Here is a 90880-nt window from a genome sequence, read left to right as displayed (position 1 = left end):
CCCCGCCCGCCTCGGGCCGGGTGGCGGGCGGGTCGTCGGCACGGCCCGGCGCCGGGCCGTTCGGCGCGGGCGGCGGCGCGGGGGCGCGGCGCGAGGAGGACCAGGAGCACCAGACGAAGTTCGTCCAGAAGCAGGACAGCGGGCTGTTCTCCCCGGGGGAGCCGTATGCGCGGCCTGTCATCGGTGGCTGAGTGGTCGTTCGAGGCAGGCCGGTTCCGCCTCGTGTGGGACTGGCTCAACCTCGGCGACCTGCCGTTCCCGGTGCAGGCCGGGCGCGTCGGGCGGACCGCGTCCGAGCGGGCGGCCCTGGTCGACCGCGCCAAGGCCGAGCTGCGGGCGGCCGGGCTGTTCCACACCGGCCCGGACCCCCGCCTGGCCGCCGCCCTGACCACCCTGGCCCGCGCCGACACCTGGTTCGACTCGACCTGGCTGGCCGGTGGCGACTCCCCCGTCCGCGTCATCACCGCCCGCCGCGACGGCCACGTCGTCCACCTGCGCCAGGAGCCCGGCCCCACCCCCCACCGCGGCGGTGACGTCCGGATCACCGAACTCGACGACCCGGACCTCACCCACCCCGTCGCCACCGAACTCCCCTACACCCCACCGGGTGCCTGGCGCCCCGACCCGGTGCCCCTGGACGCCCTCACGGCCCCCACCACCGCCGCCGACTCGCCCTGGGAGCGCGGGACCGCCGTGTCGGGGGAGCTGCGCGAACTCCTCCGCACCCCCCACCCCGCAGGCGGCCAGATCGCCGCCTGCGCCCGGGACGCCGCGGGCCACCGCGCCCGCCTCTTGGCCACCCGCTGGTTCGACCGCGCCGACGACGGCCGCTACCAGGCCGTGACCACCACAGCCGCCGACGGCCGCCAGTGGGTCACCGTCAGCCCCCTCGACGACCGGACGCTGCGCGCGGTCATGGTCAGCACCTTGGGCGACCTGGTCGCGGGCGGCCGCTGAACCCGGGTGCGCCGCCGCGGGCGGCGTGCTTGCATCTCGGGCATGGCGCGAGAACTCGTCCACCCACCGAAGGCCCGGGAGGGCGACCGCGTCGCCGTGCTCTCGCCGTCGTTCGCGGCGGCGGGGGCGTTCCCCGAGGTGCACGAGCAGGCGATGCGCAGGCTCGTCGAGGTGACCGGGCTGGTCCCCGTCGAGTACCCGACGACCCGCCGGACCGGGGCGGACCCGCGGGACCGGGCGGCGGACGTCAACGCGGCGTTCGCCGATCCGGGCATCCGGGCGATCCTGGCCGTCGTCGGGGGCGAGGACCAGATCACCGTGGTCCCGCACCTGGACGCGGAGAAGGCCAGGGCCGACCCGAAGCCGTTCCTGGGGACCAGTGACAACACCAACCTGCACCAGTGGCTGTGGGGCAACGGCATCGCGAGCTTCTACGGCGGGTCGTCCCAGGTCCACCTCGGCCCCGGGCCCGCGGTGGACGACGTCCACGCGCGGTCGCTGCGCGCGGCCCTGCTGACCGGGGAACGGCTCGAGGTCACCGATCCCGGCGAGTCCGAGGACGTCGGCGTCTCCTGGGACGACCCGCGGGCGCTGGTGTCCTTCGGCGAGCGCGAGGCCACCGAGCCGTGGAGCTGGCACGGGCCCGCGCGCTCGGTGACCGGGCGGAGCTGGGGCGGGTGCGTCGAGGTGTTGCAGTGGATTCTCACGGCGGGGCGGTTCGCCTTCCCGCCGCGGGCCCTCGACGGGGGCGTGCTGATCGTCGAGACGTCCGAGGAGTTGCTGCCCGCGCGCGAGGTCGCGTGGATCGTCCGGGCCCTGGGGGAACGCGGGTTCCTCGGCGCGGTCGACGCCGTCCTCCTCGCCAGGCCTCCGGTGTCCGACCTCACCCGCCGCCCCCCGGCGGCCGACCGCGTCGCGCTGCGCGCCGCCCAGCGCGACGCGGTCGTCGCCGTGATCTCCCGGTACAACCCCGAGGCGGTGGTCTGCGTGGGTGTCCCTTTCGGACACACCAGACCGCAGTGGGTCCTCCCGCACGGCGGCCCGATCACCGTTGACGGGACCGAGCGCCGGATCTTCGCCGACTACGCCTGACCGGCGCTTTCCAGCAGCCGGGAGGGCCGCGTGGTTGGCTGGTGGGGGAACAGGTAGATCTCCGGCAGGATCGAGGTGAGGAGCCACGTGGTCGACGCGGTGGTGATCGGGGCGGGGCCCAACGGGCTGGTGGCGGCGAACCTGCTGGCGGACGCGGGCTGGGACGTGCTGGTGCTGGAGGGGGCGGACGAGCCGGGCGGGGCGGTGAAGACCGCGGAGCTGACCGTTCCCGGGTTCCGGCACGACGTGTTCAGCGCCTTCTACCCGCTCGGCGCCGGGTCCCCCGTGGTCCAGGAGCTCGACCTGGGCAGCCACGGCCTGCGCTGGGAGCACGCGCCGGACGTGCTGGCGCACGTCTTCCCGGACGACCGGGTGGCGCTGCTGTCGCGCGACCTGGACCGCACCGCCGCGTCGGTGGACGCGTTCGGCGCCGGGGACGGCCGGGCGTGGTGTTCCCTGTACCGGCACTACCTCGACATCCGCGACGACCTGCTGGCGGTGCTGCTGCGCCCGTTCCCGCCGGTGCGCGCCGGGCTGGGCCTGCTGCGCACGCTGGGCCTCGGCGGCGCGCTGCGCGACGCCCGGGCGCTGACCCTGCCCGCGCGCCGGTTCGGCGAGGAGCTGTTCGACGGCGACGGCGCGCGCATCCTGCTGGCGGGCAACGCCCAGCACACCGACCTCGGACCCGACCAGGCAGGCAGCGCCGTGTTCGGCTGGCTGCTGTGCATGCTCGCCCAGGACGTCGGCTTCCCCGTGCCGCGGGGCGGCGCGGGCGGGCTGGTCGACGCGCTGGTGGCGCGGCTGCGGGCGGCGGGCGGCCGGGTCGAGTGCGGCAGGCCCGTCACCAAGGTCCACGTCGGCCACGGCCGGGCGCTGGGGGTGCGCACCGCCGACGGCGACGACATCCGGGCGACCCGCGCCGTGCTGGCCGACGTCCCCGCCCCGACCCTGCTGCTCGACCTGGTGGGCGCCGACCTGCTGCCCGGCAGTCTGCGCCGCGACCTGGACCGCTTCGACTGGGACGACGCCACGCTGAAGGTCGACTGGGCGCTGTCCGGCCCGATCCCCTGGCGGGCCCGCGACGCCGCCGGGGCGGGCACCGTCCACCTCGGCGTCGACCTCAACGGCCTGGCCACCGCCACCCACGACCTCGACAGCGGACGGGTCCCCGGGCACCCGTTCCTGCTCATGGGCCAGATGACCACCGCCGACCCCAGCCGCTCCCCCGCGGGCACGGAGACGGCCTGGGCCTACACCCACCTGCCCCGCGCCAAGAAGTGGTCGGCCGACGAGCTGGCCCGCGCGGCGGACCAGCTCGAGGGGATCGTCGAGCACCACGCCCCCGGCTTCCGCGACCTCGTCCTGGGCCGCTCGGTGGCGGGCCCCGGCGACCTGGAACGCGCCAACCCCAGCCTCAGCGGCGGCGCGATCAACCAGGGCACCGCAGGCATCCACCAGCAGCTCGTCTTCCGCCCCACCCCCGGACTGGCCCGGCCGGACACGGTGGTCGACGGCCTGTTCCTGGCCGGGGCGTCGGCGCACCCGGGCGGCGGCGTCCACGGGTCAGCGGGCGCGAACGCCGCCAAGGCCGCGCTGGCCGCCCAGTCCTGGTACGGCCCCGCCTACCGCGCGGGCATGCGCCGGGTCACCAGGGCGCTGCACGGCTAGGGCGTGTCCGCCGAACGTTGATCGAGGGCTTTGATCAGCTCGTCGTGTGGCGCATGGTGATCTGACGGATGCCGTTATCGCCGATACCAGGGCAGGGCCGTGGTGGCCGACGGGACGTGGGCGCGGCTCAAGCGACAGGTCCAAGGCCGCGCCGAGGCCGGGGTGACCTCGGCGCAATCACGGCACCGCCGCGACCCGCTACGACAAACTCGTCCTAGACCGCCATCCAGCGAACGTCCGGGTCACGCGGCGCGCGGCTTGGAGATCCACTTGTGCGCGACGGCCATCACCCGGTCGGGGACGAGCAGCGCCGCCAGGTAGCCGAGGTGGTTCAGCGGGGACCCGCTGATGACCGAGGCCTTGCCCGACATCATCGCGTCGAACGCCTGGCGCCCGACCACGGCCGGGTCGTCCTTGGGCACCGAGGTGGCCAGGCGGGTGGTCAGCATCCCGGCCCTGGCGAAGAAGTCGGTGCCCGTCGGGCCCGGCATCAGGGTGGTGATCGTGACCCCGGTGCCCTTGAGCTCTTCCCGGATGCCGCCCGCGAAGGTCTTCAGGAACGCCTTCGACGCGTTGTAGACCGACTGGTACGGGCCGGGTGTCACCGAGACGATCGACGAGGTGAACAGGACGCGGCCGTGTGCGCGGTCCACCATGCCGGGGATGAGCGCCTTGGCGAGCTGCACGGCCGACCGCACGTTCAGGTCCACCCCGGACAGTTGCTCGGCCATCGAGGTCTCGTGCACGAAGGCCCCGCCCGCGGCGACGCCCGCGTTGACCGCCAGCGCGGTCGGCGGGCCGATCTCGACGACGCGCTTGACCAGCTCGTCCACCGATTCCGGCAGCCGGAGGTCGAGCTGGACCGCGTGGGCTCCCGGCAGCTTCTCGGCCTCGGCGTGCACGCGGTCGTCGTCGGCGACCATCACCACGGGGATGCCCTGGTCGGCGAACTGCCTGGCCAGTTGCAGGCCGATGCCGCTGGAGGCGCCGGTGACGACGGCCAAGGGGTTTGGGATCGTGCGCACGGTCATCCTCCGCTGCGGCGCAGGGCCAGGTCGGTGAGCCTGCTCAGGGTCTCCCGGTTGCGCGGGACCAGCATCGCGTCCTGCAGCGGCTTGGGGAGCAGGGCGCCGGGGCCGCTGGAGGCCTGCTCCACGATCCGCACCCGGGTGCTGTCCGCGGTCACCGGGTCCAGCTCGATGCGCACCCGCGCCTCCCCCGTGGGCCAGGCGCGGGCGTTGAGCTCGATGAGGCGCTGGGGCTCCATCCGCAGCACCTCGGTGGTGTCGTCGATGGTCAGCGGCCACGAGCCCACGCTGTGGTGGATGTGCGAGCCGACCGTGGGCCAGGTCTGATCCACGCGGCGGATGTGGGAGGCGCCCACGACCCACCCAGCGTAGGTCCACCCGTCCGCGATCACGGCCCACAGGCTCTGGGCGGGGACATCGACGACTCTGGTCACTTCGGCCATGTCCCTGTGGTACCCGCACACCGCCGGGTCAACCCCACGCACCGGGCGTTTGTCGTCCCGACTGGCGGGTAGGCCTCGGGGAACCACGATCTCCCTTGGAGGAACGGTGAAGGCTGTCACCTGGCACGGCAAGCGCGACGTCCGCGTGGAGACCCACCCGGACCCGGTGATCCAGGACCCGACGGACACCATCATCCGGGTGACCTCGTCCGGGCTGTGCGGCTCGGACCTGCACCTGTACGAGGTGCTGGGCCCCTTCCTCACCGAGGGCGACATCCTGGGCCACGAGCCGATGGGCGTGGTCGAGGAGGTCGGGCCGGGGGTCAACTCGCTCAAGGTCGGCGACCGGGTGGTGGTCCCGTTCAACCTCTCCTGCGGCGACTGCTTCATGTGCGGCCAGGGCCTGCACTCCCAGTGCGAGACCACCCAGGTGCGCGAGCAGGGCATGGGCGCGTCGCTGTTCGGCTACACCAAGCTCTACGGCAGCGTCCCCGGCGGGCAGGCGGAGTACCTGCGGGTGCCCTTCGCCGACAAGCTGCCGATCAAGGTCCCGGACGGCCCGGCCGACGACCGGTTCGTGTACCTGTCCGACGTGCTGCCCACGGCCTGGCAGGCGGTGGCCTACGCCGACGTGCCCAAGGGCGGGTCGCTGGTGGTGCTGGGCCTGGGCCCGATCGGGGACATGGCGACCAGGATCGCCCGGCTGCGCGGGGTCGAGGACGTCATCGGCGTGGACCTGGTGCCCGAGCGGCTGGCCAGGGCCGCCGCCCACGGGGTGCGCACGGTGGACCTGCGCGAGCACGGGTCCAAGGTCGGCGAGGTCATCCGCGACCTGACCGGCGGGCGCGGCGCGGACTCGGTGATCGACGCGGTCGGCATGGAGGCGCACGGCGCCCCGGTCGCCGAACTCGCCCAGAAGGCCGTCGGCCTGCTGCCCGACGCCATCGCCGAGAAGCTCATGACCACCGTGGGCATCGACCGCTTGGAGGCCCTGCGGCTGGCCATCGACGTGGTCCGCCGCGGCGGCACCATCTCGCTGTCCGGCGTGTACGGCGGGATGGCCGACCCGCTGCCGATGATGACCATGTTCGACAAGCAGATCCAGTTGCGGATGGGCCAGGCCAACGTCCACCGCTGGGTCGACGACATCCTCCCGCACCTGACCGACGACGACCCGCTCGGCGTGGACTCCTTCGCCACCCACCACGTGCCGCTGGCCGACGCCGCGGACGCCTACAAGATGTTCCAGAAGAAGGAAGACGGCGCGGTGAAGATCCTCTTCAAGCCGTGACCTGGGCCGTGTTTCCGTCACCGGGCACCACAAAGCCGCCGGGGAAGTTGTCCGCGGCGGTACTAGGACCGCGGGCTGGGTGACTGCCAGCATGGGGCCTCCGGCGAGAGCAGGAGGCCCCTTTGCGCGTTCGGACGGTGCTACGGCCGATCGGTGTGCTGGCGGTGGCCGTCGCCGTGGTCGGCTCGCTGACCGGGTCCGGCGGTGGCGCCGCCGTCGCCGCGCAGGCTGGGCCCGCGGATCTGGTCGAGGTGTCGACCCCCGACTACCGGTTGACCTCGTCGGTCGTCGACGGCGGGATCGCGGTGCTGGACGACATCGGCGACTACCGCGTCAAGGAGGTCAGTGGGCGGGCCGGGCTCGCGAACGGGGCGACGGCCGCGTTCGGGCTGCGGCGCGGGATCATCGGGCTGACGGGCGAGATCACCGTCGAGGACGCGGGCGTGCGGGTCAAGGCGTCGGTGTCCGGTGGCGTGGACCGGGTCGCCGCGGACACCGTGCGCTGGTCCGGGCTGGTGGAGGTGACCAAGGCGGGCAAGCGCGGCCTGGTGCCCGCCACCATCACCGTCGTCGACCGGGTGCTCGACCCCGGCGACCACGCGGTGCGGCTGCGCCACGCCGGGCAGGACCGCAACGCGGTCGTGCGGGTGCCCGCCGGGCTGGGCGGGGTGCGCGGGCTGCCGGTCCTGGTGCACTTCCCCGGGATGCTGGAGTCGCCCGCCATCTCCGACCAGTTCGACAAGCTGTCCCCGCACGCCGACCGGGAGGGCTACCTGCTGGTCATCCCCGAGCACTTCGGCATCGGCTGGCAGGGCGTCCTGGCGGGCACCCCCGCCCCCGACGTCGACGACCCGGGGTTCGTGCGCGCCCTGCTCGCCCAGGTGCACGACCGCTTCGGCGGCGACCAGCGGCGCACCTACGCCTCCGGCATGAGCAACGGCGGCTTCTTCACCAGCCTCACCGCCTGCCTGCTCTCCGACGTCTTCGCCGCCTACGCCCCCGTCGCGGGCCAGCTCAACGACCCGAGCACGTGCGCCCCCGCGCGCCCCATCCCCATCGCCATGGTCCACGGCGACGCGGACCCCCTGGTCCCCTACTCCACCACCGTCCCCGCCGCGCGGTTCTGGGCCCGCCACAACGGCTGCGCCCCCCAGCCCACCTCCACCCCCTTGCCCGACACCCACCCCGACGACGGCACCACGGCCGTCCGCCACGACTACACCGGCTGCGCCGCCCCCGTGGTGCTCTACCAGGTCGTCGGCGCGGGCCACGCCTGGCCGGGCGGTGACGCCTACCCCGTGCCGTGGCTCGGGGTCGCGGGCCGCGACCTCGACGCCAACACCGTCATCTGGGACTTCGTCTCCCACCACACGCTCTAGACCGCGGGCGGCGACCACCGGGCGCGGACCCAGGTCGCCCGCGCTGCCGTGGCCGGACCGGGCCGCAGGGGTTATTTTCGGCCCACCACGCCGCCACAGCGAGGAGCGCCCCGTGCCCATCTGCCCCGAACTCGCCGACAGCACCCCGGACCCGGTCCCCAGCACCCAGGACGGCTGCGCGGACTGCCTGGCCGACGGCACCCGCTGGGTCCACCTGCGCCTGTGCCTGACCTGCGGCAGGGTGGGCTGCTGCGACTCCTCGCCGCAACGGCACGCCAGCAGGCACGCCGCCGCGCTCAAGCACCCGGTGATCCGCTCACTGGAACCGGGCGAGACCTGGCGCTGGTGCTTCGTGCACCAGACCGGCGCCTGACCCACGCCCGGTCCCCGGCCGCGCAGGCGCAGGTCGAGCTTCAGGCGGCTGGGCAGGAGGGCGCGGAGGTGGCGGGGGCGTCCACGCGTTGACCGGCGACAGCGCGCCGCCGGTGTCCACCTGGGCGTCGCGCCGGATCGGCTCGACGACCGCGTCCGCACCGCCCGCAACCGAGGCGGGCTTGGCCTCCGGCGCGAGTTGACAGCACACCGGGCCCGGCCGTCTCACCCCGAACTCAACCCCGGGTGCGCAACCCCGCGAACGCCACGGCGACGACGGTGTCGGCGAGCGCGGCCGGATCGGCGCCGCGGCGGGGGCGGTACCACTCGGTGATGGAGTTGACCATGCCGAACAGCAGGCGGGTGGCGGTGGCCGGGTCGACGTCCGGGCGCAGGTCGCCCTCCTCGGCGGCGCGCGCCACCAGGGCGGCGACGATGTGGTCGAACTCGCGGCGGCGGGCCAGGGCCGCCCGCTCCGGCTCGGTGTTGCCCCGCACGCGCAGGAGCAGGGTCACGTAGGGCAGCCGCTCGACGAGGACCCGGACGCTGCCGCGCACGAGCTGCTCGAGCCGGTCGATGGCCGGGCCCTCGACCGCGGCCACCCGCTCGACCTCCTCGAACAGGCCGTCGAGCGCCCGGTCCACGGCCAGCCGCAGCAGCTCCTGCTTGCTGGGCACGTGGTGGTAGATGGCCGACTTGGTGATGCCCAGCCGCTGGGACAGGTGCTCCATGCTGGTGCCGTCGTAGCCGCGCTCGGTGAACAGCGTGGCCGCGGCGGTCAGCAGCGTCTCCAGGTCGTAGCCCGGCCTGCCGCGCCGCTTGGCCCCGGGGTCGGGGGGTGCTGGTCGGCCTGCGCGGGACATGCCCGGCAGTCTCGCACCCCGTGGCGAACGCGCGGTCGGCCGGTGCCGGGACGCCGCCACCGGGGCATCAGGCGTCGAAGTCGACGGTCACCGCGGCGGTGACGGGGAAGCTCTGGCAGGTCAGGACGAAGTTGCGGGCGACCTCGTCGGCATCGAGGGCGTAGTTGCGGACCATGTCCACCTCACCGCCGCGCACCAGCGCCCGGCAGGTGCCGCAGACCCCGCCCTTGCACGCGAACGGCACGTCCCCGCGCACCCTCTGGGCGCCGTCGAGGACGGTCGTGCCGCGCGGCAGCGACGTGGTGGTCCTCCGGCCGTCGAGGACGAGGGTCACCTCGCTGGTCGCGCCCTCGGCGACCTTGTCCGCGTGCCGCAACCGGGGCGGCGGCTCGTCGACGTAGAACAGTTCGAAGTGGACCTTGGCCGGGTCCACCCCCAGCTCGGCCAGGACGGCGCGGGCGTCGGCGAGCATGCCCACCGGCCCGCACAGCCACACGTGGTCGAGGGCGGCGACCGGCACCAGGCTCAGCAGCAGGCGGCGCAGGCGGTCGGCGTCGAGGCGGCCGGAGAACAGCTCGACCTCGCGCGGCTCCCGGGAGAGCACGTGCGCGAGGTCGAAGCGGTGGTGGTGGGCGTCCTTGAGGTCGGCCAGCTCCTCGGCGAACATCACCGAGCCGGTGTCGCGGTTGCCGTAGAGCAGGGTGACGTGGCTGTCCGGGTCGCGCAGCACCGACGAGGCGATGGACAGCACCGGCGTGATGCCCGAGCCCGCCGCGACGCACAGGTGCCGCCCGCCCGCGCCCGGGTCGGCGCGGAAGCCGCCGGTCGGTGCCCGCGCCTCGATCACGTCCCCCGGCCGGACCTCGCGGACCAGCCACGTGGAGAACACGCCGCCGGGGATCTCGCGGACGCCGATGCGCGGACGCTCCCCCACCGCCGCGCAGATCGAGTAGCCGCGCCGGTGCTCGACCCCGTCGACCACCCGGCGCAGCGTCAGCGACTGGCCCGCGGCGAAGTCGAACACCGCGCGCAGCTCGTCGGGGACCTCGAGGGTGATCGCGGCGGCGTCGTCGGTGACCTGGTCGACCCTGGCCACGGTGAGGGTGTGGAACCGGGTCGGGGGGCTTGCGACCGTGCTGGTCACCTCAGATCTCCTTCACGTGGTCGAACGGTTCCAGGCAGGCGCGGCAGCGGTAGAGCGCCTTGCACGCGGTGGAGCCGAACTCCGAGGTCAGCTCGACGTCGGCGGACTCGCAGCGCGGGCAGCGCACGTCGCGCCGGGGTGGCAGCAGGTCCAGCACGACCGGGCCGCCGCGCCGCGGTGCCGGGCCGGGCGGGGAGATGCCCGCGGCGGCCAGGGCGGCCCGGCCGCGCGGGGTGATCCAGTCGGTGGTCCAGGCGGGGTCGAGCGCGATCCGGACCCGCACCTCGGCGAACCCGGCGCCACGCAGCTCGCGGACCAGGTCGTCGCGCATGGCGGCCATGGCCGGGCAGCCGGAGTAGGTGGGGGTGATCGCCACCCGCACCGCCCCGTCGGCGGCCAGCTCGACCGCGCGCAGCACGCCGAGGTCGGCCAGGGTCAGCATCGGCAGCTCCGGGTCCACCACCGACTCGGCGGCGGCGCGGGCGCGGTCCAGGGTCGTCACCACCGGCCCCCGGGGTGGGCGCGGGCGACGACCTGCATCTCGGCCAGCATGCGGCCCAGCGCCTCGGTGTGCGCGCCGTCGCGGCCCGCTCCGCCCACCCGCGGCGCCGCTTCCGGGCGGGGCACGTCCGCCGCCGCGAACACCCGCGCCAGGACCGCGTCGACCTCGGCCGCCACCGAGGCGGGGTCGACGCCGACACCGGCCTGGGCGGCGGCGGTCTCGACCGGGTGCGACCGGAACAGCTCCGGCCACAGCGGCCACAGGCCCCCGAGCGCGTCGAGCACGCGACGGCGCGACTCCTCGGTGCCCTGGGCCAGGGTCAGGAACCAGCGGCCCGCGAAGTCGCGGTGGTAGGACAGCTCCTTGCGGCCCTTCGCGGCCACGGCGGACAGCACCGCGTCGCGGCTGCCTGCCAGGCGCTCGAACAGGGCCAGGCGCCAGGTGGCGAACAGCAGCAGCCGGGCGGTGGTCTCGGCGAAGTCGCCGTTGGGGACCTCGACCAGGCGCACGTTGCCGAAGTCGCGGTCCGCGCGGAAGTAGGCGAGCGCGTCCTCGGCGGGCACCGGCGAGCCCTCGGGCAGCGCGGGCACGCACGACGGGTCCGCGGCGGCGGCGCGGGCGAGCAGCAGCCGGGCCTGGCCGAGCAGGTCCAGCGCGATGTTGGCCAGCGCGATGTCCTCCTCCAGGTCCGGGGCGCGGCCGCACCACTCGGTCAGCCGGTGCGACAGGACCAGCGCGTCGTCGCCGAGCACCAGGCAGTAGCGGGCGAGCACGGCCGGGTCGACGCCGTCGGGGACGGTGGTGTCGACGCCCGCCAGCGGGTCCTCGAAGTCGGTGCCGAAGGCCCAGTGCGCGTCGTTGACCAGCAGTCCCGAGTAGACGGATTCGTGATCGTGGTGCGCAGGCACGGGAGAACCCCTCACATGTGCGGGACGGAGTCCGGGATCTCGTAGAACGTGGGGTGCCGGTAGACCTTGTCGCCGCTGGGGGCGAACATCGGGTCCTTCTCGTCCGGGCTGGACGCGGTGATGTGCGCGGAGCGCACCACCCACACGCTCACGCCCTCGTTGCGGCGGGTGTAGACGTCGCGGGCGTGCAGGACGGCCATCGTGTCGTCCGCGGCGTGCAGCGAGCCGACGTGGACGTGGTTGAGGCCGCGCTTGCCGCGCACGAACACCTCGTACAGCGGCCACTCGGGGCTGGTCTCGCGCCCGCTCACCGGCCCCGCCCTCCTTCTGCCTGCCGGGCGGCGAAGGCGGTCGCGGCCGCGCGCACCCAGGCGCCGTCGTCGTGGGCGCGGCGCCGGTGCTCGATCCGCTGGGCGTTGCACGGGCCGTCGCCGTTGACCACGGCCCAGAACTCGTCCCAGTCCGGCTCGCCGAAGTCGTGCGCCTGCCGCTGCTCGTTCCAGGCCAGCTCCGGATCGGGCAGCGTGACGCCCAGGACCTCGGCCTGCGGGACGGACATGTCCACGAACCTCTGGCGCAGCTCGTCGTTGGTGTCGCGCTTGATGCCCCAGGCCATCGACCGCGCGGTGTTGGGCGAGGCGTCGTCGGGCGGGCCGAACATCATCAGCGCGGGCCACCAGAACCGGTTCACCGACTCCTGGACCATCTCGCGCTGCTCGTCGGTGCCGCGCATCATCGTCATCAGCAGCTCGAAGCCCTGCCGCTGGTGGAAGGACTCCTCCTTGCAGACGCGGATCATCGCCCGGCCGTAGGGGCCGTACGAGGTGCGGCACAGCGGCACCTGGTTGCAGATGGCGGCGCCGTCGACCAGCCAGCCGATGGTGCCGACGTCGGCGTAGGACAGCGTGGGGTAGTTGAAGATCGAGGAGTACTTCTGCCTGCCGTCGAGCAGCTTCTCGGTCAGCTCGCGGCGGGTGACGCCGAGGGTCTCGCACGCGGAGTACAGGTAGAGCCCGTGCCCGGCCTCGTCCTGCACCTTGGCCAGCAGGACCGCCTTGCGCCGCAGCGACGGGGCCCGGGTCAGCCAGTCGCCCTCCGGCTGCATGCCGATGACCTCCGAGTGCGCGTGCTGCGCGATCTGGCGCACCAGCGTCGCGCGGTACGCCTCCGGCATCCAGTCCCGCGGCTCGATCCGGTCGTGGCGGGCGATGGTGGCCTCGAAGTGCTCGGCGAGTCGCGGCTCGGCGGCGGTGGTCATCAGACCTCCTACGGGCGATTTACTGACCGAACGTTCTGTATTACGGTGGCACAGAGGACGGGGTCCGCGCAACGTCTCGCGGTCCCCACGCCGCACGGGGAGAGGACGCCGACCGGTGAGCGCACTGCTGGAGAGCTACGCCGCGGGCCGCTGGTTCCGCGCGGACGACGACGGCGAGCCGCTGCCCGACGCGGTCACCGGGGCGGAGGTCGCCCGGCTGTCCAGCCGCGGCCTCGACCTGCGCGCGATGGTCGACCACGCCCGGACCGTCGGCGGCCCCGCGGTGCGCGATCTGACGTTCCACCAGCGCGCTGCCATGCTCAAGGAGCTGGCCAAGCTGCTGATGGCCGAGAAGGAGGGCTTCTACGCGCTGTCCGCCCGCACCGGCGCCACCCGCCGCGACTCGGGCGTGGACATCGACGGCGGTTTCGGCACCCTGTTCAGCTACGCGGGCAAGGGCGTCCGCGAGCTGCCCGACGACACGATCGTCCTCGACGGCGGCGTGGAGCGGCTCGGCCGGGGCGGCACCTTCCTCGGCCAGCACCTCCACACCTCGCGCCCCGGGGTGGCCGTGCAGATCAACGCGTTCAACTTCCCCGTGTGGGGGATGCTGGAGAAGCTGGCCCCGGCCTTCCTCGCGGGCCTGCCCAGCATCGTCAAGCCCGCGGCGCAGACGGCCTACCTGACCGAGGCCGTGGTCCGGCGGGTCATCGAGTCCGGCGTCCTGCCCGAGGGCGCCCTGCAACTGCTGTCCGGCAGCCCGCGCGGCCTGCTCGACGAGCTGGGCGAGCAGGACTTCGTCGGCTTCACCGGCTCCGCGCACACCGCGGGCGTCCTGCGCGCCCACCCGTCCGTGGTGCGCGGCGGCACCCGGCTCGGCGTCGAGGCGGACTCGCTGAACTGCTCCATCCTGGGTCCCGACGTCACCCCGGACGACCCGGAGTTCGACCTGTTCGTCACCGGCGTCGTCACCGAGATGACGGTCAAGGCGGGCCAGAAGTGCACCGCCATCCGCCGCGCCATCGTCCCCGAGGCCCTGTCCGGCGCCGTGGTCGACGCGCTGACCGCCCGCCTGGCGGAGGTCACCGTCGGCGACCCGGCCGTCGAGGACGTCGACATGGGCCCGCTGGCGAGCCTGGACCAGCGCCGGGAGGTCCGCGAGGCCGTCGCGGCGCTGCGCGGGTCCGCCGAGGTCGTCTTCGGCGACCCCGAGCGGGTCACCGTGCTCGACGCCGACGCCGAGCGGGGCGCGTTCCTGTCCCCGATCCTGCTCGAGGCCGCCGCGGGCGCCCCCGAGCCGCACGACGTGGAGCCGTTCGGCCCGGTCAGCACCGTGCTGACCTACTCGTCGCTGGACGACGCCATCGCCCTGGCCGCGCGCGGCAGGGGCAGCCTGGTCGGCTCCCTGGTCACCCACGACCCCCAGGTCGCCCGCGCGGTCACGATCGGACTCGCCCCCTGGCACGGCCGCGTCCTGGTCCTCGACCGCACCGCGGCGGCCGAGTCCACCGGCCACGGCAGCCCCCTGCCCGTCCTGGTGCACGGCGGCCCCGGCCGCGCGGGCGGCGGCGAGGAGCTCGGCGGCGTCCGCGGCGTGCTCCACCTGATGCAGCGCACCGCCGTCCAGGGCTCCCCGGACATGCTCACCGCCATCACCGGCCGCTGGACCCCCGGCTCCCACCGCCGCGTCGAAGACACCCACCCCTTCCGCAAGAGCCTGACCGACCTCCGCGTCGGCGACTCCACCACGTCCGCCCCGCGCCGGGTGACCCGCGCCGACATCGCCCACTTCGCGGACTTCACCGGCGACACCTTCTACGCCCACACAGACCCGCGGGCAGCCGCCGAGAACCCCCTCTTCGGCGGCATAGTCGCCCACGGCTACCTGGTCGTCTCCCTGGCCGCGGGGCTGTTCGTCGATCCAGCCCCCGGCCCGGTCCTGGCCAACTTCGGCGTGGACGACCTGCGCTTCCGCACCCCCGTCAAAGTGGACGACACCATCGCGGTGGCCCTGACCGTCAAGCAGATCACCCCCCGCGCCAACGCCGACCACGGCGAGGTCCGCTGGGACGCCGTGGTGACGAACCAGGCAGGCGAGCCGGTGGCCACGTACGACGTCCTGACGCTCGTGGCCAAGTCGTGGCCACGTGGTGCGGGGGTCTGAGCGCTGTTGTGGGGGGTGGGGGCGCGGTTGGGCGGTGGTCGGCGATCATGGAGGGGTGATCGGGGGCGCGGTCCCCGACCGGACCATGGGAGCAGGGATGTCAGACGCCGACCTGACGGTGTGTGTGAGCAACGACGGGCCGTGGGTCGCGGGCGGGACCGGCGCGTACACGGTGGTCGTCACCGTCGAGCCGGGTTTCGGGCCGTCGGAGAGGCTGGTCGCCGTCGAGCACTTCCTGCCCGCGGGCCTGACCGCCCGCTCGGCGGCGGGACAGGGGTGGAGCTGCTCGATCACCGGGCACGAGGTGTCGTGCATGTCCAAGCAACCCCTGTCCGCGGGCGAGTCCTACCCGCCGGTGCGGATCGAGGTCACCGTCGACCGGCGCCTCTCGGGCCCGATCTCGGCGCGCACGGCCATCTCGGTGGCAGGCGCCGAGGTCGACACCACGAACAACACGGCGACCTCGACGGCCGAGGTGGCGCCGGTCGCGGGGTGAGGTCCGCGCGGTGCCGAGCCATCGACACGGATGGCAGGATGGTCCAGGTGGACGTGCAGCGCAGGAACAACGTCGTGGTCACCGGACGTGCGGACGGGCCCACGCTGCTGCTCGCGCATGGTTTCGGGTGCGACCAGCACCTGTGGCGGCTCGTGGTCCCCAAGCTGGCTGAGCGGTTCCGGGTGGTGCTGTTCGACCACACCGGCGCGGGCAAGTCGGACCGGTCGGTCTGGTCGGCGCGGCGGTACGCGAGCCTGGACGCCTACGCCGAGGACGTCCTGCTGCTGTGCCGGGAGCTGGACCTGCGCGAGGTGGTCCTGGTGGGCCACTCGGTCAGCGCGATGATCGGCGTCCTCGCCGTCAACCGCGAACCCGACCGGTTCGCCGGGCTCGTCCTGCTGGCCCCCTCACCCCGCTACCTCGACGACGACGGCTACCGGGGTGGGTTCAGCCGCGACGACATCGACGAGCTGCTGGCCTCGCTGGAGTCGAACTACCTGGGCTGGGCGGCGACCATGGCCCCGGTGATCATGGGCAACCCGGACCGGCCGGAGCTGGGCGAGGAGCTGGCGAACAGCTTCTGCCGGACCGACCCGGAGATCGCCCGGGTGTTCGCGCGCGCCACCTTCCTGTCCGACAACCGGGCCGACCTGGCCGCGGTCACCGTGCCCGCCCTGGTCGTCGACAGCGCGCAGGACGCGATCGCCCCGCCCGAGGTCGGCCGGTACACCCACGAGCAGATCCCGGGCAGCACGCTGATCACGCTCGACACCACCGGCCACTGCCCGCAGCTGAGCGCGCCCGAGGCCGTCGCCGAGGCGATCTCGGCCTTCGCGGGCGCCCTGTGACGGGTGCGCGCAGCGCCCGCGACGATCCCGGTCAGGACTTCTCGGCGCTGCTGGAGGACAGCGCCGAGGACCTCTACGACAACGCGCCCTGCGGTTACCTGTCGACGCTGCTCGACGGCACGATCGCCAAGGTCAACGCCACCCTCCTCGACTGGCTCGGCTACCAGCGCGACGAGCTCGTCGGCAAGCGGCGGTTCACCGACCTGCTGACAGTGGGCGGGCGGATGTACCACGAGACCCACTTCGCCCCGCTGCTGCGCCTGCAGGGCGAGATCGGCGGCATCGCGCTGGAGCTGCGCGCGGCGGACGGGCGGCGGCTGCCCGTCCTGGTCACCTCCAAGGTCAAGACCGGTGGCGACGGGCAGGCCAAGCTGATCCGAACCACGATCTTCGACGCCAGCGACCGGCGCTCCTACGAGGAGGAGCTGCTGCGCGCCCGCCAGGCCGCCGAGCGCGACCGCGACCGCCTCCAACGGCTCGCCAGCACCCTGCAGCAGACCCTGCTGCCCCCGAAACTGCCCGACGTGCCGGGGATGCGGGTCGCGGGCTACTACCACCCGGCCTCGGCCGACCAGGTGGGCGGCGACTTCTACGACCTGTTCCCGCTGACCGGCGACACCTGGGCCTTCTTCCTCGGCGACGTCTCCGGCAAGGGAGCGGGCGCGGCGGTCGTGACCTCCCTGACCCGGTACACCCTGCGCGCCGCCGCCGTCTACGACCCGGCGCCCGCCGCGGTGCTCAACGCCCTCAACACCGTCCTCAACCACGAGCACCGGGGCGTGATCAAACACTTCTGCACCGTCATCCAGGGCCTGCTCACACCGGACGCCACCGGCTGCGAGGTCGTCCTGGCCAGCGGCGGCCACCCACCCGCCCTGGTCATCCGCGCGAACGGCGCCCTCGATGTCCTCGAGACCCCCGGCGGCATGCTCGTCGGCGCCCTCCCCGACGCCCGCTTCACCACCGTGCGCACGCGCCTGTCCCCCGGCGACACCCTCCTGCTCTACACCGACGGCCTCATCGAGGCCCGCTCGGAGCTGACCACCCGGTTCAGCGAGGAGCAGTTGCAGGCGCACCTCGAGGCCATGGCGCCGACCTCCGCCCAGGCGGTGACGGACGCGCTGGCCGAACTCCTCCGCGAGTTCGGCCAGGGGGTCGACGACGACACCGCGCTCCTGGCCTTCAGCATCCCTATGATCGCCGATCATGGTTGACCTCTACCCGCCGACGACCGCTTACGACCACGGCCACCTCGACACCGGTGACGGCAACCGCGTGTACTACGAGCAGCTCGGCAACCCCGACGGCAAGCCCGTCCTGTCCGTCCACGGCGGCCCGGGATCGGGTGCGCGACAGGGTCCCGCGCGCCTCTGGGACCCCGAGCACTACCGCGTCATCCTGTTCGACCAGCGCAACTGCGGCCGGAGCACCCCGCACGCCAGCGACCCGGCGGCGGACATGAGCCGCAACACCACCCAGCATCTGATCGACGACATGGAGCGGCTGCGCGCGCACCTGGGCATCGACAAGTGGCTGCTGACCGGCGGCTCGTGGGGGTCGACGCTGAGCCTGGCCTACGCCCAGCGACACCCCCACCGGGTCACCGAGATGATCATTCCAGCCGTCACCACGACCCGCCGGTCCGAGATCGACTGGCTCTGCGGGGGCGCGGGCCGGTTCTACCCCGAGGCCCTGGACCGCTTCCGCGAGGGCGTCCCCGAGGACGAGCGCGACGACCTGGTGGCGGCGTACTCGCGGCTGATGGAGAACCCGGACCGCGCCGTCCGCGAGCGGGCCGCCACCGCCTGGCTGACCTGGGAGGACGCGATCATCGCCGACGAGCCCAACGGCAAGCCGGGCATGTACAGCGCCCGCGAGGTGGACGCCCGGATCGCCTTCGTGCGGATCTGCTCCCACTACTTCAGCAACGGCGCCTGGCTGGAGGAGGACCAACTGCTGCGCGACGCCCACAAGCTCGCGGGCATCCCCGCCGTCCTCGTCCACGGCCGCCACGACATGGGCAGCCCCGTGCACACCGCGTGGGAGCTGGCGAAGGCGTGGCCAGGCGCACGGCTGCACATCGTCGAGGACTCCGGCCACGCCGCCAGCGACTCGATGCGGGCCGTTATCCGGGCTGCTTTCGCGGGGTTTGCGGTCAGGTAGTCCCCATTCAGCCCAACGTTGATATCTTGATAGTGGATAGTTGTTAGCCGTTCCAGAGACATGGCCCGGCCCGGTCGACCGGGCCGGGCCATGCGATCACACCAGGCGGGCCTCGATGGCGGCGATGACCCGCGGGCGCAGTTCGGCGGCGCTGATGACGGCGTCGACCGAGCCGACCTCGACCGCGCGGTGGATGCTGTGGACCCGGTCGAACTCGGCGGCCACCTCGCTGATCTTCTCGGCGCGGACCGAGGAGCGCAGTTCGGCCAGTTCCGCGACGAGCGCCTCGCGGGCCGGGCCGGTGGCCGCGGCGGAGCGGGTCTGCAGGTCCTGGACCCGGGGGTCGGCGGCCGTGCGGGCGTTGACGTCGCCGGAGAACACGACCGCCGCGGCCGGGGCCCCGCCCAGGACCGAGGCGAAGGAGCCCTCCAGGGCGAGGACGGTCATGGTGGGGTTGAGGGCCTTGGAGAAGACCACGAACGCGCCGCCGTGGTAGCGGGAGATGACGGTGAAGACGATGGGGCCCTTGAAGTTGACGATGGCGCGGCCGATCTCCGCGCCGTACTCCAGTTGCAGCTTGCGCATCGACTCCGGGGAGCCGTCGAAGCCAGACAGGTTGGCCAGCACGACCAGCGGCCGGTTGCCGGAGGCGGCGTTGATCGCCCGCGCGGCCTTCTTCGACGAGCGCGGGAACAGGGTGCCCGCGGTGTAGGTGTCGGGGCCGTCGGTGGGCGGGAAGCCGCGACGGGGCACCGAGCGGGACTCGATGCCGAGCAGGCACACCGGGATGCCGCCGAGGTGGGCGTCCTGCACCACCGCGGTCTCCGCGTCGGCCATGCCCGCCCAGCGCTCCAGCACGGGGTGGTCGATGTCGGCGATGGCGCGCATGACGGTGCGGATGTCGAAGGGCTTCTTGCGGTCCGGGTTGGCCTCGGCGGAGAAGATCTCGCCGACCGTGCGGAAGTCGCTGCCGACCACGGCGTGCGGGAAGTCGGACACGTCGCGGTCGACCGGGTCGGTGGTGGTGGTGCGGCGCGGGCCGGTCTCGCCGGGGGCGGTGTAGGTGTGCTCGTAGTGCGACATGAGCACGTCCCGCGCGGCGACGAGGTTCGGCGCCCAGTACTGGGCCTGGCCGTTGGGGCCCATCACCCGGTCGTAGCCGCCGATGCCGAAGTTGTCCTCGGCCGAGACCCCGCCGGAGAAGTCCAGCGACTGCTTGCCGGTCAGCACCATGGCCGAGTCCGGGGTCATCACCAGCACGCCCTTGGTGTGCATGAGCATCGTGGCCTCGGCGTTCCAGTACGGCTGCGCGCCGACGGTGATGCCCGCGACCACGATGTTGATCTCGCCGCCGTCCTGGGTGAACTCGACGATCCGCTTGAGGGCGGCGGCGACCCAGTCCATGTTCTCCGTGCCCGACTCCATGGAGATCCGGGCGCCCGCGGACAGCGCGTACCACTCCAGCGGCACGCCCATCCGCTCGGCGAGGTCGAGCGCGCCGATCACCCGGCGGCACTCGGGCTCCGACAGCGCGCCGAGCGCCTTGGTCGGGTCGCCGAGCAGCACGACCCTGGTCACGCCCTGCGGGTGGCGGGCGGTGGCGGTGGTGACCACGCCCGCCACGATCGCCGCGGTGTTGCGGCCCTTGGGCCGGTCGACCGGGACCAGGGCGTGGTCGGCGTCGAGGTCGTGCTCGGTGAACTCGCCGAGCAGGCCGGTCAGCTCGTAGGGGTAGACCGTGCCGCGGCTGCCCGCGCGCAGCACCTTCCGCCGGTACTCGTCGACCGGCTCGACCGGCTCGTCGACGGGCTCGTCGAAGGTGAGCTGCGCGCCGCCGGTGACGTCGAACGACACCCGGACGCTCGTCTTGACCAGCTCGCCGGTGGTCTCGTCGCGCTGGCGGGCGATGAACAGGATCTCCTCGAGCCCGGCGCCCGCGGTCGTGGGCAGCACGCGCCCGGCGATCATCCGCAGCTCGTCGCGGGTCAGCTCGCTGGGCGGCCAGACGTAGACGACGATCCGGTTGGTGCTGACCCGGTCGCGCCGCGGCAGCAGGGCCTGGGCGCGGCGGATCGAGTCCAGGCAGGCGGCGACGGTGTCCTCGGCGGTCGGCAGCGCGACCAACCTGCCGTCCCGCTCGCGCAGCGCGGTCAGGTCGCGCACCTGGGCGAAGGCCACGAGCCGGTCGTCGGCCGGGTTCTCCCGCGCCACGCAGCGGAACAGGTACACCTCCTCGTCCACCGACGGCAGGCGGGTCAGGTCGAACCGGTTGAGCCGCTCGAGCTGCATCCGCTGGGCGATGTGCGGGTGCAGGCCGCGGATCAGCCGCTCCTCGACCATCCCGGAGTCCGACTGCCGGAAGGTGAAGTGGTGGTGCATGACCGCGCCGCCGCGGCCCGCGACCGTGGTGGTGAGCCTGCGGACGCGGTCGGGCAGCGGGTGCGCGGCGACGACCTCGCGCAGCGCGGCGGCCGCGTCCTCGGAGCCCTCGGGCTGTCCCTCCCAGGCCAGGTAGATGTCGGCCTCGACGACCTCGACGGCCCCGGCGCCGGCAGCCAGCCGGGCGAGTCCGCGCAGCGTGTCGCCCAGCGCCTCGAACCGCACCGCGGCCGAGGCCAACCACGAGCCGCCGCGCTCGGCGACGACGAACGAGCCGCCGTCGACCTCGGCGGTGCGGACGCCGGTGAGGCCCTTGTTGCCGTAGTAGCGGCGGGTCAGGACCTCGAGCATGACCGTGTTGTCCAGGTCGGCGTGCACCAGCCGCTGGCCGAGCAGCCGGACCAGCGGCTCGGTGCTGCCGACCATGGCGGCGACCCGCTCGGCGCGGTCCGCGGCGTCCGGGTTCGCGTCGAGGTGGCGCAGGTGGGCGCGCACGTCGGCGTACACCCGGGCGCGGGCGCGGCGCAGCAGCGGCCGGGCGAACCAGGAGAAGACGACGGTGCGGGCCAGGTCGGCGATGGCCGGGAAGCGGACCTGGGTGGTGGAGATCAGCCGTTCGAGCACCCGGCCGACCAGCTCGCGCTGGGCCTGCTGCGGCGGCGGCTCGGCCAGCCAGGCGCGCAGCAGCGTGGTGACGATCGCGGCGTCGGCCGCGGCGCGCTGCTGGGCGAGGAAGACCCGGAACACCGCGGCCTCCAGCGGCGGGGTGCGCTCGAGGTCGTCCACGCCGTAGTGGCCCAGCGCGGTGCCGAGCTTGTCCAGGAACGACTCGGGCAGTCCGGCCCGCTCGACGTCGAGGCTCTGCAGGTAGGTGTGGAAGTACTCGCGGTCGCTGCCGGTGTCGGCGGGGTCGGTGCCCGCGGGCCGGTTGCGGCTGAGCGCGGCCAGGTCGGCGAACACGTCGAACAGGGCGGCCTCGGCGGCCAGCGGCCGGTCGCCGTCCTCGGTGGCGTCGCGGCGGGCCTCGAGGTAGTCGGCCAGCACCCGGCGCTCGTCGTGCGGGTCGACGTCGAAGCCCAGCAGCAGGCCGCGCAGGTCCTCCTGGCCGCGCGCGGCGCGCAACTGCGACGGGATGCCGCGCGGGGCGGCGGGCAGGTCCAGCTCGACCGCCCCGGGGTCGCCCGCGGTGTCGGCCTGCCCCTGGGCGTCGTCGACGATCAGCTCCAGGCGCAGCAGCGGCTGGCCCGTCTCGACCTGGCTGCCGACGGACACCGCGCGCTCCTTGAGCCGCGCGGCGAACGGCGCGCGCAGCACCGTCTCCATCTTCATGCTCTCCAGCACCAGGACCGGCGCCCCGGCCTCGACCTCGTCGCCGACCTCCAGCGGGGTGGCCACGACCAGCGCGGGCGCGGGCGAGCGGACGACGCCGCCCTCGTCGCGGCTGACCCGGTGCGCGACCCCGTCGACCTCGACCAGGTGGGTCGGGCCGTGCGTGCTGGTCAGCAGCCGGTGGCGCCTGCCGTTGACCACGATCTGGCCGGTGTGCGCGTCGAAGCGGTCCAGCTCGACGTCGGCGCTGAGCGCGTCGGCGTCGGACCCGAGGACGACCCGGAAGCGGTCCGGGCCGACGCGGGCGACCCGCACCCGGTGGGTGGCGCCGCGCAGCTTGAGGTCCAGCGGCCTGCCGCTGTCGTGCTGCACCTGCGGGCGCCCGCCGAAGGCGGTGGACAGCAGCCGCTGCCGCTCGACGCGCTCGCCCTCCTCGTAGCCCTCGATGGCGGCGGCGGCCAGGGCGACCGCGGAGTGCTGGTGCGAGACCAGGTCGCCCTCGCCGCGCACCCGGTCGATCCAGCCGGTGTCGGCGCTGCCGTCGACCACCTCGGGCCGGTCGAGCAGATCGAGCACGAAGCTCTTGTTGGTCGCCCCGCCCTCGATGATGACGGTGGTCTGGGCGACGGCGCGGCGCAGCCTGCCCAGCGCCTCGGCGCGGTCGCGGCCGTGCGCGATGACCTTGGCGATCATCGAGTCGAAGTCGGCCGGGATGGTGTCGCCCTCGCCGACGCCGGTGTCGACCCGGACACCGGGCCCGGCGGGCAGGTCGAGCCGGGCGATGCGGCCGGGGGCGGGGGCGAAGTCGCGGTCGGGGTCCTCGGCGTTGAGCCTGGCCTCGACGGCGTGGCCGCGCTCGACCGGCGGCCCGCCGGTGAGCTGGTGCCCGGCCGCCACCCGAAGCTGGGCCTTGACCAGGTCGAACCCGGTGGTGGCCTCGGTGATCGGGTGCTCGACCTGCAGCCGGGTGTTGACCTCGAGGAAGGCGAAGACCTGGTCGCCGGGGTGGTAGAGGAACTCGACGGTCGCCGCGCCGCGGTAGCCGACCGCGATGGCCAGCCGCTCGGCGGAGGCCTTGAGCTCGGCGGCCTGCTCGGCGCGCAGCACCGGCGAGGCCGACTCCTCGATGATCTTCTGGTTGCGCCGCTGCACGGAGCAGTCGCGCACGCCCAGCGCCCACGCGGCGCCCTGGCCGTCGGCGATGACCTGGACCTCGACGTGCCGGGCCCCGGTGATCAGGCGCTCCAGGAAGACCACGCCGCTGCCGAAGGCCCTGGCCGCCTCCTGGCTGGTGCGCTCGTAGGCCTCGACCAGCTCGGCGTCGGTGGTGACCACCCGGATGCCGCGCCCGCCGCCGCCCGCGGTGGCCTTGAGCATCAGCGGGTAGCCGATCTCGTTGGCCGCCGCGACCGCCGCGTCCAGGGTCTCGACCGCGCCCCGGCTCCACGGTGCGACCGGGACGCCGACCTCTTCGGCGATGAGCTTGGCGCCGATCTTGTCGCCGAGCCTGCGCATGGCGTCCGGGCTCGGTCCGACGAAGGTCACGCCGACCTTCTCGCACAGCTCGGCGAACGCCGGGTCCTCGGCGACGAAGCCCCATCCGACCCAGGCCGCGTCGGCCCCGGTCTCGACCAGCGCGCGCTCGAGCACCGCCAGGTCGAGGTAGGGGCGCGCGGCGGCCGGGCCCAGGTCGTAGGCGAAGTCGGCCTCGCGGACGAAGGTGGCCGTCCGGTCGACGTCGGTGTGCAACGCGACGGTCTCGATCCGCGTGCCGGTCTCCGCGGCGAGCTCCCGAGCGGCGTTGATCAGCCGCATCGCAGCCTCACCACGGTTGACGATGACGATGCGCCTGAACACTGACCAGGGCTCCCTTTCCAGGGCACAAGCCGGTCTCGATCGCCTGTCGGTCGGTTCCGCTGTGCGACGGGTGTTTGCCAGGACGGGAGTGTAGTGGTCCCGCGGCTTGCCGGAGGCCAGAACACGCGAAGATCGACAAACAGCCACCGGTCGGGAAAACCCCGTGTCACACGAAGGTGAACACCTGTCAGCATCAGGCCACTTGGGACGCCGCGCCCACCGGCGACCGTAACTGTGTTATCAGCGGCGGGAACCAGCGCGCCCGCCACGACAGGCTGATGATCTGACCACCCCGCTCCCACATCCCACGACGACGGGACGGCGCCCGCTATCCTGCGCGTCGAGGGGGTCTTATGCGACGTTACCTGGAGCCCCGGACCGACGTGCCCGCGGCCGAGGACTGGTCCACCGCGCTGATCCTCGCCGAGTCGCGCGCCGCGGGCCGGGTCGGCCGCGCCGCCCTTGCCGTGCTCGTCCCGGCGGGCCTCGGCACCGCCCTGTTCCTGCCCGGCGCGGCGGGCAACGTGGTGGCCGCGGCGCTCCTGGGACTGCTGGCCCTGATCTGCGCCGTCGCGTCCCTGGTCTCCCGCGCGGACCGGCGGATGACGCGCCGGGGGCTGCTGTGCGGCCCGTGGCGCCGCCGCCCGGCGACCGTCGCGGCCCCGCCGGAGCGGGCTTCGGCGTTCGAGCGGCTGATCGTCTTCGACGACTCGGGCACGCTGGTCGTGCGCGGCGTGCTGACCGACGCGCTGGGTCTCGTGCTCGACCGGCAAGAGGTGTTCCTGGTCGGACCGGACGAGGCGGGCCGGGTGGTGCTGCGGGCGCCGGGCCTGTGCCAGCTCTTCCGGGCCCGGGTCGACGACGCCGAGGCCCGCCCGCGCGAACGGGAGCCGCGTTCCTCCGAACGGCCGCTGGACGACACCGCCGTGGCGCAGGCGTTCGACGTGTTCCGGTGGGGCACGCGCGCGTGGCTGTGGCCCGCCGTCCCCACCGCCCTGGGCGCCGCGCTGGTCCTGCTGAGCATCGCGCCGCTCGCGATCGCGGGGCTGGTCGCGGGCGGGCTGCTGCTCGTCTGCGGGGCGCTGGCGGCGCCGATGCTGGTCCTGGGGCCGTGGTACCGCCAGGCCGTGGCTGGCCTGCGCTCGGCCTCGCGGTGGACCCAGGCGCCGTTCACCCTGTTCCCCTGGGAGCCCGGCCGCGCGGTGGCGGGCCTGGCCCAACTGCCCGGCGGCCTGGCGCTGGTCCAGTTCCCCCTGCCCAACCCGGACGTCATCGCCAACATCGCCGACACCGGCGTCCTGTGGACCGCCGGGACGCCCAGCGGCGGCGCCGTCGCGGCCGGGGTCCCGGGGGTGCCCGCGCTGACGCTCGGCGTGGTGCAACCCGATCGGGACACCCCGGAGGAGAGGACCCAGCCGTGGCTCATGCGGGCCAACGAGCCCTCGCTGCGCACGATCCCGGTGCTGAACCGGTAGGCGCGCACCGGCTTGACGTGAACCCCTGACGGAGCTGACGACGAGCACGGCGTCCACACCAGACTGGCACGCCAACCCGGCCCCCCGTCCGCGCCCGTACTCCTGACCGGGCCGCGATCGGGTTCCACAGTGGATCGCCGAGCACCCCGACACCCTGCCGCCGAGGCGGGCGCGCGGCTCGGCGCGGCCCCGGGCCCGGCCATCGTGCCGGCGGGCGTCGGGTCACCGGCGCGGGCAGGCCTCGACGGGGCGGTGCCTGCCGGGGCCCCGGCCGCCGTGGTCGGACCCGACCTGACCGCCGATCCGAACCCACCGTGTCGCCGATCCCCACATAGCCTGGCCGGGGGTCACCCGGCCGGAGCGCTGCGCTCACGCCGGTAAATCGGTAACGTGATCCCATCGCAGGCGGTGAACAGCAGCCGCCGGCTCCATCTCGCCCCCGCTGGAGGAACCGGTGACCGCAAACCTGGCCGACATCGCCGTCGTCGACGCGGCACCCGACATCCTGGTGCGCGTGCGCGGCGAGGTCGACATGTCCAACGCCCCCGCCCTGCGCGCCGCCATCGGCGACGCGCTGGCGGAGCACACCGCGCGCCTGGTGATCGACCTCGGCGAGTGCGCGTTCTTCGCCTCGGCGGGCTTGGCGGCGCTGACCGCGGCGGCGCAGCGCTGCGAGCAGACCGGCATCGAGTACGCCGTGGTGGCCCCCAGGGGCGGCGCGCCCCGCCGGGCGATCGAGCTGACCGCGCTCAACCAGGTCTTCGCGGTGCTGGACAGCTCCCCCGCCCGGGCCAACGCCTGACACCCCCTGGTCCATAGTGGACCGCCAGCGCCGACGGCGCGGCGATCGGCCTCACCCTGCCGATTCACCCTGACACCGCGGCACCCCCTGTGGTTCGCTTGACGGCACAACGTCGCGGACCCGGGAGGCGACCATGCGGGGCACCCTCGTTCACTCCTACCTCTTCCTGCGCCGGGCGATCGGCGTCATCGGGTTGCTGTTGCCGGTGGTGCTCATCGTCGGGGGCCTGCTCGCCGATGGCGGGTTGGCCGGCTCCATCAGCGGCTACTACCACGGTTCGCTGCGGGACGTCTTCGTCGGTGCCATGTGCGCGGTCGGGGTCTTCCTGATCTCCTACCGGGGCTACGACCGGGTGGACGAGGTCGTGGGCAACGTCGCGGCCGTGGCCGCCATCGGGGTGGCGCTGTTCCCCACCGCGCCCGCGGACGCGGACGGGACCGAACGGGTGTTCGGGGTGTTGCACCTGGTCTTCGCGGGCGTCTTCTTCCTGGCGCTGGCCTTCTTCTGCCTGGTGCTGTTCCGCCGGTCCGACGACACCGCCCCCACCCCGCGCAAGCGGGCCCGCAACGGCGTCTACCTGGCGTGCGGTCTGGTGATCGTCGCGAGCCTGGTGCTGATCGCGCTCTGCGCCCTGCTCGGCCTCGCCGAGGCGCTGCGGCCCGCGCTGTGGCTGGAGACCGCGGCGATCCTCGCGTTCGGCCTGGCCTGGCTGACCAAGGGCGAGGCGGTCCTGGCCGACCTGGAGGGCTGAGGCGGGATCGGGTGGCGCGGGACCCCCTGTCCGGTCGACTGTGCTCATGGGACGGATACTGCAGGGAACGCGAACGGTGTCCGTTTCGTCGGAGCGGAGACCGAAGACCAACGGGGAGCGCACATGACATACCCGCAGCAGCCGCACGACGGCGGACAGCAACCATACGGGGGTCAGCAGCCCTACGGGGGTCAACCGCCGTACGGCGGGCAACAGCCTCACCCGGGCCAGCCACCGTACGGCGGCCAGCCGCCCTACGGTGGTCAGCCTCCCTACGGCGGCCAGCCGCAGCCCGGGTACGGGGGCGGGTTCGGCGCGCCACCGCCCAAGAAGAGCAAGACCGGGCCTGTCATCGCGGTGGCGGGTGTGGTGCTGCTGCTGGGCGTGCTCGGGTTCACCGGGTTCGTCGCGCCCGGGTTCTTCCTCGGCGACGACAACGGCGGCGGCGCCCCGGCTCCCGCGCCCACCTCGTCGACCACCCCGGGCAACGGCTCGGAGAAGGCGGTGGAGGCGCTGGTCGCGGGGTTGGACGAGGCGGACGGCGACGCGCTCAAGGAACTGGAGTGCGCGGACGCCCACTCGCGGGTGGCCAGCGCGATCCGCAGCGTCTCGGCGGTCAAGGGCGCCAAGCTGCTCGACACCGAGGAGTCCGCCGACGAGGTCGTCGCGACCGTCGAGGTCACCACGAGCCGGGGCACCGAGGAGGACGAGCTCACCCTGGTCAAGGAGGGCGGCGAGTGGTGCTGGCAGAAGATCGAGCGGGTCCGCTCCCCGCAGTCGACCGCGGGCAGCCCGTCGACCAGGAGCACCCCCGCGAGCACCAACGGCACGCCCACCGCGGGTGGCCGCGCGGTCGCCCCGGAGGCGCTGGCGGAGATGAGCACGTTCCTCGACAGCCTCAACGCCGGTGACGGCGCCAAGGCCGCCACGCAGCTCTGCGACGAATCGATCCTCACCCGCGACAAGCTCGACGAGATCATCGGCTACCAGCCCAGCCTGTCGATCGACGCCGCGCAGGAGGGCGTCTCCTCCGGGGACAGCTCGTTCCAGCTCTACCTCAAGGGCACCGCGAAGGGCCAGCAGATCAACGGCCCGTCGGGCAACCTCTGGGTGACCAACTACGACGGTCCGTGGTGCGTGCACAACCTGCGCGTGGTCGTCATCTGAGCCGGACGCGCTGTCGAGCCCGGTCCCAGCTCGCCCCGCGGCGTTCCCGGGGCGAGCGAGACGCCCCGGGAACGCGACATCCTCTAGGCCACGCGCTCGAGCGCGGTGTAGTAGCCGCCGTTGTGGCCCGCGGCGTTGGGGTGGTAGGACTCGTCGATCGGGAAGGTGACGCTGTTGATCCAGCGGGCGCCGGAGGCGCAGATCTCGTGGCCGGAGAACGCCGCGCGGCCGTCGACGAAGGTGAACCCGTGGGCGGCGGCGCGGGCCGAGATCACCGAGGCGAGCACGTCGGCGGACTTGTTGATCGCCGCCCGCTTGGTCTCGCTGAGGCCGATGGAGCAGTTCCCGCCGATCTTGTAGATGTGCGGGTAGCCGAGCACGACGACCTTCGCCGAGGGCGCGCGGTCGCGGATGCCGCTGTACACCGCGTCCAACCGGCCCGGCAGGGTCGAGCGGGCGAAGGCCTGGGCCTGGTCGTTGCGGGCGACGCAGGTCGAGTTGGAGCTGGTGTTGCAGGTGATCATCACGTCGGCGAACCCGGCGTCGTTGCCGCCGACCGAGACGGTGACCAGCGCGGCGTCGGCGGTCACGGCCGAGACCTGCTTGTCGAGCACGTCGCCGGTGACCGCGCCCGAGCAGGCCACGAAGGAGAACGCCGAGGGGCTGTTGGCGTTGGCCCACAGTTGGGCGTACGACTTGGCGCTGCGCTTGCAGGCGCCGCTGCTGCCGTAGCTGCCCGCCCCGGTCCCGGAAGCGTAGGAATCGCCGAGCGCGACGTACTTGCCCGCGGCAGCGGACGCGGGCAGAGAGGTCAAACCGACCGCGCAGACGGCCGCCGCGGCCACGACCACGGCGCGCAGGGCAGGGCGGAACAAGCTCATGGGTGCCTCCGTGAGTTACATGGGCCCTCATCTTCCGATCGCTGATCGCCGTCAGGAAGCCCTGTAAGCCCCTGTCTCACGCCATTCAGCCCCTAGGGTGACCCGGAACGCCGCGGAGAACCACGAAAGGTCGGCACGGTGACCATCGAAACGCTCTTGCTCCTCGTCGCGGTCGGCTGCGGGATCTTCGGGTGGACCAAGCTGCGGGAGTCCCACGGGAGCGACCCGTCGGCCGAGCCCGTCGCGGGGACCGAGACATGGACCGTCGAGGAGGTCGAGGCGCTGCGCCAGGGCAGCGTCGAGGTCGCGGGCGAGGGCCGCTTCCGCCGCCGGGTCGGGGTGGCCGGGGCGGTCGAGGCAGGCGCGGATGGTCCGCTGACCACGTCGAGGGGCCGGGTCGAGTGCGTCTGGTGGCGCGTGGAGACCGTCGAGCGCTACTACACGGTGGTCAACGGCGAACGGGTCCCCGGCAGTCGCGTCGTCGGCCAGAACTGGAGCCGCGCCCCCTTCACCCTGGTCGACGGGACCGGCGTCCTGACGGTCCGGCCCGACGGGGCCGAGGTGAGCGGGGCCGAGGAGGTCTTCAGCGACACCGAGCGGGTCGACGACGAGCCCGAGTCGCTGCTGGACCGCCTCGTCGACCGCGAGGTCACCACCGCGCTGGTCACCACCGAGCACGCGCTGCGCGCGGGCGAGCGCGTCTTCGTCCACAGCGAGGCCCACGACCTGCGCGCGGGCACGGTCGAGATCGGCAGGCCCCTCGACGGCGGCCCGTTCCTCATCTCGACGAAACCGGAGTGGGCCGTCCGGGAGACCGCGCGGAGCCGCAACAAGGCGGTCCAGGCGCAGCAGTGGCAGGGGTACGCCCTGATGGGCGCGGGCGCCGCGCTGCTGTTGGCACTGCTGCTCCTCTGACGTCACCGGACGCCGATCGGGTGATGGCCTTATCCTCCGCTGCACGGTGGCGGGGCCCCGCCCGCGGGACGAGGTCGAGGGAGTGGTCGATGCGGCACGTGCTCAGGGGCGTGGTGTTGTTCTTGCTGCTCGCGCTGACCTTGCCCGCGACGGCGGGGCCCGCGTCCGGACAGGACAGTGGGCGGCCCGTGGTCCGGGTCGGCACGGAGGGCACCTATCCCCCGTTCTCGTTCCACGACCCGCGGACCCAGGAGCTCACCGGGTACGACATCGAGGTGGTCGAGGCGATCGCCGAGAAGGCCGGGTGGCGGCTGGAGTTCGTCGAGACGCAGTGGGACGCGGTCTTCCCCGCGCTGGACGCGGGCCGGGTCGACCTCATCGCCAACCAGGTCTCGGTCAACGACGAGCGCCAGGCCAGGTACGGGATGTCGGACACCTACACCTACTCGCGCGGTGTGGTGGTGCGCCGCACGGGTGATGAGAGCATCAAGTCCCTGGCCGACATCAGGGGCAGGACCACGGCGCAGTCGAGCACCAGCAACTGGGCGGGGGTGGCCCGCGACGCCGGGGCGCGGGTCGAGGCGGTCGAGGGGTTCGCGCAGGCGGCGGCGCTGCTGGCCCAGGGCCGGGTCGACGCGATCGTCAACGACAACATCGCCGTCCTGGACTACCTGGCCAGCACCGGGTCGACCGAGGTCGAGATCGCCGGGGACGCGGGCCAGGAGACCAGCGAGCAGGCGCTGGCGTTCCGCGAGGGCGACCAGGCGCTGCGCGAGCAGGCCAACCGGGCGATCAGCGCGCTCAAGGCCGACGGGACGCTGCGCGAGATCTCCCAGCGGTACTTCCAGGCCGACGTGTCGGTGCCCGGCGGCGGCGACGCGGACCTGTCCGGGGGGCGCGGCCAGCGCGGCACGTGGGAGGTCGTGGGCGCCACGGCGTGGCCGATGTTCGTCGGGCTGGTCAAGGTGACCATCCCGCTGACGGCGCTGAGTTTCGCCATCGGGCTCACGCTCGCGCTGTTCGTCGCGCTCGCCCGCATCTCCAACCACCGGGTCCTCTCCGGGCTGGCCAGGGCGTTCATCTCGCTCATCCGGGGCACACCGCTGCTGTTGCAGCTCTTCATCGTCTTCTACGGGCTGCCGCAGCTCGGGCTCAAGTTCTCGCCGTTCGCCGCGGCGCTGATCGCCTTCAGCCTCAACGTGGCGGGCTACGCCGCCGAGGTGGTCCGCTCGGCGATCCTGTCGGTGCCCAAGGGGCAGTTCGAGGCGGCGGCGGCGATCGGCCTCGACTACCCGCTGACGCTGCGCCGGATCGTGCTGCCCCAGGCGGCGCGCACGGCGGTGCCGCCGCTGTCCAACACGCTGATCTCCCTGCTCAAGGACACCTCCCTGGGCTCGGTGGTGCTGCTGACCGAGCTGTTCCGGGAGTCGCAGCTCGCCGCGGCCGAGAGCAACGAGTTCCTCGCCCTGTACGCCTTCGCCGGGCTGTACTACTGGATCATCTGCGTCGGCCTGTCCGCCGCGCAGAAACGACTGGAGACCAGACTGAGCAGGTACGTGACCTCATGACCGACACCACCGAGCACCCCGCCGCGCCCCGCATCGAGGTCCGGGGCCTGGAGAAGGCCTTCGGCGACACCCCGGTCCTGCGCGGCGTCGACTTCGAGACCCCGCGCGGCACCTCGACGGTCCTGCTGGGCCCCTCGGGATCGGGCAAGACCACCGTCCTGCGCTCGCTCAACGCCCTGGAGACCCCGGACAGCGGCATCATCCGCATCGACGACGTCGAGGTCGACTTCGCCCGCCTGCCCGCGGGCAGGGCGGGCCGCCGGGAGGGCGTCCGGCTGCGCGCGCAGAGCGGGATGGTCTTCCAGTCCCACAACCTGTTCCCGCACCGCACGGTGCTGGGGAACGTCATCGAGGGTCCCGTCATCGCCCAGGGCCGCCCCCGGGAGGAGGCCGTCGCCGACGCCAAGGCGCTGCTGGACCAGGTGGGCCTCGCCGACCGCGCAGACGCCTACCCCGCCCAGCTCTCCGGCGGCCAGCAGCAGCGCGTCGGCATCGCCAGGGCCCTGGCCCTCAAGCCCCGGGTCGTGCTGTTCGACGAGCCGACCTCGGCGCTGGACCCGGAGCTGGTCGGCGAGGTGCTGGCCGTCATCAAGGACCTGGCCGCGACCGGCTGGACCATGGTGGTCGTTACCCACGAGATCCGGTTCGCCGAGCAGGTGGCCGACCAGGTGCTCTTCCTCGACGGCGGGGTGATCGTCGAACGGGGGTCCAGCGCCCAGGTCATCGGCGACCCGCGGGAGGAGCGCACGCGCCGCTTCCTCACCCGGGTCCTGGGCCCCGGCTGAGGACCGGGGCGATCAGACGGGGGTCTCGATCGCTTCCGCGTCCACCAGCAGCTTGTGCGCCTCGTCGTAGCGGTCGGGGGCGACCAGGAGGCGTTGCTGGACCACGCCGATGGAGCCCTCGAGCATGGCGTCGTGGGAGTGGGCCAGGTGGTGGTCGATGCCCGCCTCGGCCAGGAGTGAGGCCGCGAAGGACAGGAGGACTGCGTTGTTGGACCTGATGAGCTCGCGCATGTGCACCTCGCCGGTTCGGTCGTGCCCGATGGGGCCAGGATAGCGAGATCCGGCGCGCGCCCGGAGGGGTGCCGCCGCCCGCCGCGGTCGCGGTCGGGCCCGTTCACGCCGCCGCCAGGGCGATCAGCGGCGAGGTCGTGGCGGCGCGGCGGGCGGGCAGGACCGAGGCGAGCTGGGCCAGGGCGAGGGCGCCGAGCGCGACCAGTGCGAGCTGACCGAGCGGGACGGCGACCTCGAACTGGGGGAAGGCCCGCGCGACGAGGGCGCCGTAGCCGATGCCCAGCAGCAGGCCGGGGACGATCGCGCACGTGGCGATCAGGGCCGCCTCCCAGGCCAGGAGGTGGCCAGGGACATGTTCCTGTCACTGGGCACCATCAAGACCCACCTCAGCCGCATCCAGGACAAGCTGTCGCTGCGCAACCGCGTCGAGATCGCCGCTTGGGCCTGGGAGCACGGCATCGTCCCGTAGCGGTGGAAGGCCGCCTAACGCTGTGCGGTCGGGCAGGAGGCGCGGGGCGATCGGCGGGCGGCCGCGTCGGCGGGCCGGACGGTCTGGGTGGCGTAGTCGCGGAGGGTGTGGAGGGTGGGCCGGGAGGGGATGGCGGTGCGGCGGACCCAGTGGCCGCCGTCGACGGTCCAGGCGACTCGGGCGTAGTCGCGGGTGATGCGGGGGTCGGTGTCGATGCCGGTCGTGGTCAGCCAGTGGGAGTGGGCCATGATCATGGTCGGTTGGACGGTGTCGAAGACGTGGTCGCGCAGGGCGGGCATGTCTTGTGCGGCCCAGTGCCGGGCGATCGGGGCGTCGGCCAGGCCGACGAGGTCCACGACGGTGAGGCGGGTGGTCAGGGCCAGGCCGCCGATGTCGGGGGCCAGGACGGTGCCGGAGGCGAGGCCGAGGCGGTCGGCGTAGCCGTCGGCGGCGTGGCCCACCTCGGCGACCAGGCACATCGGGACGGTCGGGCGGGCGCGGAAGTCGCGGACGTCGCCGACCAGCGCGGCGCCGGAGGCGACGGTCGCGACCACCAGGGCACCCACGGCGGGCGCGCGCCACCGCGGGGCGAGGACCCGCACGACACGCGCGGCGGCGGCGACCGTGACGATCACCCCGAGGGTCCAGACCGGGGTGGCGAACCGCTGCTGGCCCATCCAGTCCTGCTCCAGGATGGCGTGCGCGGCGACGGCCAGGCCGAAGGGCACGAGCAGCACGCCGAGCGCCGCCCGAGCGGGCCACGGACGCGCCAGCGCGACAACGACGAGCGCGGTGGCGACCACCACGGGCACCGGACCGAGGTAGCCTGCGAGCTCCACCGGGCGTTCGAACGCGTCCAGGCCAGGGGTCCCCTGCGCCTTGGCCAGCGCCGTGTTCGGCAGCGGCTCCCCGAACGCGGAGATCCGCCACGCCAGATAGGCGCCTGCGGGCAGGGCGAACGCCACGACGCCCACGACGGCGGCCGACAGAACGCGGCGCACCGGCTCGCCACCGCGCAGGAGAAGGACGGCGACCGGGTACGCGCCCGCGTAGATCAGCCCGTCCGGGCGGGTCAGCGCGGCGAGGGCGGCGAGCAGTCCACAAGCGACCGCGGGGCCGGCGCGGAGCAGCCCGCCCGCGGCCACCGCCCGCGCCAGCACCGTCGCGATCCCCGCCGTGGCCAGGGCGAGCAAGCCGTTCTCCAGACCGGACATGAGCCAGACCACCCACGACGGCACGCACGCCAGCACCACCCCCGCCACCGCGGCCACCAGCGCGGGCCGCCGCGTCAGCACCCGGGCGATCGCGTGGAAGCACGCGAACACCCCGAGCGCGCAGAGCAGCGCGAGCAGCTTGGGGAAGGCGACCAGATCCGGGACGCCCCACCAGGAGCCGTGGTCGAACAGCCCCAGCAGGCGGCCCACGACGAGCAGGGCCAGCCACGCCGGGTTCGAGTACCCCTCCACCGGGTCCGCGCCGGGTTGCAGCACCGGGCCGAGCCCCTCGGCGACCGAGCGGGCGTAGGCGAAGGTGATGGCCGCGTCGTCGACGATCCACCGCCCGTACGCCCAGGCGTGCGCCGCGAGCACCGAGCCGGGGACCGCCACCGCCGCGACGGCGCCGAGGCCGCCCGCGCGCCGGGACTCGACGGGCGGTGGCGGCGGTGCGACCGGGCTCCGGTCGAGGACGGGTGCGGGCAGCACGGGACTCATGCGCGCGATTGTGGCCGCGCCCTCGCCCGGGAGGGCGAGGACGCGGCCGCCACTATGGAGTGATCAGGTCGGTCAGCGGGGTGAAGCGGTTCTCACCGCGTGGATTCCCGGTTGAACAACCGCTTCGCCCACCCGTACCCGACGAGTGCGGTGAGGACGCACCAGCCGAGCGCGAGGGCGAGGTGGTCGCCGACCGGCGTGCCCATCAGCAGGCCGCGCAGCGTCTCGATGATCGGGGTGAACGGCTGGTACTCGGCGAACCAGCGCAGCGCCGCGGGCATCGAGTCGGTCGGGACGAACCCGCTGCCGAGGAAGGGCAGCAGCAGCAACGGCATCCCCACGTTGCTCGCCGACTCCACGCCCTTGCTGACCAGGCCGAGCGCGACCGACAGCCAGACGAGGGCGAACGCCACGAGCAGTGCGAGGCCGACCGCGGCGAACCAGCCGCCGGGGCCCGCCGACGGGCGGAAGCCGATGAGCAGCGCGACGCCCATGACGACCACGACGCTGAACATGGTCTGGATCAGGCTGCCCAGGACGTGTCCGGTGAGGACGGACACGCGGGCGATGGACATCGTGCGGAACCGGTCGATGATGCCCTCGGTCATGTCCATGGCCACCGAGATGGCCGTGCCCTGGACCGCCGCGGAGATCGTCATCAGCAGGATCGCGGGGGTGACGTAGGCGATGTACTGGTCGCGGCCGCCGCCGATGCCCGCGCCGAGCGTGCCGCCGAGGACGTAGGAGAACAGCAGGAGGAACACGACCGGCATCCCGATGAGCGTCACGGTCATGGAGGGGTAGCGCGCCATGCGCCGGAGGTTGCGGCGCAGCATCGTGGTGGAGTCGGTCATGGCCAGGGACAGGGTGGTCATCGGGTGGCCGCCTTCGCGGTGTCGGGGTCGCCGGTGAGGGCGAGGAAGACGTCGTCGAGGTCGGGGGTGCGCACGCTGAGCGAGTCGACCGGGACGCGGTCGCGGTCGAGCCGGTCGAGCAGCGCCCGCAGCGAGGCCAGGCTGCCGTCGTGGGGCACCCGCAGCGACAGCGCACCGCCATCACCAGCGCCACTGGACTGGCCCACGGCGCGCGCGGCGGCGGCGAGGTCGCGGGGGTCGGCGAAGCGCAGCAGGACGTGGCCGCCGGGGATGCGCCGCTTGAGCTCGTCGGCGGTGCCCTCGGCGACGATCCGGCCGTGGTCGAGCACGGCGATCCGGTGGGCGAGCTCGTCGGCCTCCTCCAGGTACTGGGTGGTGAGGAAGACGGTGGTGCCGCCCGCGACGAGGTCCCGCACGATCTGCCACATGCCCCGGCGGCTGCGCGGGTCGAGGCCGGTGGTCGGCTCGTCGAGGAAGATCACCTGTGGCGAGCCGACCAGGGTCATCGCCAGGTCGAGCCTGCGGCGCATGCCCCCGGAGTAGGTCGCCGCCGTCCGCCGCCCGGGCTCGACCAGGTCGAACCACTCCAGCAGCTCGGCCACCCTGGCCCGGCCCGCCGCCCGGCCCAGGTGGTTCAGGTCGGCCATCAGGGCCAGGTTCTCCCGGCCGGTGAGCAGGTTGTCGACCGCGGAGAACTGACCGGTGACGCCGATCGCGGCGCGCACCCGGTCCGGGTCGGCCGCCAGGTCGTGGCCCGCGACGCGCGCGCTGCCCCCGTCCGCGCCGATCAGGGTCGACAGGATCTTGACCATGGTCGTCTTGCCCGCGCCGTTCGCCCCGAGCAGCGAGAAGACGGTCCCGCGCGGGACGTGCAGGTCGATCCCGTCGAGCACCACCTGGTCGCCGTAGGACTTGCGCAGGCCGGTGGTGGATATCGCCGGTTGTGTGGTCATGGGTCGAACCCCCTGGTGGTGTGGTCAGGAACGGCGGACGGTGATGTCGCCGTACGAGGTGCTCGCGCGGACCTCGACGGTCTCCTCGGACCGCTCCGGCCCGCTCGCGGCGTCGGTCAGCTCGTTGCGCACCCGGCCGTGGCCGGTGTTGAGGTCGAGCCAGGCGGCGGTGCCCTCGACGACGCCGACCTCCAGGTCGCCCGCGGCGGAGCTCAGCGCGACCGAGCCGCGCACGACCCCGTCGACGCGGATGGCGCCGCACGCGGTCCTGGCGTCTACTGTGGACTCGGCCCGGTCGATGGAGATGTCGCCGTTGGCCGAGCGCACCCGCAGTTCCCCGGCCACCGGGCCCATCTCGGTGTGGCCGTTGGAGTTCTTGACCCGCGCGCAGCCGCCGACCGCGCCGAGGCGGACCCGGCCGGTGCCGGTGGACACCTCGGCGTCGCCCGCGACCGCGCCGACGGTGACGTGCCCCGCCGAGGTGGTCAACCGCAGCGAGTCGACCCGGTCGAGCTGGAAGTGGCCGAGGGACGCCGAGAACCGGCACACCCCCAGCGAGCCGGTGCCGCGGACGTCCCCGGCCGTCACGTCGCTGTGCACGGCTGAGCCCTCGGGCAATTCGATCAGCACGTCGACCGACCGGGTCTTCCTGGAGAAGTCGAGCGCCCGCGCCCTGGGCCCGCGGACGGTCAGCGCGCCGTCGGCGTGCTCGACCCGGGTCTTCTGCGCGGCCTTCACGTCCGAGTCGTCGGACTCGTCGCTCGGGCGCACCTCGACCACGGTGTCGGCCCGGTCGCTCGCGATGAGCCGGACCGTGCCCGCGTAGAGGTCGATGGTCACCGAGATCGGTCCCGGGGTGGCGAAAACAGGCATGGCTGTCCCCTAGTGGTGAGTCGGGAGTACATCCCCGCTGGTGGGAGCGGGTGAGAGTGTGGCGGCGACCCGGGCTAGCGCGCCCAGCCGGTGTGGCGTTGCGGACCGGGCTTGCCCGCGTTGCGCGTCTGGGCGCGCGCGGGCGGCTGGAGCGCGCCCACGGCGGCCCGGACCAGCCAGGCGTTGAGCGACCGCCCCTCCTTGGCCGCCGCCTCCTCGATCGCGGCCTTGAGCTGCTCGGGGAGCCGGACGTTGATCCGCGTCGCGGGACCGTCCTCGATGCCGGCCGGGGGCTCGTCCACCGGCGCGGGCTCGGCGGCGGACTGCTTGACCGGCTGGGTCGTCACGACGAAGTCCGGGTCGCGCCCGCGCAACCGCACCTGCACCGACCCCGGGGCCAGGTCGCGGGTGATCTCGTCGGCCGCGGCCGACAACGCCTCCAGCAACGCGAGCCGGATGGCCGACTCCATCGACACGGTCAGCCGCTCGACCAGCGCGCCTGCCTCGCCGTCCCCGGTCTCGACCGCTGTGAGCAGCTCGCGACCGAGGGAAGCCACATAGGGGGTCAGGTCCATGGCATCACTATGGCACACGCTTGGCACCGCATCAAGCCATCTTGAGCCAAGTTGATGCCATAACGGCTCAGATGACTGGCGCGGTCGTTCCACCGAACACCGCGAGGCCCGGGCCGAGGGCGAAGGGGACTGGGCTAGGTCGTGCCGCAGGGCAGGTCGAGCCACTGCCGCGGGTCGACGCCCGCGCGGACGCGGTCCAGTTCGGCGAGCAGGGTGTCGAGCCGGTCCGGGTGGGCCAGGTACTCCAGGACGGCCTGGTAGAACGCGCTGCTCATGGCCGAGGGCATCAGGTCCGAGGCGTCGAAGCAGAGTTCGGCGCCCCGGGCCAGGGTGCGCGCGATCCGCTTGCCGACGTCGGTCCGGTAGAGGTCCTGGTCGACCAGGCGCTGGTGGACGGAGAAGGTCGTGCCGTCCGAGGGCCACACGCGCTGGCCGCGTTCGCTGGCGAGGTGGGCCATGAGGGCGCGGGCGCCGGGGGTGTCGCGGAACATGCCCGCCAGGTCGGCGGCGACCTCCGACGGGCCGCCGTCGCCCGCGCCGGGGAACGGGAAGAAGCGGAAGTCCCGGTCCGGCCGGGGTGGCCCGCCGGGGCGCTGGGCGTCGGCGTAGCCGCCGATGGCGAACGAGCCCAGGTGGTCCATGGCGCAGCCGGGCGGGTCGGTGACCATGGCCTTGCCCGCGTCGCCGAACGTGGTGAGCAGCGCGGCCGTCGGCCCGCCGCGGACCGCGCCCGGCGGCAGCACGAGTTGGCCCCACCGCTGCCAGGCCGCGCGCACCGCCGGGTCGGTCCAGGCCAGCTCGCCCGCCGCCCAGTCCCGGTAGGCCCGCGGGCCCGCCGTGTGCAGCAGGATGTCCTCGATCCAGTCGGTGCCCGGGAAACCCGAGTTGGGCGGGGCGCCCATGCCCAGGCACCACGGCGTCCGGCCGGCCGAGGTCAGCGCGCGGCTGGTCGCCACCAGTTCGTCCCAGGTGGTCGGTTCGGGGCGGGTGAGGGCCTTCGGGTCGTACCAGATGATGCTCTTCAAGTCGGCCTTCACCGCGACCGCGTACACCGAGTCCGTGCCGAGCCGTTGCAGGCGGAGCCACTGCGGGCTGTAGGCGGCGGCCGCCTCCGCGCGGAGGACGGCGTCGAGCGGCTGGAGGTCGCCCGAGCGGGCGTAGCGCGCGAGTTCGGCCGGGTTGGACAGCACCGCTATGTCCGGCGGGACGCCCTGCTGCACGTCACTGCGCAGCACCTGGTTCTGCGCGCGGGTCCCCTCGTACCGCACCTGGTAGCCCGTCTTGGCCCGGAAGTCGTCGAGCACGCGCTCGAAGGCGACCTCCTCGCTGCCCGTCCACGGCCCGAGCACCGTCACCGTGTCCTGATCGGCGTCCCCGGCGCAGCCGGACAGGCCGACCTGGGCCACCAGCACGGCGGCCGCCGCCAGCGCGACGATCTTCTTGATCACCGGTCCGCCCGTCCCCTCGCCCTGCGGAACCAGTACTCGTCGATGCGCGGCTGCAAGCCGACCACGATCAGGACACCGGCGCCCAGGGCCGACACCAGCACCCCGGCGCCGAGCGCCCCGCTCCACGGCGGTTCCGCGAACCCGGCTCCCGCGGGCGCCGACCGGTCGACCTCCGGCGACGGCGCGACCGGCTCGGTGGACGGCGCGGCCGCGGCGAAGGCGGCCACCGTGTCACCGCAGGTGACCGCCCCCGGGCCACCGCACTGGGCCTGCACGACCTGGACGAGCGTCCGCTGGGCCTCGACGTCCTCGGCCGCCGTGGCGGCCGAACGGGCGTCGACGGCGCGCGCCAGTGCGGCCGCGCTGTCGCCTGCGCCGGACCGGGCCCCGGCCAGGAAGGACATCGCGACGCCCAGGAGCAGCAGCGTCGCGGTGGCGGCGAGCAGGGCGGGGTTCAGCGAGCGGCGGAAGCGGGCGGCGAGGAAGCGCTGCGCCCACCACAGGGCCACGAGCAGGACGAGCAGCGGCGCCGCCCACACCAGCATGACCGCCGGGTGCAGCCAGCCGTCGTCGAGCTGTTCGCGCAGCGCTTCCCGTTGCGCGGCCCCGAGCGCGTCGAGCTGGGCGAGGATGCCGTTCTGGTCGGCGGTGAGCAGGGCCGAGGCCGAGAGCAGGTTGTGCGCCGCGAGCGGGCCGCCCGCGTCCTGCCGGAAGTGTGCGTCGGCCTGCCCGATGAAGCCGTTGTAGGTGGGCAGCAGGCCCTCGACCAGCCGCAGCGTCCGGCTGCCCGGCGCGCCCGCGGCGTTGTGCTCGGCGACCTGGGCCAGTTGCTGGCTGGTCCGCGCGATCTCGTCCTCGTACCGCTCGCCGGGCCCGGTCAGCCGGGCGTGGCCGTCGTCGAACGCCGACACCGCCGCGCGGTGCGCGGACACCAGCGCCTCCTTGGCCAGCGACACCTCCAGCACCGCGGGCGCGGTCCGCTCGCGCACCTCGGCGAGGTCCGACCGGATGCCGAGCAGGGTCGCCAGGGCGGTGGCGAGCACCAGCCCGCTGCCCGCCACCAGCCCGAACCGCAGCCGCGACAGGGTCTTGCGGGTGGTGCTCCTCGGTCCGCCGGTCATGGCGTGTCCCCCGTGAACGCTGTGCCGCAGTGCCCGCAGCACTTCGCGGTGGGCCGCGCCGCTCGCCCGCAGCCGCCGCACGTGCGTGGCGCCCCCGCCTCCTGGACCAGCGGGGAGCGCGGGAGCGGGTTGACGTTGACGTGACTGGAGATCGTCGGCGGCAGGATGGCCGAGTGGCGGTAGCGCGGGTCCACCTCGTCCTTGATCACGACCTGGCCGCCCGGGCGCGCCTCGATCAGCTTCTCGAGCCGGTCGCGGAGTTCGGTGTGGCCCAGCGCGATCGCCAGCCGGTGCGCGGCCCCCCACTCGCGCGCCGCCTCGACCAGGTCGCCGCGGTTGACCGCCACCCAGCCGCCGTCCACCGCCCTGGCCAGCTCGGCCTGGTCGGTGACCTGGGCGACGTTGTTGTCCAGCACGCTGGACAGCTCCAGGTCGTCGGTCAGGTGGCCCACGACCGCGCGCTCGGCGCCCGTCCCGTGCTCGTCCGCGACCACCAGCGCCACCACGCCCAGCAGCCGATCGCGGCCCCGGGTCAGCGCGGCGGTGTCGACGTCCAGGCAGAGGTGGTACTCGCGCTGATCCTGGCCCCAGTCCCCGATGGGCACCTCGATCGCCTCGCCCGCGTCCCGGCACCGCCCGGTCAGGTCCACCAGCGCCGGGAAGACCTGCTTGACGAACCGCAACCCGGTGCGGGGCATGAGCCGCAGCCGCAGCCGGACCTCGGGCGCGGTCCGCCCCATCGCCTGCTCGACGAGCTGCCGGAAGTCGTCGGCGAGCAGGTCGTCGGCGACCACCGCGTCCGCCCGGCCGCCCAGCGCCGAGGCGATGCGCCGCAGCTGCATCGGCTCCCAGTCCGCGCCGATCCCCCTGGCGTCGCAGGCGAACCGGTCCCGGCACCGGTCGAGGGCGTCGTCGAGGGCGCCGGGGGCCTCGCTCTGGTTGTTGCCGTCGGTGAGCAGCACGGCGTGCCGGACCGGGGCCGGGGACCGCTCGAACAGCTCGCGCGCCAGGTCCAGCCAGGTGCTCATCGCGGTCCCGCCGCTGGCGATCATCCCGGAGACCGCCGCCTTGGCCTCGCGGCGGGTGCGCGCGTCGGCCACCGCCAGCCCCGGCCCGGCCGGGTAGACCAGCTTGGCCGCGCCGGTGCCCTCGACCACCCCGAACAGCGCGCCGTCGCGCAGGGTGTCGATGGCGACCCGGCAGGCGTGCCGGGCGGCGTCGATCTTCGTCGGCGGCCAGTCCATCGAGCTCGAGCAGTCCACCAGCAGCACCTCGGCGACCCGCGGCGGCGCGCAGGCGGCCGGGGCGCCTGCCCTGCTCGCCCGGACGGTGACGACGACGTGCATGCCCTGGTCGGTGGGGGCGAGGTACTTGTTCTGGTTGACCTGGACGGCGAACGACAGGCTCGGGTGGTCGCGCACCCGGTCACCTCCTGGTCTTGGGTCTGTGGGAATTCGCCCGGTCCACCAGCACGCCGTGCTCATCGCGGTCGCGGGCCCGTTCGGCGAGCCTGCGCGTGGACTTCTCCAGCAGCGTGCGCAAGCCGTGCTCGGTGACCGGCTCCCCCAGCAGGGCGCCACCACTCCACCCAGGTCCCCCACCGTCGGCGAGGTGGGCGTCCAACGCGGCCTCGCGGACCAGCGCCTCCATGCGGTCCTTGGCGTCGCCGTCGAGGTCGAGCGCCGCCAGCCGCCGCACGGCGTCGGCGAGGTCGGCTGGGCCGGGTGGGCCTGCGGCCAGGCGGCCCACCCTGATCCGCACGGCGGCGATCCGGGCGGCGTCGTGGTGCCGGGAGACGGGTCGCACGTCGTCCAGCACGGCGACGGCGGCGTCTCGGCCCCGGCTGCGCAGGTGGCACCGCGCCAGGCCGAACGCGGCGTTGACCTGGCCGTGGTCCCGGCTCCACACGGCCCGGTGGTGGCGCTCGGCCGTGCCCGTCTCGCCCCGCAGCTCAGCGCAGAAGCCGAGCGCCAGGTTGGGCGCGACCTCGCCGGGCCAGGCCCGGCGCACCTGCGCGAACCTCTCCGCCGCGTCGGCCGGGTGGCCTCGGAGCAGGTCCTTGAGCCCGTGGTGCCAGGCGAGCCGCCAGTCGCGGGCGGCCGCGGCGCCGAGCAGGTCCCTGGCCGCGTCGAGCGCGTGCAGCACGCCGTGGACGTCGCCGAGCGCCACCAGCGCGCGGGCGCGGGCCAGCTGGAGCTCGACCGACGGTTCGCCGAACAGCGACAGCGTCGTGAGCCAGCGCTGCGGGCCGGAGGCGGCCGCGGTGGCGATGAACTCCGCCGCCGGGTCCGCCGGGTCGAGCCGGGGGACGGGCAGCCGCGCGGCGCCGCCCCGGCTGTCGAGCACGAGGGTGTCCAGCGGCCCGCCGAGCGGGTCGCCCGCGACCCAGCGGCCCAGGTCGGGCACCGTGCCCAGTTCCGCGTCGAGCAGGTCGGCGGTGTCCTCGAACAGGGTCGACGGCGTGGGACGGGGGTGCCCGTCGCGCAGGGACAGGACTTCCCGGCGCGCGCCGTCGAGCTGCTCGAGCATGTCCGCCGCGCCTGCGAACCGCTGCTCGAACGGGGCCACCGCGCGGGCTATCACCCGCTCGAGGGCGTCGAGCTCGCCCACCGGCCGGTGCCTGCCGGGGTCGGCGACCGCGGCCAGCAGGTCCCGCAGCGTCCAGCCCACGGTGTGCAGGTCGGAGCGCACGGTCAGGCCGTGCTCGTCGATCTCGGCCTGGGACACCTGGTACGGGCGGGTGCCCACGTTGCGGCCGGACGGGTCGCCGATCGAGCGGGTCGCGCCGAGGTCGATGACCTTGACCCGCTTGTCGCCGTGGATCACGTTCTCCGGCTTCATGTCGCAGTAGAGCAGGCCCTCGCCGTGCATGTACGCCAGGGCCGAGAGAATGGCCCGCCCGTAGACGAACACGTGCTCGACGCGAAGCGGCGGCCCGTGCGACACCAGGTCGCGAAGCGAGCGCCCGCCGACGTACTCCATCACCAGGTAGGTGTCCTGCCCGCCACCGGGCGCCGGGTGCCGCACGGAGTCGGTGACCCGGACGATGTTGGGGTGGTCGAGCCGGACGAGCGCCTTGCTCTCCTGCGCGGCGAGCGCGCGCATCGCCGGGTCGTTGGTGTTGATCACGCCCTTGAGCGCGACGTGCTGGCCCTCGAGAGCGGTGTCGGTGGCCAGGTAGATCCAGCCCTGCCCGCCGCGGGCGAAGCAGCCCAGGATGTCGTAGCGGTCGCCGACCCGCTCCCCCGAGGAGAGCTTGGGCAGGAAGGAGAACGGCTCGCCGCAGTTCTCGCAGAAGCCCTCGGCGTAGGCGGGCTCGTTCGCCGCCGGGTACGCGCGGCCGACCGGCTCCCCGCAGAAGCCGCAGTGCCGGTGCCGCTCCGGGAACTCGGGGTCGGGGAGGATGAGCCGCGCCGGGTCCGGCACCTCGACCGGGGGCAGCGCCTGGAAGTCGTCGTCGCCCCGGTGCTCGGCGCTGCGCCGGGTGATCTCGGTCGTGGACGCCGACAGGTCCGGGCCGGTGCCCGTCGACGTGATCAGCCCGTCGTTCGTCGCCGTCACGTCGTGGGCTCCCGGGGCGTGCCCGCACACCTCGCAGAACCCGATGGCCTCGACCGGTCGACCGTGGCACCACAGCGCACCGCCCGTCACATCGCCCCCACCCTGCGCCGGACCGCATCGATGTAGCCCCGCACCAACTCGTCCGCGGCGGCGAGGTCGCCGCCGAGCCCGGCGGACAGCGCCGTCATCGCCGCGCGGTAGGGGACACCGAGCCCCTCGTCCTCCATCAGGCCCGAGTCGGCGACCCTGGCGTTGTAGGCGCGCAGCAGGCCGCGCAGCTCGTCGAGCCGCGCGGCGCGCGCGACCAGGTCGGCGTGCAGGCCGACGAGTTCGCGGTGGACCCGCTCGGCGTGGTGCTCGGTCGAGACCAGCGCGCGCCGCATCCGGCCCGTCCCCACCCCCCGCGCGGCCCGCAGCGCGCCCAGCCGCATCCGCAGCTCGGCGGCGTGCCCGGGGACGGCGGCCGGGGGGTGGCCGGGGGTGCGGAACCGCAGGGCCAGCGCGCGGGTCCGGTCCTCCTCGGCCTCGACGATCTCGGCCAGCATCGCCAGCCGCGCCAACCGGGCGGCGTTGCCCTCCTCCTGCCAGCGCCGGGCCAGGCGCGCGGCGGACGAGTCCAGCCCGCTGAACTGGACCACGACCGGGGTCCCGCCGCGCAACAGCGGCCACACCGTCTCGGTGAGGACCTTCTCCGGCGCGCGGGAGTCGTCGATCCTGGTCACCGCGAGCGGGGCGCCGCCGGTCGGCCCCGTGTCCGGCCTGCCGCCGCTCTCCCCGCTGATGCGCTCGGCCACCTGCGCCGGGGTCTTGCCCGCCGCGTCGACGAACACGCCCGCCCACCCGTCCCAGCCGGCCTCCTCGTCGTCGGCCACGTCCAGGTCGGGCCGCGCGCTGGGCGGCGCCCCCACCCACCCGGCGACCACGGGAACGTACTGGACGATCACCTCCACCGGGATCAGGTAGGCGAGCCCCACCCGGTCGTCGGTGTACTCGGTGACCACCATGCCCAGCACCGCGTTGGTCGCCTTGTCGATCACCCCGGCCCCGCTGAACCCCCCGCGCACCCGCTCCCCCGGCTGCTTGGAGTTGAGCTGGACCCACTCGCCGCCCGCGCCCGCGGGCCCCGCCAACTGGGCGTCGTTGACCCAGACGCCGTACTGGTGGGGGTGGGGGAACCCGTAGGTGCGCACCACCCGGTCGCGCACGAACCCCAGCCGCACCAACGGCGCCCCCGGGACCTCGGGGAAGGCCGTGTCCAGTTCCAGCAACGCGATGTCCCGCCGCCCGTCCTCCAGCGCGGGCGCCCACCCGTCACCCCGGACCCGCGCGCGGGACTCCGGCATCCCCGGGCACCCCACGAACCGCACCAGCACCTCGGGCGGCTGATCGGCGGGCCGCCCCCTCCGGGCATCCTCGACCACGTGCGCGCAGGTGAGCACGGTGGACCCGCCCAGCAGCATCCCGGCACCCACTGCCTCACCCGACAACCCCAGCACGCACACCCGCCAGGGTTCCGAATCCGCAGAGCGCCAGTCGGTCTCGCCTCTGTGCTCGCTCACTGAGGCCAGAGACTAGGGCGGCCGTCCGGCGACCGGGCCCGGCTCGGACGTTTCCGGCCACCGAATCACCCGATCGGCCGTAAACCGTACGTTGCCCTGGACAGCCGCCTACCCGATCGGGCGGGTGGCCCTGGCGAAGTGCGCGGTGGCGACACCGAGCAGGACGCCCCACAGCACGAAGTAGGGGTCCCACAGGAACAGGTGCCAGTAGAAGGCGTACCAGTCCGTGCCGGGCGGCGCGTCGATCACCCCCACGACGACCAGCGCCTCGGTGACCACGATCGTCCCCCCGTAGCCGATGAGCAGCACCGTGCCCGCCCACCCTCCCGCCAGGAGCAGCCACCGCGGGAACACGCGCCCCCACCGCTGGACGAGCGCGAGCGCGAGGGCCATCCCCGCGACCTTCACGACGACGGCCCCCCACGCGAGCAGCGACGCCGCGCTGTCCCCCCTGCGGACCAGGTCGGCGATGGTCCCGCCGACGGTGTCGATGCCGACCTCACCGCCGAGCGCCCAGTAGAGGCTGACGAGCGCGAACGCGCCCGCCCAGTAGAACGCCGCCCACCCCGCCCAGGTCTTCTCCCGCTGCTCTCGCGCGCTGTCCACCACGTCCCCTGACACTTTTGCGGCTTGCGGTTCGTTGCCCCCACGAGAGGCTACGACGGAGAGGAACGTACATGGGTGCCATCGGCACGCTACTGGGCTACCTGCTGAGCGCCTTCATCCTGGTGCTGGTGGTCAGGGTGGTCCTGGACTGGGTCGCCGTGGCCCGCCGCGGACCGCACTGGGTCGACCGGGCGCGCGGGGTCACGCACGCGGTGACCGAGCCGGTCATCGCCCCGGTCCGCCGCCTGATGCCGCCGCTGCGGGCGGGGGGCATCGGCATCGACCTGGCGTTCACAGTGGTCTTCGTGCTCGCGCTGATCCTGCGATCGGTGGCCTTCTCGCTCTGAGCGCCACCGGGTTTCCGCCGCGCACGCGCCGGGCGGGACCGCCGTCGCCATCATCGTCCACAGTGGACCAGAGCGCCGGGGGTCGCCGAGGCGTAGACTCGAGGAGTCTCCCGTCGGGCGCTTCGCGGCCCGGGGGTCGACCGCAGTGGTCGAGCGTTCTTCTCGATCGCCTCGAACCCGAGCGAAAGGCCCCCACCTTGTCTTACGAAGCCAACTCACCCCCCACGGGCGACACCCTCCAGGAAGAAGCGGGCTGCCAGGCCTGCGCGCACCCCCTCACCGCCCACGACGCCATCGCGCTGCGCTTCTGCGGGGCGACGACGGTCAGCGGGAACGCGCGGGGCTGCATGTGCTCCGGGCACTCCGCGGGCATGACGTACGCGAACTCCACCCGTGAGCCGATCAGCGGTGACCACGAGCCCTCTCGCGGGTGAGCACCCCGGCTCGGGCACGCTCCCAGCAGGCCCTCCGTGGGTGAGACGGGCGACGACGCGGTCCAGCACGTCCGGGACGCTGTCATCACCGGCCTGCGCGGCGGTGGCACCGGCCTCGCCGCGATCGAGTCGGTGTGCCGCGCGTGCGTGGACCTGTTGCCGGTGGACGGCGCGTCGGTCTCGGTGATGACCGGTGTGGCCAGCCGGGAGAGCCTCTACGCCAGCGACCTGACGGCGAGCCGCATCGAGGCGCTGCAGTTCAGCCTCGGCGAGGGGCCCTGCTTCCAGGCGTTCGACACCCAGCGCCCCGTGTTCACCCCGGACGTGCGGGCCACCGGCGCCGCGGCGTGGCCGGTGTTCGCGGCCGAGATCGTCACCGAACCGGTGGGGGCGGTCTTCGCCTTCCCGCTGGTCAGCGGCGCTATCAGCATCGGCGCGCTGGACATGTACCGGCGCGCGCCGGGCTGGCTGTCCCGCGACCAGGTCGCCGTCGCGCTGCGCGTGGTCGACATCGCGACCCTCGTGCTGCTCGGGCTGCGGCTCGGCGAGGTCCAGGGCGCGTGGACCGACCTGCCGCTGAGCCACGCCCAGGTGCACCAGGCGACCGGAATGCTCATCGCGGAGTTCGCCATCCCCGCCGAGCAGGCGCTGGCCCGGTTGCGCGGGTACGCCTTCGCCATCGGCCGCCTCGTCGACGACGTCGCCGACGACCTGGTGTCGCGCAGGCTGGCGCCCGTCGCCCTGGGTCCGCCGTGACCGCTCGCGCGGCAGCCCCGCCGCCCAGGCCCTTACGCTGACCCGAGGAGAGAGGAACGAGGTCCCTGTCGTGGAGACATCAGAATCAGCGCGCGAATCGCAGCTACTGACCGCGTTCGTCAGGATGGCCGACACCCTGGTCGACGATTACGACATCGTGGAGCTGGTGCACCAGCTCGTGGCCTACTGCGTCAGCCTGCTGAACGCGGACGCGGCCGGGCTGGTGCTCTCCGACCAGCGCGGCGGCCTGCAGGTGCTGGCGTCCTCGACCGAGGAGACGCGGCTGCTCGAGCTGTTCCAGGTCCAGACGAACCAGGGCCCCTGCCTGGACTGCGTCACCACCGGCGAGCCGGTCTTCGCGCCGGACCTGGCCGCCGAGACCGCCCGCTGGCCCCGGTTCGTGCCCAGAGCGCTGGACCAGGGCTTCGCCTCGGTGCACGCCATCCCGCTGCGGCTGCGCCGCGAGACCATCGGCGCCCTCAACCTGTTCGGCGCGCGCCCCGGCCGACTGCGCGCCCAGGACACCGACCTGGCCCGCGCGCTGGCGGACACCGCCACCATCGGCATCATGCAGGAGCGGGCCATCCACCGCGGCGAGGTGCTCACCGAGCAGTTGCAGAACGCCCTGAACAACCGGGTGACCATCGAGCAGGCCAAGGGCGTGCTGGCGCACGCGGGCCAGGTCGACATGGACGCGGCGTTCCAGGCGCTGCGGGTTTACGGGCGCGGGAACAACGCCCGGCTGTCCGATGTCGCCCGCCAGATCGTCACGCGGGCACTCGATCCGCGTGTGATCCTGGGTGCGGGCAAACAGCCCATGTCCTGATCCGCCCCACTCCGTCCGCTCCGGACGGACACCCCCGCAGACCGACACCGCCCATGACCCCGGCGGCTCGGCGACGCGCCGAACCCGACTGCCGGGAGGCCGAATGTCAACACTGTCCTCATCCTTCTCCCCCGACCGCACGGAGGACTTCACCGCGCTGATGCGGGAGGTCCGCGGCTCGGGGCTGCTGGAGCGCCGCCGCCGGTACTACGCCGTGCGGATCGGGCTCAACCTCGTGGCCTTCGCCGCGGGCTGGGTCGCCTTCTTCCTGCTGGGCGACTCCTGGTGGCAACTGCTCACCGCGGCCTTCCTCGCGGTGATGTGCGCCCAGCTCGCCTTCATCGGCCACGACGCCGGGCACAAGCAGATCTTCCGCACGCACCGGGCCAACGACCTGGTCGGCAACCTGCACGGCGGCCTCGTCGGCATCGGCTACCAGTGGTGGATCAGCAAGCACGTGCGCCACCACGCGAACCCGAACCACGAGGAGGACGACCCGGACCTGGACATCCCGCTGCTGGCGTTCTCCCGGTCGCAGGCGCACACCAAGAGCGGGTTCGTCCGGTGGACGACCAAGAACCAGGCGTTCCTGTTCTTCCCGCTGCTGCTGCTCGAGGGCCTCAACCTGCACCTGGCCGGGTTCCGCGCGGCCATGAGCGGCGAACTGCGCGCCCCCCGCCGGGAGCTGCTGCTGCTGGTCGCCCACGTCGCGCTGTACGTGACCGCCGTGGTGCTCGTGCTGTCCCCGCCGCTGGCGATCGCGTTCATCGCCGTCCACCAGGGCCTGTGGGGCGTGTACATGGGCTGCTCGTTCGCGCCCAACCACAAGGGCATGCCGACCGTCGCGCCGGGCACCAAGCTGGACTTCCTCACCAAGCAGGTCATGACCAGCCGCAACGTCAAGGGCGGCCGCGTCGTGGACTTCATGCTGGGCGGGCTGAACTACCAGATCGAGCACCACCTGTTCCCGAACATGCCCCGGCCGAACCTGCGCCACGCCCAGGTCATGGTCCGGGCCTTCTGCGCCCGCAACGGCATCGAGTACGCCCAGTGCGGCTTCATGACGTCCATGGGCCACGTCCTGCGCCACCTGCACGAGGTGGGCGCCCCGCTGCGCAAGGCGGCGTGACTCAGCCCTCGCCCCGCGCGGCGGCGCGGCCGGGTCCCACCAGCGTGGACCGGAGGTCGAGGAACCGGTCGAGGCCGGTCGGCTCCAGCGCCGGGTCGTCGCGTGCGGGCCTCGACCAGCACCCGCCGCCCAGGAACCGCAGGCCACGCGGGACCAGCACCACCCCGCGAACGTCCGCGTCCCCCTGACCGTCGAGCCGCAGCCGGTGCGGCGCCTCGGACAGGATCGGCGCCGCGCGGGCGTCCAGCGCGCCGGTCACCCTCAGCAGCACCTCCGCCTCCCTCGCCGGGACGGGAACACGACCGCAGGGGACCTCCTCGCGGGCGGTTTCGCTGGGTCTCAGCGCCGCACCAGCGAGGAGTGGGCGTCCCCGAACACCCACGGCGGCAAACCTTCGATGAAGTCCCGGGGGAAGCCCGGGGTGAACCGCCCAGCCGCGGTCAACCGGTCCGCGGCCTCGGCCGGGAGTTCGAGGCGGAGGGCGCCGAGGGTGTCCGCCAGGTGCTCGACGGTGCCCGCCCCGGTGATGGGGTGCACCGCCCCGGGGCGCGCCAGCAGCCAGGCGATGGCGACCTGGGCGGGGGTGGCGCCCAGGTCGGCCGCCACCGCCCGCAGCTCGGTGACCACCGCACGGGTCCGCTCGTCCGGGGCGGCGGCCAGCGCGCCGTGGGCCAGCGGCGACCACGCGGCGACGCTGAGGCCCAGCGCCTCCGCCATCGGGAGCAGGTCGCGCTCGACGTCGCGCTCCAGCAGGTTGTACGGGACCTGGATGCCCGCGAAAGACGTCCACCCCCGCAGCTCGGCGAGCGTGTTGGCCCGCGAGACCACCCACGCGGGGGTGTCGGAGATGCCGATGTAGAGCACCTTCCCGGCCCGGACGACGTCGTCGAGCGCGCGCATGGTCTCCTCGACCGGGGTGTCGCGGTCCCACACGTGGACCCAGTAGAGGTCGATGTGGTCGGTGCCCAACTGGCGCAGGCTCGCCTCCAACGAGCGGACCAGGTTCTTGCGGTGGTTGCCCGCGGCGTTGGCGTCGCCGGGGTCGCGCGAGAGCGTGTACTTGGTCGAGAGCACGAAGCGGTCCCGCCGGGCGCCGAGGACGGCGCCGATCGCGCGTTCGCTCTCCCCGTCGCCGTAGTTCACCGCGGTGTCGATGACGTTTCCGCCCGCCTCGGTGTAGTGGTCGATGATCCGGGCGCACTCCTCGCGCGAGGTGCCGCCGCCGCCGAAGCGCATGGCGCCGAGGAAGAGCTCCGACACCCGCAGACCCGTGTTGCCGAGCAGCCGGTAGCGCATCAGGATGGTCCTCCGGGGGGCTGGTCGGCCTTGTTCGCCATGGCGGCCAGGTATTCCCGCCACGGTTTGTCCGGGAACCGGTCCCGCACCAAGGCCCGGTTGACCCGCAGCAGTCCGGCGTCCGGCTCAGCCATCCACCGGGACAGCTCAGCCCCGGCCTCGGCGGGCGCGGCCGGGTCGACCGCCACGCGAGCGTACTCCGGCCCGAAGTGGTCGTCGAAGGCGTTGTACGGGGTGACCGCGCACGGGACGCCCGCCAGGGCGGCCAGGGCGGGGCCGAGGCCGACGGTCTCGACGTCGGGTTGGTTGGGGGTGAACAGGACCGCGCCGGAGGTGGCGCGGGCGAGGCGGAGCAGGTCGACCTCGTCGAGGCGCCAGGTGCCGGTGCGGTCGCGGTGGCTGGAGACGGGGACGCCGTCGAGGAAGTGGATGGCGGACCCGGCCCCGGTGCGGGCGACGGCGCGGCGGACGACGCCCGCGTAGGCGGGGTCCTCGTCCAGGCTGCCGAAGACCAGGAGGACTGGTTCGGGCAGGCCCGCGGCCGTGTGCGCCGCGCGCGCGGCGGCGAAGACCTCGACCGAGATCTCCACCCCCTTCACCGCGAACACCCGCACCGGGACCAGGACGACGGGCCGGTCGGGGTCGATGCCGCGTCCGCCGAGGAACTCGTGGTGGCGCTGCTCCAGGCCGCCGTCGGGGATGAGCGGCAGGACGTTCGTCAGCAGTTCGGGGACGAGGTCCGTGGGGTAGGCGGCGGTCTCGCGCAGCAGTGCCGGGGAGATGACCGCCCACCGGTCGGACGGGCTGCTGCCGGGCAGCGGGGTGAACTCGTTGGGGGCGGCGGGGTAGAAGCGCCTGCCGTCCTCGAAGATCGCGCAACTGCCGAACAGGTCGTGGTCCCAGTGCAGGACACCGCCGTCGCGCCCGTCGCCCCACCGGCGGTCGGCGGCGCGGTGCAGGGCGGCGGTGACGAACACGGCGTCGGGCAGCGTCAGGTTGATGGCGACGACCCAGTCGACGTCGTGATCGGTGAACCAGCGGTGGAAGTACTCGGCGTAGGCGTCGGTGTGGGCCTCGATCCGCTGCCGCAGCGCCGCCCGGCGCCCCTCGTCGAGTTCGTCGGCCGCGGCGACGTCGGCGCGGATCTCGTCGAGCGCGGCCCCCCACTCGTCGACGGGCAGGTCCACCGGGACGGCGTCGGACACGCGCAGCCAGTCGGGGTACTCGGCGCCGGGCAGGCCGCGGGGGAAGAAGCCCTTCTTGTCCGCCCGCCAGGAGTAGCCCAGGTCGGCGGTCACCGGGACGTCGAGCAGGCCGGCCGCCCGCGCCCGGTCGACCACGTTGCGGAAGATCGTCAGGAGCCCGCTGACCGGCAACCCGTCCCCGCTGACCAGTGCCCACCGCACCCGCGACCTCCCACCGTCGTGATCCAGCCCTGTCATGATCCAGTTCCACCGGGGAGGTACCCGCGAGCGGCGGTGTCGTCACACGGCCGTGTTCGCGGCCTCGTCCGCGTCGCCGTGCTCGACCTTGGCGGCTCGCCTGCGCCTGCGGTCGAGGAAGTACATGACGGGCGCGGCGGTGAGGCCGTGCAGCAGGATCGAGCCGACGACGACCAGGGCGACCACCCGCCACAGGGTCTGCGGGTCGGCGAACTCGCCGTGCCCGAGGGCGTAGGTGATGTAGAACAGCGAGCCGACGCCGCGGACGCCGAAGAACGAGATGACCACCCGTTCCCGGGGGCCGGTGCGACCGCCCGCCAGGCCCGCGACGCCCGCCAGCGGCCGGATGATCAACAGCACCGCGGCCGCGAAGCCGACCTCCACCCAGCGCAGGCCGTCGAACAGCCCGGTCACCACGGCGCCGCCCAGCAAGAACACCACCAGCACGGTCAGCATCCGCTCGGCCTGCTCGACGTAGCTGTGCAGGACCTGGTGGTAGCCATCGGACCGCTCGCCCGCGCGCAGGGTGCACGCGCACACGAACACCGCGATGAAGCCGTAGCCGTTGGCCAGTTCGGCGGCCCCGTAGGCCAGGAAGGTGGCGGCCAGCGCCACGAACCCCTCGGCGTGCTTGGCCAGCCGGAAGTCCTCGTCCGGGGCGGCGAAGACCAGCTTGCGCAGCAGCCAGCCGACCAGCGCCCCGAGCGCCATCCCGACGGCGAGCCGCCACAGCACGTCCACCCCGAGCCAGTGCGGCAGCCAGCCCGACGGCGCGACGCCGACCACGCTGACGGCGATGGCCGCGTAGGTGAACGGGAACGCCAGGCCGTCGTTGAGCCCGGCCTCCGAGGTGAGCGCGAACCGCGCCTCGTCCTCGTCGTCCTCCTCGTCGTCCGCGGGCTCGCCCACCTGGACCTCGGTGGCCAGCACCGGGTCGGTCGGCGCGAGGACGGCGGCCAGCAGCAGCGCCGCCGCCGCGCCCAGCCCGAGCGCGGCCCACCCGAGCACCCCCACCGCCAGCATCGACAGCGGCATGGTGATCCCCAGCAGCCGCCAGGTCGTCGACCAGCGCCGCCACCCGACCGGCCGGTCCAGCGCGAGACCCGCGCCCATGAGCGACACGATCACGCACAGTTCCGTCAGGTGCTGCGTGATGTCGCTGTGCGCGAGCGGGTCGGGGTCGGGCAGGCCGTCGACGAGCCAGAAGACCAAGGCTCCCGCGCCCAGGAAGATCATGGGCATCGAGATGGGGAGCCGGGACAGCACCCGGGGCAGCACCGCGGCGGCCAGGGTGCCCACTCCTGCCGCTGCGTAAACCCACGGTCCGGGGTCAGCCACCAGGTACCTCCATCTCCACCCGAGCGCGTCGACTCTAATTACCCGTCGTCACGTCCTCTTAACCCTGTTCAGTGAGGCCGCCTGCCCAGAAGCCCCCTCCCCTAGGCTCGCCGGGTGGCACCTCGATCAAGCAGGCCGCGGCCGATGACCGCGCGCGGGTGGGCCGTGGCGTCGTCGCTGCTCGCCCCGGTGGCGTTGATCGGGGGTTGGACGCTGGCTGCCGCCGCGCGACCCGGGTTCGACCAGGCGCGGCAGACGATCAGCGCCTTGGCGGCGGTGGGGGCGCCGCACCGGTGGATCATGACCGCGGGGCTGGCGGTGGTCGGGGTCTGCCACGTGGTGACCGCGGTGGGGCTGACCGGGGCGCGGCCCGCCGGGCGGGTGTTGCTGGCGGTGGGCGGGGTGGGCACCGCCGCGGTCGCCGCTGTTCCCGACCCCCTGGGCGGGCATGCGATCGCCGCCGCTGTGGCGTTCGGGGCGTTGTCGGTGTGGCCCGCGGTGGCGGGGGCGCCGGGGAGGCGGAGTTCGTGGGCGGCGACGGCGGTCCTGGTGGCCTGCCTGGCGGGGTTCGGGTGGTCGTTGCAGGCGGGTCACCTGGTCGGGCTCACCGAGCGGGTGCTGGCGGGGGCCCAGGTCTGCTGGCCCGCGATAGCCGTCCTGGCCCGCCGCCCGCCTCCCGGCTAGGTNGGCACGCCAGTCCACGCCGTGTGCGGGTGGCTCACTCCTCGATGGACAGCGCCTGCGCCGGGCACACCGACACCGCGTCGCGCGCCGTGTCCTCGCTGGTGGGCTGGTCGGTGAGCAGGACGACGATGCCGTCGTCGTCCTGGTCGAAGACGGTGGGGTCGGTCAGGACGCACTGGCCTGCGCCGATGCAGGCCTCGGTGTTCGCCTTGATGCGCATGGTGGTTCTCCTCACCAGGTCACGGGGAGCTCGTAGACGCCGTAGCCGCCGGCGCCGGACTTGAACGGGATGTCCGCCACCGATCGTGCCAGCCGTAGCGCAGAGATCATGTTCGCGGTCGTCTCGTGGCCCGCGACGAGCAGCAGGAAGGCCGTGCTGACCATGCCGGCGCGGTCGGTGTCGCCGCCCGCCCGGCGCTTGGCGATCTGGCGGCTGACCAGGCCGTCGCCGGGCTCGGCCTCCTCGCGCTGGATCAGCTCGTCCAGGTAGGCGCGCAGGAACCCGCGCCGTCGGGCGGCGCGGCCGACCAGGGCGGCGGTGCGCTCCTGGAAGGAGTCGTGGTCGGCGTAGGCTCGCAGATCACCAGCGAGGGCACCGGCAGCGCCCGCACCAGGTCGACCGGGCGGTGCTCGGCGGCCAGCGGCTCGTCGACGAACCGGTCGACGACCTCCTGCACGCGCGGACGAGCGCGGCCAGCCGCGGGACCGCCCGCGGATGCCCGGATCGGCGTTGGGAATCGGGAAGTTGTTCTTGCGCCGGTCGGACGAGACCCGGCGGTCGGCGAGGACCGCGCGCCCCTGCTCGTGGCCCGACAACCGGAACCTTGGCGACCGGGGCTTCCGAGGGTGGTGGGCGTGCACAGCGAGCAGATCATCGAGGCCGCGCGGGTGCTGTTCGTCCAGGTCGGGGCGCACGTGCCGATGGAGGAGATCGCCAGGGCCGCCGGGGTCGGCGTCGGCACCCTCTACCGCCGCTTCCCGGATCGGGACGAGCTGGTCAGGGCCGTCAGCCCGGACGTCGAGATCGGCGCCATGGCGCCGCGCCGCGTGTTCGCCCTGGTGGTGGCAGGCCTGCGGACCGAGACCGGCGCCCCGCTGCCCGGTCGGCCGGTGGACCACCGCGACATCGAGGAGCCGCGCGCCCGGGGCGGCCTGATCCGCGTCGAGCAGCCAGGCGAATCCGAGCAGGGCCCGCTGAAGCACCCCCGGAACCCATGCGCGCCCGCGACCCCCGACCCGAGAATCCAGGCAGCACTATCACTGACGGCGTACACCACGGTCCGGCGTGGCCGACGCCGTGACGCCGCCACCGAGCGCCTGGGGCTCCCCCTCCGCCGCGGTGCCCACAAGGCCCCTGGGGGCTTGATCGACGCTGCTACCGTCGCCGCGTGACTCCCCTCGATGAGTTGGTCTCCATTTCCGGGCCGGGGATCGGTTCCGCGGCGGGGCCCGGGTGCGGCAACCCGGAGTTGGAGCGGCTTCTCGGGCTGCGCAACGGGTTCTTCGCGTTCGAGTCGGCGTTGCTCGTCTTCCCGTGGGGCGGCGGCGGGGCGGTCCCGAGTGTGCAGGAGTGGAACTCCGGCGAGTCGTGGCGGTCGCTCTACCCGGAGATCCCGGACGGGGTGGTGTTCTTCGCCGAGGACGTCTTCGGCGAGCAGTTCGCCTTGACGGACGGGAGGGTCGAGCGGTTCTCCCCGGAGACCGGGGTGTTCGCGGCGTTCGCGGAGGACCTGGGCGGGTGGGCCGACCACGTCCTGGACGACTTCGCGAACGAGACCGGACACCCCCTCGCCCACGCGTGGCAGGTGGCGAACGGCGCGCTGCCGACCAGGGTGCGCCTGGTGCCGCGCATCCCGTTCACCCTCGGCGGCGAGTACCGGTTGGACAACCTCGTCGCCATGGACCGGCTCAGCGGGATCGAGTACCGGGCCGAGATAGCCCGGCAGATCCGCGGCCTGCCGAACGGGACGACGGTCAGCCTCAAGGCCCAGTAGCGCCCGGAAGTTGGCACTCCCGGACAGCCACCCCCTCACCCCGGCCACACGCCGCCCGCCACGTCTTCCGCTCCGACCCGGTCGTTGCCTACGGTTCACCCGACAGCCGTGCCGCCGAAGGAGCCCCCGTGCGTCGTGACATCGTGAAGAGGTCGGCGGTGCTGGCCACCGCGCTGGCGATGGGCGCCGCCGCGTTCCTCGGCCCGCAGGCGTTCGCCGGGCAGCCCGCCCCGACCGCCGCTGTGCTCCAGGCCAGCGCGTTCGCCAAGGGGCCGGACCCGACCGAGCAGTCGATCCGGGCCCAGAGGGGCACGTTCGCGGTGTCGACGCTGGCGGTGCCCAGCGTTCCGGGGCGGGCGTTCAACCGGGGGACGATCCACTACCCCACCGACACCTCCCAGGGCACCTTCGGCGCCGTGGTCGTGAGCCCCGGGTTCTTCGGCCCGGAGTTCAGCATCGCCTGGTACGGCGCCACCCTGGCCTCGCACGGTTTCGTCGTGCTGACCCTGGACACCAACTGGCTGTTCGACCAGCCCGACGCGCGCGGGGACCAACTCCTCGCGGCCGCCGACTGGCTGGCGGCGCAGTCCCCCGCCAAGGACCGGGTGGACCCCGACCGGCTCGCGGTCATGGGCCACTCCATGGGCGGCGGCGGCAGCCTGATCGCCGCGAGCAAGAACCCCGCGCTCAAGGCCGCCATCCCCCTGACCCCGTGGAACCCCAACCCCGACTTCAGCGCCGTCACCGTCCCCACCCTGATCCTCGGCACCGACAACGACACCATCGCCCCCGCCGCCCGCCACGCCGACCGGATGTACGCCTCGCTGCAGGACAAGCCGGACCAGGCCTACCTCAAGCTCAAGGGCGACCACTTCACCCCGAACTTCTACTCCCCCACCCTCACCAAGTTCGCCGTCACCTGGCTCAAGCGCTACGTGGACGACGACACCCGCTACTCGCGGTTCCTCTGCCCCACCCCGGCCGCGGACACCGACATCCTCAGCTTCCAGCTCCGCTGCCCGGTGTAGCGGTTCGACAGCCACCACGACCAGTCGATCCGGTGGAGCTCGCGCAGGTCGGATCAGGCGCAGGTAGCGTCGGACCGACCAGGTGACCGGCGAGTTCAGGAGGCTGTCCGTGTCCGTGTACGAGTTGCCCGCGCCCTCGACCCGGGCCGATGGGCTGCGCGACCGCATGGTGGCGTTCATGCAGGACCACGTGCTGCCCGCCGAGACCGCTTACGCCGAGCACCGCCGCGCGGCCGGACCGGACGGGCACGAGGTGCCGCCGGTGGTGGAGGAGCTCAAGGAGCGGGCGCGGGCCGAGGGGCTGTGGAACCTGTTCCTGCCCGCGGAGTCCGGGCTGACCCAGCTCGAGTACGCGCCGATCGCCGAGCTGTCCGGGTGGAGCCTGGACCTGGGGCCCGAGGCGATCAACTGCGCCGCGCCCGACACCGGGAACATGGAGCTGCTGCACCTGCTGGGCACCGAGCGGCAGCGGCGCGAGTGGCTGGCCCCGCTGCTGGCCGGGCGGATCCGGTCGGCCTTCGCGATGACCGAGCCCGACGTGGCCAGCAGCGACGCGACGAACATCGCCACCAGCATCGTGCGCGACGGCGACCAGTACGTCGTCAACGGGCGCAAGTGGTGGACCAGTGGCGCGATGGACCCCCGCTGCGCCGTGTTCATCGTCATGGGCAAGACCGACCCGGCGGCCGCGGCGCACCGGCAGCAGTCGATGGTGATCGTCCCGCGCGACACCCCCGGCGTCACGGTGGTGCGGGACCTGCCGGTCTTCGGCCACCACGACCAGCACGGGCACGCCGAGGTCCGCTTCGACGACGTGCGGGTGCCGGTGGACAACGTCATCGGCGAGGAGGGCGGCGGGTTCGCCGCCGCGCAGGCCCGGCTCGGGCCGGGGCGCATCCACCACTGCATGCGCGCCCTCGGCGCCGCCGAGCGGGCGCTGGCGATGCTGGTCGACCGGGCGAGCAGCCGGGTGGCCTTCGGCGGCCCGCTGGTCGACCAGGGTGTCGTGCGCCAGCAGATCGCCGAGTCCCGCCTGGAGATCGAGCAGGCCCGGCTGCTGTGCCACCACGCCTGCCACGTCATCGACACCGAGGGCAACAAGGCCGCCAGGAACCTCGTCGCCCTGGCCAAGGTCGCCGTCCCGCGCGCCGCCACGGCGGTGGTCGACCGCGCCATCCAGGTCCACGGCGGCGCCGGCGTCACCGACGTGACCCCGCTGTCGGCCATGTACGCCTGGCACCGCGCCATGCGCCTGTTCGACGGGCCGGACGAGGTGCACCTGCGCTCGGTGGCCAAGGCCGAGCTGCGCCGCAAGCCCGCGCTGACCCTGCCCCGGTAGCCCGGCCGCCGCGTGGGACCACTGCGTCTAGGCTGTCGCGATGGTTGTGTGGATTGAGGCCGCCCGGTGAGCGCGCGGTTCGAGGAGCTCGACTGGCGGCCGACCCCGTTGGGGGAGCTGGTCCTGCGGCGCAGGCGCGACCCGGTGAGCGGGCGGGACGTGCACGAGATCAAGCTCGGGGACGAGTTCTTGATGTCGAGCATGTTCACCGTGTCCGAGGTCGCGCTGGGGCGGTTGGCGCTGGCGCGGTTGGGCGGCTCGGAGCTGGACGTGGCCGTGGGCGGGCTCGGGCTCGGCTTCACGGCGCGGACCGTGCTGGACAGCGACGCGGTGCGGTCCCTGGTGGTCGTGGACGCCCTGGGTGAGGTGATCGAGTGGCACGAGCGCGGGTTGATCCCGGCGGGGGCCGAGCTGACGGCCGATCCCCGGTGCCGCTTCGTCCACGGTGACTTCTTCGCCCTCGCGCTGGGCGACCAGGGGCTGGACCCGGAGCGGCCCGGGCGGCGGTTCGACGCGGTGGTGGTCGACATCGACCACTCCCCCAGGCACCTACTCAACCCGGGCAACGCGGTGTTCTACGAGCCGGACGGGCTCGCCCGCGTCACCGGCCTGCTGCGCCCGGGCGGGGTGTTCGCCCTGTGGTCCAACGACCCGCCGGACGCCGAGTTCACCGCTGTGCTGTCAACGGTGTTCGACGACGTCGCGGCGGAGGTCGTCACCTTCGACAACCCGTTGCAGCAGCGGGACGCCACCGCGACCGTCTACTTGGGAACCAGCCCGGGCTGACCGCCCGAGGCGTCGCGGAGCACGGCGCGCGCCTCGTCCTCGGCGGTGCCCGGCGGGATGACGACCAGGCGGATGCGACTGCGGTTCGCCCGCAATAGGGCCACCGAGTCCGACGCCGCGTGGCGGAAGCCCGCCACGCGCACGACCGAGCCGCCGGTGGTGCGCCTGCGCGCGGTCGTGTCCCAGTCGTCGAGGTGGTAGGTGACGCGGCTGATGGGACCGCCCGCGTCCAGGGCGGCGATCAGCCCGGGGAACTCGGCGGCGAGGTCGGTCGAGCGGGGCGAGTCGGGTGCGGACTTCGGGGGTGCTGGTCGTGAGCTGGTCCGAGATCATCTCGGCGCTTCCCGCCCCCGGCCGGTCGAGCCGACCGGACCTCGTGCCGCGCCCCAAGCGGCGCCGACTTGACCGCAGGCGCTCGACACGCCCTCGGCACCGCCACCCTGCGGCGCGAACGGGGTACGGTCGACGGTGACGGGACCCCGTCGCCTGGGCACCTCATGCCCGGCCCGGCCCCGCGGTCGAAGAGCGGACCCCACACCATGTCACCCGAGTACGTCTCACGCTACGAAGCCAGGGTGGACCTCGTCCGCACGACGCTGCAGGAGGCGTCCACGTTGGACGCCAAGAGCGCCGAGGCGCTCGCCGTGCGCGTCGTCCATGTCTTGGACCACGTCCCGGAACGCGTCCGGTAACCCTCGCTCGCCCGGGGCGGGGCTGACCGCCTCGGCCCGGGCGGCGTGCGACGACCCAGGCGCGGCGGCGCCTGCCCAGGCCCGCGAGTCCGGGGAGCCGAACTCCTCTGCGGGCGCGGTGACCCCGGCGAACATGGCTGACCGTCCCGTCTGCCGGATGACACGGTCGTTGTGCCTGGCCATGGGGCGGCGCCGTTCGGGGTCAGTGGTGGCAGACCGCCTCCAGGTTGATGCCGTGCGGGTCCGTGACGAACGCGCCGTGGTACTTCTCGTGGTAGAGCGGGTGGTCACCGGGGGCGTGCAGCGAGGTGGCCCCGTGCTCGATGGCGGTGTCGTAGAAGGCGCGGACGGCCTCGTGGGTCTCGACGGTGAACGCCAGGTGCATGTTCGTCCCGACCTGGCCCCCGTCGACTAGCCAGAAGTACGGTTTGTGCTCCCAGCCGAAACCGTGCATGGCGGGCAGCTTCTCGGAGGTGGGGACGGTCATCGTCGTGCCGATCCCGATCGCGGCGAGGACCGGCTGGTAGAAGGCCACGGCGGCGGACAGGTCGGGGACCGCGATGTTGAGGTGGTCGATGCGGGAGCCGGTGAAGCCGGGGGTGCTCATGGTGTGACTGTGGCACACGCCGCGGTCAGCTTCGGTCCGCGAGCGGGCGGCTCGGCCTGTAGTAAACCGGAGGCGCCCAGGCGCGGGGCGGCGAGATCCTGCGCACCGTCGTCGGGTCCGGGGTGCACGGGATCGCCAACGCGGGCACCGGCGACCACGACGAGACGGGCGTCTCCGTCGAGTCCGCGGACACGGCCTTGGGCGTCGGAAAACCCTTGGAGCACTCCGTCTTCCGCACGCGGCCCGAGGGCGAGCGATCCGGCCCCGGCGACCCGGACCTGGTCATGTACTCGCTGCGGAAGTACCTGCGCCTGGCAGTCGAAGGCGATCCGACCGCGCTGCTGCCGCTGTTCGCGCCCGCGGAGTCGGTCCTGACGCTGACCTCGCTGGGCGAGGAGCTGCGGGAGCTGGGCCCGAGCTTCCTTTCCCAGGAGGCAGTGCACCGGTTCTTGGGCTACAAGAACGCCCAACGCGACCGGCTGCCGGGAGTGTCCACACGGAAGACCCCCAACCGGCCGGAACTGGTCGCGGCGCACGGCTACGACGTCGAGTACGCCTCACACGCCTTGCGCCTGGCGTATCAGGGCCTGGAACTGGTGACGACCGGCGCGCTGACCCTGCCCATGCCGGAGCGCGAACAGGAGCGCGTGCCGCGGGTCAAGCGGGGGCCGTTCCCGACCAGGCCGAGGTGCTGGCCGAGATCGCCGACGTCCAACGCCAGGGCGAGGCGGCGCTGCCGACCACCGGTCCGCCGCACGTGCCCGACCTGGACGCGGTGTCGGCCTGGGCGGCGGACGCCCACCTGCGGCACGGGAAGGGGGGATGGGCGGGTTCACCGGAGAAGGGCGCGCACTCCATCCTCGTCACGGTGGATCAGCTTGTCCGACTCGGCATAGGCCAGCAGTGGCGGGATGTCGTCGGGCGCGGCCAGGAGGCGATCGGCCAGGTCGTCGACAGGGCACGGGTTTCCCCAGGCGGCGATGCTGACGAGGTCCGCGGCGAGGCGGGTGTAGCGGGTCCGGACCGCGTCCTCGGTGAGCCGGGTGGCGAGGTCGGCGGGGAGGGCGAGTCGGTCGGTGGCCGGGGGCGGGTGCTCGACCAGTCGGCAGCCGTCGTCCTCCGGTGCGAGGACGCCCGCTGAGAGCAGGAGGGTGACGGCGTCCCGGTTGGTGGTCAGGGTCGGGGCTCCGAGCTGGGCGCGCACGTCGGGATCGGGGCGGTGGCCGACGAAGGGCTCGTCGTACCAGGAGGCGGTGCGGTGGGGACCGTGTCCCGAGGCGAACCAGGCGACCTCCATGCAGTGGTAGCCCAGGACCATCCGCCATCCCGGGTCCGCGCTGCGCACCGCCGGGTGAGTGCGTTTGACCCAGCGGGGCAGGGACTTGGCGGTGGCCGGCCAGAACTGGGCGAGCCACTCGTCTTCCCCGTCATCGTCCCCGATGGGCCGTCGCGAGACGCGCACGTCGAACAGCCCGCTGCGCCCCAGATCGAGCGTGTCGTCCTCCTCCCCACCGGAGACCAGGCCCAGCGCGACCCGGCCCGACCGGCTGCGGAACGGGGTCCGCACGACGTCCGCCCAGGCGTCGAGGTCGCTCGGCGGCTCGGTGTCGTGCGCCTCCAACCGGACCTGCTGGGGCGGGTCGCCCGCGCTGCCGTGCAGCCACCCGTCGCCCGCCGTGGCGAGGGCGCCCGGGAGGGCGCGGGTGGCCAACTCGTGGAGCACGTCCGCCCGCGCGGCGGGCAACCCCTCGGGGTCGAACCGGTCGCGCACGACGAGCGTGCCGAAGTCCGGCAGGTAGTCGGTGTCCTCCAAGATCCCCAGAATCCCCATTCGGCCACCATAGCGACGGGGACCGACAGGATCGGGGTCAGAGGCCCGCCTCGGCGTGGATGTCGTCCACGACGTCGAAGTACTCCTCGTCGTCGGGGATGTCCTCGGCGGCGGCGAGGCGGGGGGCGAGGTCGGGTTCGACGGCGCGGAAGCGGGCCTCCCACTCCTCGGCGTTGTGCCGCCAGTAGCCGACCACGGAGTAGCGGTCGGCGGGGAGGCCGAGGGCGTGGCGGAGGTGCTTGCGCACGTCGCGGGTGGCGCTCATCTCGCCCGCGACCCACAGGTAGCCGGGACCGGGCGGGAGGTCGTGGGCGAGCACGGCGGCGGTGAGCCGCGGACCCGCCTGCGAGGGGTCGGCGGTGATCCAGTCGACGGTCACGCCGGGGAGGGGTTGGCGGTCGGCGTCGTCCTCGATGACGCAGAGGGCGTGCGCGCGGGCGCCGGGCGCCAGGTTCTCCGCGATCCGGCCGAGCGCGGGCAGGGCGGTGGCGTCGCCCGCGAGCAGTTGCCACTCGGTGTCGGGGGGCGGGGCGTACTTGCCCGCCGGGGACCCGCTGAGCAGCACGGGGTCGCCGGGCTGGGCGGCGCGCGCCCACTCGGCGGCCACCCCGCCGTCGTGCAGGACGAAGTCGAGGTCGATCTGGCCGGTCTCCGCGTCGCGCCTGCGGATCGTGTAGACCCGGCGGGGCTCGCCGTCCCCGGGGAAGACGACGCGGCAGGACTCGTCGGGCAGACCGCTGCCCTGGTAGGACTTCAGCTCGTCACCGACGAGCGTCACGCGCAGCATTCGAGGCGTCACGTGCGCGGTGCGCAGGACCGTGGCGTGGTATGCCGTCATGGCGGATGCCCTTCTGTGACTACGAGCCCGTTGCAAGGATAGGTTAGCCTCCCCTAATGTGCGCGGAGAGTATCGGGTAATCCGACCGCATCACCCCTGTGGAGTAGCACGAATGAGATCGACATCATCTCGGTGCCTGGCCGCGATCACGGCCGCCGTCCTCGCCCTCACCGCCGCGTGCGGCAGCGGCGACTCGTCGGGGTCGTCAGACCCGGGGTCGGGCGAGAAGCGCACTGTGCAGACGCCCAAGGGTCCGGTGGAGGTTCCCGCCGAGCCGCTGCGGATCGTCGCGATCGACTTCCAGATCCCCTACATCCTGCTCGACCTCGAGGCCAAGCTGGCGGGGGCGATCGATCTGACCGCCGCCAAGGACGGCGAGCCGTTCCGCGGCCTGGAGATCATCGGCAACGACGCGGGCGAGCTGAACTACGAGGCCATCGCCAAGGCCGACCCGGACCTGGTGATCGGCGGCGACTACCAGGAGGCCGAGTACGATCAGCTCAAGGACCGCTACCCGACCGTGCTCGTCCCGGCGGTCGGCGACGAGCCCGGCTGGAAGCCGCAGGTGCGCGCGGTGGCCGAAGCGGTGAACAAGACCGCGAAGCTCAACGAGCTGGAGGCCGAGTACCAGGATCGCGTGACCGAGCTCAAGGGTGAGCACGGCGCCAAGCTGACCGCCTCGAAGTGGGCCACCCTCGGCACCTACGACGGTTCCGGCTGGTACCTCTACGACAAGGTCGGCGGCCCCTCCACCGTCCTCGCCGACCTGGGCATCCCCTTCGACGAGGCCACCACCAAGGTCGCCGACGGCAACGTCGCCCAGTACTCGGTCGAGCAGCTCAACCAGCTCTCCGGCGCCCAGGTCCTGCTCTTCGACGACCTCGGCCCCCCGGTCACCGCCGAGGGCGCCTCGGCCAAGCTCAAGGCCGACCCCCTGTTCACCTCGCTGCCCGCCGCCCAGTCCGCCAAGGTCTTCGACGGCCAGTTCAACGTCATCGACTACGGCGACGCCACCCGGGTCCTCGACCGCCTGGACGAGATCCTCGGCCAGCTCTGACCCGCGGTCCGACGAGGGCCGCCCCGGCTTCCGGGGCGGCCCTCGTCGTCGTCTCAGGCACTCGGCCCGGTGTCGCATGCCATCCGGGCCTGGGGACCCCGTCACCTTTTCGCGGCCCCTGATCAGGGAGTTGTGGTCACCAGGCCTGGTGGCATGGCGGGACGCTGCTGGTCGTGGTGGACCAGCCTGCGACGACCGGGGCGTTGCCAAGTCCGGTTCGAGCACCGGGGATTGCCGGCGCCGCCGAGCGACTTTGGTCTCGGGGGCCCTCGGGCCGGATGGTCTTGTCCTGACCGCTACAGCACCTCCGAGAGCAAGCGGCCCACACGTTCGACCCACTGGCCGGACAACACCTGGGAGTGCTTGCACGCCAACGGAATCGCGGTCACCGAACCACCGACCACCGGCCGCCACTCATCGGACGCTGGCGCGTGGCCGTCCTCGAAGCCCGCCTCCGCCACCATCGCGTCCACCACCAGCACGTCGCCGTCGTAGTGCGGGTACGCGGCGGTGGCGAGCATGTGCTGGCTGGCGAGGTAGCTCTCCACGACGGCGGCCACCGTGTCCGCGTCGAAGCCGGACATGATGTCGCCGCGTTCGCGCACGACGCGCACGGCGTCGTCGAGGGTCGGCTCCCCCTCGGGGACGGTGTAGCCCAAGTCCGTCAGCAGGGCCGCGATGGCCGCGGGTCGGTCGGCGGGGATCTCGTCGCGGGTGGGGTCGAACTGGCGGGCGTCGAGCAGGGCCAGCAGGGTGACCTCGTGGCCGCGGCGGCGGAGTTCGTGGGCGACCAGGAAGGCCGCGTTGCCGCCGAAGGACCAGCCCACCAGGCGGTAGGGGCCGTGGGGGTGGACGCGGGTGATCTCGTCGGCGTAGCGGGTGGCCAGGGCGGTGAGGTCGGTGCCGACGGGGGAGCCGGACAGGAGGGGGCTCTGCAGGCCGTAGAGGGGGATGTCCGCGGGGAGGTGGGCCTTGAGGGGGGCGAACTGCCAGGCCAGGCCGCTGGCGGGGTGGAGGAAGAAGACCGGTGCGGCCGTGCCTTCCCCGCGCAGGGGGACCACGGGGTCCAGGACGCCGCCCGCGGGGCGCGCGCCCTCGACGAGCCGGGCCAGGGCGGCGGGGGTGGTGGCGCTGAACAGGGCGGTGATGGGGATGGGGGCGCCGAAGCGGTGTTCGACGGCGGCGCCCAGGCGGACCAGGAGGAGGGAGTGGCCGCCCAGGGTGAAGAAGTCGTCGTCGGCGCCGACCGAGGGCAGGCCGAGGACCTGGGCCATCAGGGCGCAGGCGGCGGCCTCGGTGGGGGTGGCGGGGTCGCGGTGGCCGGTGAGGGTGGTGAAGTCGGGGTCGGGGAGGGCGCGGCGGTCGACCTTGCCGTTGGCGGTGCGGGGGAACTCGGGGAGGACGACGACGGCCGCCGGGAGCATGTACTCGGGCAGGGTCAGGGCCGCGGCGGCGCGGGCCTCGACCGGGTCGGGGGCGGCGCCCGGCTCGGGGACGACGTAGCCGATCAGGCGGTCGCCGCGGACGGCGACCACGGCGCGGCCGACCCCCGCGGCGCCCGACAGCGCGGACTCGACCTCGCCCAGCTCGATGCGGAAGCCGCGGACCTTGACCTGGTCGTCGACCCGGCCCAGGTACTCCAGGCCGCCGTCGGCGCGCCTGCGGGCCAGGTCACCCGTGCGGTACGCGCGGGTGCCGGGCGGGCCGAACGGGTCGGCGACGAACCGGGCGGCGGTCAGCCCGGGGCGGGCGTGGTAGCGGTCGGCGACGCCGCCGCCCGCCAGGTACAGCTCCCCCGCGACGCCGGGCGGGACGGGCGAGAGCCGGTGGTCGAGCACGTACGCGCGGGTGTCGCGGATCGGGGCGCCGATGAGCGGGCGGTCGTCGGTGACCGGGGCGGTGGTCGACCAGACCGTGGTCTCGGTGGGGCCGTACATGTTGTGCACGCGCTTGGCCCGCGAGGCGAGCGCGGCGGCGAGCGGCCCGGGGAGGGCCTCACCGCCGACCAGGACTGTCGTCTCCGCGAGTGAGACGCCGGTGTCGACGATCGCCTGCCACAGCGTCGGGGTGGCCTGGACGGTGCCGCCCCAGCCCGCGTCGATGGCCGTGGCCAGCGCCCTGGGGTCGAGGACCTCGGCGCGGGCGGCGACGCGCACGGTGGCGCCCCTGGTCAGCGGGACCAGCAGTTCCAGCACGGCGATGTCGAACGACAGCGTGGTGACCGCGAGCAGCCGGTGGCCGGGGCCGAGGTCGAGCAGGTCGGCCATGGCCTCGGTGAAGTTGGCCAGCGCCGCGTGCGGGACCACGACGCCCTTGGGGCGGCCGGTGGAGCCGGAGGTGTAGATGACGTACGCGGGGCTGTCCGGGTCGGGCGGCGCCGACGCCGGGGCGGGCGACGGTGGAGCCGGGTCGGTGCTGAGCTCGGGGGTGATCGTGATGACGGGCTGGGCGTCGGCGACCATGAACTCCACCCGGTCGGCCGGGAAGTCCGGGTCCAGCGGGAGGTACGCCGCCCCGGTGCGCAGCACGGCCACCACCGCCACGACCATGTCCACCGAGCGCGGCAGCGCCAGTGCGACGGTCGCGCCCGGTCGGGCGCCCCGGGCGGCCAGCCACCCGGCGAGGGATGCCGACCGCGCGTCCAGCTCCCGGTAGGTCAGCGAGCGCGCGAGGTCGACGAGCGCGACCGCGTCCGGGGTCGCCGCCGCCTGCGCGGTGATCAGTTCCGGGACGGTGCGCGGGAGACGGGGCGCGGCCGGGGCGTTCCAGCCGACGAGGACGTTGTGGCGCTCGTCGGCGGAGAGCAGGTCGGCGGTGCTGATGGGGGCCTGCGGGGCGGTGGCCACGGCGGTGAGCAGGCGGGTGAACCGGGCCGCCAGGGTCGCGGCGGTGGACTCGTCGAACAGGTCGGACGAGTACTCCACCGTCCCCGCGAGACCGGCGCCGCCGGGCAGCTCGGTGACGGTGAACGTCAGGTCGAACCGGGCGGTCGTGACCGGCGCGTCCTGGGCCTGCCCCGGCGCCCCCTGGTCGCCCTCCTCCGCGTCGTGGACGACGACCAGGGTCTGGAACAGCGGGTGCCTGGCCAGGGCGCGGGTGGGGTTGAGCACCTCGACGAGCCGCTCGAACGGGATGTCCTGGTTGGCGTAGGCGGCCAGGTCGACCGAGCGGACGCGGCGCAGCAGCTCGGCGTAGGTCGGGTCGCCGGAGGTGTCGGCGCGCAGGACGAGGGTGTTGAGGAACAGGCCGACGAGGTTGTCCAGTGCCAGCTCGCCCCGGCCCGCGATGGGGGTGCCCAGCGGGATGTCCTCGCCCGCGCCGAGCCGGGTCAGCAGCGCGGCGACGGCGGCGTGCACGGCCATGAACAAGGTCGCGCCCTGCTCCCGCGCCGCGGCCTTGAGCGCCAGCGCGGCGCCTGCCTCGACGGTGAACCCGACCTCGCCGCCGCGGTGCGACGGGGTCGCCGGGCGGGGCCGGTCGACCGGGAGGGCCAGTTCCTCGGGCAGCCCGGCCAGCCGTTGCCGCCAGTGCGCGAGCTGGCGGGCGGCGAGGCTGTCCGGGTCGGACTCGTCGCCGAGAAGGCGCTCGTGCCACAGGGCGTAGTCGGCGTACTGGACGGCCAGCGGCTCCCAGGCGGGCGCGCGGCCCTCGAGCCGGGCGGCGTAGGCGGTGGCCAGGTCGCCCAGGAGCGGGCCGGTGGACCACTCGTCGGCCGCGATGTGGTGCACGGCGAGGACGAGCACGACGCGGTCGTCGCCGCGCAGCAGCCAGCCGCGCACGGGGATCTCGGTGGCGAGGTCGAACCCGTGCTCGGCGGCGGTGGCGACCGCGTCGGCGGTCAGCTCCGCCACGTCCAACCGCACGTCGGGGTCGGGGAGCACGACCTGGGTCGGCTGCCCGTCGCGCTCGGGGAACACGGTGCGCAGGCTCTCGTGCCGGTCGACCACGTCCCGCAGCGCCGAGCGCAGCGCGTCGGCGTCGAGCGCGGGGTGCTCGGTGATGAAGGGGATCGTGTAGGTCGGGCTCGGCCCCTCCATCCGGTAGAGGAACCACAGCCGCCGCTGCGCGGACGACAGCGGCAGGTGCTCGGGCCTGTCCACGCGTTCGAGCACCGGGCGGGTGCCGCCCGCGGTGAGCCGGGTGGCGATGCCCGCCACCGTGGGCGCCTCGAACACGTCGCGCACGCCGAGTTCGACGTGCAGCGCGGCGCGGACGCGGCTGACCAGGCGGGTGGCCAGCAGCGAGTGCCCGCCGAGGGCGAAGAAGTCGGCGTCCGCGCCGACCTCGGCCACCCCGAGCAGCTCGGCGAACACGTCGGCGACGACCTGCTCGGCGGGGGTGGCGGGGGCGCGGCCGCCGGTGTCGGGCAGCGGGTCGGGCAGCGCGCGCCGGTCGACCTTGCCGTTGGTGGTCATCGGCAGCGCGTCGAGCACGGCCGCCGCGGTCGGGACCATGTAGTCGGGCAGGATCGTCCTGGCGAAGGCGAGCACGTCGGCCGGGTCGAGCGGCCCACCGGTCGACACCACGTGCGCCGCGAGGTAAGCGGCGCCGCCGGGGGTCTTGCGGACCGAGGCGACGGCGGCGCGGACACCCGCGTGGCGCAGCAGCGCGGCCTCGACCTCCTCCAGTTCCAGCCGCATGCCGCGGATCTTGACCTGGTTGTCGGCGCGGCCCGCGAAGTCCAGGGTGCCGTCCCCGGCCCAGCGCACCAGGTCGCCGGTCCGGTAGAGGCGCGACCCGGCCGGGCCGAACGGGTCGGCGACGAACCGCGACGCGGTCAGCGCCGGGGCGCCCGCGTAGCCGCGGCCGAGCAGGTAGCCGCCCACGTACAGCTCGCCGGTCGCGCCGGGTGGGACCGGGTTGAGGCGGTCGTCGAGGACGTGGAGCCGGGTGTTGGGGTTGGGGCGGCCGATGGAGGTGGCGATGCGCTCGGCGTTGTGGCGGTAGACCACGTGCGAGACGCCGATGGTCGTCTCGGCTGGGCCGTAGCCGTGGTACATCGTGGTGTCGAGGGCGGCGCGGAACCGGTCGAACAGGGCGGGGGTGAGCACCTCGCCGCCGCACCAGACGTGCTTGAGGCCTGCGAGCGCGTCGGTGCCCCCGGCCAGTTCCAGCAGCGCGTCCACAAGGGACGAGGGGAGGTAGACGAAGGTGACGCCCTCGTCGCGGATCAGGCGCAGCAGCCGGGCGGGGTCGCGCTCGTCGCCGGGGTCGGCGATCACCAGCCGCCCACCGGTCACCAGCGGCAGCAGGATCTCGTTGACGGAGATGTCGAACGACAGCGGGGCCTTGAACAGCGACGCGTCGCCCGGGCCGCCGAAGCCCAGCATCGCCGCCTGCCAGACCATGCGCGCGCAGATGGCCTCGTGCCGGATCATCGCGCCCTTGGGCTTGCCGGTCGAGCCCGAGGTGAACATGACGTAGGCGAGCTGCGCGCCCAGCGCGGCCGACACCGGGGCGTCGGTCGGCCGGTCGCCGTAGGCCCAGTCCGCGAGGTCGACTGGCACGCCGTCCGGCACTCCCCCGGGGCCGGTGGCGGTCAGCACCGCGCCGGAGTCGCGCAGGACGGCGTCGCGGCGCTCCCGCGGCCACGACGGGTCGAGCGGGACGAACGCGCCGCCCGCGACGATCACGGCCAGCAGCGCGACGACCATCTCCGGCCCGCGCGGCAGCCCGATCGCGACGACCCGCTCCGGCCCGAGGCCCTGCTCGCGCAGGGCGTGGGCGAGCTGGTGCACGTGGTCGTGGAGCTCGCGGTAGGTGAGCCTGCGCCCGCCGCCGACCACGGCGATGTCGTCGGGCCGCGACGGCGCCGAGGCCAGCAACTCGGGCAGCGTGCGGGAGACCTCGGGTTCGGCCGTGTCGTTCCAGGTCCGCAGGACCAGTTCGCGCTCGGCGGCGGAGAGCAGGTCGACGCGGCTGATCCGGCGGTCGGGGTCGGCGGCGACGGCGGTGAGGAAGCGGACGAGCCGTTCGGCGAGCGATTCGACGGTGCCCGCGTCGAACAGGTCGGTGGCGTACTCGACGCTGCCCGCGAGAGCCGGTGAGCCCGGCGCGTCGGAGAACCCGAACGACAGGTCGAACTTCGCCGTGGTGAGCGCGACGTCGGCGGCGGCCGTCGTGGCCCCGGGCAGGCCGAGGTCGCGGTCGTCGGCGGCGGTGTGGGTGACCATCACCTGGAACAGCGGGTGGCGCGCGGCGGAGCGGGCCGGGTTGAGCACCTCGACCAGCCGCTCGAACGGCACGTCCTGGTGGGTGTAGGCGGCCAGGTCGACCGCGCGGACCCGGGCCAGCAGGTCGCGGAACGCCGGGTCGCCGGAGACGTCGGCGCGCAGCACGAGCGTGTTGACGAAGAAGCCCACGAGGTCGTCGAGCGCGGCGTCGGCGCGCCCGGCGACCGGGGTGCCGAGCGGGATGTCCTCCCCCGCCCCCAGCCGCGACAGCACCGCCGCGACGGCGGCCTGGACCAGCATGAACACCGTGACACCGGACTCGCGGGCCAGCGCGCGCAGCGCCGCCCCGGTCTCCTCGCCGATCGCGAACCGCGCCTCCGCCCCCCGGTGGGAGGCGGTGGCCGGGCGAGGCCGGTCGGTGGGAAGGGCGATCTCGTCCGGGACCCCGGCGAGCGCGGCGCGCCAGTGCGCGATCTGCCGGGCGGCGAGGCTCCCCGGGTCGTCCTCGTCGCCGAGCAGGTCGCGCTGCCAGAGGGCATAGTCGGCGTACTGCACCGGCAGTGGGGTCCATTCAGGACTCCGACCGGCCAGCCGGGCGGCGTAGGCGGTCGCGAGGTCGCCGAGCAGCGGGCCGGTCGACCACTCGTCGACCGCGATGTGGTGCACCAGCAGCGTGATCACCGACTCGTCGGCGCCGAGGCGGAACAGCCACGCGCGGACGGGGATCTCGGCGGCCAGGTCGAAGGCGTGCTCCGCCGCCGAGGCGACCCGCTCGTCCACTGTGGACGCCTCGATGGCCTCCTCGACCAACTCGACCGGGCACGGCGCCAGGACGTCCTGGTACGGGGTGCCGTCGTGCTCGCCGAAGACGGTGCGCAGGCTCTCGTGCCGGGCGGCGACGTCGGCCAGCGCGGTGCGCAGCGCGGCGGTGTCGACCGGTCCGGAGAGCCGGGCGACGAACGGGATGTTGTTGGTCGCGCTCGGCCCCTCCATCCGGTACAGGAACCACAGCCTGCGCTGGGCGTGCGACAGCGGCGGCCGCTGCGGGCGCGGGTAGGGGCGCGGCGCGGGCCGGTCGCCCGCCGGGGTGAGCGCGGCGGCGATGGCGGCGGGGGTGCGGGCGGTGAAGACCGCCCGCAGCGGCAGGTCGACGCTGAGCGCGGCGCGCAGCCGGGCGACGAGCCGGGTGGCCAGCAGCGAGTGCCCGCCGAGGGCGAAGAAGTCGTCGTCCGGGCCCGCGTCGGGGACGCCGAGGACTTCGCCGACCACGGTCGTGACCAGGTCCTCCAGCGGGGTGCGGGCGATCCGGCCCGCCGCCGTGGCGAACTCGGGCGCGGGCAGGGCGGCGGTGTCGACCTTGCCGGCCGGGGTGAGCGGGAGCGCGGGGACGACCACCACGGCGTCGGGCACCAGGTGCGCGGGCAGGCGGGTGGCCGCGTGCGCGCGCAGCACGACCGGGTCGCCGCCGACGGTGTAGGCGACCAGGCGGCCGTCGCGGGCGGTGACGTGGACGGCGGAGACCTCGGGGTGGACCAGCGCCGCGGCGACCTCGCCCGGCTCGATCCGGAAGCCGCGCACCGTGAGCTGGTCGTCGGCGCGCCCCAGGAACACCAGGCGGCCGTCCGGCAGCGCCCGGACCAGGTCGCCGGTGCGGTAGAGGCGCTCGCCCGCCCGGAACGGGTCGGCGATGAACCGGCGAGCGGTCTCCCCGGGCCTGCCCAGGTAGCCGTGCGCGACACCGGGGCCGCCCAGGTGCAGCTCGCCCACGACACCGGCCGGGACCGGCCGCAGCGCCCGGTCGAGGACGTGCGCGCGGGTGTTGGCCACCGGGCGTCCGATGACGACCTGGCCGGGCTCGACGCGGGCCACGACGGCGTCCACCGTGGCCTCGGTGGGGCCGTAGAAGTTGTACGCGGCGACCCCGGGCGCGGCGGCGAGCCGGTCCCACAGCGCGGGGCCGACGGCCTCGCCGCCGGTGCCGACCACGGCGGGCCGGTGGTCGCCGTCGAGCAGGCCGTCCTCGACCAGCGCGGCGAGCAGGGCGGGCGCGGCGTCGAGGTAGCCGACGCGGTGGGCGCGCACGTGCTCGACCACGGCCGTGGGCTCGACGCCGACGTGCAGCGCGTGGCCCGCCAGCATCCACAGCAGCGGGTCCATCGCGGCGTCGAAGGAGAACGACGCCGTCACCAGCACGGCGGTGGGCTCGGTCATCACGGCGGACCGGTGGGCGGCCAACAGGTTCACCAACCCCGCGTGTCCGACGACGACCCCCTTGGGGCGCCCGGTCGAGCCGGAGGTGAACAGCACGTAGGCGACCGCGCCCGCCCCGGGGACCTCGGCGCGCGGCGGCAGGCCCGACAGGTCCGGCAGGTCGTCGAGCACGGCGACGGGTGCGGCGTCGGTCAACATCGCCTCGCGGCGGGCGGCCGGGTAGGCGGGGTCGACGACGACGAACGCCGCGCCCGCCAGCCACACGCCGAGCATGGCGGCGACCAGGTCCGCCGAGGCGGGCAGCGGCAGGGCCACCACGTCCCCCGGGCGCACCCCCCGGGCCGCGAGCAGGGTGGCCACCCGGTGGGCGCGGTCGTCGAGCTCGGCGAAGGTGAGGGTGGCGTCCGGTCCGACGACGGCGGTGGCGGACGGCGTGCGCGCGACGGTGTCGGCGAAGACGTCGAGGACGCTGGCCTCGGCAACGGTCAGGGCGGGCCCGGCCAGGGAGCCCTGGGCGCGCTCGGTGTCAGTGAGCAGGTCCAGTGCGCCGAGCCGGGTCCCGGGGCGCTCGACCAGGGCGGCCAGCGCGCGGGTCAGGCGGTCGGCGAGGTCTTGGGCCGTGGCGGCGTCGAGGGCGTCGGGGCGGTGGTCCAGGGTGAGGCGCAACTCGTCGTCGACCTCGGCGGTCAGCGTGACCGGGTAGTCGGTGGCGTCGGTCCCGCCCACGCCGGTGACGCGCAGGCCCGCCGCGGTCTCGGAGGCGGCGAGGGCGTCGGTGTCGACGGGGTAGCTCTCGAACACGGTCAGGGTGTCGAACAGCTCGCCCGCGCCCGCCTCGGCGAGGCCGATGTGCTGGTGCTCCAGCAGGGCGGCCTGCTCGGCCTGCACGGCGCGCGCGGCCTCGGCCAGCGCGGTGGCGGGGTCGAGCCGGACGCGGACGGCGACGGTGTTGATGAACAGGCCGATCATCGACTCCGCGCCGGGCAGGTCGGCGGGGCGGCCGGACACGGTCGCGCCGAACACCACGTCGTCGCGGCCCAACGCGGTGCCGAGCACGAGCCCCCAGGCCAACTGGACCAGGGTGTTGGGGGTGACGCCCAGCGACCGCGCGGCGTCGACGACACCCGCGGGCGTGGTCACGGTGAGCGTCGAAGGGCGCACGGCGGTCGTCGCCGCGGCCCCGGGGGCGATCAGGCTCGGCTCCGCCCCGGCGAGGGCGGTGCGCCACGCCGCGCGGCCGGCGTCCCGGTCCTGGGCGGCGAGCCAGACCAGGTAGTCGCGGAAGGCAGGTGGACGGGGAAGGTCCGCGTTGCCGTACAGGGCAAGGAGTTCGCCGCCGAGCAGTGGCGTGGACCAGCCGTCCAGCAGGGCGTGGTGGTTGGTGATCAGCAGCCGGTGGCCGCCGTCGGGCAGCGCGCCGAGCCGGAAGCGGATCAGCGGCGCGACGGCGGGGTCGAACCGGGTCGCGGCGTCGTCGGCGACGACCCGGGCCCAGTCCTCGTCCGCGCCGTGCTGGCTCCACGGCGCGCGGACGCCGTCGAGGACGACCTGGACCATGCTCCCGGACTCGGTGGCGCGGAAGCACGCGCGCAGGTTGGGGTGGCGCTCGAGCAGGGCGTCGGCGGCGGCGCGCAGCCGCTCGGCGGACACCGGGCCGTCGAGGTGGAGTTCGGTGTGGACGGTGTAGACGTCGGGTCCCTCGGCGTCGAGGCCGGACAGGTGCAGCAGCCCCTCCTGCAACGGCGTGAGCGGCCACAGGTCGACCAGTTCGGGCGCGTCGAGCGCGTCGACCGCGCGCTGGTCGACCGGGGCGAGCACGTCGGACGGGGTGCGGCCGCCGGGCGCGTCGGCGAGGGCGGTGAGCGCGCGGAACCAGTGGCCCGCGAGCGCGCGCACCTCGTCCTCGGTGAGCACGCCGTCTGGCCAGGTGAAGTCGACGGCGAGGGCGCCGTCCACTGCGGTGGCGTCGATCTGGAGGGGGTGCTCCAGCGGCATGTCGCCGTCCGCGCCGCCGCCGATCTCGACGGGCCGCCACGGCTCGGGGGTGTCGCCGCCCGCGAACCGGCCGAGGTAGTTCACCAGGACCTGGCCCTTGCCGAGCAGGGGCGCGGTGTCGGGGTTGAGGTGGCGCAGCAGGCCGTGCCCGATGCCGGAGCCGGGGACCGCCTTGAGCTGTTCCTTGACGCGCTTGAGCGTCGCGGCCGGGTCGGCGCCGCCGTCGAGGCGGACGGGGTGGACCGCGGTGAACCAGCCGACCGTGCGGTGCAGGTCCGCGCCGGGCACGGCGTCCTCGTCGCGGCCGTGGCCCTCGCGGTCGACGACGACGGCGGGCGCGCCGGTGCGGGCGAAGGCGGTGGCGAGCCCGGCGAGCAGCACGGTGTCGACGTCGGTGCGGAACCGGGCGGGGACGTCGGTGAGCACCGGGTCGGCGTCGGGCAGGGTCAGGCGCAGCGTGCGGGCGTTGGCGAGGGTGTCGGTGCGCGGGTCGAGCGGGCGCGCGCCGACCCGCGGGCCGGTGGTCGACTCCCAGAACTCGAGTTCGGCGGTGTCGCGCGCCTTGTCCACCAGCCCGGTCGCCCACTGCCGGAACGAGGTGCCGACCGGGGCGAGTTCGGGCTCCTTCCCCTGTGCGGCAGCGGTGTACGCGGCTTCGAGGTCGGGCAGCAGGATGCGCCAGGAGACGCCGTCGACGACCAGGTGGTGTGCGGCCAGCACGACGCGGTCGCCCGCGAGGACCACGCGCAGCATGTCGCCCGCGCGCGGGTCGAGTTCGTCCAGCACGGCGTCGACGTCGAGTTCCCCCGCGCGGACGGCGGCCTTGACGCTGCCGCGCGGTCCGACGAGCAGGCCGTCGTCGGTGAGCTTGGCGCGCAACAGGTCGTGCGTGTCGAGCAGCGCTTGGACGGCCGTGGTCAGGTGGTCGAGCCGCGTGCCCGCGGGCACGGGCACGACCTGGACCTGGGCGTAGCGCTTCAGCGGCGCACCGCTGTCGACCAGCTCGCGCATGACCGGGGTCAGCGGCACGAGACCGGTGCCGTCCGTCTGCTCGACCCGCACGGCCCGCTGGGCGACGGCGGCCAGGCCCGCGACGGTGCGGCGCTCGAAGACGTCGCGCGGGCTGAGCTTGAGACCTTCGGCGCGGGCGCGGGACACGAGTTGGATCGAGACGATGCTGTCGCCGCCCAGGGCGAAGAAGTCGTCGTCGGCGCCCACGGACGGCAGGCCCAGCACCTCGGCCATGATCGCGGCGAGCGCGGACTCGGTGGGGTTGGCCGCCGCGCGGTCGCCGGTCAGCGCGGCGAAGTCGGGGGCGGGCAGCGCGGCCCGGTCGACCTTGCCGGTGGGCAGCGTCGGCAGCTCGTCGAGCACCACGACGGCGGCGGGCACCAGGTGCTCTGGCAGGACGTCGGCGAGCCGGGCCCGCGGGTCGGCGTCGCGGGCACCGGTCACGTACCCGATCAGCCGGTTCTCGCGGACCACGACCACGGCCTCGTCGGCGTGCCGCGACAGCGCGGCCTCGACCTCGCCCGGCTCCACCCGGAAGCCGCGGATCTTGACCTGCTCGTCGGCGCGGCCGACGAACTCCAGCCGCCCATCGGCCCCCCAGCGGACCAGGTCCCCGGTGCGGTACATCCGCCCGCCGCCGAACGGGTCGGCGACGAACCGCTGAGCGGTGGCCGAGGGCGCGCCCAGGTAGCCGCGCGCCAGACCGGCGCCCGACACGTACAGCTCACCCACGACACCCGGGCCGACGAGCCCGAGCGCGCGGTCGAGCACGTACACGGCCGAGTTGGCGACCGGCGAGCCGATGACCGGCCCGTCGCCCGCGATCCGCGCGAACACAGCGTCCACAGTGGTCTCTGTGGGGCCGTAGAAGTTGTAGGCGGTCACGCCGGTCAGGCGCTCCCACAGGGCGGCGCCGACAGCCTCGCCGCCGGTGCCGATGATCGACGGGCCGCCGTCGAGCAGTCCCTCGGCGACCAGCCTCGCCAGCAGTGACGGGGCGAGGTCGAGGTACCCGATCCGGTGCTCGCGCGCGAAAGCGATCAGCGCGGCCGGGTCGCCCATGGCCTCGGCGGGGACGATGCGCAGCTCGTGCCCGGCGATCATCCACAGCACGGGGTCGAGGGCGGCGTCGAAGGCGAAGGACGCGGCGTGCGCGACCCGGGTCCGCTCGGCGGGCATGACCGACGCGCGGTGCGCGGCGAGCAGGTTGGCCAGCGCCGGGTGGTCGACCAGGACGCCCTTGGGCGTGCCGGTGGAGCCGGAGGTGTAGATGGCGTACGCGGCGCCGCGCGGGCGGTCGACCCCCTCGGCGGCGGGCAGGTCGAGGGTGTCCAGGGCGGTGACCGGGTGGTCGAAGCGGTCGGCCCACTGCGACGTGGTGAGCACGACGGCCGGGGAGGCGTCGTCGAGCAGCAGTGCGATGCGCTCGGCCGGGTAGGCCGCGTCCACGGGCACGAACACCCCGCCCGCCTTCCACACGGCCACCATCGCCACGACCACCTCGGCCGACCGGGGCAGCGCCACGGCGACCGCGCGCTCCGGGCCGACCCCCTGGTCGACGAGCCAGGCGGCCAGCGCGTTCGCGCGCGCGTCCAGCTCGCCGTGGGTCAGACCGTCCACGGCGACCGAGGCCGGGTCCCGCTCAGCGAGGACGTCCAGCACACAGCCCGGGGCCTCGACGACGGGACCGCGCCCCAGGGCGAGGACGGCGTCGCGGTCTGGGAGCAGGTCGATCTCGCGGACCGGGCGGCGCGGGCGGTCGGCGAACGCGGCGAGCGCCCGGGCGAGCTGGTCGGCGAGCGCGGCGGCGACGTCGGCGGGGATCACGTCGGGCCGGTGGTCGAGCCACGCGGTCAGCCCGTCGGCGGCCTCGGCGGTCAGGGTGACGGGGTAGTTGGTGTCGTCGACCCCGGTCGCCTCGAGCACGCGGACGCCCGCGCCGCGCTCGGCCTCGCCCAGGGCCTCGACGTCGACCGGGTAGCTCTCGAACACGGCGATGGTGTCGAACAGCTCGGCCAGCCCGGTCCGCTTGCGCACGGCCGAGAGCGGCACGTGCTGGTCGTCCATGAGCCTGGCCTGCTCGGCCTGCACTCGCGTGAGCAGGTCGGCGACGGTCTCGGCGGCCTCGAGCCGGACCCGGACCGCGACGGTGTTGATGAACAGCCCGATCATCGACTCCGCGCCGGGCAGGTCGGCGGGCCGCCCGGACACGGTCGCGCCGAACACCACGTCGTCGCGGCCCAGGCGGCGGGCCAGGACCAGGCCCCACGCGGCCTGCAGGACGGTGTTGGCGGTGACCCGCAGGTCGCGGGCCAGCTCCATGACCCGGGCGGTCAGCTCCCCGGGCAGCGCGACGGGAACCCGCTCGGTCGGCGACCCGGCGTTGGCCGCGCCCGCCGGACCGAGCAAGGTCGGCTCGGTGACCCCGTCGAGCGCCTCGGCCCAGCGCGCCTCGGCGGCGTCGCGGTCCTGGCGGGCGAGCCAGGCCAGGTAGTCGCGGTACGGGCGCACGCGCGGCAGACCGGAGGTGTCGCCGCGCGCGCCGTAGACCGCGAACAGCTCGGCCATGAACAGCGGGGTCGACCAGCCGTCAAGCAGGATGTGGTGGTTGGTGACCAGCAGGAGGTGCCGGTCGGGGCCGGTGCGCGCGACCAGGAACCGCAGCAGCGGCGGCTGGGCCAGGTCGAAGCGGGTCGCCCGGTCCTCGGCGACGACCTGCTCCCACCGCTGCGGGTCGTCGGTGAGGTCGAGCTCGGTCCACGGCAGCCGGACGCGCACGGGGATGAGCTGCACCGCCCGGTCGACGCCCTGGCTGGTGAAGGCGGCGCGCAGGTTGGGGTGCCTGCGCAGCAGCGCGCCTGCCGACTCGCGCAGCAGGTCGGTGTCCAACGGGCCCTCGATGTGCAGGACCGACTGCACGGTGTAGATGTCCACTTCGGACTCGTCGAACCCGGCGAGGAAGAACATGCCCTCCTGCATCGGCGCGAGCGGCCAGATGTCCTGCAGGCCGTTGGTGCTCACTGGGTCCTCCACTGGGACTCGAACGCGTCGATCTGGGCCTGGCCGAGGCCGGGGGCGAGCAGGTCGGACGGGGTGAGCCCGCCCGCGCCGGACTCCGCGCCGTGCTCGGCGACCGCGCGCAGCGCGGCCCCGAACGCGACCGCGAGGTCACGCGCCTCGTGCTCGGCGAGGACACCGGTCGGGAAGGTCCACGCGGCGGTGAACTCCCCGTCGGCGGCGTGCACGTCGAGCTGGACGGCGTGCTCGGCGGGCCGGTCGGGGTGGTCGCCACCGCCGATGCCGGGGTGCTCCGGGTCCGGGCCCCACACCGCGGACCCGGCGCGGCCGGTGTCGAGGCGGCCGAGGTAGTTGAACAGGAACTGGCGCTCCCCGGCCAGGCGCGGGCCGGTCTCGGGGTTGAGGTGGCGCAGCAGGCCGAAGCCCAGCCCCTCCCCCGGCACGGCGCGGCGCTGCTCCTTGACGGCCTTGAGCGCGGTGCCCGCCCCCGGGCCGCCGTCGAGCGCGTCGGCGACGTCGACGCCGGCCAGGTCGAGGCGGACGGGGAACACCGCGGTGAACCAGCCGACGGTGCGGTGCAGGTCCGCGCCCGCGACGGCGTCCTCGTCGCGGCCGTGCGACTCGAGGTCGACCACGACGGACGTGCGCTGCCCGCCGCGCCGCTTCGTCCAGCGGGCCAGCCCCAGCGCGAAACCGGTGAGCAGCACGTCCTCGACCTCGGCGTGGAAGAGCCGCGGCACCGGGCCGAGCAGCGGCTCGGCCACCTCCGCCGGGATGGTCGTGGTGATCCGGGCCAGCGTCGACACCGTGTCCCGCGCGGGGTCCAGCGGCGGGAACACCGGCTCCGGCTCGGCGACGACGGCGGCCCAGTGGTCCAGTTCGGACACGTCGGAGGCCTTGGCGGTCAACCCCTCGGCCCAGCGGCGGAAGGACGTGCCGACCGGGGCGAGGTCGGGCGCGCGGCCCTCGGCGACGGCCGCGTGCGCGGCGACCAGGTCGGGCACGAGGACGCGCCAGGACACGCCGTCGACCACCAGGTGGTGCGCGGCGAGGACGACCTTGCCGCCGAGGCGACCGACGCGCAGGACGTCGCCGGTGCGCGGGTCCAGCTCGTCCAGCAGCTCGTCGACCGACCCGGCCGCGCGCACGACCGACGCGGCGTCGACCGAGCCGGGCGGTCCGATCTCCAGCCCGGCGTCGGTGAGCCGGGCGCGCAGCACGGCGTGCGCGTCGAGCAGCGCCTGCACGGCGGCGACCAGGTGTTCGTCGGTCAGGCCCGGTGGGGCGGTGAGGACCTGGGTCTGGGCGTAGCGGGTGAGCGGGCCGCCCCGGTCGACCAGGTCGCGCATGACCGGGGTCAGCGGGACGACACCGGAGCCGTCGTCGTCGACCGCCTGCTCCGGCTCGTCGACCTGGGCGACCAGCGCCAGCGCGGCGACGGTGCGCTGCTCGAACACCTCGCGCGGGCTGAACCGCAACCCCGCCGCGCGGGCCCGGGAGACGAGCTGGATGGAGACGATGCTGTCGCCGCCCAGGGCGAAGAAGTCGTCGTCCGCGCCCACCTCGGGCAGGCCGAGGACCGAGGCCATCAGCCCGGCCAGCTCCCGTTCGACCGGGGTCGCGGGTGCGCGGGCGCCGACCAGCGCGGCGAAGTCCGGCGCGGGCAGGGCGGCCCGGTCGACCTTGCCGCTGGGCGTCTCGGGGAACGCCTCGAGCCCGACGACGGCCGCCGGGACCATGTGGTCGGGCAGGACCTCGGCGGCGTGCGCGCGCAACCGGTCCTCGTCGACCGCCGCGCCGGTCACGTAGGCGACCAGGCGGTTCTCGCGCAGCACGACCACGGCGCGCGCGACCAGCCCGGCGAACGCGGCCTCGACCTCGCCCGGCTCGACCCGGAAGCCGCGCACCTTGACCTGGTCGTCGGCCCGGCCAACGAATTCCAGCACGCCATCGGAACGCCAGCGCGCCCGGTCGCCGGTGCGGTAGAGCCTGCCCGGGCCGTGCGGGTCGGCGACGAACTTGCGCGCGGTCAGGGCCGGGTCGCCCAGGTAGCCCAGGGCCACGCCGGCCCCGCCCAGGTACAGCTCGCCCACGACGCCGGGGGCCAGCAGCTCCAGGCCGGGCCCGAGGACGCGGGCGAGGGTGCCCGCGACCGGGCGGCCGATGACGACCCGACCCGGCTCGACCCGCCCCACCGTGGCGTCCACTGTGGTCTCGCTCGGGCCGTAGAAGTTGTGCGCGGTCACGCCGGAGTCGGCCAGCGCGGACCACAGCGCGGGGCTGACCGCCTCGCCACCGGTGCCCACGACGGCGGGCCGGTGCTCGCCGTCGAGGAGCCCGTCGTCGACGAGCCGGGCCAGCAGCGACGGGGCGGCGTCGAGGTAGCCGATCCGGTGGTCGCGGACGTGGCCGACGATCGCGGCGGTGTCGACCGACAGGTGCAGCTCGTGCCCGGCGACCATCCACAGCAGGGGGTCGAGCGCGGCGTCGAACGAGAACGACGCGGTGTTGAGCACGCGGGTCCGCTCGGTCATCACCGACGCCCGGTGCGAGGCCAGCAGCGCGGACAGGCCCGCGTGCGTGGCGAGCACGCCCTTGGGCCTGCCGGTGGACCCGGAGGTGAACACCACGTACGCGACGCCACCGGCCGGGCGGGCGGACAGCGGCTCGACGGCGGCCAGGTCGACCTCGTCGAGCAGGACCGTCGCCACCCCGGCGGGCACGGTGGCGGTCGCGGCGATGGCCAGCGCGAGCGCGGGCCCGGCGTCGGCGAGCATCCCCGCCAGCCGGGCGGCCGGGTACTCGGGGTCGAGGACGACGAACGCGGCCCCCGCCTTCCACACGCCCAGGACCGCCGCGACCAGGCCCGCCGAGGACGGCAGCGCCAGCGCGACCACCGACCCCGGCCCGACCCCGCGCCCGGCCAGCAGGCCCGCGAGCGCGGACGAGCGCCGGTCCAGCTCGGCGAAGGTCAGCGACTCCTCGCCGCCGACGACCGCGAGCGCGTCGGGCTGGGCCGCCACCTGCTCGGCGAACACCTCCAGCACCGGTGGCGCGGCCCGCGGCGCGGGCGTCCCGGCCTCGTCGAGGACCAGGAACCGCTCGGCCTCGTCGAGCAGGTCGAGGTCGCCGACCCGGGCCCCCGGGTCGGCGGCCAAGGCGGCCAGCGCGGCGGTGAACCGGTGGGCCCAGCGCCGCGCGTCGCCCTCGGCCAGCAGGTCCGCGCGCACGTCGAGCCACGCGCTGACCCGCTCCCCCGCCGTGACGGTGAGCGTCAGCGGGTAGTGGGTGGCGTCCGCGCCGGTCACCCCGGACACGGCGAACCCGGCGGCGGTCTCGGCGCGGTCGAGGGCGGCGGTGTCGATCGGGAAGCTCTCGACGACGGTCAGCGTGTCGAACAGCTCCCCCAGCCCGACCGCGCGCTGGATGCCGGCGAGCCCGGTGTGCTGGTGGTCGAGCACCCTGGCCTGCTCGGCCTGCACGCGGGTGAGCAGGTCGGCGACGGTCTCCCCCGCGTCCAGGCGCACCCGCACCGGCAGGGTGTTGATGAACAGGCCCAGCACCGTGTCGACGCCGGGCAGCTCCGGCGGCCTGCCGGACACTGTCGCGCCGAACACGACATCGGCGCGGCCGAGACCGCGGGCCAGCGCCAGGCCCCAGGCCGTCTGCACGAGGGTGTTGAGGGTGACCGCGCGGGCGCGGGCGGCCTCGGCGAGCCCGGCGGGCAGGTCGATGTCCACGCGCTCGGGCGGTGCGCCGACCGCCCCGCCCGAGCGGCCGACCAGGGACGGTTCGGCGACGCCGTCGAGGGCCCGCGCCCACGCGGCGGCCCCGGCGTCGGCGTCCTGCCGCGACAGCCAGTGCAGGAAGTCGCGGAACGGGCGGGTCCGGGGGGCGGCGCCCGCGTAGGTCTCGAACAGCTCGCGGACCAGCAGCGGCGTGGACCAGCCGTCGAGCAGCAGGTGGTGGTAGCTCACCAGCAGCCGCACGCGGTCCGGGCCGGTGCGGGCGACGAGGAACCGCAGCAGCGGGCCCGCGCTCACGTCGAACCGGGTGGCCCGGTCCTCGGCCACCAGCTCCGACCACCGGTCCTCGGCGATCGCGACCTCGCGCCACGGCACGGGCACGGAGGCGGGCACGACGAGCACCGGGTCGCCGTCGAGCCGGGAGCCGACGGACACGCGCAGGGCGTCGTTGCGGTCGAGGACGGCCTGCGCGGCGGCGCGCAGGCGGGCGGTGTCGACGGTCCCGCGCAGCTCGCAGGCGAACTGGACGTTGTAGGCGTCGGGTCCGGTCTCGTCGTAGGAGGACAGGAACGCCAGGCCCTCCTGCAACGGTGTCGGCGTCCACACGTCGACCAGGTCGGGGACGGCGGTGAGCAGCGCGTCGGTGTCGTCCTGGGTGAGCGCGGCGAGCGGGAAGTCGGACGGGGTGCGGCCGGTGGCGCCCTGCCCGTCCAGGGCGTGCAGGGCCGCCACCCACGCGTCGGCCAGCGCGGTGACCTCGTCCTCGCCGACGAGCGCGGCCGGGAAGGCGAACACGGCGCTGAGCCCGTCCGCGCCCGCGACGGCGTTGACCTCGATCGCGTGCCCCACGGTGAGGCCGGGATCGGCGTCGCCGCCGAGGGCGGCCGACTCCGGCGCGCCGGTCCAGGGGCGGCCGTCCGCGCCGCCGGTGAACCGGCCCAGGTAGTTGACCAGGATCTCCGGCTTGCCCGGGGCGCCGAGCAGGCCGTGGCCGAGGCCGTCGCCGGGGACCTCGCGCAGCGCCTGCTTGACGCGCTTGAGCGCGGCCCCGGGGTCGTCGAGGTCGAGGCCGCCGAGGTCGAGGCGGACGGGGTGCACGGCGGTGAACCAGCCCACGGTGCGGGACAGGTCGACGCCGGGGACGGCGTCCTCGACCCGGCCGTGCCCCTCGCGGCCGAGCACGGGTGCGGTGCGACCGGTCACCCGGGCCACGGCCAGCGCCATGGCGGTCATCAGCACGTCCTCCGCGCCCGCGCGGTAGGCGGCGGCGACCGGGCCCAGCAGCCTGCCCGCGACCGGTTCCGGCACGGACACCCGGACCGTGCGGACGGTGGCGACGGTGTCGCGGCCGGGCACGGGAACGCGCGCGTCGGGGTCCGTCGCGGCGGCCCAGTACCGCGCTTCCGCCGAGCGGTCCAGTTCGGACAGTCCGCGCGCCCACCGGCGGAAGGACGTGGTGGCCGCGCCGGGCCCGTTGGCCAGGTCGTCGCTGATGACGCGCCAGGAGACGCCGTCGACGGCGAGGTGGTGGATCACCAGCAGCACCCGCTGCCGCGCCGGGAACCAGACCGCGCGCAGGACCTCCCCGGCGGCCGGGTCCAGCTCGCCGTAGGCGCGGGCGGCCTCGACGGCCACCTCGCCGTCGGAGACGCGGACCGAGGCCCGCACCCGCGGGCGGACCTCGAGCGCGTCGCCGACGAGCCGGGCGCGCAGCATCCCGTGTGAGTCCACAAGGGACTGGATGGCGGCGGTGAACGCCGCCTCGGTGAGGTCGGGCGGGGCGATGAGCAGCCTGCCCTGCGCGACCCGGTCGACCGGCCCGCCCCGGCCGAGCAGCTCGCGCATGATCGGGGTCAGCGGCAGGGTCCCGTTGTCGTCCTCGGTCGCGGGGGCCGGCTCGGCCGCCGGGGTGGCGGCCTCGGCGATGCGGGCGACCGTGCGGTGCTCGAAGACCAGCCTCGGGGTGATCGCCACGCCCTCGGCGCGGGCGCGGGCCACGAGCTGGATGGCGATGATGCTGTCGCCGCCCAGGGCGAAGAAGTCGTCGTCCACGCCGACGCCCGGCAGGCCCAGCACCTCGGCCATCAGCGCGGCGACGGCCGTCTCGGCGGGCGTCTCGGGGGCGCGCCGGGTGGTCAGGCCCGCGAAGTCGGGGGCGGGCAGGGCCTCGCGGTCGGTCTTGCCGTTGGCCGTCAACGGGATGCGGTCGAGCACGACGACGGCCGAGGGCACCAGGTGCTCGGGCAGGTCGGCGGCGACGGCGGCGCGCACCTGGGCCCCGTCGACCGCCCCGGTCACGTAGCCGACGAGGCGGGTGAGGCCGGGCTGGTCGGTGCGGGCGACGACGACGGCCTCGCCGACGCCGGGCTGGGCGGTCAGCGCCGCCTCGACCTCGCCGGGCTCGATCCGGAACCCGCGCACCTTGACCTGGTCGTCGGCGCGGCCCAGGTACTCGAGCGTCCCATCGGCGCCCCGGCGCGCGAGGTCGCCGGTGCGGTACAGGCGCCCGCCGGTGAACGGGTCGGCCACGAACCGGGTCGCGGTCAGCCCCGGGCGGCCCAGGTAGCCGTGCGCCAGGCCCGCGCCACCGACGTACATCTCACCGACCACGCCGGGCGCGGCGGGCTGGAGGCCGGAGTCGAGGACGTGCACGCGCAGGTCCGGGATGGGCACGCCGACGCCCGACGCGCCGTGCGCCGTCTCAGCGGCGGTGACCGGGTGGTGGGTGACGTGCACGGTCGTCTCGGTGATGCCGTACATGTTCACCAGGCGCGGCGAGTCCTCCGGGTGGCGGGTGAACCAGCCCGCGAGCGTGCGCGGGTCCAGCGCCTCGCCGCCGAACACCACCGTGCGCAGCGCCAGGTCGACCCCGCCCCGGGCGGCGTCGACGGCGTCGAGCTGGCGGAACGCCGAGGGCGTCTGGTTGAGGACGGTGACGCGCTCACGGGCCAGCAGCTCCAGGAACGCCTCCGGGGAGCGGGTGGTGGCGTGGTCGACGACGACGAGCGTGCCGCCGCGCAGCAGCGCGCCCCACAGCTCCCAGACGGAGAAGTCGAAGGCGTAGGAGTGGAACAGCGTCCACACGTCGCCCGCGCCGAAGCCGAACCAGTGGTCGGTGGCCGACAGCAGCCTGCTGACGTTGCGGTGCGGCACGACGACACCCTTGGGCGTGCCGGTGGAGCCGGAGGTGTAGATGATGTACGCCGGGTGGTCCGGGCTCAGGTCGGGCGCCTGCGGCTGTCCGACGGCACCGGGCGCGACCGCCGGAACGGCGCTGTCGAAGGCGCCCGGGTCGTCGGTGACCAGGAGCGCGGGCCGGGCGTCGGCGAGCATGAACTCCAGCCGCGCCTTCGGGTAGCCCGGGTCCAGCGGCAGGTACGCCGCACCCGCCTTGAGCACGGCGAGCACGGCCACGACCAGCTCCGTGCCGCGCGGGAGCCCGATGGCCACCACCGTGCCCGGCCCGGCGCCGCGCTCGGCCAGCGCGCCCGCGAGCGCGGACGAGCGCTCGTCGAGCTGGGCGTAGGTCAGCCGTTCGTCGCCGCAGACGAGCGCGGTGGCGTCCGGGAAAGCGTGGTCGGCGAACAGCTCGGGGATCGTGCGCGCCGCCCGCTCGGGCGCGGCGACCACGGCCAGCGCGTCCCGGCGCTCCACTTCGGACAGGATGGAGACGGTGGCGGTCAGGGTGTCGTGGTCGCCGGTGAGCGCGGCGAGCACGCGGGCCAGCCGGGCGCCGAGCACGTCCGGGTCGACCAGGCCCGGCCGGAACTTCAGCAGCAGCTCCGGGACCGCGCCGCCGGTCACCACGAGGGTGGCCGGGTAGTGGGTGGCGTCGTGGGTCTGACCGGTGGCGACCTTGAGGCCGCTGGCCCCCTCGGCGGCGGCCAGCGCGTCGGTGTCGACGTGGTAGGTCTCCACGACGGTCAGCGTGTCGAACAGCTCGCCGATCCCGACCACGCGCTGGATGTCGGCCAGGCCCAGGTGCTGGTGGTCCATCACCCTGGCCTGCTCGGACTGCACCCGGCGCAGCAGGGCCCCGACCGGCTCGGCCGGGCGCAGCGCGACCCGCACCGGGATGGTGTTGATGAACAGCCCGACCATCGAGTCCACCCCGGCCAGCTCCGGCGGGCGGCCGGACACCGTCGAGCCGAACACGACGTCGTCGCGGCCCAGCGAGCGGGCCAGCAGCAGCGCCCAGGCCGTCTGCACGACGGTGTTCACGGTGACGCCGACCGTGCGGGCGGTGTCGGCGATGGCGGCGGCGAGCCCGTCGGGCAGCTCGACCCGCTGTTGCTCGGCGGACCCGGCCGGGTCCGCGCCGGGGGCCAGCAGCGTGGGCTCGGCGACCCCGGACAGCGACTCGGCCCAGGCCTGCTTCGCGGCCTCGGTGTCCTTGCCGCGCAACCAGTTCAGGTAGTCCTTGTACGGGCGCACGGCGGGCAGGGCGTGCGGGCTGGCGTCCGCGCCGTAGAGGGTGAACAGTTCGCGCGCCACCAGCGGCAGCGACCAGCCGTCGAGCAGCGCGTGGTGGAAGGTGATCAGCAGCCGGTGCCGGTCCGGGGCGACCCGGGCCAGCAGCATCCGCAGCAGCGGCGGCGTCGCCGCGTCGAAGCCGGTGAGCCGGTCCTCGGCGAGCAGCGCGTCCCACCCGCCCGGGTCGGTGTCGACCTCGCGCCACGGCAGCGCGACCGACACCGGGACGGGCGCGACCAGTTCCCCGCTCTTGCGGCGGCGGAAGCACGCGCGCAGCGTCGTGTGCCGGTCGACCAGCGCCTGCGCCGAGGCGCGCAGCCGGGCCGGGTCGAGCGCGCCGTCCAGTTCCAGGGCGAACTGCACCAGGTACGGGTCGGGCGCGCCGTCGCCGCCCGCCCCGCCCGCGAACTCGCTGTGGAACAGCAGGCCCTGCTGCAACGGCGACAGGGGCAGGACGTCTTCCAGTCCGGACTTGCGCGTGTTCACGAGATCCACTCCGACTCGAACTCATCGAGCTCGTCTTGGGACAGGTCGTCCAGGGTCAGGTCCGACGGCGTGTGGCCGCCGGTGCCGCCGTCGGCGAGGCGGACCAGGGCGGTGAGCGCGGTGGTCCACGCGTCGGCGAGCGCGCGCACCCGCCACTCGTCGGCGACCTCCGCGCCCCACGACCAGGTCGCGGTCAGCACCGGTCCGTCCGGACCGTCCACCGAGACGGCGTTGACCTGCGCGGCGTGCGAGATCGGCAGGTCCGGGTCGACGGCGCCGCCGAGCCCGGCGGCCTCGGCGGCGGGCGACCACGGACCGTCCCCGGCCGAGCCCGCCCGGCCCAGGTAGTTGACCAGCACGTCGCGCGCGGGCCCGGCGGGCGCGCCCGCGCCGGGGTCGAGGTGGCGCAGCACGCCGTGGCCGAGCCCGTTGTCCGGCGCGGACCGCAGGTGCTCCTTGACCCGCTTGACGGCCGCGCCCGCGGCGGGCCCGCCCGCCAGCGCGTCGGCGACGTCGACCCCGCCGAGGTCGAGGCTGACCGGGTAGACGGTGGTGAACCAGCCGACGGTGCGGGACAGGTCGGCCCCGGGCACGGCGGCGTCCTCGCGCCCGTGGCCCTCGACGTCGACCACCCACGGGCCGGGGCCGCGCACCGCGGCGACGGCCAGCGCCATGCCCGCGAGCAGCACGTCGTGCACGCCCGCGTGGAACAGCTCCGGCACGGTGGTCAGCAGCGGCCCGGTCAGCGCCGCGGGCAGCGTGGTGACCAGGTCGCGGCCGGTGCCCGCGGTGTCGCGGCCCGGGTCGAGGGCCCGGGACGACACGACCGCGCCGGACGCGCCCGCCAGCCACGACCAGGTGGCCGCCTCGGACCGGCGGTCGGCCCCGGCCAGGCCGAGCGCCCACCGGCGGAACGACGTGCGCTCGGGCATCGGGGCGCCCCCGGCGTAGGCGGTGACGAGGTCGTCGACGAGCACGTGCCACGACACCCCGTCCACGGCGAGGTGGTGCACGACCAGCAGCACCCGCCGCGGCGACCACACCACCCGCACCAACTGGCCCGTGGCGGGGTCGAGCTGCCCCAACGCGGTGCGCGCCTGGCCCGCCGGGTCGTCGGCGCGGGACACGACCCGCGCGGCGTCCAGCGAACCAGGCGGCGGCACGTCGAGCGCATCGCCGGTGAGCCCGCCGGTCAGCCGGGCGCGGAGCATCCCGTGGGTGTCGAGCAGCGCCTGCACGGCGGCGATCAGCCGGGATTCGTCCAGGTCGGGCGGGGCGACGAGGAGCTGTGACTGCGCCACGCGCGCGACCGGGCCGCCCCTGGCCAGCAGGTCCCGCATGACCGGGGTCAGCGGCAGCCCGCCGAGCGCGGCGCCGGGGGCCTCCGCGCCCGCGTCGGTGTCCGGGACGGCGACCAGCGCGATCCCGGCGACCGTGCGCCGCTCGAAGACCTCGCGCGGGGTGATCCGCCACCCGGCGGCGCGGGCGCGGCCGACGAGCTGGATGGCCACGATGCTGTCGCCGCCGAGGACGAAGAAGTCGTCGTCGACGCCGACCGAGGGCAGGCCGAGCACGGCCGCGACCAGCTCGGCGAGCACGGCCTCGGTGTCGGTCCCCGCCGCCCGGTCGCCGACCTTGGCGGCGAAGTCGGGCGCGGGCAGCGCCTTGCGGTCGGCCTTGCCGCTGGGGGTCAGCGGCACCGCGTCGAGCAGCACGACCGCGGCGGGCACCAGGTGCTCCGGCCGGGTGGCGGCGATCTCGGCGCGCACCGACTCAGGATCGACCTCGCCGACGACGTAGCCGATGAGCCGGTCGTCGCGGACCGTGACGACGGCCTGCCGCACACCGTCCACAGCGGACAACGCGGACTCGACCTCGCCCAGCTCGATCCGGAAGCCGCGCAGCTTGACCTGGTCGTCGCCGCGGCCGGCGTACTCGAGGACGCCGCCGACGCGCCTGCCGAGGTCGCCGGTGCGGTAGAGCCGCTGCCCCGGCCGGAACGGGTCGGCGACGAACCGGGTCGCGGTCAGCGCGGCCCGGTCGTGGTAGCCCCAGGCGAGCTGGGGGCCCGCCAGGTACAGCTCACCGGTGACGCCGTCGGGCACCGGCCGGAGGAACTGGTCGAGCACCTGCACCCGCGTGTTCCAGACCGGCCGCCCGATCGGCACCGTGCCCGTCCGCCCGACCCGGATGGCGGTGACGTCGACCGAGGCCTCCGTGGGGCCGTAGAGGTTGTGCAGCTCCGCATCGCACTTGGCGAAGAACTCGTCCCGCAGATCGACCGGCAGCGCCTCGCCCGAGCACAACACCCGCCGCAATCCCGACACCGGACGGAAGTCGGCCAAGAACGCACGCAACATCGACGGGACGAAGTGGACAGTGCTCACCCGCTGCCGGTCGATCACCTCAGCCAAGTACGCCGGGTCCTTGTGCCCACCCGGCTTCGCGAACACCAACGTGGCACCCGTGACCAACGGCCAGAAGAACTCCCACACCGACACGTCAAAACTCGCCGGGGTCTTCTGCAACACCCGCTCCCCCGGCACCAAACCGTACTCGGCCTGCATCCACAACAGCCGGTTCACAATGCCCGACTGCGGGACCACCACACCCTTCGGCCTGCCCGTGGACCCGGACGTGTAGATCATGTACGCCGCGCGGTCCCCCGCGGGCACCTCGGTGACCGGCGGGCCGACCGGCAGGTCCGGCGAGTCGACGACGAACGCGGGGCGCGCGTCCTCGACCATCGCCGCCAGGCGCTCGGCCGGGTAGTCCGGGTCCAGCGGCAGGTAGGCCGCCCCCACCCGCTGCGCGGCCAGCATCGCCACGACCTGCGCCGCCGACCGGTCCAACCGCACACCCACGACCGCCCCGT

The 90880-nt window shown here is 74.4% G+C and carries 68 protein-coding genes and 2 pseudogenes; 34 read left to right on the top strand and 36 right to left on the bottom strand.

Annotated features, from left to right (window positions below; translation table 11 throughout):
• The 4 genes and pseudogenes from GCL84_RS29400 to GCL84_RS19700 all read left to right on the top strand — a co-directional run.
• A pseudogene (locus GCL84_RS29400) lies at nt 1–191 on the top strand (hypothetical protein); the annotation flags it as partial.
• Nucleotides 184–957 carry an ESX secretion-associated protein EspG gene (locus GCL84_RS19710; protein ID WP_197523368.1) on the top strand — a complete coding sequence of 258 codons (774 nt, stop codon included), beginning with the start codon at nt 184–186 and terminating at the stop codon, nt 955–957. The pseudogene GCL84_RS29400 and the gene GCL84_RS19710, both read left to right, overlap by 8 nt.
• A 42-nt stretch (nt 958–999) precedes the next feature.
• On the top strand, nt 1000–2049 hold the full coding sequence (locus GCL84_RS19705; protein ID WP_156756989.1) for an LD-carboxypeptidase: 1050 nt from the start codon (nt 1000–1002) through the stop codon (nt 2047–2049).
• A gap of 75 nt (nt 2050–2124) precedes the next feature.
• The gene (locus tag GCL84_RS19700; protein WP_235926465.1) at nt 2125–3717 is read left to right on the top strand and encodes a phytoene desaturase family protein; all 1593 of its coding nucleotides are present in this window, start codon (nt 2125–2127) and stop codon (nt 3715–3717) included.
• Nucleotides 3718–3959: 242 nt separating this feature from the next.
• Here GCL84_RS19700 and GCL84_RS19695 read toward each other — a convergent pair whose 3' ends face one another.
• Nucleotides 3960–4748, bottom strand: a complete 789-nt coding sequence (locus GCL84_RS19695) for an SDR family NAD(P)-dependent oxidoreductase (RefSeq protein WP_156756988.1) — start codon at nt 4746–4748, stop codon at nt 3960–3962.
• Nucleotides 4745–5188, bottom strand: coding sequence for an SRPBCC family protein (locus GCL84_RS19690; protein ID WP_156756987.1), 444 nt, complete (start codon nt 5186–5188; stop codon nt 4745–4747). The genes GCL84_RS19695 and GCL84_RS19690 overlap by 4 nt, the downstream gene beginning before the upstream one ends.
• Nucleotides 5189–5294: 106 nt before the next feature.
• On the opposite strand from GCL84_RS19690, the gene GCL84_RS19685 reads away from it, so the two are divergent.
• The 3 genes from GCL84_RS19685 (at nt 5295) to GCL84_RS30165 (ending at nt 8231) form a co-directional block, all read left to right on the top strand.
• Nucleotides 5295–6479, top strand: a complete 1185-nt coding sequence (locus GCL84_RS19685; protein ID WP_156756986.1) for a zinc-dependent alcohol dehydrogenase — start codon at nt 5295–5297, stop codon at nt 6477–6479.
• Between the two features lie 122 nt (nt 6480–6601).
• Entirely contained in the window at nt 6602–7858 is a 1257-nt protein-coding gene (locus GCL84_RS19680; protein WP_156756985.1) for an alpha/beta hydrolase family esterase, read from the top strand.
• A 112-nt stretch (nt 7859–7970) separates the two neighbouring features.
• Nucleotides 7971–8231, top strand: a complete 261-nt coding sequence (locus GCL84_RS30165; RefSeq protein WP_156756984.1) for a UBP-type zinc finger domain-containing protein — start codon at nt 7971–7973, stop codon at nt 8229–8231.
• Between the two features lie 235 nt (nt 8232–8466).
• On the opposite strand, the gene GCL84_RS19670 is transcribed toward GCL84_RS30165, so the two are convergent.
• The 6 genes from GCL84_RS19670 to paaA all read right to left on the bottom strand — a co-directional run bounded on the left by GCL84_RS19670 (nt 8467) and on the right by paaA (nt 12905).
• Nucleotides 8467–9093, bottom strand: a complete 627-nt coding sequence (locus tag GCL84_RS19670) for a TetR/AcrR family transcriptional regulator (protein WP_156756983.1) — start codon at nt 9091–9093, stop codon at nt 8467–8469.
• Between the two features lie 67 nt (nt 9094–9160).
• Nucleotides 9161–10237, bottom strand: a complete 1077-nt coding sequence (gene paaE, locus GCL84_RS19665) for a 1,2-phenylacetyl-CoA epoxidase subunit PaaE (RefSeq protein ID WP_156756982.1) — start codon at nt 10235–10237, stop codon at nt 9161–9163.
• Nucleotide 10238: 1 nt separating this feature from the next.
• Nucleotides 10239–10730, bottom strand: a complete 492-nt coding sequence (gene paaD, locus GCL84_RS19660) for a 1,2-phenylacetyl-CoA epoxidase subunit PaaD (RefSeq protein ID WP_156757000.1) — start codon at nt 10728–10730, stop codon at nt 10239–10241.
• A 5-nt stretch (nt 10731–10735) separates the two neighbouring features.
• Nucleotides 10736–11647, bottom strand: a complete 912-nt coding sequence (gene paaC, locus GCL84_RS19655; protein ID WP_156756981.1) for a 1,2-phenylacetyl-CoA epoxidase subunit PaaC — start codon at nt 11645–11647, stop codon at nt 10736–10738.
• Between the two features lie 11 nt (nt 11648–11658).
• A complete protein-coding gene (gene paaB, locus GCL84_RS19650; protein ID WP_156756980.1) occupies nt 11659–11958 on the bottom strand; it encodes a 1,2-phenylacetyl-CoA epoxidase subunit PaaB in 300 nt (99 codons plus the stop codon).
• Nucleotides 11955–12905, bottom strand: coding sequence for a 1,2-phenylacetyl-CoA epoxidase subunit PaaA (gene paaA / locus GCL84_RS19645; protein ID WP_156756979.1), 951 nt, complete (start codon nt 12903–12905; stop codon nt 11955–11957). The genes paaB and paaA overlap by 4 nt, the downstream gene beginning before the upstream one ends.
• Nucleotides 12906–13029: 124 nt before the next feature.
• Here paaA and paaZ point away from each other — a divergent pair, with 124 nt between their 5' ends.
• The 5 genes from paaZ (at nt 13030) to pip (ending at nt 18576) form a co-directional block, all read left to right on the top strand.
• Entirely contained in the window at nt 13030–15069 is a 2040-nt protein-coding gene (gene paaZ, locus GCL84_RS19640; RefSeq protein WP_235926468.1) for a phenylacetic acid degradation bifunctional protein PaaZ, read from the top strand.
• 97 nt (nt 15070–15166) lie between these two features.
• On the top strand, nt 15167–15565 hold the full coding sequence (locus tag GCL84_RS19635; protein WP_156756977.1) for a DUF11 domain-containing protein: 399 nt from the start codon (nt 15167–15169) through the stop codon (nt 15563–15565).
• A gap of 38 nt (nt 15566–15603) precedes the next feature.
• Nucleotides 15604–16413 (top strand): alpha/beta fold hydrolase, encoded by an 810-nt coding sequence (locus tag GCL84_RS19630; RefSeq protein ID WP_235926461.1) that lies wholly within the window; start codon nt 15604–15606, stop codon nt 16411–16413.
• On the top strand, nt 16410–17627 hold the full coding sequence (locus GCL84_RS19625) for a PP2C family protein-serine/threonine phosphatase (protein WP_235926459.1): 1218 nt from the start codon (nt 16410–16412) through the stop codon (nt 17625–17627). Before GCL84_RS19630 ends, GCL84_RS19625 begins: the two co-directional genes overlap by 4 nt.
• Complete coding sequence (gene pip, locus GCL84_RS19620) at nt 17620–18576, top strand: prolyl aminopeptidase (protein ID WP_156756976.1); 957 nt, start codon at nt 17620–17622, stop codon at nt 18574–18576. Before GCL84_RS19625 ends, pip begins: the two co-directional genes overlap by 8 nt.
• Nucleotides 18577–18672: 96 nt before the next feature.
• On the opposite strand, the gene GCL84_RS19615 is transcribed toward pip, so the two are convergent.
• Nucleotides 18673–24141, bottom strand: a complete 5469-nt coding sequence (locus GCL84_RS19615; protein ID WP_156756975.1) for an ATP-binding protein — start codon at nt 24139–24141, stop codon at nt 18673–18675.
• A gap of 353 nt (nt 24142–24494) precedes the next feature.
• Here GCL84_RS19615 and GCL84_RS19610 point away from each other — a divergent pair, with 353 nt between their 5' ends.
• The 4 genes from GCL84_RS19610 (at nt 24495) to GCL84_RS19595 (ending at nt 28336) form a co-directional block, all read left to right on the top strand.
• The gene (locus GCL84_RS19610) at nt 24495–25616 is read left to right on the top strand and encodes a hypothetical protein (protein WP_156756974.1); all 1122 of its coding nucleotides are present in this window, start codon (nt 24495–24497) and stop codon (nt 25614–25616) included.
• Between the two features lie 454 nt (nt 25617–26070).
• Nucleotides 26071–26418 carry an STAS domain-containing protein gene (locus GCL84_RS19605; RefSeq protein ID WP_207710094.1) on the top strand — a complete coding sequence of 116 codons (348 nt, stop codon included), beginning with the start codon at nt 26071–26073 and terminating at the stop codon, nt 26416–26418.
• A gap of 133 nt (nt 26419–26551) precedes the next feature.
• A complete protein-coding gene (locus tag GCL84_RS19600; protein WP_156756973.1) occupies nt 26552–27169 on the top strand; it encodes a DUF998 domain-containing protein in 618 nt (205 codons plus the stop codon).
• A 123-nt stretch (nt 27170–27292) separates the two neighbouring features.
• Nucleotides 27293–28336 carry a nuclear transport factor 2 family protein gene (locus tag GCL84_RS19595; protein WP_156756972.1) on the top strand — a complete coding sequence of 348 codons (1044 nt, stop codon included), beginning with the start codon at nt 27293–27295 and terminating at the stop codon, nt 28334–28336.
• Between the two features lie 83 nt (nt 28337–28419).
• Here GCL84_RS19595 and GCL84_RS19590 read toward each other — a convergent pair whose 3' ends face one another.
• Nucleotides 28420–29217 (bottom strand): SGNH/GDSL hydrolase family protein, encoded by a 798-nt coding sequence (locus GCL84_RS19590; protein WP_156756971.1) that lies wholly within the window; start codon nt 29215–29217, stop codon nt 28420–28422.
• 138 nt (nt 29218–29355) lie between these two features.
• On the opposite strand from GCL84_RS19590, the gene GCL84_RS19585 reads away from it, so the two are divergent.
• The 3 genes from GCL84_RS19585 to GCL84_RS19575 all read left to right on the top strand — a co-directional run bounded on the left by GCL84_RS19585 (nt 29356) and on the right by GCL84_RS19575 (nt 32485).
• Nucleotides 29356–30132 (top strand): GIDE domain-containing protein, encoded by a 777-nt coding sequence (locus GCL84_RS19585; protein ID WP_156756970.1) that lies wholly within the window; start codon nt 29356–29358, stop codon nt 30130–30132.
• An 89-nt stretch (nt 30133–30221) separates the two neighbouring features.
• Entirely contained in the window at nt 30222–31700 is a 1479-nt protein-coding gene (locus GCL84_RS19580) for an ABC transporter substrate-binding protein/permease (RefSeq protein WP_156756969.1), read from the top strand.
• Nucleotides 31697–32485 carry an amino acid ABC transporter ATP-binding protein gene (locus GCL84_RS19575; protein WP_156756968.1) on the top strand — a complete coding sequence of 263 codons (789 nt, stop codon included), beginning with the start codon at nt 31697–31699 and terminating at the stop codon, nt 32483–32485. The genes GCL84_RS19580 and GCL84_RS19575 overlap by 4 nt, the downstream gene beginning before the upstream one ends.
• Before the next feature lie 12 nt (nt 32486–32497).
• On the opposite strand, the gene GCL84_RS19570 is transcribed toward GCL84_RS19575, so the two are convergent.
• Complete coding sequence (locus GCL84_RS19570; protein ID WP_156756967.1) at nt 32498–32716, bottom strand: putative signal transducing protein; 219 nt, start codon at nt 32714–32716, stop codon at nt 32498–32500.
• Between the two features lie 103 nt (nt 32717–32819).
• Complete coding sequence (locus GCL84_RS31030) at nt 32820–32999, bottom strand: hypothetical protein (protein ID WP_407924412.1); 180 nt, start codon at nt 32997–32999, stop codon at nt 32820–32822.
• A gap of 57 nt (nt 33000–33056) precedes the next feature.
• Here GCL84_RS31030 and GCL84_RS19560 point away from each other — a divergent pair, with 57 nt between their 5' ends.
• Nucleotides 33057–33185: a response regulator transcription factor gene (locus tag GCL84_RS19560; RefSeq protein ID WP_268891366.1), complete on the top strand. Its 129-nt coding sequence runs from the start codon at nt 33057–33059 to the stop codon at nt 33183–33185.
• A 14-nt stretch (nt 33186–33199) separates the two neighbouring features.
• Here GCL84_RS19560 and GCL84_RS19555 read toward each other — a convergent pair whose 3' ends face one another.
• From GCL84_RS19555 to GCL84_RS19505, 11 genes are all read right to left on the bottom strand, one after another.
• Nucleotides 33200–34897, bottom strand: coding sequence for a hypothetical protein (locus GCL84_RS19555; RefSeq protein WP_156756965.1), 1698 nt, complete (start codon nt 34895–34897; stop codon nt 33200–33202).
• 92 nt (nt 34898–34989) lie between these two features.
• Nucleotides 34990–35772 (bottom strand): ABC transporter permease, encoded by a 783-nt coding sequence (locus GCL84_RS19550; protein WP_156756964.1) that lies wholly within the window; start codon nt 35770–35772, stop codon nt 34990–34992.
• On the bottom strand, nt 35769–36725 hold the full coding sequence (locus tag GCL84_RS19545; protein ID WP_156756963.1) for an ATP-binding cassette domain-containing protein: 957 nt from the start codon (nt 36723–36725) through the stop codon (nt 35769–35771). Before GCL84_RS19545 ends, GCL84_RS19550 begins: the two co-directional genes overlap by 4 nt.
• Nucleotides 36726–36749: 24 nt before the next feature.
• Nucleotides 36750–37598, bottom strand: a complete 849-nt coding sequence (locus GCL84_RS19540) for a DUF4097 family beta strand repeat-containing protein (RefSeq protein WP_156756962.1) — start codon at nt 37596–37598, stop codon at nt 36750–36752.
• Nucleotides 37599–37672: 74 nt separating this feature from the next.
• Nucleotides 37673–38173, bottom strand: coding sequence for a YlcI/YnfO family protein (locus GCL84_RS19535; RefSeq protein WP_156756961.1), 501 nt, complete (start codon nt 38171–38173; stop codon nt 37673–37675).
• Nucleotides 38174–38307: 134 nt separating this feature from the next.
• Nucleotides 38308–39621, bottom strand: a complete 1314-nt coding sequence (locus tag GCL84_RS19530; protein ID WP_235926457.1) for an ABC transporter substrate-binding protein — start codon at nt 39619–39621, stop codon at nt 38308–38310.
• A complete protein-coding gene (locus tag GCL84_RS19525; protein WP_156756960.1) occupies nt 39618–40742 on the bottom strand; it encodes a hypothetical protein in 1125 nt (374 codons plus the stop codon). The genes GCL84_RS19530 and GCL84_RS19525 overlap by 4 nt, the downstream gene beginning before the upstream one ends.
• The gene (locus GCL84_RS19520; protein WP_235926455.1) at nt 40739–42163 is read right to left on the bottom strand and encodes a vWA domain-containing protein; all 1425 of its coding nucleotides are present in this window, start codon (nt 42161–42163) and stop codon (nt 40739–40741) included. The genes GCL84_RS19525 and GCL84_RS19520 overlap by 4 nt, the downstream gene beginning before the upstream one ends.
• Nucleotides 42164–42167: 4 nt before the next feature.
• A complete protein-coding gene (locus GCL84_RS19515; protein WP_235926453.1) occupies nt 42168–44303 on the bottom strand; it encodes a serine/threonine-protein kinase in 2136 nt (711 codons plus the stop codon).
• An 86-nt stretch (nt 44304–44389) separates the two neighbouring features.
• The gene (locus GCL84_RS19510; protein ID WP_235926451.1) at nt 44390–45862 is read right to left on the bottom strand and encodes a trypsin-like peptidase domain-containing protein; all 1473 of its coding nucleotides are present in this window, start codon (nt 45860–45862) and stop codon (nt 44390–44392) included.
• A 108-nt stretch (nt 45863–45970) separates the two neighbouring features.
• Nucleotides 45971–46468 carry a DUF3995 domain-containing protein gene (locus GCL84_RS19505; RefSeq protein WP_235926449.1) on the bottom strand — a complete coding sequence of 166 codons (498 nt, stop codon included), beginning with the start codon at nt 46466–46468 and terminating at the stop codon, nt 45971–45973.
• Nucleotides 46469–46539: 71 nt separating this feature from the next.
• On the opposite strand from GCL84_RS19505, the gene GCL84_RS19500 reads away from it, so the two are divergent.
• From GCL84_RS19500 to GCL84_RS19480, 5 genes are all read left to right on the top strand, one after another.
• Nucleotides 46540–46815 carry a YggT family protein gene (locus GCL84_RS19500; RefSeq protein ID WP_156756956.1) on the top strand — a complete coding sequence of 92 codons (276 nt, stop codon included), beginning with the start codon at nt 46540–46542 and terminating at the stop codon, nt 46813–46815.
• Between the two features lie 197 nt (nt 46816–47012).
• Complete coding sequence (locus GCL84_RS19495) at nt 47013–47249, top strand: RGCVC family protein (RefSeq protein ID WP_156756955.1); 237 nt, start codon at nt 47013–47015, stop codon at nt 47247–47249.
• Between the two features lie 36 nt (nt 47250–47285).
• Nucleotides 47286–48005: a GAF and ANTAR domain-containing protein gene (locus GCL84_RS19490; protein WP_156756954.1), complete on the top strand. Its 720-nt coding sequence runs from the start codon at nt 47286–47288 to the stop codon at nt 48003–48005.
• A gap of 70 nt (nt 48006–48075) precedes the next feature.
• Nucleotides 48076–48831 (top strand): GAF and ANTAR domain-containing protein, encoded by a 756-nt coding sequence (locus GCL84_RS19485; RefSeq protein ID WP_328618781.1) that lies wholly within the window; start codon nt 48076–48078, stop codon nt 48829–48831.
• A gap of 103 nt (nt 48832–48934) precedes the next feature.
• A complete protein-coding gene (locus GCL84_RS19480) occupies nt 48935–49960 on the top strand; it encodes a fatty acid desaturase family protein (RefSeq protein WP_156756953.1) in 1026 nt (341 codons plus the stop codon).
• A 1-nt stretch (nt 49961) separates the two neighbouring features.
• Here the strand turns inward: GCL84_RS19480 and GCL84_RS19475 are convergent, their stop codons facing one another.
• From GCL84_RS19475 to GCL84_RS19460, 4 genes are all read right to left on the bottom strand, one after another.
• Nucleotides 49962–50231, bottom strand: coding sequence for a hypothetical protein (locus tag GCL84_RS19475; protein WP_156756952.1), 270 nt, complete (start codon nt 50229–50231; stop codon nt 49962–49964).
• A gap of 68 nt (nt 50232–50299) precedes the next feature.
• Nucleotides 50300–51256 carry an aldo/keto reductase gene (locus tag GCL84_RS19470; RefSeq protein WP_156756951.1) on the bottom strand — a complete coding sequence of 319 codons (957 nt, stop codon included), beginning with the start codon at nt 51254–51256 and terminating at the stop codon, nt 50300–50302.
• A complete protein-coding gene (locus GCL84_RS19465; protein WP_156756950.1) occupies nt 51256–52698 on the bottom strand; it encodes a hypothetical protein in 1443 nt (480 codons plus the stop codon). The genes GCL84_RS19470 and GCL84_RS19465 overlap by 1 nt, the downstream gene beginning before the upstream one ends.
• 42 nt (nt 52699–52740) lie before the next feature.
• Nucleotides 52741–54036 carry a cation:proton antiporter gene (locus GCL84_RS19460; RefSeq protein WP_156756949.1) on the bottom strand — a complete coding sequence of 432 codons (1296 nt, stop codon included), beginning with the start codon at nt 54034–54036 and terminating at the stop codon, nt 52741–52743.
• A 144-nt stretch (nt 54037–54180) separates the two neighbouring features.
• Between GCL84_RS19460 and GCL84_RS19455 the strand changes: the two genes are divergently transcribed.
• Entirely contained in the window at nt 54181–54720 is a 540-nt protein-coding gene (locus tag GCL84_RS19455) for a DUF998 domain-containing protein (RefSeq protein WP_156756948.1), read from the top strand.
• 34 nt (nt 54721–54754) lie between these two features.
• Here GCL84_RS19455 and GCL84_RS19450 read toward each other — a convergent pair whose 3' ends face one another.
• Entirely contained in the window at nt 54755–54940 is a 186-nt protein-coding gene (locus GCL84_RS19450; RefSeq protein WP_156756947.1) for a ferredoxin, read from the bottom strand.
• Nucleotides 54941–54951: 11 nt separating this feature from the next.
• Nucleotides 54952–55536 (bottom strand): cytochrome P450 family protein, encoded by a 585-nt coding sequence (locus GCL84_RS19445; protein WP_156756946.1) that lies wholly within the window; start codon nt 55534–55536, stop codon nt 54952–54954.
• 39 nt (nt 55537–55575) lie between these two features.
• Between GCL84_RS19445 and GCL84_RS19440 the strand changes: the two genes are divergently transcribed.
• The 5 genes from GCL84_RS19440 (at nt 55576) to GCL84_RS19420 (ending at nt 59867) form a co-directional block, all read left to right on the top strand.
• The gene (locus GCL84_RS19440; protein ID WP_235926447.1) at nt 55576–56112 is read left to right on the top strand and encodes a helix-turn-helix domain-containing protein; all 537 of its coding nucleotides are present in this window, start codon (nt 55576–55578) and stop codon (nt 56110–56112) included.
• Entirely contained in the window at nt 56109–56714 is a 606-nt protein-coding gene (locus tag GCL84_RS19435) for an SMI1/KNR4 family protein (protein WP_156756944.1), read from the top strand. The genes GCL84_RS19440 and GCL84_RS19435 overlap by 4 nt, the downstream gene beginning before the upstream one ends.
• 128 nt (nt 56715–56842) lie before the next feature.
• Nucleotides 56843–57742, top strand: a complete 900-nt coding sequence (locus GCL84_RS19430; RefSeq protein ID WP_235926445.1) for a poly(ethylene terephthalate) hydrolase family protein — start codon at nt 56843–56845, stop codon at nt 57740–57742.
• Nucleotides 57743–57908: 166 nt separating this feature from the next.
• A complete protein-coding gene (locus GCL84_RS19425; RefSeq protein WP_156756991.1) occupies nt 57909–59081 on the top strand; it encodes an acyl-CoA dehydrogenase family protein in 1173 nt (390 codons plus the stop codon).
• Nucleotides 59082–59147: 66 nt separating this feature from the next.
• The gene (locus tag GCL84_RS19420) at nt 59148–59867 is read left to right on the top strand and encodes a polyamine aminopropyltransferase (RefSeq protein WP_156756943.1); all 720 of its coding nucleotides are present in this window, start codon (nt 59148–59150) and stop codon (nt 59865–59867) included.
• On the opposite strand, the pseudogene GCL84_RS30160 reads toward GCL84_RS19420, so the two are convergent.
• A pseudogene (locus tag GCL84_RS30160) lies at nt 59843–60136 on the bottom strand (DUF5994 family protein); the annotation flags it as partial. The gene GCL84_RS19420 and the pseudogene GCL84_RS30160 overlap by 25 nt on opposite strands.
• A gap of 270 nt (nt 60137–60406) precedes the next feature.
• Between GCL84_RS30160 and GCL84_RS29390 the strand changes: the two are divergent.
• Nucleotides 60407–60559 (top strand): DUF6307 family protein, encoded by a 153-nt coding sequence (locus GCL84_RS29390; RefSeq protein ID WP_197523365.1) that lies wholly within the window; start codon nt 60407–60409, stop codon nt 60557–60559.
• Nucleotides 60560–60761: 202 nt separating this feature from the next.
• Here GCL84_RS29390 and GCL84_RS19410 read toward each other — a convergent pair whose 3' ends face one another.
• Nucleotides 60762–61166: a VOC family protein gene (locus GCL84_RS19410; RefSeq protein WP_156756941.1), complete on the bottom strand. Its 405-nt coding sequence runs from the start codon at nt 61164–61166 to the stop codon at nt 60762–60764.
• A 95-nt stretch (nt 61167–61261) separates the two neighbouring features.
• Between GCL84_RS19410 and GCL84_RS19405 the strand changes: the two genes are divergently transcribed.
• The gene (locus GCL84_RS19405) at nt 61262–62062 is read left to right on the top strand and encodes a DNA polymerase beta superfamily protein (RefSeq protein ID WP_328618782.1); all 801 of its coding nucleotides are present in this window, start codon (nt 61262–61264) and stop codon (nt 62060–62062) included.
• Here the strand turns inward: GCL84_RS19405 and GCL84_RS29385 are convergent.
• Both GCL84_RS29385 and GCL84_RS19400 read right to left on the bottom strand, forming a co-directional pair.
• Nucleotides 61999–62997, bottom strand: a complete 999-nt coding sequence (locus GCL84_RS29385; RefSeq protein WP_197523363.1) for a hypothetical protein — start codon at nt 62995–62997, stop codon at nt 61999–62001. The two genes, GCL84_RS19405 and GCL84_RS29385, sit on opposite strands and share 64 nt — an antisense overlap.
• Nucleotides 62998–63034: 37 nt before the next feature.
• A complete protein-coding gene (locus tag GCL84_RS19400) occupies nt 63035–63835 on the bottom strand; it encodes a siderophore-interacting protein (RefSeq protein WP_156756940.1) in 801 nt (266 codons plus the stop codon).
• 112 nt (nt 63836–63947) lie between these two features.
• Here GCL84_RS19400 and GCL84_RS19395 point away from each other — a divergent pair, with 112 nt between their 5' ends.
• Nucleotides 63948–64892 (top strand): ABC transporter substrate-binding protein, encoded by a 945-nt coding sequence (locus tag GCL84_RS19395; protein ID WP_156756939.1) that lies wholly within the window; start codon nt 63948–63950, stop codon nt 64890–64892.
• Between the two features lie 296 nt (nt 64893–65188).
• Here GCL84_RS19395 and GCL84_RS19390 read toward each other — a convergent pair whose 3' ends face one another.
• The 3 genes from GCL84_RS19390 to GCL84_RS19380 all read right to left on the bottom strand — a co-directional run.
• Nucleotides 65189–79303, bottom strand: a complete 14115-nt coding sequence (locus GCL84_RS19390) for a non-ribosomal peptide synthetase (protein ID WP_156756938.1) — start codon at nt 79301–79303, stop codon at nt 65189–65191.
• Entirely contained in the window at nt 79300–88005 is an 8706-nt protein-coding gene (locus GCL84_RS19385) for a non-ribosomal peptide synthetase (protein ID WP_197523362.1), read from the bottom strand. The genes GCL84_RS19390 and GCL84_RS19385 overlap by 4 nt, the downstream gene beginning before the upstream one ends.
• Nucleotides 88002–90880 (bottom strand): non-ribosomal peptide synthetase (locus GCL84_RS19380; protein ID WP_156756936.1); only part of this gene is annotated, 2879 nt, incomplete at its 5' end. The genes GCL84_RS19380 and GCL84_RS19385, both read right to left, overlap by 4 nt.

It is taken from the genome of Actinokineospora pegani (assembly GCF_009745975.1).
GTDB classification, from domain to species: Bacteria; Actinomycetota; Actinomycetes; order Mycobacteriales; family Pseudonocardiaceae; genus Actinokineospora; species Actinokineospora pegani.
The sequence above is the reverse complement of the archived record's forward strand: the minus strand, read 5'-3'. Positions and strand labels throughout refer to the sequence as shown.

Coding starts and splice junctions, on each gene's coding strand:
- GCL84_RS19705 (WP_156756989.1), top strand. CDS start 1,000: ATGGCGCGAGAACTCGTCCACCCACCGAAGGCCCGGGAGGGCGACCGC.
- GCL84_RS19695 (WP_156756988.1), bottom strand. CDS start 4,748: ATGACCGTGCGCACGATCCCAAACCCCTTGGCCGTCGTCACCGGCGCC.
- GCL84_RS19690 (WP_156756987.1), bottom strand. CDS start 5,188: ATGGCCGAAGTGACCAGAGTCGTCGATGTCCCCGCCCAGAGCCTGTGG.
- GCL84_RS19670 (WP_156756983.1), bottom strand. CDS start 9,093: ATGTCCCGCGCAGGCCGACCAGCACCCCCCGACCCCGGGGCCAAGCGG.
- paaA (WP_156756979.1), bottom strand. CDS start 12,905: ATGACCACCGCCGCCGAGCCGCGACTCGCCGAGCACTTCGAGGCCACC.
- GCL84_RS19635 (WP_156756977.1), top strand. CDS start 15,167: ATGTCAGACGCCGACCTGACGGTGTGTGTGAGCAACGACGGGCCGTGG.
- GCL84_RS19630 (WP_235926461.1), top strand. CDS start 15,604: ATGGTCCAGGTGGACGTGCAGCGCAGGAACAACGTCGTGGTCACCGGA.
- pip (WP_156756976.1), top strand. CDS start 17,620: ATGGTTGACCTCTACCCGCCGACGACCGCTTACGACCACGGCCACCTC.
- GCL84_RS19610 (WP_156756974.1), top strand. CDS start 24,495: ATGCGACGTTACCTGGAGCCCCGGACCGACGTGCCCGCGGCCGAGGAC.
- GCL84_RS19600 (WP_156756973.1), top strand. CDS start 26,552: ATGCGGGGCACCCTCGTTCACTCCTACCTCTTCCTGCGCCGGGCGATC.
- GCL84_RS19595 (WP_156756972.1), top strand. CDS start 27,293: ATGACATACCCGCAGCAGCCGCACGACGGCGGACAGCAACCATACGGG.
- GCL84_RS19590 (WP_156756971.1), bottom strand. CDS start 29,217: ATGAGCTTGTTCCGCCCTGCCCTGCGCGCCGTGGTCGTGGCCGCGGCG.
- GCL84_RS19580 (WP_156756969.1), top strand. CDS start 30,222: ATGCGGCACGTGCTCAGGGGCGTGGTGTTGTTCTTGCTGCTCGCGCTG.
- GCL84_RS19575 (WP_156756968.1), top strand. CDS start 31,697: ATGACCGACACCACCGAGCACCCCGCCGCGCCCCGCATCGAGGTCCGG.
- GCL84_RS19570 (WP_156756967.1), bottom strand. CDS start 32,716: ATGCGCGAGCTCATCAGGTCCAACAACGCAGTCCTCCTGTCCTTCGCG.
- GCL84_RS19555 (WP_156756965.1), bottom strand. CDS start 34,897: ATGAGTCCCGTGCTGCCCGCACCCGTCCTCGACCGGAGCCCGGTCGCA.
- GCL84_RS19550 (WP_156756964.1), bottom strand. CDS start 35,772: ATGACCACCCTGTCCCTGGCCATGACCGACTCCACCACGATGCTGCGC.
- GCL84_RS19545 (WP_156756963.1), bottom strand. CDS start 36,725: ATGACCACACAACCGGCGATATCCACCACCGGCCTGCGCAAGTCCTAC.
- GCL84_RS19540 (WP_156756962.1), bottom strand. CDS start 37,598: ATGCCTGTTTTCGCCACCCCGGGACCGATCTCGGTGACCATCGACCTC.
- GCL84_RS19535 (WP_156756961.1), bottom strand. CDS start 38,173: ATGGACCTGACCCCCTATGTGGCTTCCCTCGGTCGCGAGCTGCTCACA.
- GCL84_RS19525 (WP_156756960.1), bottom strand. CDS start 40,742: ATGACCGGCGGACCGAGGAGCACCACCCGCAAGACCCTGTCGCGGCTG.
- GCL84_RS19500 (WP_156756956.1), top strand. CDS start 46,540: ATGGGTGCCATCGGCACGCTACTGGGCTACCTGCTGAGCGCCTTCATC.
- GCL84_RS19480 (WP_156756953.1), top strand. CDS start 48,935: ATGTCAACACTGTCCTCATCCTTCTCCCCCGACCGCACGGAGGACTTC.
- GCL84_RS19470 (WP_156756951.1), bottom strand. CDS start 51,256: ATGCGCTACCGGCTGCTCGGCAACACGGGTCTGCGGGTGTCGGAGCTC.
- GCL84_RS19465 (WP_156756950.1), bottom strand. CDS start 52,698: ATGACAGGGCTGGATCACGACGGTGGGAGGTCGCGGGTGCGGTGGGCA.
- GCL84_RS19455 (WP_156756948.1), top strand. CDS start 54,181: ATGACCGCGCGCGGGTGGGCCGTGGCGTCGTCGCTGCTCGCCCCGGTG.
- GCL84_RS19450 (WP_156756947.1), bottom strand. CDS start 54,940: ATGCGCATCAAGGCGAACACCGAGGCCTGCATCGGCGCAGGCCAGTGC.
- GCL84_RS19425 (WP_156756991.1), top strand. CDS start 57,909: ATGGTGGCGTTCATGCAGGACCACGTGCTGCCCGCCGAGACCGCTTAC.
- GCL84_RS29390 (WP_197523365.1), top strand. CDS start 60,407: ATGTCACCCGAGTACGTCTCACGCTACGAAGCCAGGGTGGACCTCGTC.
- GCL84_RS19410 (WP_156756941.1), bottom strand. CDS start 61,166: ATGAGCACCCCCGGCTTCACCGGCTCCCGCATCGACCACCTCAACATC.
- GCL84_RS29385 (WP_197523363.1), bottom strand. CDS start 62,997: ATGGGGATTCTGGGGATCTTGGAGGACACCGACTACCTGCCGGACTTC.
- GCL84_RS19400 (WP_156756940.1), bottom strand. CDS start 63,835: ATGACGGCATACCACGCCACGGTCCTGCGCACCGCGCACGTGACGCCT.
- GCL84_RS19395 (WP_156756939.1), top strand. CDS start 63,948: ATGAGATCGACATCATCTCGGTGCCTGGCCGCGATCACGGCCGCCGTC.